Origin of the sequence: Marinobacter sp. W-8 (genome assembly GCF_044342215.1) — a bacterium.
GTDB lineage: Bacteria > Pseudomonadota > Gammaproteobacteria > Pseudomonadales > Oleiphilaceae > Marinobacter > Marinobacter nauticus.
The window spans coordinates 1,661,345-1,776,687 of the sequence record NZ_CP172297.1 but is presented as its reverse complement, the minus strand read 5'-3'; the positions used below and the strand labels follow the sequence as shown (position 1 = coordinate 1,776,687).

97 protein-coding genes and 1 other RNA gene (2 of these 98 running past the window's edge) are annotated in these 115,343 nt (G+C 55.3%); 19 read left to right on the top strand and 79 right to left on the bottom strand.

Translation table 11 applies throughout. The features are described 5' to 3' along the window. From ACF8YQ_RS08250 to ACF8YQ_RS08220, 7 genes are all read right to left on the bottom strand, one after another. On the bottom strand, nucleotides 1–531 hold the start of the coding sequence (locus ACF8YQ_RS08250; RefSeq protein WP_396623156.1) for a patatin-like phospholipase family protein. The gene continues 678 nt to the left of window position 1, outside the view; only the first 531 of its 1,209 coding nucleotides appear in the window; it begins with the start codon at nucleotides 529–531; its stop codon lies off the left edge, out of view. A 4-nt stretch (nucleotides 532–535) separates the two neighbouring features. Further along, nucleotides 536–1,444, bottom strand: coding sequence for a DUF4892 domain-containing protein (locus ACF8YQ_RS08245; RefSeq protein WP_396623155.1), 909 nt, complete (start codon nucleotides 1,442–1,444; stop codon nucleotides 536–538). After that, nucleotides 1,437–2,357 (bottom strand): alpha/beta fold hydrolase, encoded by a 921-nt coding sequence (locus tag ACF8YQ_RS08240; protein ID WP_396623154.1) that lies wholly within the window; start codon nucleotides 2,355–2,357, stop codon nucleotides 1,437–1,439. Before ACF8YQ_RS08240 ends, ACF8YQ_RS08245 begins: the two co-directional genes overlap by 8 nt. Before the next feature lie 12 nt (nucleotides 2,358–2,369). Next, nucleotides 2,370–2,720 (bottom strand): PilZ domain-containing protein, encoded by a 351-nt coding sequence (locus ACF8YQ_RS08235; protein WP_008171779.1) that lies wholly within the window; start codon nucleotides 2,718–2,720, stop codon nucleotides 2,370–2,372. 65 nt (nucleotides 2,721–2,785) lie between these two features. Continuing rightward, nucleotides 2,786–3,817: a DNA polymerase III subunit delta' gene (gene holB / locus ACF8YQ_RS08230; RefSeq protein WP_396623153.1), complete on the bottom strand. Its 1,032-nt coding sequence runs from the start codon at nucleotides 3,815–3,817 to the stop codon at nucleotides 2,786–2,788. Next, complete coding sequence (locus ACF8YQ_RS08225; protein ID WP_396623152.1) at nucleotides 3,810–5,900, bottom strand: DUF3488 and DUF4129 domain-containing transglutaminase family protein; 2,091 nt, start codon at nucleotides 5,898–5,900, stop codon at nucleotides 3,810–3,812. The genes holB and ACF8YQ_RS08225 overlap by 8 nt, the downstream gene beginning before the upstream one ends. Continuing rightward, nucleotides 5,897–6,919 carry a DUF58 domain-containing protein gene (locus ACF8YQ_RS08220; RefSeq protein WP_396623151.1) on the bottom strand — a complete coding sequence of 341 codons (1,023 nt, stop codon included), beginning with the start codon at nucleotides 6,917–6,919 and terminating at the stop codon, nucleotides 5,897–5,899. The genes ACF8YQ_RS08225 and ACF8YQ_RS08220 overlap by 4 nt, the downstream gene beginning before the upstream one ends. Nucleotides 6,920–7,172: 253 nt before the next feature. On the opposite strand from ACF8YQ_RS08220, the gene ACF8YQ_RS08215 reads away from it, so the two are divergent. Further along, nucleotides 7,173–7,784: a hypothetical protein gene (locus tag ACF8YQ_RS08215; protein ID WP_224848525.1), complete on the top strand. Its 612-nt coding sequence runs from the start codon at nucleotides 7,173–7,175 to the stop codon at nucleotides 7,782–7,784. A 127-nt stretch (nucleotides 7,785–7,911) separates the two neighbouring features. Here ACF8YQ_RS08215 and ACF8YQ_RS08210 read toward each other — a convergent pair whose 3' ends face one another. Together ACF8YQ_RS08210 and ACF8YQ_RS08205 are read right to left on the bottom strand one after the other, a co-directional pair. After that, nucleotides 7,912–8,751 carry a DUF6160 family protein gene (locus ACF8YQ_RS08210; protein WP_396623150.1) on the bottom strand — a complete coding sequence of 280 codons (840 nt, stop codon included), beginning with the start codon at nucleotides 8,749–8,751 and terminating at the stop codon, nucleotides 7,912–7,914. Between the two features lie 159 nt (nucleotides 8,752–8,910). Further along, complete coding sequence (locus tag ACF8YQ_RS08205) at nucleotides 8,911–9,459, bottom strand: hypothetical protein (RefSeq protein WP_396623149.1); 549 nt, start codon at nucleotides 9,457–9,459, stop codon at nucleotides 8,911–8,913. 216 nt (nucleotides 9,460–9,675) lie between these two features. Between ACF8YQ_RS08205 and pabB the strand changes: the two genes are divergently transcribed. Further along, the gene (gene pabB, locus ACF8YQ_RS08200) at nucleotides 9,676–11,025 is read left to right on the top strand and encodes an aminodeoxychorismate synthase component I (protein ID WP_396623148.1); all 1,350 of its coding nucleotides are present in this window, start codon (nucleotides 9,676–9,678) and stop codon (nucleotides 11,023–11,025) included. A 48-nt stretch (nucleotides 11,026–11,073) separates the two neighbouring features. On the opposite strand, the gene thrH is transcribed toward pabB, so the two are convergent. Then, complete coding sequence (thrH, locus tag ACF8YQ_RS08195) at nucleotides 11,074–11,688, bottom strand: bifunctional phosphoserine phosphatase/homoserine phosphotransferase ThrH (protein WP_011785066.1); 615 nt, start codon at nucleotides 11,686–11,688, stop codon at nucleotides 11,074–11,076. A gap of 206 nt (nucleotides 11,689–11,894) precedes the next feature. Between thrH and ACF8YQ_RS08190 the strand changes: the two genes are divergently transcribed. Beyond that, entirely contained in the window at nucleotides 11,895–12,620 is a 726-nt protein-coding gene (locus tag ACF8YQ_RS08190) for a phosphoadenylyl-sulfate reductase (protein WP_023010090.1), read from the top strand. Between the two features lie 80 nt (nucleotides 12,621–12,700). Here the strand turns inward: ACF8YQ_RS08190 and cysB are convergent, their stop codons facing one another. Then, nucleotides 12,701–13,678 (bottom strand): HTH-type transcriptional regulator CysB, encoded by a 978-nt coding sequence (cysB, locus tag ACF8YQ_RS08185; protein ID WP_396623147.1) that lies wholly within the window; start codon nucleotides 13,676–13,678, stop codon nucleotides 12,701–12,703. A 260-nt stretch (nucleotides 13,679–13,938) separates the two neighbouring features. Between cysB and ACF8YQ_RS08180 the strand changes: the two genes are divergently transcribed. Then, complete coding sequence (locus tag ACF8YQ_RS08180) at nucleotides 13,939–16,689, top strand: LuxR C-terminal-related transcriptional regulator (protein ID WP_396623146.1); 2,751 nt, start codon at nucleotides 13,939–13,941, stop codon at nucleotides 16,687–16,689. 250 nt (nucleotides 16,690–16,939) lie between these two features. Here ACF8YQ_RS08180 and dinG read toward each other — a convergent pair whose 3' ends face one another. From dinG to ACF8YQ_RS08155, 5 genes are read right to left on the bottom strand one after another with little or no spacing between them, the layout of a single operon-like run. After that, nucleotides 16,940–19,117 carry an ATP-dependent DNA helicase DinG gene (gene dinG, locus ACF8YQ_RS08175; protein WP_199451638.1) on the bottom strand — a complete coding sequence of 726 codons (2,178 nt, stop codon included), beginning with the start codon at nucleotides 19,115–19,117 and terminating at the stop codon, nucleotides 16,940–16,942. Then, nucleotides 19,117–19,875, bottom strand: coding sequence for a general secretion pathway protein GspB (locus tag ACF8YQ_RS08170; protein ID WP_396623145.1), 759 nt, complete (start codon nucleotides 19,873–19,875; stop codon nucleotides 19,117–19,119). Before ACF8YQ_RS08170 ends, dinG begins: the two co-directional genes overlap by 1 nt. Before the next feature lie 3 nt (nucleotides 19,876–19,878). Next, nucleotides 19,879–21,567, bottom strand: coding sequence for an ExeA family protein (locus ACF8YQ_RS08165; protein WP_396623144.1), 1,689 nt, complete (start codon nucleotides 21,565–21,567; stop codon nucleotides 19,879–19,881). Between the two features lie 6 nt (nucleotides 21,568–21,573). Next, nucleotides 21,574–23,061: a DUF3336 domain-containing protein gene (locus tag ACF8YQ_RS08160; RefSeq protein WP_121206597.1), complete on the bottom strand. Its 1,488-nt coding sequence runs from the start codon at nucleotides 23,059–23,061 to the stop codon at nucleotides 21,574–21,576. A 23-nt stretch (nucleotides 23,062–23,084) separates the two neighbouring features. Continuing rightward, nucleotides 23,085–23,867: a VacJ family lipoprotein gene (locus tag ACF8YQ_RS08155; protein WP_022991148.1), complete on the bottom strand. Its 783-nt coding sequence runs from the start codon at nucleotides 23,865–23,867 to the stop codon at nucleotides 23,085–23,087. Nucleotides 23,868–23,955: 88 nt separating this feature from the next. On the opposite strand from ACF8YQ_RS08155, the gene ACF8YQ_RS08150 reads away from it, so the two are divergent. After that, nucleotides 23,956–24,363, top strand: a complete 408-nt coding sequence (locus tag ACF8YQ_RS08150) for a thioesterase family protein (RefSeq protein ID WP_011785075.1) — start codon at nucleotides 23,956–23,958, stop codon at nucleotides 24,361–24,363. Nucleotides 24,364–24,369: 6 nt separating this feature from the next. Here ACF8YQ_RS08150 and ACF8YQ_RS08145 read toward each other — a convergent pair whose 3' ends face one another. From ACF8YQ_RS08145 to ACF8YQ_RS08135, 3 genes are all read right to left on the bottom strand, one after another. Beyond that, nucleotides 24,370–25,491, bottom strand: coding sequence for a beta-ketoacyl-ACP synthase III (locus ACF8YQ_RS08145; protein ID WP_014421346.1), 1,122 nt, complete (start codon nucleotides 25,489–25,491; stop codon nucleotides 24,370–24,372). A gap of 126 nt (nucleotides 25,492–25,617) precedes the next feature. Further along, entirely contained in the window at nucleotides 25,618–29,538 is a 3,921-nt protein-coding gene (gene hrpA, locus ACF8YQ_RS08140; protein WP_396623143.1) for an ATP-dependent RNA helicase HrpA, read from the bottom strand. Between the two features lie 127 nt (nucleotides 29,539–29,665). Beyond that, the gene (locus tag ACF8YQ_RS08135; protein WP_014421344.1) at nucleotides 29,666–31,342 is read right to left on the bottom strand and encodes a long-chain fatty acid--CoA ligase; all 1,677 of its coding nucleotides are present in this window, start codon (nucleotides 31,340–31,342) and stop codon (nucleotides 29,666–29,668) included. 223 nt (nucleotides 31,343–31,565) lie between these two features. Here ACF8YQ_RS08135 and ACF8YQ_RS08130 point away from each other — a divergent pair, with 223 nt between their 5' ends. Next, the gene (locus ACF8YQ_RS08130) at nucleotides 31,566–32,051 is read left to right on the top strand and encodes a MaoC/PaaZ C-terminal domain-containing protein (protein ID WP_113880150.1); all 486 of its coding nucleotides are present in this window, start codon (nucleotides 31,566–31,568) and stop codon (nucleotides 32,049–32,051) included. Between the two features lie 13 nt (nucleotides 32,052–32,064). On the opposite strand, the gene ACF8YQ_RS08125 is transcribed toward ACF8YQ_RS08130, so the two are convergent. From ACF8YQ_RS08125 to ACF8YQ_RS08025, 21 genes are all read right to left on the bottom strand, one after another. Next, nucleotides 32,065–33,030 (bottom strand): AgmX/PglI C-terminal domain-containing protein, encoded by a 966-nt coding sequence (locus ACF8YQ_RS08125; RefSeq protein WP_396623142.1) that lies wholly within the window; start codon nucleotides 33,028–33,030, stop codon nucleotides 32,065–32,067. Then, nucleotides 33,023–33,511: an ExbD/TolR family protein gene (locus ACF8YQ_RS08120; RefSeq protein ID WP_396623141.1), complete on the bottom strand. Its 489-nt coding sequence runs from the start codon at nucleotides 33,509–33,511 to the stop codon at nucleotides 33,023–33,025. Before ACF8YQ_RS08120 ends, ACF8YQ_RS08125 begins: the two co-directional genes overlap by 8 nt. Then, nucleotides 33,508–34,038, bottom strand: coding sequence for an ExbD/TolR family protein (locus tag ACF8YQ_RS08115; protein ID WP_396623140.1), 531 nt, complete (start codon nucleotides 34,036–34,038; stop codon nucleotides 33,508–33,510). The genes ACF8YQ_RS08120 and ACF8YQ_RS08115 overlap by 4 nt, the downstream gene beginning before the upstream one ends. 40 nt (nucleotides 34,039–34,078) lie before the next feature. Then, a complete protein-coding gene (locus tag ACF8YQ_RS08110) occupies nucleotides 34,079–34,726 on the bottom strand; it encodes a MotA/TolQ/ExbB proton channel family protein (RefSeq protein ID WP_396623139.1) in 648 nt (215 codons plus the stop codon). Between the two features lie 26 nt (nucleotides 34,727–34,752). Then, a complete protein-coding gene (locus tag ACF8YQ_RS08105) occupies nucleotides 34,753–35,124 on the bottom strand; it encodes a hypothetical protein (RefSeq protein ID WP_396623138.1) in 372 nt (123 codons plus the stop codon). Then, entirely contained in the window at nucleotides 35,121–35,609 is a 489-nt protein-coding gene (locus ACF8YQ_RS08100) for a tetratricopeptide repeat protein (RefSeq protein ID WP_031210942.1), read from the bottom strand. The genes ACF8YQ_RS08105 and ACF8YQ_RS08100 overlap by 4 nt, the downstream gene beginning before the upstream one ends. Beyond that, nucleotides 35,606–38,380, bottom strand: coding sequence for an outer membrane protein assembly factor BamD (bamD, locus tag ACF8YQ_RS08095; protein WP_396623137.1), 2,775 nt, complete (start codon nucleotides 38,378–38,380; stop codon nucleotides 35,606–35,608). The genes ACF8YQ_RS08100 and bamD overlap by 4 nt, the downstream gene beginning before the upstream one ends. 41 nt (nucleotides 38,381–38,421) lie before the next feature. Then, nucleotides 38,422–40,062, bottom strand: a complete 1,641-nt coding sequence (locus tag ACF8YQ_RS08090) for a hypothetical protein (RefSeq protein ID WP_396623136.1) — start codon at nucleotides 40,060–40,062, stop codon at nucleotides 38,422–38,424. Nucleotides 40,063–40,080: 18 nt separating this feature from the next. After that, entirely contained in the window at nucleotides 40,081–40,545 is a 465-nt protein-coding gene (locus ACF8YQ_RS08085) for an AraC family transcriptional regulator (protein WP_396623135.1), read from the bottom strand. A gap of 428 nt (nucleotides 40,546–40,973) precedes the next feature. Next, nucleotides 40,974–42,152, bottom strand: a complete 1,179-nt coding sequence (locus ACF8YQ_RS08080; RefSeq protein WP_011785089.1) for a VWA domain-containing protein — start codon at nucleotides 42,150–42,152, stop codon at nucleotides 40,974–40,976. A 22-nt stretch (nucleotides 42,153–42,174) separates the two neighbouring features. Then, nucleotides 42,175–43,017: a MoxR family ATPase gene (locus ACF8YQ_RS08075; protein ID WP_011785090.1), complete on the bottom strand. Its 843-nt coding sequence runs from the start codon at nucleotides 43,015–43,017 to the stop codon at nucleotides 42,175–42,177. A gap of 18 nt (nucleotides 43,018–43,035) precedes the next feature. Continuing rightward, nucleotides 43,036–45,171 carry a VWA domain-containing protein gene (locus ACF8YQ_RS08070; RefSeq protein WP_396623134.1) on the bottom strand — a complete coding sequence of 712 codons (2,136 nt, stop codon included), beginning with the start codon at nucleotides 45,169–45,171 and terminating at the stop codon, nucleotides 43,036–43,038. A 39-nt stretch (nucleotides 45,172–45,210) separates the two neighbouring features. Then, nucleotides 45,211–45,555: a hypothetical protein gene (locus ACF8YQ_RS08065; RefSeq protein WP_011785092.1), complete on the bottom strand. Its 345-nt coding sequence runs from the start codon at nucleotides 45,553–45,555 to the stop codon at nucleotides 45,211–45,213. Further along, on the bottom strand, nucleotides 45,555–46,001 hold the full coding sequence (locus ACF8YQ_RS08060) for a YcgN family cysteine cluster protein (protein WP_278801335.1): 447 nt from the start codon (nucleotides 45,999–46,001) through the stop codon (nucleotides 45,555–45,557). The genes ACF8YQ_RS08065 and ACF8YQ_RS08060 overlap by 1 nt, the downstream gene beginning before the upstream one ends. Beyond that, entirely contained in the window at nucleotides 45,998–46,291 is a 294-nt protein-coding gene (locus tag ACF8YQ_RS08055; RefSeq protein ID WP_011785094.1) for a YcgL domain-containing protein, read from the bottom strand. The genes ACF8YQ_RS08060 and ACF8YQ_RS08055 overlap by 4 nt, the downstream gene beginning before the upstream one ends. Beyond that, on the bottom strand, nucleotides 46,288–47,439 hold the full coding sequence (locus ACF8YQ_RS08050; protein WP_396623133.1) for a ribonuclease D: 1,152 nt from the start codon (nucleotides 47,437–47,439) through the stop codon (nucleotides 46,288–46,290). Before ACF8YQ_RS08050 ends, ACF8YQ_RS08055 begins: the two co-directional genes overlap by 4 nt. A gap of 17 nt (nucleotides 47,440–47,456) precedes the next feature. Beyond that, entirely contained in the window at nucleotides 47,457–48,059 is a 603-nt protein-coding gene (gene recR, locus ACF8YQ_RS08045; RefSeq protein WP_396623132.1) for a recombination mediator RecR, read from the bottom strand. 33 nt (nucleotides 48,060–48,092) lie between these two features. Further along, nucleotides 48,093–48,416: a YbaB/EbfC family nucleoid-associated protein gene (locus ACF8YQ_RS08040; protein ID WP_011785097.1), complete on the bottom strand. Its 324-nt coding sequence runs from the start codon at nucleotides 48,414–48,416 to the stop codon at nucleotides 48,093–48,095. A 4-nt stretch (nucleotides 48,417–48,420) separates the two neighbouring features. Then, the gene (gene dnaX / locus ACF8YQ_RS08035; protein WP_396623131.1) at nucleotides 48,421–50,334 is read right to left on the bottom strand and encodes a DNA polymerase III subunit gamma/tau; all 1,914 of its coding nucleotides are present in this window, start codon (nucleotides 50,332–50,334) and stop codon (nucleotides 48,421–48,423) included. 124 nt (nucleotides 50,335–50,458) lie between these two features. Continuing rightward, nucleotides 50,459–50,555: signal recognition particle sRNA small type (gene ffs, locus ACF8YQ_RS08030), an RNA gene on the bottom strand. A gap of 71 nt (nucleotides 50,556–50,626) precedes the next feature. Beyond that, complete coding sequence (locus tag ACF8YQ_RS08025) at nucleotides 50,627–51,382, bottom strand: 2OG-Fe(II) oxygenase (protein WP_396623130.1); 756 nt, start codon at nucleotides 51,380–51,382, stop codon at nucleotides 50,627–50,629. A gap of 109 nt (nucleotides 51,383–51,491) precedes the next feature. Between ACF8YQ_RS08025 and ACF8YQ_RS08020 the strand changes: the two genes are divergently transcribed. From ACF8YQ_RS08020 to ACF8YQ_RS07980, 9 genes are all read left to right on the top strand, one after another. Then, on the top strand, nucleotides 51,492–52,412 hold the full coding sequence (locus ACF8YQ_RS08020) for a D-hexose-6-phosphate mutarotase (RefSeq protein WP_396623129.1): 921 nt from the start codon (nucleotides 51,492–51,494) through the stop codon (nucleotides 52,410–52,412). Between the two features lie 30 nt (nucleotides 52,413–52,442). Continuing rightward, on the top strand, nucleotides 52,443–53,258 hold the full coding sequence (locus ACF8YQ_RS08015; protein ID WP_396623128.1) for a lysophospholipid acyltransferase family protein: 816 nt from the start codon (nucleotides 52,443–52,445) through the stop codon (nucleotides 53,256–53,258). Further along, nucleotides 53,258–54,205, top strand: a complete 948-nt coding sequence (locus ACF8YQ_RS08010; RefSeq protein WP_011785102.1) for an SDR family oxidoreductase — start codon at nucleotides 53,258–53,260, stop codon at nucleotides 54,203–54,205. The genes ACF8YQ_RS08015 and ACF8YQ_RS08010 overlap by 1 nt, the downstream gene beginning before the upstream one ends. Before the next feature lie 124 nt (nucleotides 54,206–54,329). Next, nucleotides 54,330–56,468 carry an XrtA/PEP-CTERM system histidine kinase PrsK gene (gene prsK / locus ACF8YQ_RS08005; protein WP_396623127.1) on the top strand — a complete coding sequence of 713 codons (2,139 nt, stop codon included), beginning with the start codon at nucleotides 54,330–54,332 and terminating at the stop codon, nucleotides 56,466–56,468. Between the two features lie 135 nt (nucleotides 56,469–56,603). Beyond that, nucleotides 56,604–57,974 (top strand): PEP-CTERM-box response regulator transcription factor, encoded by a 1,371-nt coding sequence (prsR, locus tag ACF8YQ_RS08000; RefSeq protein WP_396623126.1) that lies wholly within the window; start codon nucleotides 56,604–56,606, stop codon nucleotides 57,972–57,974. 50 nt (nucleotides 57,975–58,024) lie between these two features. Continuing rightward, nucleotides 58,025–60,727, top strand: coding sequence for a tetratricopeptide repeat protein (locus ACF8YQ_RS07995; RefSeq protein ID WP_396623125.1), 2,703 nt, complete (start codon nucleotides 58,025–58,027; stop codon nucleotides 60,725–60,727). 120 nt (nucleotides 60,728–60,847) lie between these two features. Continuing rightward, the gene (locus ACF8YQ_RS07990) at nucleotides 60,848–62,812 is read left to right on the top strand and encodes a PA14 domain-containing protein (RefSeq protein ID WP_396623124.1); all 1,965 of its coding nucleotides are present in this window, start codon (nucleotides 60,848–60,850) and stop codon (nucleotides 62,810–62,812) included. Nucleotides 62,813–62,987: 175 nt separating this feature from the next. Then, nucleotides 62,988–63,641 carry a PEP-CTERM sorting domain-containing protein gene (locus ACF8YQ_RS07985; RefSeq protein WP_396623123.1) on the top strand — a complete coding sequence of 218 codons (654 nt, stop codon included), beginning with the start codon at nucleotides 62,988–62,990 and terminating at the stop codon, nucleotides 63,639–63,641. A 67-nt stretch (nucleotides 63,642–63,708) separates the two neighbouring features. Further along, on the top strand, nucleotides 63,709–64,779 hold the full coding sequence (locus ACF8YQ_RS07980) for a glycosyltransferase (protein WP_396623122.1): 1,071 nt from the start codon (nucleotides 63,709–63,711) through the stop codon (nucleotides 64,777–64,779). Here the strand turns inward: ACF8YQ_RS07980 and ACF8YQ_RS07975 are convergent. The 14 genes from ACF8YQ_RS07975 to ACF8YQ_RS07910 form a co-directional block, all read right to left on the bottom strand. Next, the gene (locus ACF8YQ_RS07975; RefSeq protein ID WP_396623121.1) at nucleotides 64,721–66,274 is read right to left on the bottom strand and encodes an exosortase/archaeosortase family protein; all 1,554 of its coding nucleotides are present in this window, start codon (nucleotides 66,272–66,274) and stop codon (nucleotides 64,721–64,723) included. The genes ACF8YQ_RS07980 and ACF8YQ_RS07975 overlap by 59 nt on opposite strands. A gap of 12 nt (nucleotides 66,275–66,286) precedes the next feature. Continuing rightward, nucleotides 66,287–67,408 carry a GNAT family N-acetyltransferase gene (locus ACF8YQ_RS07970; RefSeq protein WP_153739954.1) on the bottom strand — a complete coding sequence of 374 codons (1,122 nt, stop codon included), beginning with the start codon at nucleotides 67,406–67,408 and terminating at the stop codon, nucleotides 66,287–66,289. Next, entirely contained in the window at nucleotides 67,405–68,304 is a 900-nt protein-coding gene (locus ACF8YQ_RS07965) for a glycosyltransferase (RefSeq protein WP_206852385.1), read from the bottom strand. The genes ACF8YQ_RS07970 and ACF8YQ_RS07965 overlap by 4 nt, the downstream gene beginning before the upstream one ends. 36 nt (nucleotides 68,305–68,340) lie before the next feature. Next, nucleotides 68,341–69,222, bottom strand: a complete 882-nt coding sequence (locus ACF8YQ_RS07960; RefSeq protein WP_153739955.1) for a glycosyltransferase — start codon at nucleotides 69,220–69,222, stop codon at nucleotides 68,341–68,343. Next, nucleotides 69,201–70,274: a hypothetical protein gene (locus ACF8YQ_RS07955; protein WP_396623120.1), complete on the bottom strand. Its 1,074-nt coding sequence runs from the start codon at nucleotides 70,272–70,274 to the stop codon at nucleotides 69,201–69,203. The genes ACF8YQ_RS07960 and ACF8YQ_RS07955 overlap by 22 nt, the downstream gene beginning before the upstream one ends. Further along, entirely contained in the window at nucleotides 70,267–72,198 is a 1,932-nt protein-coding gene (gene asnB / locus ACF8YQ_RS07950) for an asparagine synthase (glutamine-hydrolyzing) (protein ID WP_396623119.1), read from the bottom strand. The genes ACF8YQ_RS07955 and asnB overlap by 8 nt, the downstream gene beginning before the upstream one ends. A 3-nt stretch (nucleotides 72,199–72,201) precedes the next feature. Beyond that, nucleotides 72,202–73,716, bottom strand: a complete 1,515-nt coding sequence (locus ACF8YQ_RS07945; protein ID WP_141066906.1) for an oligosaccharide flippase family protein — start codon at nucleotides 73,714–73,716, stop codon at nucleotides 72,202–72,204. 4 nt (nucleotides 73,717–73,720) lie between these two features. After that, nucleotides 73,721–74,830 (bottom strand): glycosyltransferase family 4 protein, encoded by a 1,110-nt coding sequence (locus ACF8YQ_RS07940; protein ID WP_141066905.1) that lies wholly within the window; start codon nucleotides 74,828–74,830, stop codon nucleotides 73,721–73,723. Nucleotides 74,831–74,851: 21 nt separating this feature from the next. Beyond that, the gene (locus ACF8YQ_RS07935) at nucleotides 74,852–76,000 is read right to left on the bottom strand and encodes an O-antigen ligase (protein ID WP_227548799.1); all 1,149 of its coding nucleotides are present in this window, start codon (nucleotides 75,998–76,000) and stop codon (nucleotides 74,852–74,854) included. 218 nt (nucleotides 76,001–76,218) lie between these two features. Then, on the bottom strand, nucleotides 76,219–77,340 hold the full coding sequence (locus ACF8YQ_RS07930) for a glycosyltransferase (RefSeq protein ID WP_396623118.1): 1,122 nt from the start codon (nucleotides 77,338–77,340) through the stop codon (nucleotides 76,219–76,221). A 12-nt stretch (nucleotides 77,341–77,352) separates the two neighbouring features. After that, nucleotides 77,353–78,231, bottom strand: a complete 879-nt coding sequence (locus ACF8YQ_RS07925; protein ID WP_396623117.1) for a glycosyltransferase — start codon at nucleotides 78,229–78,231, stop codon at nucleotides 77,353–77,355. A 55-nt stretch (nucleotides 78,232–78,286) separates the two neighbouring features. Next, entirely contained in the window at nucleotides 78,287–79,423 is a 1,137-nt protein-coding gene (locus ACF8YQ_RS07920) for a glycosyltransferase family 4 protein (protein WP_396623116.1), read from the bottom strand. Then, nucleotides 79,420–80,451, bottom strand: a complete 1,032-nt coding sequence (locus tag ACF8YQ_RS07915; protein WP_396623115.1) for a polysaccharide deacetylase family protein — start codon at nucleotides 80,449–80,451, stop codon at nucleotides 79,420–79,422. The genes ACF8YQ_RS07920 and ACF8YQ_RS07915 overlap by 4 nt, the downstream gene beginning before the upstream one ends. Nucleotides 80,452–80,474: 23 nt before the next feature. Then, a complete protein-coding gene (locus ACF8YQ_RS07910; RefSeq protein ID WP_396623114.1) occupies nucleotides 80,475–81,917 on the bottom strand; it encodes a hypothetical protein in 1,443 nt (480 codons plus the stop codon). Between the two features lie 272 nt (nucleotides 81,918–82,189). On the opposite strand from ACF8YQ_RS07910, the gene ACF8YQ_RS07905 reads away from it, so the two are divergent. Beyond that, the gene (locus ACF8YQ_RS07905; protein ID WP_153739965.1) at nucleotides 82,190–83,377 is read left to right on the top strand and encodes a glycosyltransferase family 4 protein; all 1,188 of its coding nucleotides are present in this window, start codon (nucleotides 82,190–82,192) and stop codon (nucleotides 83,375–83,377) included. Nucleotides 83,378–83,380: 3 nt separating this feature from the next. On the opposite strand, the gene ACF8YQ_RS07900 is transcribed toward ACF8YQ_RS07905, so the two are convergent. From ACF8YQ_RS07900 to ACF8YQ_RS07855, 10 genes are all read right to left on the bottom strand, one after another. After that, nucleotides 83,381–84,487 (bottom strand): CapA family protein, encoded by a 1,107-nt coding sequence (locus tag ACF8YQ_RS07900; protein ID WP_396623113.1) that lies wholly within the window; start codon nucleotides 84,485–84,487, stop codon nucleotides 83,381–83,383. Then, a complete protein-coding gene (locus ACF8YQ_RS07895; RefSeq protein WP_396623112.1) occupies nucleotides 84,474–85,391 on the bottom strand; it encodes a CoF synthetase in 918 nt (305 codons plus the stop codon). The genes ACF8YQ_RS07900 and ACF8YQ_RS07895 overlap by 14 nt, the downstream gene beginning before the upstream one ends. 344 nt (nucleotides 85,392–85,735) lie before the next feature. Next, entirely contained in the window at nucleotides 85,736–86,809 is a 1,074-nt protein-coding gene (locus tag ACF8YQ_RS07890) for a glycosyltransferase (RefSeq protein ID WP_396623111.1), read from the bottom strand. A 58-nt stretch (nucleotides 86,810–86,867) separates the two neighbouring features. After that, nucleotides 86,868–88,025 (bottom strand): glycosyltransferase family 2 protein, encoded by a 1,158-nt coding sequence (locus ACF8YQ_RS07885; RefSeq protein WP_206851849.1) that lies wholly within the window; start codon nucleotides 88,023–88,025, stop codon nucleotides 86,868–86,870. After that, on the bottom strand, nucleotides 88,022–88,921 hold the full coding sequence (locus ACF8YQ_RS07880) for an XrtA system polysaccharide deacetylase (RefSeq protein ID WP_396623284.1): 900 nt from the start codon (nucleotides 88,919–88,921) through the stop codon (nucleotides 88,022–88,024). The genes ACF8YQ_RS07885 and ACF8YQ_RS07880 overlap by 4 nt, the downstream gene beginning before the upstream one ends. 28 nt (nucleotides 88,922–88,949) lie before the next feature. Next, nucleotides 88,950–90,236 (bottom strand): outer membrane beta-barrel protein, encoded by a 1,287-nt coding sequence (locus tag ACF8YQ_RS07875; RefSeq protein WP_396623110.1) that lies wholly within the window; start codon nucleotides 90,234–90,236, stop codon nucleotides 88,950–88,952. Then, nucleotides 90,229–91,134 carry a polysaccharide biosynthesis protein gene (locus tag ACF8YQ_RS07870; RefSeq protein ID WP_396623109.1) on the bottom strand — a complete coding sequence of 302 codons (906 nt, stop codon included), beginning with the start codon at nucleotides 91,132–91,134 and terminating at the stop codon, nucleotides 90,229–90,231. The genes ACF8YQ_RS07875 and ACF8YQ_RS07870 overlap by 8 nt, the downstream gene beginning before the upstream one ends. Beyond that, nucleotides 91,134–92,651 carry an XrtA system polysaccharide chain length determinant gene (locus ACF8YQ_RS07865; protein WP_396623108.1) on the bottom strand — a complete coding sequence of 506 codons (1,518 nt, stop codon included), beginning with the start codon at nucleotides 92,649–92,651 and terminating at the stop codon, nucleotides 91,134–91,136. Before ACF8YQ_RS07865 ends, ACF8YQ_RS07870 begins: the two co-directional genes overlap by 1 nt. A 39-nt stretch (nucleotides 92,652–92,690) precedes the next feature. Continuing rightward, on the bottom strand, nucleotides 92,691–93,293 hold the full coding sequence (locus tag ACF8YQ_RS07860) for an XrtA/PEP-CTERM system exopolysaccharide export protein (protein WP_396623107.1): 603 nt from the start codon (nucleotides 93,291–93,293) through the stop codon (nucleotides 92,691–92,693). 106 nt (nucleotides 93,294–93,399) lie between these two features. After that, nucleotides 93,400–94,812: a TIGR03013 family XrtA/PEP-CTERM system glycosyltransferase gene (locus ACF8YQ_RS07855; RefSeq protein WP_199453877.1), complete on the bottom strand. Its 1,413-nt coding sequence runs from the start codon at nucleotides 94,810–94,812 to the stop codon at nucleotides 93,400–93,402. 378 nt (nucleotides 94,813–95,190) lie between these two features. Here ACF8YQ_RS07855 and ACF8YQ_RS07850 point away from each other — a divergent pair, with 378 nt between their 5' ends. Continuing rightward, a complete protein-coding gene (locus tag ACF8YQ_RS07850; protein ID WP_286893287.1) occupies nucleotides 95,191–95,781 on the top strand; it encodes a DVUA0089 family protein in 591 nt (196 codons plus the stop codon). A gap of 59 nt (nucleotides 95,782–95,840) precedes the next feature. Here the strand turns inward: ACF8YQ_RS07850 and prpD are convergent, their stop codons facing one another. The 10 genes from prpD to ACF8YQ_RS07800 all read right to left on the bottom strand — a co-directional run bounded on the left by prpD (nucleotide 95,841) and on the right by ACF8YQ_RS07800 (nucleotide 109,334). Next, nucleotides 95,841–97,322 carry a 2-methylcitrate dehydratase gene (gene prpD / locus ACF8YQ_RS07845; RefSeq protein WP_396623106.1) on the bottom strand — a complete coding sequence of 494 codons (1,482 nt, stop codon included), beginning with the start codon at nucleotides 97,320–97,322 and terminating at the stop codon, nucleotides 95,841–95,843. Nucleotides 97,323–97,355: 33 nt separating this feature from the next. After that, nucleotides 97,356–98,534, bottom strand: coding sequence for a 2-methylaconitate cis-trans isomerase PrpF (prpF, locus tag ACF8YQ_RS07840; RefSeq protein WP_023010044.1), 1,179 nt, complete (start codon nucleotides 98,532–98,534; stop codon nucleotides 97,356–97,358). Nucleotides 98,535–98,607: 73 nt separating this feature from the next. Then, entirely contained in the window at nucleotides 98,608–101,232 is a 2,625-nt protein-coding gene (gene acnD / locus ACF8YQ_RS07835; RefSeq protein WP_023010393.1) for a Fe/S-dependent 2-methylisocitrate dehydratase AcnD, read from the bottom strand. An 8-nt stretch (nucleotides 101,233–101,240) separates the two neighbouring features. Then, nucleotides 101,241–102,374 carry a 2-methylcitrate synthase gene (prpC, locus tag ACF8YQ_RS07830; protein ID WP_014421292.1) on the bottom strand — a complete coding sequence of 378 codons (1,134 nt, stop codon included), beginning with the start codon at nucleotides 102,372–102,374 and terminating at the stop codon, nucleotides 101,241–101,243. A 47-nt stretch (nucleotides 102,375–102,421) separates the two neighbouring features. After that, nucleotides 102,422–103,309 (bottom strand): methylisocitrate lyase, encoded by an 888-nt coding sequence (gene prpB / locus ACF8YQ_RS07825; protein WP_011785149.1) that lies wholly within the window; start codon nucleotides 103,307–103,309, stop codon nucleotides 102,422–102,424. 17 nt (nucleotides 103,310–103,326) lie between these two features. Continuing rightward, entirely contained in the window at nucleotides 103,327–104,007 is a 681-nt protein-coding gene (locus ACF8YQ_RS07820) for a GntR family transcriptional regulator (protein WP_022991114.1), read from the bottom strand. A gap of 92 nt (nucleotides 104,008–104,099) precedes the next feature. Beyond that, nucleotides 104,100–106,205, bottom strand: a complete 2,106-nt coding sequence (mdoH, locus tag ACF8YQ_RS07815) for a glucans biosynthesis glucosyltransferase MdoH (protein ID WP_396623105.1) — start codon at nucleotides 106,203–106,205, stop codon at nucleotides 104,100–104,102. Further along, nucleotides 106,198–106,455, bottom strand: a complete 258-nt coding sequence (locus ACF8YQ_RS07810) for a hypothetical protein (protein WP_022991112.1) — start codon at nucleotides 106,453–106,455, stop codon at nucleotides 106,198–106,200. Before ACF8YQ_RS07810 ends, mdoH begins: the two co-directional genes overlap by 8 nt. A 14-nt stretch (nucleotides 106,456–106,469) precedes the next feature. After that, nucleotides 106,470–108,008, bottom strand: coding sequence for a glucan biosynthesis protein G (locus ACF8YQ_RS07805; RefSeq protein WP_396623104.1), 1,539 nt, complete (start codon nucleotides 108,006–108,008; stop codon nucleotides 106,470–106,472). A gap of 120 nt (nucleotides 108,009–108,128) precedes the next feature. Continuing rightward, the gene (locus tag ACF8YQ_RS07800) at nucleotides 108,129–109,334 is read right to left on the bottom strand and encodes a ShlB/FhaC/HecB family hemolysin secretion/activation protein (RefSeq protein WP_396623103.1); all 1,206 of its coding nucleotides are present in this window, start codon (nucleotides 109,332–109,334) and stop codon (nucleotides 108,129–108,131) included. Between the two features lie 319 nt (nucleotides 109,335–109,653). Here ACF8YQ_RS07800 and galU point away from each other — a divergent pair, with 319 nt between their 5' ends. Beyond that, nucleotides 109,654–110,490, top strand: coding sequence for a UTP--glucose-1-phosphate uridylyltransferase GalU (gene galU / locus ACF8YQ_RS07795; protein ID WP_011785155.1), 837 nt, complete (start codon nucleotides 109,654–109,656; stop codon nucleotides 110,488–110,490). A gap of 16 nt (nucleotides 110,491–110,506) precedes the next feature. Here the strand turns inward: galU and ACF8YQ_RS07790 are convergent, their stop codons facing one another. Continuing rightward, entirely contained in the window at nucleotides 110,507–110,923 is a 417-nt protein-coding gene (locus tag ACF8YQ_RS07790; RefSeq protein WP_396623102.1) for a helix-turn-helix domain-containing protein, read from the bottom strand. Nucleotides 110,924–111,041: 118 nt separating this feature from the next. Between ACF8YQ_RS07790 and ACF8YQ_RS07785 the strand changes: the two genes are divergently transcribed. Next, entirely contained in the window at nucleotides 111,042–111,908 is an 867-nt protein-coding gene (locus ACF8YQ_RS07785; RefSeq protein WP_396623101.1) for a RibD family protein, read from the top strand. Here the strand turns inward: ACF8YQ_RS07785 and ACF8YQ_RS07780 are convergent, their stop codons facing one another. The 4 genes in view from ACF8YQ_RS07780 to ACF8YQ_RS07765 are tightly spaced (at most 14 nt apart) and all read right to left on the bottom strand, a layout consistent with a single transcriptional unit that may run on beyond the window. Next, the gene (locus tag ACF8YQ_RS07780; RefSeq protein ID WP_396623100.1) at nucleotides 111,909–112,880 is read right to left on the bottom strand and encodes a lysylphosphatidylglycerol synthase transmembrane domain-containing protein; all 972 of its coding nucleotides are present in this window, start codon (nucleotides 112,878–112,880) and stop codon (nucleotides 111,909–111,911) included. Further along, the gene (locus ACF8YQ_RS07775) at nucleotides 112,862–114,781 is read right to left on the bottom strand and encodes a glycosyltransferase family 4 protein (RefSeq protein ID WP_396623099.1); all 1,920 of its coding nucleotides are present in this window, start codon (nucleotides 114,779–114,781) and stop codon (nucleotides 112,862–112,864) included. The genes ACF8YQ_RS07780 and ACF8YQ_RS07775 overlap by 19 nt, the downstream gene beginning before the upstream one ends. Beyond that, complete coding sequence (locus tag ACF8YQ_RS07770) at nucleotides 114,768–115,166, bottom strand: 6-carboxytetrahydropterin synthase (RefSeq protein WP_023010031.1); 399 nt, start codon at nucleotides 115,164–115,166, stop codon at nucleotides 114,768–114,770. The genes ACF8YQ_RS07775 and ACF8YQ_RS07770 overlap by 14 nt, the downstream gene beginning before the upstream one ends. 14 nt (nucleotides 115,167–115,180) lie before the next feature. Then, nucleotides 115,181–115,343, bottom strand: partial view of a zinc-binding alcohol dehydrogenase gene (locus ACF8YQ_RS07765; RefSeq protein WP_396623098.1) — the 3' end only. Its footprint extends 818 nt past the window's final position; 163 of the gene's 981 nt are visible here — the last part of the coding sequence; its start codon lies beyond the right edge, outside the window; it ends in the stop codon at nucleotides 115,181–115,183.

Below are 115,343 nucleotides of genomic sequence, written 5' to 3'. Positions count from 1 at the left end.
GTCCAGCGGGCCTTCCTGAAACCAGATTTCTTTATGGGCCAGAAGATCTGTTGCTACGGCGGTGTAAGCAATGGGCAGATCCTCAATACGCGTATCGCCTAGAATATCCCGCACCACCGAAAAGACTTTCTCTCCACGAATAGCGCCGACAGAAGTGAAGGTCACATCCAGCAACCGCAAGACATCGAACTGGCCGAGCCCGGTCACCCAGTCCTTGTAGTCTTTCATCTTGCCGGCGCCGTACATGCCACCGATCAGGGCGCCCATGGAGCAGCCGGAGATGGCAACGATCTCGTAACCACGTTCCTGAAGGACTTCAATCGCACCGATGTGGGCATAGCCACGGGCGCCGCCGCTACCAAGGGTGAGTGCAACGGTTTTGCCCTTGCCAGGCAATGGCTCCATGCGCTCGGTACTGGCCGGCGCTGATGCCGCAGAAATACCAGAACTGGTCACTACCGACGTGACGCCATCCTGTGCGGCTGCGGTTCTACCGGACGTTTCCTTTTCCGGGCTATCCTTTTCTGCCATTTCCTTACCTCTTGATAACCAGAACCTCAACCCGGTTACCCTGCCGAATCGGATCGTTTATCTGGACGACCGGCCCAACCGGGACAATGCGTATCTGACTCTGCGAAATGCCCGATTTGCCCAGCAGGGCCGCCAGGCTTTCGGCCGCAGCGCGGGACCGTGTCAAGGCACCTTCGAGCGACTCGCCCTGCTCCAGATCGGTGAACGAGGCGAGCACCACTTCCGTACCATCCTGAGCCCAGTCATTCAGGGTTCGCCGGTCATCTGCCGACCACTCAAATCGAAATGTCACTCCACCTGACCACGGTACCACCAAAGGCCCCTTTATCGGGCCTGCGCCAATGGTATACCCCGGAATGGCCGTACCGAAACCAACATTCAGATGCTCAACCCAGACATACTCCCGCAGGTTGCCTCTTGTCACCGTGTAAACAAGGGTCAACCACTGCTGCCCGTCGTCTGCCGTTGTGGCGGCAACAAGGTAATCGTGGGTGGCATCCCTTCCCAGAAGACGAGACTGCTGGAAGATCTGGTTGGCCCAGACATTACTCCGGCCACAGGCGATGCCTGCACACTCAAACAGGATTTTCGCGCCACCTTCAGATAACTGCTGGTAGTAATGAGCCCTCGCAGCCTGACGTGTGGCGTCACGAGAGATTTGAAACAGCTGACCCTGACCCTGCACCGGCAAGCGAGCCATGGACTCGGACCGGATTTCATCACGAATTTCCCGAACCGGACTAAAAAGCACCAGGTGGCCAGCAGACTGTATCTCGACCGTGGATTCAAGCGTTGATTGCGGAAAAGGGGCTGGCGCGTCTTCAGGCCACGCCGCCATTGCAGGAATGGTAAAACATAACCATACAAGGCCGGCCAGCGCACCGACCATCGAGGAATTACCACGATCAATCATGTAAGAGAAACCTGTTAATCGCTTCGGCAACGGGAGTCACCTCCCCGTCAAGATGACAATGATGCCCACCGGGCACATCGACTGTTTCAAGGTTGGGGACCAGACCGGCACGACTATCGAGCCCGCCGCGGGAAACCAGCAACCCTTCTTCTGCCCTTACGAATAAAGTGGGCGTCTGGATGGAAGACAAAGACGCCCTCACCTGTTCTTCGGTCATCATCAACGGTGTAGGGTGGCGTAAACGGGCATCCGTGCGCCATATAAACCCGCCAGTTTCCGTACGCATGTTCCTGGGCACCAGCGTTCTTGCCGCCTCGGGGCTCAGGGGGCTCAGCCCGCCCTCACGGATTCGGGCCGCGCTCTGAATATCCGGATAGACCGCCGGAGCAGCCGAACCAGCCCTGCGTTTCTGTAATGCCCGCCGCAACTGGGGGATCGTCTCACGTGCTGGCCGACTGAGCGCGCCCAAACTGTCAATCATCACCAGTCTGCGCACCCGTTCCGGGAATGCGGCGGCGTAAAGTGCGCAGACAATCCCGCCGAGAGAATGCCCCACAAGATCCAGAGGGTAACGTTCGCTTTCAGGAAAATGCCGTTCCACGAGTTCGGAAAGATCGCCGACGTAGTCCATTAGCCAATAGCTGTAACCCGGCGGCCGGTGGCCCGAGTGTCCGTGCCCTGCCATATCCACCGCATGTACCGTGGTGTTCTCGGCCAACAACGGCGCCAGTCGGGCAAAGGACATGGCGTTGTCGAGCCAGCCGTGCAGAAGGATAGCCGGTGGTCGAGAGCTTTCCTCGCTGGAGTTCGGCCAGGTCAGACCCGAAAGAGTTATGTTATCCAGGGGCCAGTGCATTTCATGGCAACCGGCCTGTGGTTCTGGAACGCTACCGGGTAACGAGGTCTCCGTCATTCGGTAGCGGCCTTACATGGTGTGAGTGGGACGATCGGAACTCAGCGAGCCGGCCAGGTAGGATTCAATCTTGGTGCGGGCAGTTTCGTCATCGCCATTGAACTGCACGCCAATGCCTGCGGCCCGGTTTCCCTGCGCACCCTTGGGGGTAATCCAGATCACCTTGCCAGCCACCGGGATTTTCTCCGGCTCATCCATCAGGTTGAGCAGCAGAAACACCTCATCGCCCAGCTGATATTGCTTCTGAGTAGGAATAAACAGGCCTCCCTGACGGATATAGGGCATGTACGCCGCATAGAGAACCGCCTTGTCCTTGATCGTCAGGGTTAGAATACCGCTGCGTGCTCCGAATCCGGGCCCCATATCAAATACCTTTTACGCAAATTTACTGATATTTCGCAATGATAGCAGTTGATCCTGAACAACGCTCACGTTGTCTGCCGCTTCCGGGGCATCAACTCCCGCCAGGCCAGTAGAAGCTGAGTGGCCTCAAGCTCCGGGCTTGCGTTATATATGCCCGCACTCCGGCTTTCCCGAACCCGCTCCAGCAATTGATGAGCGCGCCACGGCGGGTTGGATCTGGCCAGATAGCCCAACATGTCTGCTGCCTCCGGGTCCTGAACTTCGCCCCCGGCACTGCACCGAGCCAGGTCGGCAGCCCAACTTTCAAACAACCATAATGTATCGTCCAGCCCCAGCGTTTTGAAGCGGCGGGCGGCATCCCCCACCGTCATCTGACCTTTCATGAACTGTCGAAATGCCTCGAAGGCCTCATCCCTCTGCGCAAGAAACTCGCCAGTGGCATACTCCAGCGCCAGCCTGGGAGCATTACCCGCCAGCATCAGACTTTTGGCCAGAGTGTCTGGCGACGGGCGGGTGGATTCCTCCAACTCGGATACCCGGGCAGACAGCCATCGCCCGGCATCCTCGGTATCAGGCAACGGTATGGTCAGGGCCTGGCAGCGGGATCGTATGGTGGGAAGTACCTGCCGCCCGCTTTCCTGAAGCAGCAACAGAGTCACATCCGGCAAGGGCTCTTCCAGGGTTTTCAGCAGGGCATTGGCGGCGTTTATGTTGAGCTGGTCCGCCCGGTCGACAATGGCCACCTTGCGGTGTGCAACCTGCGGCGAGGCCACGGCAAACGTCGACAGCGCGCGGATCTGATCCACTTTCACCATCCGGGACTTTTCCGGTGAATACACCCGGACATCGGGATGGCTGTTCGCCGCGATCAACTGACACTGGCGACACTGACCACACGCAATCGGTGCTCCGTTGTCGAGCCCGACCTGCTGGTCGCACAACAGCAGCCCAGCGACCGCTTCTGCCCACGCCCTTTTCCCGACGCCCTGCTCACCAACGACCAGCAGCGCGTGAGGCAACCGATCCTGGGCAAGGCGTTGCTGAACCGTGTTCCAGGCGCGGCCGAGCCAGGGCATGTCCTTCGCAATATCAGTCATGTCGGAGCGTCCGTGAAGCGGGTTCAGGTTTACGGCGCAACTGCCGTTTCATCGTTTTCAATAGCCGGGCAAGCCTGCGCGCTTCGTGCGCGGAAACTTCCTGAGTTGAGGCCGTATAGTAATGGCTGTTAACGGCCCGGGCAAAGAGGCGCGCGGACGATTCAACTTCCGGGCGCGCCTCCGACAGGCGTTCTGCCAGTGTCGCCGGGGTTTCACCGGTACGGACTGGCACTCCCACCTGCTCACACAGCCGATGCCAGGCCACAACCACCCTGCCGAAAGCATCCTTGCGGGCGCGGCGGCGAATCGAAAGAGCCGAGACGACACCTGCGATCAGCAGGGCGACGCCAACCAATCCGGCCGTCAGGTAGCCAAGTTCCTTGAGTCCGAAATTGCCCGGCAATCGGGACATCAGATCCATCTGGCTCTGGCCCTGGTAACCCACCACCCAACGCTGCCAGTGATAATTGATGCGATCGAGCTGGAGCGACGCCCATTGCAGAACCGCGACATCGCCGTAACGTTGGGGCGAAGTCAGATCATTTTCCAGGAAAGAGCCCTCATCGGCCACCGCATCCCGCAATCCGGATTCAATCCTGCTTGGCGCAATGGCAGCTGTCGGGTCCACCCTCACCCAGCCCTGGCCTTCCAGCCACACCTCCACCCAGGCGTGGGCATCGTACTGACGGACAATGAGGTAATCCCCACCAGCCCCGGCGTCGCCGCCCTGGTAACCAACAACAATTCGGGCCGGTATCCCGGCGGCCCGGAAGACAAAGGTTGCCGCACCGGCATAGTGAGCACAAAAACCCCGTTTTTCATCAAACAACAGCGCATCGATACCATCATCCGGCATGGTGGGGGGGCGCAACGTATAGAAGTAGGCTTGCTCCCGAAAACGCCGGAGCAACGTGTTGACGACCTCTGAATGGGACAGGTCGGTAGACAGTTCGCGCGCCAGCTCCCTGGCCCGGGGGTTGCCGGACGGAGGAAGCTGGAGATAGCGCCGCGTTTCTGCCGGGGAAAGGGCCTCAGCCGGCGCTGGCACAGCGGAAACCCGGGCCAGGCGATAACGCACCGGGCTGTCGGCGGGGCGCTGAAAGCGGAACAAATCCTCCGGCGTACTTACCACGTTACCTGAGACGGCTACCGAGCTCTCCAGAGCAAACGCCCAGCGCTGGTCTGTCGGCTCCATCAGGATATCGTATTCATTACTTTGCAACGGCCCGACGCCGCCATCGTTGTCTACTCTTGCGGGTCGCCGAAAACCATCGGAGTCCCTCTGGCGCCAGGTTTCGTCGTCCAGATAGTCGAGAATCAGCCCCCGCCAGTAACGCTCCCGATACGGTGGCGACTCGCCCCCGAAAGTTACCCGGAACGCCCTTTCACTGCTCTGGGCCAGATTGGAAATATCGCCCGGGCGCATGGTGTCAGAAATCCCGCTGCGGGCCTCCCCAGAAACCAGTGGCACACTCCAGAGCGGCGCCATGCGCGGAAAAAACACGAAAAGCAGCACAACCACCGGAAGGGTTTTCAGTACCAGTAAACCCAGGCGCTTCCAGCCAGCCCTCAGGCTCCCGGGTAGATCCGGCGCGTTGAGAATCTGCAGGCCCACCATCAGGCAGCCAATGGCCGCGAAGGTCAGTAACGCCCAGGCAATGTCCTGCTTGAACAGGAAGTTCACGGCCGCGAGATAGACCTGAATAAAAAAGAGCACATAAAAATCCCTGGCGGACCGGGTTTCGAGCCATTTCAGCCCAACGGCCAACACGAAGAACGAGGCGGCGGTATCCACTGTGAAGCGCCCCTGCACGGTGGCCACGTAGACGCCAATCAGAGCCACCATGATTCCGGTGCGCAGCAGCCGCCCCGGCAGTTTTACCCGGCCCTTTTGCGCCAACCAGCGCCAACACGCCAGCACGGCACAGGCTGCAATGAGCCACCAGGGCAGCCGATCCCACTGGGGAACCAGAAGCAGCGCAAAACTGGCAATCAGCCACAACAGTGCGTTAGCTGGGGTGGCTTCGATCGGTGCCTGTTCTGCCGGCTTTGCGGAGAAAACTCTGGCCATGATCGTGCTCATGCAGACACTCCCGCTTTCGCATTCTCGGTTTGACGAGTACCAAAAGGCTGACCATCTGGATCCCTCGGCGGTTGCTCGCCCCACACCGCAAGCGCGCGCAGACAACGTTCTCCATGCAGTGAACCACTGTCCGGCTCAATGGTATCGCCGGGCAAACTGAGACCAAACCTTGCGTTTTTCTGAACCCGGTCTGCCACCATCCAGGCCAGATAACTCAGCCGCAACTCGGTATCAACACCCGGAAAGGCATGAAAATCCAGCCAGTGCGGACTGCCCTGCTCGCCCTGCCAGTCGGCCACAATCATCTGGCCCGTACGTGCAAAGCGTTTCCACATAACCCGCTGGCTCATATCACCTTCACGCCAGGGACGAAGATCGGCATTGTCCTGGCCGGCCACGGGCGCGGACGAAGCCGCTTCGCTACCATCGTGCACGGTTCCCCCGGTATCAGGTGCTGGCAAAGGCCTCGGAAACGCCACTCCCGCAGATGCCGGACGCAGCCAGGACCAGGCCTTTAAAAGCCCGAACGGAAAACGAGTTTCGACACGAATCCGGTCCGGGCGAAGATAGCCGCGATGGGCAGACGGCACCGGCAGTACCACATCCCGGGATTCACCGGGGGAAACGTGCACGCCCTCAACCGATGAATCCTCGACCGACAAGACAAGACCGAGGCCAGCATCCTTACCTGCGGTGACTCGCAGTAAAAACGGAACGTCATCGCCCGCCCGGCCCTCACCGGGCCGGACCAGGGCAACGGAAAGACCGGAAAGATTTCTGTGGGTCTGGTGCATGGCCCCCACAAACACGGCGCCGAGAAGAAACGTGAGCAGATAGATAAGACTGTTCTGGTAGTTGATCCCGGTAACCAGCATGATCAACAGCAACAAACCATACACCACACCAGCCGCCGTAGGCAGAATAAAAATGTTCTTCTGGCTGAGAATCTGGCTGTCGGCTCTTGGAATGCGACGATTGATCCATCGTCGCCAACGGGTGTTTAAAGAGTTTCGCATCATGCTCCTGCGACTGGATTCAGGCCTGTAAGTTCACGGAATGTGGTTTCAAGTAACCCGGACATAAAACCATAAAAGTCATGGTTCCTTAAATATTTACCCCTGGGCACCGGATTCTGATCACACACCAGGCACTTTACGGTTGAAAAACTGTCGGACAAACCGAATACTCAAAGTAATAGTATGAAGCGTATTGACTGAAGCAGTACACTCAGCAGCGCCTCTTTTGAACCGATTCAGCATGAGGCAATCCCAAATGCGTCGCAAACTGCTTGCAGCCGCAATCACGGCCACCACTCTCACACCGGCCTGGGCCGGCGTGCAAACCATGACCTCCGACGAGATGGTAGAAACCTACGTGGAGGATTCCGCCGTTATTGTTGTCCCGCGCCAACAACAGAAGTCAGAGGCGGATCGGGAAAAGATCATCCGCGCCCTCACCATCTCGCCGGGCGAGCCCGTTCTGAGCGAAGCGGAAGAGGAAGCGTATCGGGAAGCCCTTCAGCGCTATCTTGATGAGGGCAAGAAAGATGCGCTGTCCGATGCCGAAGAGGAGTTCCTGCGCAGAGCCCTGCTGCTTCCTGTCGACGAACTGGCCAGAGCACAGCCACCGGCAGACTTTACCCCGAGGACACTGCCCATTATCTTTGGTCAGCAACCGGAAATTCCGGATGAACCCTTCACCCAGACGTTCCTGAATGATCAGTTGGGCATTGGCTTCGATGGCCAGAATCTGAATTTCAGTATCGGTAATCCCCCGGGCATCGATCAGATCCAGATCCCCGAAGCGATCAACGAAGGCCCCATTACATTGACTCCCCGTCCGGGCGGAGGGTTTGACCTTTCCATTCAGGTGCCCGACCAATAATTACCCAACCCCTGAAACGAAAAGCGGCGACCAGAACGGTCGCCGTTTTTTTGTCTGCTGATTCGGTCAGACAAAAAAACGCCCCGCGATGCGGGGCGCTATCACCACTTTAAGGTGTCAGGTCAACTTACTGGTGACCATAAACCTTCATGTTGGTGCCAGAAACAACCAAGTTGTCGATAGTGAAAGCACCAATTGACTCTCCACCAATCTCCACAGCGCCAATAGTCATATCAGCAGCGAAGTTTGGAATGGAGATAGAGAGCGCATCTCCACCAGTCGCAGCAGAAGTTCCTTTGCCTACTGTCACAGTGGCAGAAGCAAACAGGTTAGCAAAAGTTGACGGATCGGCTTTATCAAATCCTGCACCACCAGTTTCCAGGAAGTTCGCACCCATAACACGCATGTCACGAACGTTCACGCCAAGGAAATCCACGTCCATATCCATATCGGTCACGTTGAAGCCAACGTTCATGATCAGGTTGTCGGTGGCAGTATCCACACGGATGTTCAGCAGACCCAAGTTACCTTCGATACCGATGTTGCTGGCCAGAAGGGTGGAATCATTGCTGCCATCAGTCGCGTGCAAGGACGCAGAACCAACACCAACAGCAAAGTCGATAGCACCACCGGAAATGCTATGAACGTCGATCACTGCATCACCATCGGCTTCTACATCGATATCGATAAGTAAGTCGTCCAGTTTACCGGACACACCGGTTACTGTGCCGTTGACATCTTTCTCAACAGATCCGCCACCGATGAAGATATCGTTGACCGCCAGATAACCATCGTCAGTGTAGCGGAATTCACCGATGGAAACCTCGGTTTCCAGCTCAATAGTTACACCACGCTGGCCGGTAACGTTGCTCATAGTAGTGTCATCAAGCGCCTTCAGGTCGGCTTGAGCGGCAAAAGGAGCTGCAGCAACGGCCGTTGCCAGTGCGATTTTTTTCAGGCCTTTCATAACGTTCTCCTAATTGGAACAGTTTGTTGTTATTTCCATGTCATGCAGACTGTTTGGTGTACTTTTGTATCTGCACGGCTACAGAGTACTGCAAAGGTAATTGAATGTTCCGTGACCACCTTCACGTAATCGATACTTAGATTGTCCAACACAAAACCATTACTCTCCGGATTCTTCCCCCACCTTGATGTTGAATATCTTTTTATCCATCTCGACAACAACCTGCTCACCAAAAAGCGCTTTTCCATCCTCAACGGTAAAAGGCACCAGTTGGGCCAACGTCGGGCCGAAGATATGCTCCATCTCGACCACCAACACCCGATCCGCCTCCGACTCTCTATTGGGATTGGCCGTGGTGTAGAAGACTGCCGTCGCACCAATCTTGCCCTTCTTGACCAGCGCAATCAGGGAGCGCCGGAGGACTTCGAGCGCGACATCCGCCGGCATTTCCTCAATCTGCTTGATCCGAATCGTTTTGGTCTTGTCTCCCGTGTCAGTTACCACCGCAAATGGCTTTACGCCGCCCGCGACCACAATTCGGCTTTCCAGGTCATCAACACCCTTTTGGTACATTCGCTCAAACTGCTTTTGGATCATTTTCTTTACTTCTTTTTCTGAAAGCTCTTCAGCGCTCAGTGCACCTGCAACTAAAAAAACAGAACAAAAACAGAACAAAAAAAACATCAAATGGGATTTTAGCTGTGTCATACCTACTCCACTTTCCTCAAAAAGCTCGCGCAACAGGAGCGCACGGCTTTCACATTGTTTTTATGCTGGGGGTGTCCTGCTATCTCGGTTAGAATAGCCACCGGCTTTTTCTCCCCGTCCGAACAGGACGCTATTTCATTAGATCAGTGCCGCCGCAAACGCTACAACGCTGTTTTTGTGGCCTGTTTATCATTTCAGCAAGATTCCGGAGGACCCTTGGGCCGGGCAACAACGCGGGAACTTACCCGGGCGACCTACCACCAGCTTATGATGCATGCCTACCGGGCATCCGATTTCGTTTTTCTCGGGAGCACAGGCGATGGCCCCGGCCGAGGCATCCTTTGTGGCTTCTCGGCCATGGCCGTGCGCTCTCTGGAACTGCCCAGCAACAGTTCGGGCCCCATTGATACCGCCCATCTCGCCCGGGAAATGGAAGAGCTTGCCGCGCCTTTCCAGCTCGAGCCAGACGCAGACCCGAGTCATCTCACTGGCGGCTGGATCGGCTATCTGGGGTACGAGCTGGGCTACGCCCGGGAACGGCGGCTGGTTCAACTGCGCCACGCCTCCACCGTTCCGTTAATGCACGCCGGGCTCTATCTCTGGACCGCAAGTTTTAACCGAAATAGCCGTCGCTACTGTCTCTGGATTCACCCGGCATGCCCTGCTCCGATTCAGGATCAGATTGAACAATGGCTGTCGGCTCCGGCAAACCGCCAGATGCACTGGCACATGGAAGCCCCGTTTGCTCCGGCGCAAACGCCGGAAGAATTCAAGGCGGGTGTCGAAGCCGTCAAGCGCTACATAGAAGCTGGCGATTGTTATCAGGCCAACCTGTCCCAGGCATTCTCTGGCAAATACTGCGGCCATCCATGGCTCGCCTTCGAGAAGCTCACGGAAGCCAACCCGACGCCCTACAGCGCCTTCCTGAGAGCCGGAGACGACTCGATTCTTTCCATATCGCCAGAGCGGTTTCTGAAAATAGACCAGGGCGTAGTCGAGACCAGCCCCATCAAAGGTACACGCCCCCGGGGCTCCTCGCCGGAATCCGATATCAAATTGGCAAATGAACTTCAGGCATCCGAGAAAGATCGGGCCGAAAACCTGATGATTGTGGACCTGTTGCGGAATGATCTCAGCCTCCACGCTGAGGCCGGAAGCGTGCAGGTTGAGCAGCTGTTTGCCCTTGAATCCTACGCCAATGTCCACCACCTGGTCAGCCATATCAAGGCCACCCTAAAACCGGAAGTCAGCCCGCTTCAGGCGTTGTTTGATGCCTTTCCTGGCGGCTCCATCACCGGCGCTCCGAAAATCCGGGCGATGGAAATTATTCGCGAACTGGAACCTCACTGGCGAGGGCCCTATTGTGGTTCTGTCTTCTATTACGGACTTGATGGCCGGCTGGACAGCAACATCGCAATACGAACCCTGCTGTGCGAGTCCAACGGTACGATTCGTTGTTGGGGGGGCGGAGGCATTGTGGCGGATTCTGACCCGGAGGCCGAGTATCAGGAGACACTCACCAAGGTCAAACCACTGATGGACTTTCTGGAAAAGCTGAAGCTCTGATCTGCACCACAGCCGCACAGCCTCGGCACAGATCAGCGATTCGAAAGATCAGGCGCTGTGAATCGCGCTCGCCTTCAAAAATTCCTGTTTCAGATCGTCAAAATTGTGTACCGCCGGGAACTGCGGGAACTCATCAATAACGTTCTGGGGCGCGTGGAACAGAATGCCCGCCTCTGCCTGGCCGAGCATGGTGGTATCGTTGTAGGAGTCACCAGCGGCGATCACCCGGTAGTTCAACAACTGGAATGCACGCACAGACTGGCGTTTCGGATCCCGCTGACGCAGCAGGTAATTGGTGATCTGGCCACTCTCCGCCACTTCCAGTTTGTGACACAACAACGCCGGATAACCGAGCTTCTTCATCAGCGGCATGGCGAACTCGTAAAAGGTATCCGACAGAATCACCACCTGGAAACGCTCACGCAGCCAGTCGAGGAATTCCCGGGCACCCGGCAGCGGGTCCAGAGTACCGATGACTTCCTGGATTTCCGGCAGCCCATAGCCGTGCTGGTCCAGAATGCGCAGGCGCTGCTTCATCAAGACATCGTAATCAGGGATATCCCGGGTGGTTGCCTTGAGTTCTTCAATGCCGGTTTTTTCTGCAAAGGCGATCCAGATTTCCGGGATGAGTACGCCCTCAAGGTCAAGACATGCGAGTTCCACAACGGTCTCCTGAACGATAAATAAAAAGATGAGGCACCTGCGCCCCGGTTGGTGGGCGTATGATATGAAAAAGCGCGGCCAAATGCATCGTGTATCCGGTGTTGCCCATCTTTGATGGCATAAAGATATAGATCCTCATTCCTTCAGGGCATTAAAGGTTTACTGCTAAGCTAGCCACACAAGTTATTGGTACAGACTGGATGATTATGACTGATATCGACTCTCTCCGGGCCGAACTGGATGGTCAAAGCCCCAGGGCGATCCTGAAAGCCGCCCTCGCCCACTATGGCAACATTGCCATTTCGTTCAGTGGCGCCGAGGACGTCGTGCTGATCGAAATGGCTCACAAACTGACCGACAATCTCAGGGTGTTTACCCTGGATACCGGCCGACTGCACGCGGAAACCTACGAGTTTGTCGATCGGGTGCGAAAACACTACGGCATCGATATTGAAGTCCTGTTCCCGGATGCCAAAGAAGTTCAGGACATGGTCAACCGCAAAGGCCTGTTCAGTTTTTACGAAGAGGGTCATTCGGAATGCTGTGGTATCCGAAAGGTTAACCCGCTGCGCCGTAAGCTTGCCACTCTGGATGCCTGGGTCACGGGCCAGCGTCGGGACCAGAGCCCCGGTACCCGGAATGAGGTGCCGGTGGTCCAGCTGGACACCGCCTTCTCAACTGATGCAAAGCCACTGATAAAATTTAACCCGCTGGCAAACTGGAGTTCCAAAGAAGTCTGGGATTACATCCGCATGTCTGAGGCGCCCTATAACCGGCTACACGAGCAGGGCTTCGTCAGTATTGGTTGCCAGCCTTGCACCCGCCCGGTGCTCCCTGGCCAGCACGAGCGCGAAGGACGCTGGTGGTGGGAAGAAGCCACACACAAGGAATGCGGTCTGCATGCCGGCAACCTGATCGGCAAGTCTGGCTGAACGGCCCGAAGCTGCGTCCACAAAAAAGCCCGCGTCGCCTTAACGGCCCGCGGGCTTTTCATTGGGCCCAACCTCAGTGCTCAGTAGGTAGGAAGCTCGATATCCTTGAACAGTTCCTGAATCTCGGACCGACTCCCCTGGTGAGCCACGGCTTCATCCACCTTTTGCTTGGTGAGATGGGGCGCGAACCGCTCCATGAAGTCATACATATAGCCCCGCAGGAAGGTGCCTTTGCGGAAGCCAATACGGGTGACCGAGGGCCTGAAAAGCTTGCTGGCGTCCAGCGCCACGAGATCGGTATCCACCTTGGGATCGAACGCCATACTGGCAATAATGCCGACCCCCAGCCCCAATCGCACGTAAGTCTTAATGACATCGGCATCAGCGGCAGTGAACACCACTTTCGGGGTCAGTCCCCGCGACTGGAATGCCTCATCCAGCTTGGACCGCCCGGTAAAACCGAATACGTAGGTTACCAGGGAATACTCCGCCAATTCTTCAAGCGTCAGTTCCTGAGCTTTTGCCAGAGGGTGATCCTTGGGAACGATCACGCAGCGGTTCCACTTGTAGCAGGGCATCATGATCAGGTCATTGAACAGGTCCATGCCTTCCGTGGCGATGGCAAAGTCCACCGCACCGTTGGCGGCCATTTCTGAGATCTGCATCGGCGTGCCCTGATGCATATGCAGGGACACATCCGGATATTCCTCGATAAAGCCCCGGATAACCGGCGGCAATGCGTAACGCGCCTGGGTGTGGGTGGTCGCGATACTCAGGTCGCCTTTACGCTGATTACTGAATTCCTGGGCAATCTTCTTGATGCCTTCCACCCGGCGCAGGATCTCCCCCGCCTCCCGGATAATGATCTCGCCGCCCGGAGTAATGCGGGTCAGGTGTTTGCCGCTGCGGGCAAACACCTCAAGTCCCAGCTCGTCCTCGAGCAAACGAATCTGTTTGGAGATGCCCGGCTGTGAGGTGAACAGGCTCTGGGCGGTGGCGGACACGTTCAGGTCGTGGTGCGCAACTTCCCAGATATAACGCAGCTGTTGTAATTTCATTAATTCTGTCGCTCCCTGGATTTACGGCCCTGAGTCAGTGCCTCAGGCTCAACTCGTGAACGCTGGTGGATTCATAACCGGATAATACGCATAAAGGATCAATTTTTCATTCTTTTTTGGTATACAAGGCAATCTGTATTCAGTGTAGACCAAATCTCTGGTTTCGCTGGCCCGACAACACCTTGCGTCAACACAGCCCTTGACTTGTGTGTGACAAAGCACACAATCGCTAGTCAAACGTGCCCAGATCCCGGGAAGCCATGCTGCTGACAACCAAATTCCTCCGGCCAACACCCGATTCCAGAGCCGTTCAACGTCAACGGCTGGATACCCTGCTGCAACCGGACTCCGGCAAACGACTGAATCTGGTTATTGCTCCGGCGGGTTATGGCAAGACCACACTGGTCAGCCAGTGGTGCGCCGGCAACAGCATGCCCACCGCCTGGCTCTCACTGGACGAGCAGGACGACAAGCCAAGGCAGTTCTGGCAGTACGTGATTGGCGCCTTCGAGCATGCCGGCCTGATCGGACTGGAGGACTGCAAGAAACTGTTGGCCAGACAGGACGACGACGAACTCACACCCGCCATTACCGGTCTTTTGAATGTTCTCGCGGCCGATGGCAATGCCTGGTCGCTGGTGGTGGATGACTACCACGTTATCAGTAACGACACCCTTCATCGCCAACTCGCGTGGTTTCTGGACTATCTGCCACCCGGTATTCTGGTGACCCTGGCGTCACGAACGGAGCCACCTATGCCACTGGCCCGCTGGCGCGTCCGCCGCCAGGTTCAGGACATCCACCCCGGTCTCCTCGCGTTTTCCGAAGAGGAATGTCAGGAATTCTTCCGCAGCACCATGGCCATGGAGTTGTCCGAGGACGACATTCGATCGATATGTCGTAAAACCGAAGGCTGGGTCGCCGCCATGCAACTGTCAGCACTGGCCGGCAAGAAGGAAGCCGTCGTGCCCGGCCAGGCCATGGGCTCACCGGATAGCCGACTGATTTCCGATTATGTCCTTACCGAAGTACTTGAGCAGCTTCCCAAAGAACTGACAGACTTCCTGCTGGAAACGGCCTGTTGTCCGCGCTTGTGCGCCCCTTTGTGCAATGCCGTCAGACAACGCCAGGACAGTCAGGAAAAGCTGTCCAGCCTTCTGTCCCAGAATCTCTTTCTGATCCCGCTGGACAATAGCAACGAGTGGTTCCGTTACCACGACCTGTTTCGGGAAGCCCTGTTACAGCGAATCCAGAGTGCCGACCCGCCCCGGGCCTCGGAACTTCAGTCCCGTGCCATTGACTGGCTACTGCGCCATGGCCATGTACAGGAAGGGATTGCCCAGATTGTCCGGCGCAACGATACGGACCACCTGGCGGCGGTTCTGGCGGAACACGGAAACAATCTGATTCATGGCGGCTATCACCTTCCGGTACTGGAATGGCTGGAAGCGATCCCTGCTCACAAGATTCAGGACAGCCCACAACTGCAGATGCTCAGGATCTGGGGGCTGTTTTTCGCAAACCGGGTTGAAAGTCTGGACCCGCTTCTGCTGGAAGTTGAGGATCTGCTGGACCGCCGCGTTGCCGATTCCCACCCGGATGCTGAAGGCGCACTGGCGTTGCACAGCGAGATTTCCCTGGTGAGATCCTACCTGGCCCGCACCCGCAACGACGAAAAAAACGCCTCGGATCTGACCCGGCAGGTATTGAAGGACATTGATCAGATCAGTATTCCCCTGAAGTCCGTCACCTATTACGGCCTGGGCCTGGACTATTTCGGGAAGGGCGAACTGAATGACGCCGAGGAAGCTCTGGAATCAGCCGTTCATTATGGCCAGGTAGAGCGGAAAGCCAGTACCGTTCTGTCATCCGGCGGCCTGCTCGCCTGGATTCAATACCACCGCGGTGATACCGACCTGGCGCTGGAAACCACCGGCCGAGTGCGGCAGTGGGTGGACGAACATTATTCGGACCCCAGCCAGCCGCGACTGATTTCCTGCTGGCAGAACAGTGCGCTGACGGAAATCTATCGCGAGCGGAACCAGATCAGCACGGCCGAGGGGTACCTAGCCCCCTTGCTCGATCATGTAAAGAAGGGCACCGAACCTGGCCAGCATGTGGTGATCCAGTATGTACGCGGGCACCTGGCCTTTACCCGGGGCGACCTGGAAATGGCGGTTGAAGCATTAGAAGATGCCGTGACTACCGGCCGGCGCCGGAGGGAACACATCGTCTTCGAGCCGCCTGCCGCGTCCGCCTTGTTGGCACGCTGCTACCTGGCCTCCGGCCACGCCGACAAGGCCCGCGCCTGTTTACAACCCGCACTGGACCAACCGGCCACCAACCCGCTTAACCGGGAGCAGAACCAGATTGCCCTGGCCCGGGTGCAGAATGCACTGGGTGAATATCAACAAGCCCAGGACACCCTGTCCGCTCTGATACCAACGGCGGAGCGCAACGCCCACAACCGGCATTTGGTGGAGATTCTTCTGGTGTACGCCGAGGCGCTCGCTCACGAGGGCCGAGCCGACGAGTCCGATGTCATGCTGGAGAAGGCATTGGACCGGGCCGAAAACGCGGGCTTTCTGCGCCTGTTTGCGGAAGAGAGCGCTTCTCTGCGGGACATGCTTCTGGATTTTCCCAGACTACGCACCCCGGGCCGGTGGAACCGGGAGCTGCTCGCGATGCTTCGGGAACATGCTGCAGAGCAGCCTGGCGAACCGTCGTCCCATGGTGCTAAGGAAACCAATCCTACCAACGAGACTGCCCGTCCTGGGGTCGAGGCTGCAAATGTTCTGGCAGAACCGTTGAGCCAGCGTGAGCAGGAAGTGCTGGCTTTGATCCACCAGGGGCTGGCCAATAAAGAAATTGCTGAGCGCATGTCCGTTGCCCCGGCTACCGTGAAAGCGCACATCAGGAACCTGTACGGCAAGCTCGGCGTGAGCCGGCGCACCGAGGCGCTGGCGAAAGCACGGGAGGTAGGGTTGCTGGAGGATGTCGCGAAAACGTGATGGACATCACATTTGACACCAATTAAGCCTGGTCACTACGCCCTTTGGACGATCCGTTTACGCCCCTTTAAGCCCTATCATTTAACCATGGTGAGGTTAACGCCTTACCTCGAAATCTGAAATTCAGGCCTTCAGACTTCTTGTTCCGCGTTGTTTCGACGCCCGGGTTCGTTAAGAACCCCTTCCATGAGAGCCACCCCTTGCGGGCTGGCTCTTTTTTTATGGGTCAGTTTACAGATTTGCGAGAAATCTAGTGTTCAATGATGCGGCGAAACGGCGGGAGTGCATCCAATAGCAACTGCCCGTAGCGTCGAGCCACAATCCTGCGGTCCAGAATGGTCACCCGCCCCGTGTCCTGTTCCGTTCGCAGCAGGCGGCCAACGGCCTGCACCAGTTTGACAGAAGCGTCCGGCACCGTGATTTCCATAAAGGGATTGCCTCCACGTTGGGTCACCCACTCGGCCAGACTGGCTTCAATGGGGTCATCCGGTACCGAAAAGGGCAATCGGGTGATCACCACGTGGTGCAGATAGCGCCCCGGCAGGTCAATGCCCTCTGCAAAACTGGCCACACCAAACAGTACACTGGGCTTACCTTCGTCAACCCGGCTGCAATGCAGCCTGAGCACCTCATTCTTGGCCATATCGTCCTGGGTCAGGATCAGTTCCGGGTACTCAGGCGCCAGCGCATCACGAACCTGCTGCATCTGTCGGCGTGACGTAAACAGCACCAGTGTCGCCTTTTCTCCGGCCCAGAGCTCTGGTAAACGCTTGACCAAGGCATCAGCGAAACCATCGTCGGTAGGCATCGCGACCATGGCCGGCACTTCCACCGTCGCCATTTCGGCGTACCGGAAAGAACTGGGTACTACCAGATAACGGCTGGCCTCAGGCAATCCGGCCCGTGAACGAAGTCGATCAAAGCGCCCGAGCGCCGTCAGCGTGGCGCTGGTAAGTACCGCTCCGTAAGCCCTCGACCACAATCTCGAATACAGCAGGTTATCGGCCAGTACCGGCGAGCTGAACAGGGTAATGTCTTCAGCATGGTCCCAGCGCTGGCGCACTGCCCACCTTGCCGCCGGTGGACCTTTACGAGCAGGGGCTTCGACCACCGGCTCCTCTTCATCACTGACGATGGCGACACCTTCGCTCCAGGCAATCCACAACCGCAGCTGATCTTCCGCCCTGGCATGAAAGGAACCTACTACCGGGTACCAGGAATCTGCTGTGTCCCGGTCCAGCTCCGGATCCTTGCGCTCATCGAATGCGCTCTGGAGTTCATCGACCAATGTTCCGAGGTGCCGACAAAGCCCTGCCGTGGCGATTCGTGTTTCCCCAGCCAGTTCGGCCAGCTTCTCGGGCAAGGCACCATCCGGATACCGCCACTGGGCACTGCGGCGCTCTTCGTTAAATTCCCAGCCGGTATTCTGCTCAACCTCTTCGTACACGCGAGTGAGTGCCAGATCCAGATCCCGACCCGCGGCACTGATCTTTTCAACCGCTTTGGCGGCCTGGGAGCCCGCTGGAAGCCAGGGCTGCATCTTGACCAGCGCCTGGGAAAGCTGTTTCAGCCATTGCCGGGTGGAGTTCAGCGGCACTGACGCGGCGAAATGGTTCAGGGCCTTGTCTGGCAGGTGATGGGCTTCATCGAAGATGAACAGCGCGTTCTCCGGCTCCGGGAGAATGGCGCCACCGCCCAGGGCCAGATCCGCCAGCACCAGGTCATGATTGGCCACCACCACATCGGCATCGTCCAGATCCTTGCGGGCATCAAAGAACGCACAACTGTCAAAGTAGGCGCAGTGCCGGTTGGTGCACTGGCGATGATCAGTCGTCACCTGACGCCAGATTTCATCGGGAATCTGTTCCGGCCAGTGATCCCGGTCGCCGTCCCAGTCCCGGGAACCATAACTGGCAAGCATGTTTTCAAAGGTGGCCCGGCTACGGGCTTCGTCGTCTACCGGCTGATCCAACAGGAACAACGGCATGGTATCGCTGTCACCATGGCCCTCATCGTGCAGCCTCGCTTCCAGTCGCGACATACACAGGTAACGACCACGGCCTTTGGCAAGAGTCCAGCTGAAATCCAGCTTGCTGTGTTTACGCAGGTCCGGCAGATCTTTCAGAACGATTTGATCCTGAAGCGCCACCGTGGCGGTGGAAATCACCAGAGTCTTGCCAAGGGCTTTCGCCACCGGAATGGCGGCGATGAGGTAGGCCAGCGTTTTACCTGTACCGGTACCAGCCTCCACCACGCAGGTAGCCGGCGGGGAAGTGCGCTGGCCATCGTTGTCGGTGATTTCCCCCATGTACCGGGCAATCTCCGCAATCATCAAGCGCTGGCCATAACGGGCACGGATATCCTTGCCCGCCAGCACATCCCGATAGGCTTGCTGAATTTGCTGTTTAACGTCCTCTGTCAGCGCCATTATCTCGGGCTCACCCAGTCACGTACGGTACCTACACGGAAAAACTGGCCGTTCTTGCTGAGCACCACACCGTCTTCGGTAATACGTTCTACCAGCAGCGACCCAAAGCCATCTCCCGGCTTCAGGTAATGGCCATTGATCATGACACGACTGGCGGAGGGGTCAGATGCAAATATGTGACTGTTAAAGGTCAAATCAGGGACACTCTTCTGAAAAGAAAGGGGTAGTTCCACAAGGTGAGGCACCCTGCCCTGCGGCACCCGTTCCGTCAAGGCAGATTGTGGCAACGGCTCACTTTCGGACCGACTTGGAACAATGACGACAGGTTCGTCCCAGGACTGCTGGTTGACGCCGTATTCATCTGACATGGCCTCATCACCTGCCTCAGTGACCACACCTGTACCTGTTGCCTGAGACAGGTCCTGCCCTCCGGATACCCGGACCGGATCCGCTATTTCAGTCTCTGCAAGCGGCTCAGGCTCAGGCTGAGCCGCCGGCACATCGGGTACCGGTTCGGACTGTTCCTGGGCTACAGCAGGAGCCTCCTTCACCGTCACGATCTTTGCGTCTCGCTCCGGCCAGAACAACCAGGCAAGCACACCCGCGTTCACTAACAAGGCCAGCGCAACCCACACCACGGCCGATACCGGCTTACGTTTGGGGCGGTATACCATCTGTACCGGTTGCCCGAGATCAGGCGCTTTGCCCTGTCGGCGCTCCGCTTCGGATTTTCGGAGCGCATCGAGAATATACGACATACGCTACCCGCTCCTGGCCATCTCTGCTGACACCAGCCGTGGAATATTGTCGGCCAGATCGTTGTTCATCTGGATAATGGTCATGGCGCCGGCAATACCATCCACGGTGAGCCCCCGTTTCTCCTGGTACCAGCGCACCTGTTCCGTCATATCCATACGCTTGACGCGGGCCGCCTCCTGCTCACCGCGGCTCAGGCGCTCTGCCAGCTCCATCATACGGGCACCGATCCATAACTGCTGGCCGGAGTCATCGCCGTAGAAACCATCGCCGGTCATGAACTCGGGAATTCGCCAGAGCACCCGGAAATCACCGTACCAGTAGTCTTCAATCTCCCGGAACGGCACTTGCTGGCTGCCCCGGGGCGTCGCAATCACTGCCAGATCACCATCCAGTCGTTCCACAACCACCTGGCGAGTGCGGCCGCTTTCATCCCTTAACTGAAGGATGGCGGGCCGATTGATGAACTCCAGGCTTCTTCGACTCCCCTGGCGTTCCAGGCAGGCCAGCCCCACCGTTGCGGCGTAATCACAGGCGATCGGGTTGGCCGACCGCTCATAGCTCTTGCCCCACAGAGCAAATAAAGCGGTGAAGGCTTCAGACAACGACTGGGTGTGCTGGTTAAACACAAATCCTGGCGGTGTTGGCTCCGGCGCCGCAATTGCTCGCTGGCCGGAATCTGGGGCCATGGGCGGCACCGGCTCTGCCACCCGTTCAATCACGCCTGCAACCGACGGTTCGGCCTTGGGCTCGGCCAGTGCCGGGGCGGATGACCCGGGAATATCCAGCAGCCACACGGTACTGATAATGGCAATGATAAACGAGGCGACAACCAACCATACATGACTGCCCCGGCTACCGAACGTCCGCCCGGACGGAGCCATCGCCAGGCCGCCATTGACCTCTTTTGCCGCTTTGCGAATATGTGTGACGGAGATCAGATGATCTCCCTCCGCATAGGCTCCGAGCAGTGCCCGGTCGCTGATCAGATTGATAAGCCGGGGTACGCCCTGACTTTCCCGATACAGTCTACGGACCGCCCCGGGGGTAAAAATATCACCCCGCATACCGGCAACATTAAGCCGGTACTGCAGATAGGCAGGCAGTTCCTGCCGATCGATTGCATCCAGGTGGTAGCGTGCCGTTACCCTTTGATTGAGCTGGCGAAGTTCCGGCAGAGCCAGGATGTCCTGCAATTCCGGCTGGCCAAGCAGGACAATCTGAAGCAGTTTCTTTTCCGAGGTTTCCAGGTTGGTCAGCAAGCGCAGCTGTTCGAGCACCTCAGCAGAGAGGTTCTGGGCCTCGTCAATAATCAACACCTTGTGCCGGCCAGCGGCGTGGGCTTTCAGCAAATCCTGATTGATGCTGTCGACCAGGGTCTTGATACTGGCATCAGGTTGGTGCGCTATTTCAAGTTCGTCACAAACGGACGACAGCAGCTCCCTGGCAGACAGGCGCGGATTCAGTACCAGCGCAATATCCACATGTGCCGGCGCGTTTTCTATGAAGCAGCGACAAACCGTGGTTTTACCGGTGCCCACCTCGCCAGTGATCACAATGAAACCGCCCTGCCCCTGCACACCGTACATCAGGTGCGCCAGTGCTTCCTTGTGGCGATCGCTGAGGTAGAGATATCGGGGGTCGGGAGCGATTGAAAATGGCGGCTCACGAAAGCCGAAGAAATCGTAGTACATGGTTCCTCAGGGCCTGGCCGGGGTATCACCGCTTACCAGTTTGAGTTCTGCTGCGCGCCGGTTTTGCTGTTTCAGGCGGCGAACGCAACGCTCCAGGGTTTTCGAGATCCGTGCGTGGGAGCGGATCATGGATATCTTGGGCCAGGTCGCCCGCTCACCTTCCAGAATCATCTCACGAACATACTCAGGGCTCGGGTTGGCAAGCATACGCCGAAAATGCCGCAGGGAATAGTTTGGTGCGATGGTCACATCGCCGGAGTATCGCTGGGCCATAATGGTATACATCTGGCCGGATAGCTGCCGCAGGATCTCTGGCCGAACACGCTTTCGCAGGTAATCGAATACACCTTGCCCGTGGAACTGTATCTCGGATTTCAGCAAGTGGGACGGCAGATTGGTCAGAGACAGTTTTTCATCCTGGCCACGATCCGTCAGAAACGGCACCACGTGAGGGTTGGTCTGGCTGACAATGGTGAAATTCACATCATAAAGGTGCATCAGTCGTTCAATAGGCAGATCGCTCACAACAGAGCCGTCCACAAACTTGAGCCGCGGCATGTAGGGCAGCGAATTACCGTTGAGATCTTTTTTCATCAGCGTTACCGGCGGGAAAATACCCGGTACAGCGGCACTGGCCAGGGCGGCGCTCCACACCAACAGGTACGGTGAGGTGTAACCGCACAGCAAGCGGGCTTTCTGATGCGCCTGCACCGGAGACACACTGATATTAATACTGCGCCCGGTGCGCTGGTAGGCTTCCTCAAAGGTATAGTCGCCAATATTCTCCCGCAGGCATCGGCGCAATGTGTCCTGGTCCATCAGACCGGTTCCGCGCATGGCGCTTAACAACCCCCGCCATTTCCATGCTTTCAGGTTATGGCTTTCAGGCACCAGCATTTCAGGAATTTCAGCATCGGTATGAACCCCCAGAATGCCGGCGATAATGGCGCCGATGCTGGAGCCGGCAATCACCTGCGGCAAAAGGCCTTTCTCCCAGAGCGCCTTGATAACCCCAAAATGGAACATGCCCAGACTGGCGCCACCACTCAACAGTAAGGTGGGCCGCCCGTAGCTTGTCAGGGTGTCGCGGAAAAACTGCAGTTTGTCATACACCGGGAAACCAGGGACCGGATGGTCACACAGGTAATCCAGCGACTCACAGACCTGAGTGATGTATTCTTCAATCAGGTGTTTGGTACCGACGCGGGAGCGGGTGTACAGCGCCGGATTCCCCATGTTGCCAAGGTCGTGATGCAACCCTTCCCTGAGCGCGCGCTTCAGGCGCTCGAAATCATTCTGTTGGCGATACTGCTTGAGATTGGACAGGCGATCATAGATCAGCTCGTAATGGTAAAGATCGGAGGCAAAATCCTCTTTCCATTCGGCATTGCCCTCAAGAAAATCCAGCTCCAGTGCGGCCGCTTTCCACTGTTCATAATTCGTGGCCTGCGCCAGCATTTTTCGGAAACGGGTTATTCTCGGGTCCTTGATCACCTGTCGCCTCCCGGCTTGTACACTCAGAAATCGTCGAGCATCAGATCGTCATCATCACTCGCGAAAGGATCTTCGGTGATCTTACCATCGTTAATCAGGAATTCACGACGCTGCAGGAAGGCATTGCGCATAAACGTGTACCGATCCCCGGAAATGAAATTCTCCGCCGGGATCAGGTCTGCTCGCTTATCCACAATCTGGAGCATTCGCAGGTAATACCATTCGGGGTTCTCGACCGAGTCCCACGCCGAAGGCAGCATGAACCCGTCCGCCGCCATACCCGTGAAATACCGGGGCGTGGACGGCCCAAGCAACGGCAGCATCAGGTAAGGACCGGAATCCACTCCCCAGGTTGCCAGGGTCTGGCCGAAATCCTCTGGCCGCTCGGGCAGCTCGAAGGCGTTGGCAACATCAAAGAAACCGCCCAGACCAAAGACCGTGTTGTAGGTAAAACGGCCAACCGCCACAACCGCAGACTCACCCTTCAGCTGCAGAAGGCTGTTGGTGAAGTTACGGATTTCGGTCAGGTTATTGAAAAAATTGGTAATCCCCCGGTCCACCAGATCTGGTGTGACGGTGCGATAGCCCTTGGCTACCGGCCGGAGAAACCACCGGTCAATAGCATCATTAAAGGCGAAGACCTTTCGGTTCCAGTTTTCATAGGGATCGCCGGTTTCAACCGGCATAGTCTGTTCACCCGGGGGCTCCTGGAGATTCTGGGCCGTGGCCGGATTAAAGACCGCCAGGGCCGGGAAAACTGCGATGACCATCCAGGATGACCAGCGCCGGGACTTACGCTCTTTCATGTCGCTCTCTTGGGTTGTTTAACCTGTTCAGTTTCGTCAACAATACCGGCGCTTTATTATTATTTTTCAACCTTCCGGAGGAAATCCGATGTCAGTACCGGGAAATCCCGTCAGCTCCCTCGCCATGGCACTGCGATGGGGTGATATGGATGCATACGGCCACGCCAATAACACAGTTTACTTTCGTTTCTTTGAAGAAGCCCGGATTGTCTGGCTTGCCTCACTGGAACTCGGTGGTGCCGAAGACGCCACCGGGCCGGTCATTATAAAGACCAGCGCCACATTCCTGAAGGAGCTGACTCACCCCGCCAATGTGGTGGTGGAAACTTACGCGGACAAAGCCGGAAATACCAGCCTGGACACTTACCACCTGTTGAAAGACAAGGATACCGGAGATATCTACGCGGAAGGCTATGCGAAAATCGTCTGGACGGACCGGGCGACACGCAAATCCACCCCGCTGCCAGACACCTTGCGGGCGCTGGCAGCGAGATAAACAGGCTCAGCGGTGGCGAACCACGACGCTGCCAATGGAATAGCCGGCGCCGAATGAGCAGATCACGCCCAGATCGCCGGCTTTCAGATCGTCCTTGTATTTGTGGAACGCGATGATGGAACCAGCGGAACTGGTGTTAGCGTATTCGTCCAGAATCACCGGAGCCTCTTCCACACTGGCATCGCGACCCAGAACCTTACGCGCAATTAACTGGTTCATGTTCAGGTTGGCCTGATGCAGCCACATCCGGGTGAGATTATCCGGGCTGAGGGAAAGGGATGCCAGGTGGCCCTGAATGGTCTCGGCCACCAGGGGCGAGACTTCCTTGAACACCTTCCGCCCTTGCTGGATAAACAGTTTGTCCGCCTTGCCAATGCCGGATTCATCGGCACGATTGAGGAAGCCGAAGTTATTCCGGATGTTGTTGGAAAACTTGGTTTTCAGACGAGTACCCAGAATTTCAAAACCCTGGCCGGCTTTAGTGTCTTCCTCACGCTCAACCAGTATCGCCGTGCAGGCATCACCGAAGATAAAGTGGCTGTCCCGATCCCTGAAATTCAAGTGGCCGGAGCAGATTTCCGGGCTGACCACCAGCACCGAACGTGCTGCACCATTTTCGACCGAGTTGACTGCCGCCTGCAGGCCGAAAGTGGCAGAACTGCACGCCACGTTCATGTCATAGGCAAAGCCTTCAATACCCAGGGCTTCCTGCACTTCAATGGCGATGGCCGGATACGGCCTTTGCAGGTTGGAACAGGCAACAATGACGGCATCGACATCGGCCGCCGTTTTACCCGCCTGGGCCAGGGCTTCCTTGCTCGCGGCCACCGCCATATCGCACTGTACCGACGGTTCATCGTTGCTGCGCTCCGGAATGTAGGGGGTCATCCGGTGGGGATCAAGAATACCATCCCGATCAATAACATGCCGGCGCTTGATACCGGAGGCTTTTTCAATAAAGGCAGAAGACGAGGGTTGCAGGGCAGCGACCTCACCACGGGCAATTTCGTCGGCATGCTCGTTGTTGAACAGCTCCACGTACTGATTGAACGCTTCAACCAGTTCATCATTCTCGATAATGGCGGGCGGCGTATACAGGCCGGTTCCGCTGATGACGGCTTTAATCACAATAACCCCACGTCACAATTATAAAAACGGTTTCTGACATCACGATGTCAGAAATACTAACACAGTCCGGCAGAATTGCCCGTGGGACTATCGTCCAGTGGCCCCGTTATAGTGCATCCAAAAACCTTATATACGGGTCTTTTCCCATTGTTTATCCAGCCGCTTCGGCGAAACCGTCATTACCGTGCCCAGTTGTTGGGCAAAAAACGACACCCGGAACTCCTCCATCATCCAGCGGTAGGTTTCCAGTTCGGGGTCTCGCACGCCCTGGCGCTTCTGTTGCTCCAGTTTCGCGGCATACCGCGCCCATAATGGCTCAATGGTGTGAAGAAATTCCCGCTCACGCCCCATTTCCCGCGCCATTTTTTCCAACCGGATGTCAGCTGCTTCAAAGTAGGTGCCGAACCGTTCCAGCCACTGAGCCGGGGTATTGACCAGGAATCCCGGGTACACCAGATGTTGCAACTGGAATTTGAGGTCGGCCATGCTTGCCGCCAGCGCCAGATTGATCTTGCCCTTGAGCTGTTTCGCGACTTTCTGGTAGCCGTTCATAGCCTGAAACAGACGCTCGTCAGCAGCTTCCAGAGCAGGAATGAAGTCCCCCCGGTGGCGGTCGAACAGCTCTGCGAACGCCTGTTCGGTTCTGGGCAGTTGGTCCGCCAGAAAATGCTGCATAACCGTCGACAACACCAGATCATCCAGCAGTCCCTTTGCCTGGCCGATCGGTGCAAACATCAACGCAGACTGCTTGAACCGGGGCAGCTTTCGTTCAAGATCCGCCAGGGTATTGCCGAACCGGTTCACAATCAGCCGCGCAACGCCGCGACGATGGGTATCCTCTGCGGTGAGCTTGTCCAGACAACGCGAAGCCCGCACCTTATTACCCAGATCTTCCAGAGCCGGGTACACCGTGACCTGCATACCGCCTTTTTCCGTTTGAACGTGCTCAGGAAGGGTTCCGAATTGCCAGGCTATGTATTCACCCACCTGTTTTTTCCCGGGTTCATCTCTCGTCGCCGAGGCCAGCGCTTCTTCGGCCCGGCCCTCCAGCCTGGCCTGCAGCTCATCGGTGTCTCGGCTTTCGGCGATGACCTTGCCTTTATCGCCGGTCACCCTCAGGTTCATCCTCAGGTGGCGGGGCAGCTCCTCCTCCGGCCAGGCATCCGGATCAATCTGGACCCCGGTCATTCGTCGCAGCTGTTCACCCAGTTTGATCGCCAGAGGCTCGTTGCCCGGCTGCAGGTTGGCCAGAGCCGCGTCGACAAAGTCCGGTACCGGCACAAAATTCCGGCGCAACGCTTTCGGCAGCCCCTTGACCAGGGCAATGCATTTTTCCCGAAGCAGCCCCGGCACCAGCCACTCCAGACGCCGGGCGGGGATCTGTCGCAAAGCCATCAAGGGCACGTTGAGGGTGACACCGTCGCGCTCACTGGTGGGCTCAAACTCATAACTCAGAGGGTATTTCACCCCCTCCCATTCCAGGTAGTCGGGGTACTGCTGGGCCGAGGTCTCATCCAGAGGCCTTTGCAGAACGTCGGTCTCTGTCAGCTCCAACTTCTTCAATTCTTCGGCAGATAATCCTTTCCACCAGGACTCAAAATGTCGGCCACTAACGATTTCCGATGGCAGTCTCTGGTCGTAGAACGCCACTAAAACTTCATCATCCACCAGAAGATCCCGCCGCCGGGTTTTCTTCTCCAGATTCTCGACGGTATCCAGCATTTCGCGGTTACGGGCAATAAACGGCGCCCTGGACTGGAAATCCCCCTCAACCAGGGCACGGCGAATAAACAGATTCCGGCACTCGGCGGGGTCAACCTTGGCGTAGGGAATACGGCGCTTGGGGACCACATCCAGGCCATAAAGTGTGACCTTCTCGTACCCCATCACCTGGGCACGCTTCTGCTCCCAGTGGGGCTCAAAATAGTGGTGCTTTACCACGTGGCCTGCCAGCGGCTCCACCCATTCGGGCTGAATGGCCGCCACCATTCGGGCAAACACCTTGCTGGTTTCGACGATCTCGGCCGCCACAATCCACTTGGGTGCCGTCTTGCCGACTTTGGAACCCGGGAAAATCATTACCTTGCGGTTTCGGGTGGCCAGATACTCCCGCTTTTCCACTTTCACCGCCACCTGGCCAAGCAAGCCGGCCAGAATGGCTTTATGCACTGCGTCGTAGTTGGCCGGCTGGCTATTCAATGTCAGCTTTTGCTCCCGGCAGATCAGGGTGAGCTGGCGGTGAATGTCCCGCCACTCACGCATTCGCATCCAGCTCAGGAAGGTTTTCTGGCACAGTTTTTTGAGCTGGTTCTGGGACAATTCCTGGCGCTGCTCCTCAAACCAGTTCCAGATATTCAGCAGGGTAGCGAAATCCGATTCCTTATCGTTGAACGGTGCGTGAGTCTGGTCGGCCGCCTGCTGCTTGTCCTGTGGGCGTTCCCTGGGGTCCTGAACGCTCAGGCCGGCAATCACAATCAACACTTCCGCCAGACTGCCCTGCTCTGCTGAGGTCACCAGCATCCGGGCTAACCGGGGATCCAGCGGCAATCGGGCCATGGTGCGCCCAAGCCTGGTGACACGCCGTTTGTCATCGACGGCGCTAAGCTCTTCCAGCAGCTTGTAACCATCGTTGACCTGACGACGATCCGGCGCCTCAAGAAACGGAAAATGCCGGATCTCACCCAGTCCGGATGTCGCCATTTGCAGGATAACGGAGGCCAGGTTGGTTCTCAGGATTTCGGGATCGGTGTATTCCGGGCGGTTCAAAAAGTCCGTTTCGTCGTACAGACGGAAACAGATACCCGGCGCCACACGGCCACACCGGCCTGCCCGCTGGTTGGCACTGGCCTGGGAAATCGGTTCAATTGGCAGTCGCTGTATTTTCGAGCGCACACTGTACCGGCTGATGCGCGCAACGCCAGTATCAATCACGTAGCGAATACCGGGCACGGTCAGCGAGGTCTCAGCCACGTTGGTGGACAACACAATCCGTCGTCCCTTGTGGCCCTGAAACACCCGGTTCTGTTCCTGGTTGCTCAGGCGGGAATACAACGGCAACACTTCGGTATGACGCAGGTCGGCGTGGCGCAGCACCTTGCTCAGGGCCCGGATCTCGCGCTCGCCTGGCAGAAAAACCAGTACATCGCCCGGAGGCTGCTTTTCCTGCCGTTCATGCTGTTCAATCTCGTCCAACGCCGAGAGGACACCGTCGGTCCAGCCCTGATCCCTGTCGTCCTCGTCCCCAACCAGGGGTCGATATCGAATATCTACCGGAAAGGTACGACCGCTGACTTCGATCACCGGGGCTTCGTTGAAAAACTCGCTGAAACGCTCCACCTCGATGGTGGCCGATGTAATGATGACTTTCAGATCCGGACGCTTCGGCAACAGTTGCTTGAGATAGCCGAGCAGAAAATCAATATTAAGGCTGCGCTCGTGGGCCTCATCGATAATCAGCGTGTCATAGCGATCCAGAAAACGGTCATGCTGCACTTCTGCCAGGAGGATGCCGTCGGTCATTACCTTGACCCGGGACGATTCCGAGGTGTTGTCGGTAAACCGCACCTGGTACCCGACCTGCTGGCCTACCGTCTCACCCAGTTCTTCGGCAATCCGGCTGGAAACACTGCGCGCGGCTATCCGCCGGGGCTGGGTATGACCAATAAGCCCGCGGATGCCGCGCCCCAGGTTCAGGCAAATCTTCGGAATCTGAGTGGTTTTACCGGACCCGGTCTCACCAGCAATGATCACCACCTGATGGTTGTTGATGGCATCACTGATGTCCTCGACGCGATCGCTGACCGGCAACCCGGCGGGAAAGGTCGCCGGCTTGTGCAATGCCTGACGCTTACGCACCTTGTCGAGCCCCTGATCCAGCCATTGCGCCATCTTTTCCAGGTCCTTGTTACCAGGGTTACCCTTGCAACGGCTTACACGACGAATGATGCGGGCGGCCTCCTGCTGGTTGCAGGCGTCCAGCTGGCTCATCATCGCTTTGACAGCGGCCCGGGAATCAACGGGAGTTTCGGAACGAGTGTTGTCAGTCATTAACAGCTGCAGGCTCATCAATGGGTAGGTGGAACGTCAGGGCGAAACAGTCTAACGAAAACCGGAGCCAAGAAACACAAAGACCCCGCCGAAGCAGGGTCTTTGGTTGGTATGCGGGCCTCACCTGTTACTTGGCGTTGGCCTCGTCCCGCAGCTCACGGCGCAGGATCTTGCCCACGTTGCTCTTTGGCAGTTCATCACGGAACTCAAAGTGCTTGGGTACCTTGTAGGCGGTCAGACGCTCCCGACAGAACTCCTTGAGTTCGTTGGCGGTTACACCTTCTTTGGTGGGCACGACATAAACCTTCACCGCTTCGCCGCTCTTGGCATCGGGGATCCCCACGGCGGCACACTCCACGACTTTCGGGTGTGTGGTCACAACATCTTCGATTTCGTTCGGGAACACGTTGAAACCGGACACGATGATCATGTCCTTCTTACGATCCACAATGCGGATGTAACCGTCCTCCTGGATCAGGGCCACATCGCCGGTCTTCAGGAAACCGTCATCGGTGAACGACTTCTGTGTATCATCCGGACGCTGCCAGTAACCGCGCATCACCTGCGGGCCTTTTACACACAGTTCCCCCGGCTCGCCGACCGGTGTTTCATTGCCGTCGTCGTCAATGGTTTTGACCACAGTCGACGGAATCGGCAGACCGATGGTTCCGATCTGGATGGCGCTGCGGGGGTTGAAGGTAACCACCGGCGAGGTCTCGGTCATACCGTAGCCTTCGCTGATTTCGCAACCCGTTACACGCTGCCACATTTTCGCGGTATCGCTGGTCAGGGCCATACCACCAGAGGCAGTCAGCTTGAGGCCAGAGAAGTCCAGATCCTGGAAGTCCTCGTTGTTGCACAGGGCCACAAACAAGGTATTCAGGCCAATAAAGGCAGAGAACTTCTGCTTCTGCAGCTCTTTAACAAAGCCGGGGATATCACGCGGGTTCGGAATCAGGACGTTATGGGCACCTGCTTCCAGCATAATGCCGCAGTTCAGGGTGAAGGAGTAAATGTGGTACAGCGGCAGCGGTGCAATCACCACTTCCTTGCCCTCTTCCACCTGATCTTCCAGCATTGGCCGGACTTGTGTCAGGTTGGCCACCAGATTGGCATGAGTCAGCATGGCACCCTTGGCAACACCAGTGGTGCCGCCGGTGTACTGCAGCACGGCCAGATCATCCAGCTTGATGTCGACCGGGGTAAACTTTTCACGGGCACCGGCGCTGAGTACCGCCGGCAGCTTATGAGCACCCGGAATGTTGAACGCCGGAACCATCTTCTTGAGGTGCTTCACCGCGGCATTCATCAGGGTACGCTTGATGGGGGAATGCATATCGGCAATCTCGGTCACAATCACGTGCTCGATGCCGGTGTGGGGCAAAACCTTCTCCGCGTTGTCCGCCATATTGGCCAGAACGACCAGTGCCTTTGCACCGGAATCGTTGAACTGGTGCTCCATCTCGCGAGTGGTGTATAGCGGGTTGGTGTTCACCACAATCAGCCCTGCGCGCATGGCCCCGAACACAACCACCGGATACTGGGTCACGTTCGGCATCTGCACCGCAATGCGGTCGCCGGGTTTCAGGTCGGTTTTGTTCTGCAGCCAGGCCGCAAAGTTACGGCTCTGAGTATCAAGATCCCGATAGGTCAGGGTAACGCCAACCGCTGTGAACGCAGGCTTGTCTGCAAACTTCTGTACCGCCTGCTCAAAAACATCCACCATGTTTTTGTATTTATTGAGATCGATTTCCCGGGGGATGCCAGCTGGGTATTTGTCTTGATAGAACTGCTCAAAATCCATCACCATCTCCTGTCTGATTGGCGCTGTGGGGTACTACCGGATGGGTTCAGAAGCCCCCTGATTGTAATGTTTTGCCAAGACCGATCGCTCGGGAAAATCAACCCGACTAAAGTATCAGCCTCAAAAAAGTGGGGAGAGAATAGCAGTTTTGTTAACGATGAGGTAGTTTTCAGATCAGCAAACGGTACAACCGTACTTGATCACTGAATCACCGGAGCCTGTGATGAGCGACACCCTGGATACGCTGGAAAACATTACCTACGACGAACTGAACGAGGGCGATTCAGCCACCTTCACACGCACCCTCACCGAAGATGAGCTGGTGCTGTTTGCTGCGGTATCCGGGGACGTAAACCCGGTACACCTGGATTCCGAGTTTGCCGCAGAATCCATGTTCCGGGAGCGCATCGCTCATGGTATGTGGAGTGGCTCACTGATTTCTGCCGCCCTGGCCACGGTCATGCCCGGCCCCGGCACCATCTACCTGGAACAGAGCCTGTCCTTCAAACGACCGGTCAAGCTGGACGACACACTGACTGTCACCTTGTCGGTGCTTCGCAAGGAACCTAAAAACCGTGTCTCTTTTGGCTGCGATGTGCGCAATCAGAACGGTGATCAGGTGGTTACCGGCGAGGCCAAGGTGATTGCCCCCACCGAAAAGATTTCGTTGCAAAAACCCCGCTTGCCGAAAATCACCATCGAAAGCTGAGTTTCGGCCGGCATTACCCCGGAAGGAAATCGATGGGGAATCGAACCTTCCGGGTTTCCACATTGGCTGCCCCGAAATTGAACATCTGTACGCGCAAAGCAATGCGCTTCTCCAGCATCGGGTGGTCCAGCTCCGAGCCCACCACGTCACAGGCTGAGACACTGCCATCCGGCTCAATCACCAGTTCCAGGATAACCTTACCCTCAAGGGTTGGATCCTGCCGTAACTCCCGCTGGTACAGGGAATAGAGCACGCTCTTCTGGGCATCAAATACCTGCCGTATATTGCTCATGGCACGCTCGCCCACTGACGGCCGGGCGGGTTCCGGCTGGCTTGCCACCTGAGGCGCGGTTTCCCGGGGAGCGGCTACGTCACTGGTTTCATGCTTTGCCAGTTCGACTTCCCTAACTGGTCCTTCACGGGCTTCAACACCGCCGCTGCCTTGCAGTACCGAATCATTCGGCGTTTCCGGTGCCAGGCCATCCGCCTGACTGGTACTGATATTCGCGACACGCCGCACCTCAGGTGCCGGAGTGTCCACAGACGTCAGAGCACTGAGCCGGTCCTTCATGGCAAACAGGCCGGAACGTGAGGCGGTTTCGCGAGCCTGCTCGGTCGTCTGCGGCGCTGGCTTCGGCTCCGATTTCGCCACCGTCGGTTCAGGAGGAATCTGTTGCGGCTCCTCAACCTGCTTCGGTTCCGGTTCCGGCTCTGGCTTGGGCTGTTCAGGCTCTGGCTCCACAACCGGATCTGGTGGCTCAACCGGCTTGGGTGGCTGTACCAGCTTCGCCAGCCGGGGCGGCAATTGCTCAGCCTGTTCACGCTCAGGTTCCGGTACCTGCAGGCCCGGGATAATGAGAGCCGGAATCAGGAACAGCGCCAGCATCAGCCCCGTTATCAGGCCGAAGCGGCCCGACTCTGCTAAGTCCCTGGACCAGGGGAGCCGGGACGGTTGCGACAGCTCCCCGCGATCAGCCATTACGAACCTCCGATTCCACCGCTAGGCGCACTTGCCGGAACTGCTCATCGACACAGGTCTGCATGATCTTTCTCAGCAACCGGTAATCGGTATCTTTGGCTGCCATGATCGTAACCTCAAGACCGTTGGCCGGCACCTCAGCCCAGCGGTTCCGTCGGTACGCCAACTCTTCGGACAAGCCGGCAATGCGGGTATCTGTGGCTTCGATGCCGTCCAGGCGCGCCACTTCCCGGCCCTGAACCAGAATAGACTGGCCGACCACCTGTACGGTCAGGTTTTCCACCGCTTCCTGTTTGGCGGTCGAACTGGGCAACGGTACATCCGCGGTATTCTGCATGACCTTCACATCCGAGGAATTCACCATCAGGAAGAACACCAGAATGGTAAAAATATCCATCAGCGACACCAGATTCAGGCCGCCAGCCTTATGCATCCGTCCATAGTGGCGCTGGCGCAGCCGGGCTCGTCTCGACAACTTCACGCGCCTTCTCCTTTGCCTTCCACCGGACGAGCGGCCAGATTGCGATCCTCACCAGCATCCATCAAAGACACATCCGGAAAGAGCTCTGCTTCCACAACGCTCGCTGCCACCACCGCCTGGTAAGAGCGCACCGTATCCATAACCGACACCAGAGTCTGGTAGTCAACGTCTGGTCCGACTTCCAGGATCACGTCCGTCTTGTCGGGCATCCGGGATTTAATCCGCTGCAACAGTTCACTCAGTCGTGAATAGGCCTGGCCCTGCCCGGTAACAGGCAACACGTCAATGAGGCCGCGGTCGCTGTCCGCCACCTCAATACCCTCCGGTAGCACCGTGACCACCAGCCGGAACGATTCGGAATCCGGCGCCTGGCCGGCTTCCATGCCCGGAAAGTTCAATTCGATCATCCGGATCTGGCTGAACACCATGCCCAGCAGCAACACCGGTACCAGCACAATCATCAGATTGAGAAAGGCTGTAATGTCGAGGTCGGCCGAGGTCGTCAGCCTACGATGTCGACGTCTCATGTTCGGCTACTCCTGATCAGATCCTGGAATGCCAGCACAATCAGGCCGCCGCTGGTCGGTTTGCGGGCTCAGACACCATATTAAGGAGCTTGACCCCCGCCATTTCAAAACTGTCGACAATCTCGTTGGTGCGGGTCTGCAGTACCGCGTGGAACAGCAGCAGCGGAATGGCCGACATCAGGCCAAAGGCAGTGGTATTCATGGCCACAGAAATACTTTCCGATAACAGCGATGCCTTCTGCGCGGGGTCTGCGGCAGCAACCGCGGTGAATGCCGCAATCAAGCCAATGATGGTGCCAAGCAAGCCCAGCAGCGTCGCAATATTGGCCAGGGTGGCGAGATACTGCGTGCGCTTTTCCAGTCGGGGCAATACTTCCATCAGCCCCTCTTCCATAGCGTATTCGACGTCTTCACGCCGGCAGTTATTGATCAACCGGGCAATGCCAGCGCCAAGCACTGAGGCAATTGCGCTGTCTGAGCTGGATGCCGCTTTCATGGCGCGCTGGTAATCACGTTTTTGCAGGGCGGGCAGAATGCCGCGCTCAAATGCCACACGATTTCGACGGCGAACCGCTCCGAGATACAGGAAACGTTCCAGAGTGATCGCCAGCCCCAGTGCAAGCACAATGGCAATCGGGTACATGAAGGGACCACCCTCCTGGAAAAAGCGGATAACGGTATCAAGCATGGTGTAGTTCTCCATCTACTGCGACGTTAGGGTTGCGACTCGACTGGTGCGGCGCCCTGCCCTGCAGACAGCGTTGGTGTCAGCACAAGGGGGTTAAGGGTTTCGCGGAACTGGCGGTGGTTCTCCAGAACCGGTTGAGTTACCGGATGCAAGAGTTCCGGTGCCTGTTGATTGAGTTCGGTCCTCGGGCGCCGGGGCAGGCTCGGCGTTTGCCAGGGCAATATGTACAGAATTCTCGGATCGTCTTCGCCGGTGCCAGCGGAGAGCCCCCGTACCTGCAGAACGTTCTGTTGGCTCTGCCCCGCCTCACTGATCCCTTCTGCGGAATAGCCGATGGCCGGCCAAAGCAACAGAACAGACAGGGAGAAACCGCAGCACGTTAACCTGGACAGCATCATTCCAGCCTCCGTTCAAGATCTGCGATCCAGCCGGCAACCTGCGAGCCTTCCTCCCCCACCAGGGACTGATATTGCTGGTAATGTTCCAGCGCCTTGTCGAGGTCCAGCAGGTAGAGCTCCGATATCACCGCCAGGTTGTAATGCAGTTCCGCCACCTTCGGCGTCACCTTCAACCCCGCTTCCAGCATCTCGGCGGCTTCCTCAAAGCGCTCCTGCTCTTTAAGAAGCAGTGCCAGATTGTTGCGAACCCTCACGTTGGCAGGATCCGCCGCAACCGCCTGGTGCCAGGCCTCCAGTGCCATCTTCCGGTCACCGGCTTCGTAGGCCTGCCGGCCCTGCCGCTCCCACTCTTTTGACTGTTCCGGCTGATACACTGGCGCCACTTTTTCAGGGGCCGGCGCTTTGGAAGCGCAGCCAGCCAACCCCGCAAGAACCAGAAGAAGTAGAAACCGGAAAACCTGGGGTATCCCTCTCAACCTCATCATGAGCCTCCCTGATTGGTGTCCGTCGTCCAACTCATCCAGCGAAGCTGTCGGTCGTAGCGCCCGGGGTGCATGGTGGCCAGGGCCTCCAGGCTGCGCTGAATCCACTCATCGAAACCTTCCGTGGGGATACGTTCGTGGTTGCGAGCGTGCAGCGCCATGGCCTCTTCCTCAAGTGGAAACGCTTCCTCTTCCAGGAGCATCTGATACTGCATCGCTTCCATTTCGTTCAGTTCCGCGGGTACTTCAGAGGACATGAGGTCAGACGCCAGTGTTCGATAGAGTTCAGCACGGCGATATAAAACCTCCGAACGTACTCCATCGCCGGCAAAGGACTCTGCCTCCTGGAGATACTCCTGAGCCTGCTGCATGGCCGCCTGTTTTCGTGCAAGGGCCTGCTCCAGCGGGTGAGCCAGGGCAATACCGGCAAAACGTTCTGCCGTGAGCGCACCAAAGAACAGTGCCGCATCCGCAGCCCATTGCAGGGTATCCTCAGAATGCCACTGACTGGCTCTTTCCTGAGCCAGCAGTTGTTCACGTATGGCACCCGTAGCGTCGCCCGATTCGATCAGGCGCTGGCGCATGGTCTGCTGTTGAACATGCTCCTCGGCGGAATCGGGCGTGGGTGCAACCGCCAGCCAGTTTTTGTAAAGCTGGTTTCTGGAAGCGCTGTCACCCTCTGCGTGGAAAATGGCCGCAGCACGCAGCCTGGTGGGCCACGGGTCCGCAAGCGTTTCTGAGCGACTCAGCAGCTCCTCCGCGGCTTTTAATCCCTGGCCAGATTCCTGATAGGCGAGAACCAGCTTCTCACTGGTTTCAGGCGTAAGCTCATGACTCGGATAATCCATCCGGAAGCGTTGGAGTTCATTGATGGCAGCCAGCCAGTCGGATGCTCGAAGCAGGGTATTCGCGGCGTCATAACGAGCCTTGATCGCAATTTCAGAGCCCGGCATAACGCCCTCAACCCTCTGGAAGTGCGCAACAGCCAGGGTTGCGTCGCCGGCGCGGGCGGCCTTTTCGCCCTGCTGATAGATAGCGGTCGCAAGTTGTTCCAGAAGCCTACGCTTCTGGCTCTCCGCATCTGGGCTGGCTTCGTCAGCCAATAACAAGGCCTGACGCCAGGCACGTTCAGCAAGCCCGAACTCGTTGTTTTTCTGTCGAATACGCGCGGTCACCAACCACGCGGCGTAACGCTCGGTAACCCCCGCCCGCTCCCAGGTCAGTGTAGAGCTGGCGTATTGCAGGGCACGCTCGAATTCGCCCAGGTCGTACCAACGGTTGGCAAGGTCGGCACGGAGCCCCGACAGACGTTCATCCGGGCCAAACGCCTCTGCATATTGCTGCTCTTCGTTGCTCAGGACGAGCAGCGTCGCAGTTCTGCTCTCTCCTGATGCCAGCTCAAGATCCTCACGAACAATTCGGATAGCGGCCCAGGCCGAATCCCGGGAATCCCCGTGGCGATGGTCGTAGGCTGCGGCCCGGAAATTCCTGACGGCTTCAGCCCGATCGCCAGCCAGTAACCGGGCATCGCCTGCGAGATGGAGCAGTTCCCCGGCTTGATCCGAGCGAGGTGCAAGCCGCTCGTAATAATGGGCGGCTTTGGCCCAGGCTTCACTGGCGGCAGCCGTTTGGTTCCGGCTACTGAGGTCTGTACCGGTGGCGTAGTAGTGATCAGCGAGGAAGCGGGTGTATTGCGCCCAAAGCCCCTTCTGCTCAGGAGTCATCGTCTGGAATCGGGCCTCTGCCCCCAAACGCTGGACGTAATCATCCCGCGCCGCCAGAGCTTGTGGGGTATTACCGGCCAGTTGCCAGTAGTAAACACTCTGGGCCAGGAAATCCGGGCTCGCTGTATGGCCCGCAAACTCGGACACAAAGGCGTTGTTGACCGACACCGCCCGTTCATAACGGCGTTCCACCGCATGCAGATCCGCAAGCCGGTCGTATAACAGATGCTGCCATGCTGATGACTCACGACCATCCAGCCAGTCGGCAAGGGTCCGGGCATCACTCTGGCGGGATGCCATCAAGGCCAGCACCCGGAAGGTGTCCTCCAGCATATCCATGGACTGCGCCGGCGGGTTGGCCAGGGCGGAGTGGTCTGGTAACTGCTGGTCCAGTACCGCCATGAAGCTGGCTGACGCACGGGCCCACGCGGGATTACCCTCTTTGAACTGACTCCAGCCGAGCATGTAGCGAGCTTTGGCGGCGAGTTCCTGATTGCTGTCATGCTCCAGCAACTGTCGGTAACCGGCCTCTGCCTCCGCGTAGCGCCCGGCCGAGAAAGCCGCTTCCGCAATGCGGAAGCGGGCCTCAGGTACCAGTCCCGAGTTCGGGTAAAGCCCAACAAGCTGTTTCAGTCTTGCGATGGACTGCTCCGGTTGCCCGGTCAGCGCGTGGGCCTTGGCCATCTGGTACAGCAACTCGTCGAGACGCCCGGAAAAGGACCCTTTTGCCAGAATGCTTTCGTAACTCTCGAGCACTTCCTCATAGATGGCCGCTTCCCGCTCTTCGGAGAACCCGACGTCCTCTCCCGACCTATCACGGATGTTGTTGAGCCGGTTCAGGGCGTCTATCCGCACTTCAGGCTCATCCGAGGACTCAAACAGCTTCTGATAACGGCGAGCCACTTCCAGAGGCGAAATCGCCGGCAGTGGCCGGCTCTCAAATTTCAGAAACACCGGGCGCATATCCCCCAGGGTTTCACCATCCCGCCCCAACTCCACGCGGAACGATTCCTGCGCAGAAACCGGCGCATGGGCCAACGTCATAGCCATTACAAGGAGTGCCGCGAAGGACTTCGGAGTAAAAGGCAGATTCACTGTGCACCCTCCCCGAGATTTTCCAGAGCGAGATACTCGTAGAGATGGGCGATTTGCTGCTCGGTTTTGTCCAGCGCGTGAGTCATGCGCTGGGTCTGCGTTTTAACAAACGCCAGTGCCAGTGCATCCAGTTCTCGCGCAGCCTGCTCCCGGAGACTGAGGGCCTTGTAACGTAAATCCTTGGTGGCGTCTCTCATTGCACGAGCTTCGTCCAGAACCTTTTCCAGGCGCTCAAGTCTTTGGAGGATCTGCTCATTCAACGCGCCCATGCGGCGGCCGGCTCCTGCCAGGGACTGTTTTAGCTGACGCAACTCTGTGACCTGGGCAGGCGTTGCCGCTTGCTCCACCAACCCATTCAACCTGGATTCCAGATCACTCTGCTGTTGCTCAAGCCCAGCGGTTTGTGGCGCCACCCCCCCTGAACCGGCCGAGGCCATAAAGCCTTCAAGGGCCTGGATGAAAACCTCCAGGTTGTACTTGCTCGCATCCAATGTTGCGACCATCTCATCAAGGCGCGCCACCCTCCGCACCGCCACCTGGGCCTCGGGTTCTTCCATGAAGCGCAGAAGATACGCCATTCGTGGCTGGGTTAACGTTCGGTTATCGGCCAAAAACCATTGAATGTCGTCACTACGCGCATCCTGAACCAGAGCTTTGTAGGCTCCTTCAGCCGTGATCCTTTCGGACAATTTGCCAAGGGTAACCCGTTCTCCCTCATAGGCCGCGTTGGCTGCCAACCAGGATTCTCCCGCCTGGCCGGGATACCCGGAAAGATCGTAGCCACGGCCCATACCAATCCACGCACCTGAAACACCGGGAAATGCCAGCGGAAATTTCTTGGCACGGTGCCAGCTCTGCATGGCGGCACGGTGGTTGCCTTTGCTCGACAGGGCAAGGCCATGAAGATAGAGAGCCTGAGGTGTGTGATAGCTTTCCAGAGAGACCTTCTCCAGGAAATCAATCGCTTTGTCGTAATCTTCGCTACCCAGTGCGAGATAGCCCGCCCGGAGATTGAGCTGATCAAGCAGTGCCCGGCTCCGGCTGGTGTCGGTATCCTTGGCAGCCATGGCCATGGCAACCCGGAGCGAAACCAGTGCCCGTGACGAATCGAGATCATCGCGGGCGAAATCCGCCGCCAGGTTCATATAGCCCACAGCCGCCCAGTAGCCATCTTCCATACGCGCAAGGTATTGACCGGCCGCGTCGGTCTTCCCTTGTATTCTGGCCAGCTCCGCCAGACCGAGAAGCGCTTTTTGAACCACTTCGCCATAGCCGGTTCGGCGCGCCTGTTGGTACCAGTTTTCCGCACCGGTGAGATCGCCCTCTTCCTGTGCCATTTCAGCCAGAGCCAATGCCGCTTCGCCTCGGTGAGACGCACCGTTAAATACACCCTCAAACCCAGCCCTGGCCTCGTCGTGCTGCCCCGACGCCAGCATAAGCCGGGCCTGGAGGTAATCGGCCGATTCGCCTTCAAGCTTCATGGCCAACCCGACAACCGACGAAGCCTCACCGGTATCCAGTGCAAAGCGAACCACGCCGGTTGCCAACGAGTTATCCATGGCAGTTGCTACCGGCGCGGCAACACCTGCCAGCATCGCTGCCATGACACCAATACTGGTTCGGAGGAACAGAGACATGCGCCCATTCATGGCCGGTTATTTCCACTCAACAAATGAGACTTCCGGTTCATAGTCCGGTGCCTTGGCGTTCAGCGTCATCTGCAGGCGCAAGGTGCCGGGCTGTTTCCGGAAATCGTGGACAATCTCCCGGCGCACGAAACGATTGTTGGCCGCCCGGGCGTTGATCACCGCCTTGAGGCTGTGCCGTCCGTCCGCCAGATTGCCGATAAACAGTTGATGCACGCCGCCCTGGCCCAGCGAGTTCCGCTCGTTTTCCGTGTACAGATGAGCGGTAACCGGCTGCTCATTGACGAACAGTTCTACCGAATCCAGCTCCAGGGCCTGCCGGTTCGCCAAAGACAGAAAAACCGCCACCCGGGTATTCACCGGGTGCAGCAGTTTCTGCTCAAGGGCATGCACACTTGCGGTATGCCGGGTAATGTCAGCGTTCAGACGCTCGATCTGCTCATCGAGCGACGATGCGTGGGAGGTTGCCGCCATCGCAGCAATGATCATTCCGGATATACAAAGCCCCCTGATCCCTGGGGCAATCCGGCACTTTTGTGGTTTTTGTCTGCCGAACATCACTTTCCTGCCTTGCCGGGCCGCGCTGGTGCGCGGCTCAGGTAACATTTCGAAATAAAGAGTAACACCCGCTAACAACCAAGAACGGTATCCATTTCACCAAATGAGCATTTGGCCGGGTATCGGCAACGAAAAGTGTCGACTAATTTGACAGAAATAAAGTAAAGGAAGGCTGATCACAAAGGACCGACCGGCCCTATGACGATGCAAGCTATTGATATTAATCCTTTATACAGGGGCATGGCCCCGGATTTGCTCTACCAGAGTTGGCGGGAGCGCCTTTCAGGCAACCCCCGCTTGAATATGCCGAGCTTTGCCGATGCCCTCAACCGCATCGGCTTTTTTTATTTACTCAACTGCCTCATGGCCGATTCGAGCCCCTCAATGGTCAAAGGGTACATATGATTATTGACCAATTGCTGGGTAATGCCCAGTGAACCACCCGATCCCCAGTAGCTTTCCGGTAACGGGTTGAGCCACACCACCTTCCGGAAATGCTCGGTCACACGCTGGAACCAGGTGGCGCCTGCTTCCTCATTCCAGTGTTCGATCGAGCCACCGGGATGCGTGATCTCATAAGGCGCCATGGTGGCATCCCCGACAAAAATCACCTTATAGTCCGGCGTATATTTATGCAGGATGTCCCAGGTGCTGAGCGTCTCGTTCATGCGCCGGATGTTATTCTTCCACACGCTTTCATAAATGAAATTGTGGAAGTAGAAATACTCCATGTGCTTGAACTCAAGACGTGCCGCGGAGAACAGCTCTTCACACACGCGAACGTGAGGATCCATTGAACCGCCCACATCAAAAAAGATCAGAACCTTCACGGCGTTGTGCCGCTCCGGAACCATTTTCAGGTCCAGGTATCCGGCATTGCGGGCCGTTGAGCGGATGGTGTCATCCATGTCGAGCTGGTCTGCCGCGCCCTGTCGGGCAAATTTACGCAGCCGGCGCAAGGCGACCTTGATGTTGCGGATGCCGAGGGTGATGCTGTCGTCCAGATCACGGAACTCACGCTTTTCCCAGACTTTAACCGCCCGGCCGTGGCGACCCTTGTTCTGGCCGATGCGGAAACCTTCCGGGTTGTAACCGTTGGCACCAAACGGTGAGGTTCCGCCGGTACCAATCCATTTGTTACCGCCGGCGTGACGCTCCTTCTGCTCTTCCATGCGCTTTTTGAACGTTTCGATCAACTCTTCCAGCCCGCCGAGAGACTCGATCTTGGCTTTCTCTTCATCGGTCAGGTGTTTCTCGAATTCGGCGCGCAGCCAATCGTCCGGAATCAGCGCCTCGAGCAGATCATCGAGATTCTCGATGCCTTCAAAATAGGCCTGGAAGGCGCGATCAAACTTGTCAAAGTGCCGCTCATCCTTAACCAGGCACACCCTGGCCAGGTAATAGAACTCCTCCATGTCTGCGAATGCCAGGCGCTGCTGAATGGCCTCCAGCAGGTCCAGGAATTCCCGCAGACTGGCCGGCACCTTGGCCCGCCGTACTTCGAGGAAAAAATCAATCAACATAAAGCAAGGCTCTTGTCGGTGATCAGTTTCGGCGACGCGCCATGAAAGCCAGCTTCTGCAGCAAATGAACGTCCTGCTCATTCTTCACCAGGGCACCATAGAGCGGTGGCAGAGCCGAGCTGGAGTCTTTCTCCTGCAGGGCTTTGGCAGAGAGCTCATCCGCCATCAGCAACTTGAGCCAGTCGATCAGCTCGGATGTCGACGGCTTCTTCTTGAGCCCCGGCACCTTGCGAACGTCAAAAAACACTTCCAGCGCATCCCGCACCACCTGCTGCTGAATTCCCGGGAAGTGAACATCCACGATGTTCTTCATGGTGTCGTGATCCGGGAAGCTGATGTAGTGGAAGAAGCAGCGGCGCAGGAAGGCATCTGGCAGCTCTTTCTCGTTGTTACTGGTGATGACCACAATCGGGCGTTTCTTCGCTTTCACAAACTCCTGGGTTTCGTAAACGAAAAACTCCATTCGATCCAGTTCCAGCAACAGGTCGTTCGGGAACTCGATATCCGCCTTGTCAATTTCGTCGATCAGCAGCACCACCTGCTCGTCCGCCTCAAAGGCTTCCCAGAGCTTGCCCTTCACAATGTAGTTGCGAATGTCTTTGACCTTCTCGTCCCCGAGTTGGGAATCCCGAAGGCGGGACACCGCATCATATTCGTACAGGCCTTGCTGGGCCTTGGTGGTCGACTTGATGTGCCAGGGAATCAGAGTCATTCCCAGCGCCGCGGCCATTTCCTCCGCCAGCAGGGTTTTACCGGTGCCGGGTTCACCCTTGATCAACAACGGACGCTGCAGCGCGATCGCTGCATTGACTGCCATTTGCAGGTCATCGGTGGCTACGTATTTATCGGTGCCGGTAAACTTCATGTGTCTGATTCCTGTTGGTTACTTTTTCGGATTCTCTTTGTTGTCCGCCGGTTTGGATTTTTCGTCCTCCGGAGACTCTTCATCATAATCGGGCAAATCGTCGAATTCGGAGAGGTCGAAGTCTTCCAGACCAAACTCGTCCTCATCAATGTCGAACTCCGACTCGCTGATCTCATCAGCTTCAGAAGGATTTGGCTCCGCCTCGGCGCCAACCGTATCGTCTGCCAAGGGGATGTCATCCTCTTCCGGTTCCAGTTCAGCCGATGGCAGCTCTTCCGTTACTTCGGGTACGGCCTCATCCGGAATCTCGTCCGGTTCGCTGTCAGCTTGCGAGAGTTCCGGAATGTCTTCAGGTTCCGGCTCTTCGGCAGACGCCAGCTCTGGCTCTTTTTCCGGGACAGGTTCAGGTTCAGCCTCCGCTTCCACCGACTCTGACGCTGCCGGAGGCTCCGGCTCCACCACTGGTGGCTCCTCAGACTCTTCAGCCAGGTCTTCCAGGGTTTCACGCTCAGCCGCTGCCGCCTGCTCCTGTTCTGCCCTCGCTTTTTTCTGACGCCATGCAAACAAACCAAGGCCCACGATAGCAACCAGCAAGGCTGCGCCAGCACCCCAGGCCCAAACCGGGATACCCAGAAGGGTACCCTTCTCCGGCTCCGTGTCAGCGATCGGCTGTTCGACCGGCGCTTCGGGCTCCGGCTCAACGACCGGTGCTGGCTCTGGCTCTGGTTCCGGCTCAGATTCCTGAACCGGAGCTTCGACCGGAGGCTCAGCTTCCGCTGGCGGCTCCGGTTCTGAAGAGTTGGCTCCGCCATCAAAATTCGGCAGCGGCTCCGCCTGTTCAGACAGGTCTGGCACCATGGGTTCGGTCACCACCTCCAGAGGTGGCTCTTCCCCTGGCACGGTAAACGTCGTCATGGCGCTGAATTTGCGGGAGAAAGTTCCGCCATCCGCCACCACATCAACCTGATAGCGGCCAGGCGCAGGCAATCTGGGTACGGTGTCCCGATATACGCCGTCTTCCGGCGGGGTATCGGGAGACAAAACCTTGGTACCTTGCCGACCATCACTCGCGGTTATCGACAGGCTAACGTCCATGACCGAGAGAAAGTCTGACCCGGTAATCTTTTCGGCTTCCTCAAAAAAAGCCACTTCAATGGCCAGAGGCTGCTCTTCGGTAAACTCAGCGGGAATCGGATTCACGGCCATGCGCAGATCACTGACCACCGTCACGCGGCTCCCCTGGCCAAGATCGCCAATGATACGCCAGCGGCCCGAGACCGGTTCAGTAACGGTGATCAGATCATAGCCCGGCTCAGATGCCCAACGGACATTATCCGGAGCGCTCTCCCGGGTGAACGGCTCACCACCAGGCTGTGCAAGTGCCAACGGCTCTTCCCCAGAAGCATCCTGTCCTGAGAAGATCAGTGCCGTAAACTCGCTGATGCCATCATCAACGGCAAAGCCATCGCCCTCAATGGGAACCTGTTCCTGCGGCGCTGCGGTATTCAGCGCATTGGCAAACGCCAGATTCAACGCCTCGGCAGATTGCGCCAGCTGGAAACTGCCACCGGTTTCCCGGGCCAGGTTACGAAGAAACCGGATGTCCGCTTTCTCAGACAGACCAACCGTATGAATCGTGGCGCCCTTGTCTTTCAGCGCTGGCAACAAGGAATCGACTATGCGTTTTTCCTCAGCCTGACTTGCGTCGTCACCGCCTGGCACGTCGACCTTGCCATCGCTGAGGACAATAAGATGGGTGTTCTCGAGGGTACCGCCAGACAACCAGTCGTTGGCGGCTTTCTCCATCGCCAAACCGAGGTTCGTATGCAGAGCTACCGAATTGATCTGCTCGGAACGCTCAATAGCAGTGTCGCGCCAGGACTGGTCAACCACACCGTAGGGCACCAGCATGTTAACGTACTGCCCGAAAGTCCAGAGACCGGCACTGGCACCTTCCGGCAATGTCCGGGCCAGCAGACGAACCGCTGGGCGGCGGAGATTCTGTGGATCGGTTTCCTTCATGGAGCCGGAAATATCCACCACAATGCGCACATCTGCATTGCCGGGCAGAGACAGTGCCGGGTCCTGCGCACATACTTGCCAAGAAATCAGCAGCAAAGCTGCAGCCACCCAAATGCGTTTGAACCCGTTCATTGAACTGCGCCCTTATCTTTTGTAGTTCTCAGAAATCGTCTATTTGCGAACCAGTCGGTACCGAACCAGATCAAGTATCCATACCAGTAGCATAACAATCGCGGCGATGCTGAAATTGAACAGCGCGCGACCGGCGGCATCGGTGTCGCCAAGAATCAGCTCATAGCCCGCAAACAGCCACGCCGGTATCCACCAGCCGGCCACGTCTGGCGATTCCACGGGGGTCAGCACCAGCACCACAAGCGCAGACAAAAGCAACGTCCGCAGACCATAAAAGGGCAATACCCGGAACAGTGATTTCATCATGTAGAAAAACACAACGAAAGCGACGGCATAGGCCGCCCAGAAAACCCCATAAGCGAGTGAAGCGTCTGTATCCATCATTACAGAATCCAGTGAATAATGTGTTCTTCCCAATCCTCTTCCGGCACAGAATCTTCCGACACCACGCTTCCCCGCACCGAAACACGGGCTTGATGAACGGTATCCGGATCACCGCTGCGAAGCGGGTGCCAGTCCGGCAGAGGCCTTCCCTCGGCGAGGGTCCGGTACGCACAGGTGTATGGTAACCAGTGGTAGCTGAGAACTGTATCGGCGGTCAGTACCGTACACCCCGGTACCTTTTTCAATCGTTGCTCATAGACCGTACAGCCACAGGTATCCAGGTCCATGTAACGGCATACAAGGTCGGTGTAATACACCTCCCCCGTATCCTCATCCTCCAGCTTTTGTAAACAGCACTTACCGCAGCCATCACACAGGGACTCCCATTCCGGCTGCGTCATATCCGCCAGTCGTTTACGCTGCCAGAAGGGAATCTGCGCAATCATTTCCGGTGCTGCTCAATCTTGCGCTTGAAGTCGACGATGTAGGTGTCCTGCTCTTCCGGCATCTGCAGAAAAAAGTCCTTTTCCTCAATTGCCGCCAACACTTCCTTTCCGGTAGTGCGCGCGAGCTTCTTGTCTGGTGTCAGCAGCAGATCCATCGAGTGGATGGGCGAGCCAAAGATACCTCTCAGCGCCTCCGGTAAATCGTCCCACTTTTGCCCTCGGCGGACAAAGAGATAGGTGTCGCCTTTCTTGCTGCTGCGAAACACCGATACAAATTCCCGTTCAGTCATTGGTTGAGCAGTTCCTCAATATCTTGCTTTACCGGCGCGATAATTTCCTCGCGCCATCCCTCAAAAAACGTCTGGCCCGCCAGTGTGCCATCCTGGATCAGTTTCTCAATACGTTTACGTGGCGCCAATATTTCCATTGGAATATCAAAGCGTTCAGCTGCATTGCTAAAGTAACGCTTAACCTTCTTGTAAAGCGCTTGCTGATCCCGGCTCAACGGTCTGGGGATGAGCTCAAGCCCGGAATTATCGGTAGCACGGGCGGCCTGCACAAGCTCAACCAACTGCTCGCCATAACGTTTAACGAAGCCCCCGGGTACGCCCTGAACATCCCTGATCACCGCAGCAGATGACGGCAAACGCTCAGCAATGGCAATCAGCAAGCCATCGTTCAGGACCCTGTTGCGTGGTCGGTCCTGGCGTCGACACTCCTGCTCGCGCCAGGCGACCAGTGCCCGGAGAACCGCTTGCTGTTCCCGGTTCAGGGTCCAGCCGCCCCGGAGTTTCAGGTAATGCTGCTCCGGGTCTTCCTGGGTAGCGGCCTCGTTGGCAAATCGCCGGGACTCATCCGCCAGGGCATGTTCCAGGCTACGCTGCCTGAGGTTGGCCAACACCCATCCGTAAAGTGGCTCAAGAAAACGGATGTCGTCCAGAGCGTAGCGTTCCTGGGCCGGCGTCAGTGGCCGTGACACCCAGTCCGAACGGGTGGCGGATTTATCGAGCGCCTCTCCGAACAGGGTCTCAACCAGGCGGGCATAACCAACGGAAAATCCGGCACCGGCCAGTGCGGCACCGATCTGCAAATCCAGCACACCCGCTGGCTCCACATTCAGCCAATGGCGAAATAACTCCAGATCCTCGCTCATGGCATACAGCAGTTTTGGCCGGCTTTCATCGGCCAGCATGGCCCGGAACGATTCCGAGGCCTCAGCCACCTCCGGATCCACCAGCCAGAACTGTCCGCCAGCGCCTAACTGCACCAGGCCAGGAATCGGGTAGAAGGTGGACACCCGCTCGAACTCCGTGTCGAGTGCGACCGGCATGCCGGGTTCAAGGCTGTCGAGCCACTGATCCAGCTGCTCGGGTGTCTCCAGCCAGCGAACGGTATCCGGGGCCGGTGGAATGGTTACGGCCGGGTCGGTTTGGGTCATAAACAGAACCTGGGAACTTATTCAGACAGGGGTTTGCGACCCCGGAATGCATGGGTGAGTGTAAAGCCGTCAACATAGCCCAGCTCACCGCCAACCGGAATGCCATGGGCCAGGCGTGTAATCAGGATATTCTGGCCATCAAGGCGGTCAGCAATGTAGTGGGCGGTCGCTTCACCTTCCACCGTGGGGTTGGTGGCCAGGATCAATTCGGTTACGCCTTCACGCCGCACTCTATCAAGCAGACGCTCGATCCCGATCTCTTCCGGGCCCACGCCATCGATGGGCGACAGGTGCCCCATCAATACGAAGTAACTGCCTTTGTAATCGCCGGCCTGCTCAATGGCAAGCAGGTCTGAAGGGCTTTCAACAACACACAGTGTTCCATTGCGGCGCTCGGTTTTTTCGCAGATCTGGCAGATTTCAGTATCCGAAAAATTCTGGCAGCTGTCGCAACGGCGCACGCCGTCCATCGCATGATCCAACGCCGCTGCCAGCCGGGTTCCGCCAGAGCGCCCCCGCTCCAGCAGATGAAAGGCCATGCGCTGGGCCGTTTTCTGGCCAACACCGGGCAGGCATCTCAGGGATTCCACCAATTCATCAACCAGGGGGCTGAAGGCCATGACTACTCCTCAAAAAATCGATGGCAGGCCGGCTCAGAACGGCATCTTGAAACCGGGCGGCATCCCCATGCCAGACATCATGCCGGACATTTTGTCTTTCTGGTTTGCTTCTACCCGGCGAACCGCATCGTTCACGGCAGCAGCCAGCAGGTCTTCCAGAATTTCCTTGTCTTCTGACAGCAGGGACGGATCGATATCCACCTTGCGGACATCGTGCCGGCCGTTCATGGTGACTTTCACCAACCCGGCGCCGGATTCACCGGTCACTTCGGCTTTGGCGATCTCTTCCTGGGCCTTCTGCATCTGCTCCTGCATCTGCTGGGCCTTTTTCATCAGGTCGCCCATATTGTTCATCATCTGCTTATCTCCTGGCTGTTTCTGCGGGGCGGATACTTTCTTCGACGACCCGCCCTTCAAATCGTTCCACAATACTCTTGACCAGAGGATCCTGCCGGATGGACTCTTCCGCAGCTTTCTGGCGCGCCGCCCGCTGGCGCTCCTCGAAGGCGGCCGGCGCATGCAACCCCGGCACACCCTGCTCTATCTTCAACTGTGTGGCGTCGCCGAAGCGCGATCTCAAGGCCGCCAGTATCTTTTCTTCGTGACGAGCGTTGAGCAGCCGCGCATGGCCTTCGTCCAGAGTCAGAACGACTACCTGCCCTTCCATTCTCATGGACGAATAACTGGCCAAGTTACCGGGCATGCCGGTAATACCCAGCGAACGGAAATCGCGTTCCCAGACAAACCCATCGGCGGTAACTGGTTGCTCGCGCTCGGCCGGTGCCGGCTCAGACTCTTTCAACGGGGCCAGGTCGGCGCTTGGTTCTGATTGCACGGGCGCAAGGGCCGGCTCTGGTTCCGGCGCTGGTGCTGGCTCGGATATCGCCTCTGCCTCAGGTTCAATACTGGAATCCGGTTGCGGCACCAGCTCTTGCCACTCTGATGATTCTGCCTGAACACCGTAGTCGTCCGGCTCCCAGGGTGGCGGGTCATCCACCATGGGTGGCTGTGGCTCGGGTTCAGCTACCGGCTCCGGACTGGGAACCGGCTGAGGCGCGGGCTCGGGTTGCGGTGCCGCGGCGACAGCCTGGGTGGGCGCGGTTTGCGAAACCGGGCCAGGCTCAGGTTCTGACTCCGCCGGGCCGGTGTTGCTGTTGCCCGAAGCCAGCGCCGGCGGTTCCCGGCGGTCGGCACCCGGTCGAAACGCCAGCATACGCAACAAGGTCATCTCAAAGCCCATTCGGGCATCCGGCGTCACCGACAGGTCTTTCCGGCCAATCAAGGCGGTCTGGTAGAACAACTGGGCATCTTCGGCACTGAGCCGACGGGCCAGTTCCTGCACCTGGGTAGCATCGCCCATGGCGTTGTCGGCACTGCCCGGCACCACCTGCTCCATGGTGACGCGATGGAACAGGGACAGCATGTCGGACAGAATCACGCCGTAATCCGGCGCAAAATCCGAGATCCGGTTAATCTCAGACAGCAGCCCGGGGCCATCACGCTCAACCAACGCGTTAACAATGCGCTGGATATCGCGCTGATCGATGGTGCCCAGCATATTGCTGACATCACTGGCAGCCAGGTTCTCGTTGCCGAACGCAATCGCCTGGTCGGTCAGGCTGAGAGCATCCCTCATACTGCCATCGGCCGCCCTCGCCAACAGCCACAAAGCCGGGTCTTCAAACGGGATCTGTTCTTCGGTCAGAACGTGCTTCAGGTGGCCAACGATGTGCTCCGGGGTCATCCGCTTGAGATTGAACTGCAAGCACCGTGAGAGCACCGTCACCGGCAGCTTCTGGGGATCGGTGGTGGCCAACAGGAACTTGACGTGTTCCGGCGGCTCTTCCAGGGTTTTCAGAAAGGCGTTGAAGGACTGGTTGGTGAGCATGTGCACCTCGTCGATGAGGTACACCTTGTAGCGGCCGCGCGTGGGAGCGTACTGCACGTTGTCGGTCAGTTCCCGCATGTCGTCTACGCCCGTGCGGGAGGCAGCATCGATCTCGATCAGATCAACAAACCGGTTCTCCAGAATCTCCTTGCAGCTGTCGCACTCACCGCAGGGATTCGGTGTTATGCCGGTTTCGCAGTTCAAACAGCGGGCCAGCAGGCGACCAATGGTGGTTTTGCCCACGCCCCGGGTGCCGGTAAACAGATAGGCATGGTGCAGGCGTTGGTGCTCCAGGGCGTGAATCAGTGCCTGCAACACATGCTCCTGCCCCACCATGTCTTCAAAGGTACGGGGGCGCCATTTCCGGGCTAAAACCTGATAGCTCATGATCCATCAACTGCTCTGAAAAATGGGAATAACTCTAGCATGGACGGGCAATGAGAAGAAGCGTGCGCTTGCGTAACAAACGGGAGAGGAAACGGACAAAACAAGGGGCTGGAAATGGGGGTGACCCCACCAGCAATCCCCCGGCACACACATCCACCGCTTCGGCTGCTCCCTTCCGGGCCTGACCGGGTTCACGGTTTCATGTTGCGGGGGCACCAATGGGGCCACCATAACGGCGTTTCGGGGCATTTCCCTCGAAAGCGGCGCGCATATTAACAGAAGGGTATAAGGACTACAACGGCAAAGGTACTTCGTCCTGCCGGAACCAACAGGCAATGCTGTACCGGGTGCGATTGGCGGGCAATACCTCGTGGGGCACATCCTCACTCAGAAACAGAGCCACACGCCCTGCTTCCGGCCGCACCAGACCAACCATCTGATCTTCGTTGTCGGGGCTGAACACCCGCAACTCTCCCCCGTCTTGCAGCTGCCATCCTTCATTCAGATACAGCACCAGGCTGACCACTCGGGATGCCCTGCCCCGGAAACTGTCCAGGTGGCGCTTGTAGAAATCGCCAGGCTGGTAGGTGGCATAATGCGCTTCATAGCGCTTCAGCCCAAGAAACAGGCGCTGGTTCAGACCAACCCGCAGGGAATCAAAGAACCGGAACAGCTCCGACTGGGCGGCGGTATAGCCATCAAGCCAGGCGATTTTATCCCGGCGGACGCTGCGATCACGGGTCAGATCGGCACCGCGCCCAATCCCTGCTCGCCCCATGGCTTCGGTACGGTCCAGTATCTCTACCTCGTTACGAAGCGCAGTGATCAGGCCAACGGGCAAATGACCGAGCAGATCCAGCTCAATCCAGGCTTTCTCGCTCAGTCTATCGGCAAGTTCATCCAACCAGCCATCGGAGACCAACAAAGAATCACAGCGGCCAGCTGCCCCGATAATGTCTCCAGCCACCTTGTCCAACTGGCCCGCGGACTGCTCGAGAAGCGGCTCCGGCATCGGCAAGACCGACGCTACCGGATTTTCTGATTCCATGTTCAGACCCTCACAATTTTGACGTATTGTATTCAGAAACTCGCCGCGCGCACGGTTTTAAATTACTCTGAAGCTACGGAGTTTTACCTAAAGGAAGCAGTTTCTGAATATGTCGGACAGCAGTAGCAAGCCGCCAGCAACCGGAGGCCCGGGCAACTGGTCATTTACCCGCTGGAGTACCATCGGGCAACTGGAGGCACTTGAAGTTCATCACCCGTTGTTCCAGGCCGCGTTGTTTCTGCAGGGGGCACACCTCACTCATTTCGCGCCAAAGGATGAACGCAACTGGCTCTGGCTCAGTGAACTCGCCCGTTTTCAACCTGGCCGGGCAATTCGCGGTGGCATTCCCGTGTGCTGGCCCTGGTTTGGAGACCCACTCCGGAACCCGCCGGAAATCCGCAAGCGCATAGCGTCATCCTCAGCCCACGGCTTTGCCCGCACTGCTTTATGGCGACTGGAAGATGTTCGGGAAAGCGCCCATGAAGTAGAGATCAGCCTGTCGCTCAGCGCCAACGACGATTTTGAAGAACACTGGGATGGCCACGCCCTGGCCCTGATCACATTCAGTTTTTCCGTTCGCGGTTGCCAGATTGCTCTGACAACCACCAATCTCTCAAAAGCGCCGCTGGCGTTCAGCCAGGCGCTGCACACCTACCTGCCCACAGACGACATCCAGCGAACCCGCGTGCTGGGTCTCGGAAACAGCCAGTACATCGACACTCTGAAAGACTGGGAATACGCCTCACAGGAAGGGCCGGTCTACTTCGAGGGTGAAGTGGACCGGATATACGAAACCGGCGAAGCACTGACGGTGGTAACGCCTGCGGGCAAACGAAAGCTTACCTCTGTGGGTAGTGACTCAACCGTGGTCTGGAACCCAGGCCCCGGAAAAGCGCAACGCCTGTCAGATTTTCCGGACTCTGCCTGGCAGAAAATGCTGTGCGTCGAAACAGCCAATGCAGCATCGGATTATCGGGTATTAAATGAAGGCCAGAGCCACACAATGGGCGTATTCATCGGCCGCGCCTGAGCGGCAACTTCTTTGACACAGGGAGCGGGCATGGGCCTGGCATCGTATCTGAGATCGAAACTGATACCGGCAGAACTGGACGAGCAGGTAAACCGCATTCGCAAACCCATCGGCACACTGGGCTACGATCCCTGGGGTTATAACAACGAAGCGGTGAAGTACGGTTTTTCCGTTGCCCGACAAATCTACGAGAAATACTTTCGGGTCAGCGCCTCCGGCGTTGACAATGTGCCGGCAGAGGGCCCGGTGCTGATTATTGCCAACCACTCCGGCCAGTTACCCATCGACGGCCTGCTCATTGGTTACGCCCTCGCCTCACGGGAAAAAAATCCTCGAATTCCCCGCGCCATGATCGAGCGCTTCTTTCCGACGGTGCCGTGGCTTGGCAATCTCCTGAACGAAATCGGCGCCGTGCTCGGAGACCCGGTCAACTGCGCGAAGATGCTCGCCAACAATGAAGCAGTGATTGTGTTTCCGGAGGGCGTAAGAGGCTCCGGCAAGCTCTACCGGGACAGGTATCAACTGAAGCGTTTCGGCAACGGTTTTATGCATCTGGCCATGAAGTACAAGGCGCCCATTGTGCCTGTGGGCGTAGTGGGCTGCGAAGAGACCATCCCGGCCATTGCCAACATCAAACCCCTGGCCAATGCCCTGGGCGTACCCTACGTTCCTGTAGCCCTGCCCGTGGTGCTCCCCGCCAAGGTACACCTGAATTTCGGGGAACCCATGTATTTTGATGATACCGAAATCCCTGAAGAACAGGTCACCGAACGGGTAGAGACTGTGAAAGCCGAGATCAGCCGACTGATTGACAAGGGACTGAGCGAAAGGAAAAGGCTGTTCTGATGAGCAAGCACCAAAGACCCCGCATTCTGATCACCGGTGCTGCCGGTGCGCTGGCCCAGCAGGTGATCCGCCGCCTGCGAGAAAGCTGCGACCTGGTGGCCGTCGATTTCCGGGAACAGGTTTATCTGGGCGACGACATTCCCAGCTACTGCATTGACTTCAACAAGCGGGTCTTTGAAGACCTGTTCCGACGCTACGAGTTTGATGGCGTGATACATCTCGGCCGCATCCTCTCCAGCCAACTGACCCGCATGCGCCGCTATAACGCCAATGTACTGGGCACCCAGAAGCTACTGGACCTATCCCACAAATACGGCATACGCCGGGTGATTGTGCTCTCCACCTACCACGTCTATGGTGCCGTGGCCTATAACCCGGCGCTGATTGACGAGTCCGCCCCCCTCAAAAGCGCAGGCCTGAGTGCCGACCTGGTGGATTCAGTGGAGCTTGAGAACCTCGCCAACATCTATCTTTGGCGCTACCCGGAACTCAACATCACTATTCTTCGGCCCTGCAACATCGTGGGCCCCGGTGTTCGCAATACCATGAGCACCCTGCTCAGCAGTGAGCGGGCACCCGTATTGGCTGGCTTTTCGCCGATGATGCAGTTCATCCATATCGACGATATGGCAGACGCCATTGTCGCCGCCTGGGCAAAGCCCGTAAAAGGCGTGTTCAATGTCGCGCCGCAAGACTGGGTCGCCTACCAGCACGCCTTGAAGCTCTGCGGTTGCAAAACCATACCCATTCCCTCCATTCCACCGAGCGTGCCGAAGGCCATTGCCCGGGTTCTGAACCTGCGCAGCTTCCCTCCGTACCTGATGGCATTCTTCAAATATCCGGTGGTGATTGACGGTCGCGCCTTCGCCCGGGAATTCGGTTTTGAGCCCAAACGGCCATTGAAAGAGATTTTCCGGTATTATCGCGATAACAAAAAACCGGTGTGAAACTCATCGGTAATTTGAGTATTCAAATAGACGAACGGCCCTTTTCGGCGCTACCCTGTACATATTAAATACAGTACCCGGGCACCGGCAGGCCCGGGATTCCCGGTGTTCAAGGAAAGAGCTAATGTTCAGGGATCTCAGCGTGATCAGTCACGGTGCGGCAGCCGCTGTCTTTGCGGTTCTGGCCGTTCTTGTGGCAACCCGTTATCTTCGCCGCGACATTGATCGTGCTCTGTTCCTTGCCGCCATTGTTACCGCCCTGTGGGCCTCCGTCCTGGTTACCCAAAGCCTCTGGGGATCGCCCGGGTTCTTCACCCGCTACCTCCTGGAACTGCTCAGAGACACAGCCTGGTTGCTCCTGCTGTTCGCCATGCTTCGCGACGGCTTTCGCCAAGGCCGGTTCACCAGTCAAATAAAGAAGGTATTGGGTGCCGCGACGGCGATACTGATCATCACCTTGCTGGCCCTTGGCACACTTGAGTTCGCCCTCCACATCGATCTTGTCAGCGGTAAAACCAAGGTGATCGGCCAGATCGCCCTGTCACTTCTGGGCCTGTCGCTGGTCGAGCAAATCTGGCGAAACTCTACTGTCTTCGGCCGCTCCAGCATGAAGTACCTGTGCATTGGCGTTGCCACCATCTTCGCCTTTGATTTCTTCATGTATGCTGATGCTCTGCTGTTCGGGCAAGTCGCGGATTCGTTCTGGAATGCGCGCGGTTTTGTGAACGCCGCACTCATGCCCCTTTTTGCCATTAACGTGGTTAACACACGCAAACAACCTGTGGACTTCCAGCTGTCCCGTTCGGCCGTATTTCACGCTGGCACACTCATCTTCGCGGGCGGATACCTGTTACTGCTGGCCATCGGCGGTTACTACGTGCGCGCCCTGGGCGGTGAGTGGGGCGAAGCCCTGCAGGTTCTGTTCATCACCGTTTCCCTGGCATTTCTGGTAACACTTCTGCTGTCGAGGCGTATTCGCGGCCGCCTGATGGTCTTCATCAGCCAGAACTTCTTTGACTACAAGTACGACTATCGAGATGAATGGCTCAAGCTCACCAAGGAACTTGCCAACCTGAGCAACGAACCACCCCTGCCCGAACGAGTAGTGCGCATTCTGGCCGGACTGGTGGAAAGCAATGCTGGCGCACTCTGGATAAAGGGCGAGCAGAAAGATTTCCACCTGAAAGCAAGCGTCAATATCGCGACTCCGAAGCACACCATCATTGACGAAGACTCAGACATGGTGAAGTTCTTTAAAGATCGTGAATGGATCATTGATCTGAGTGAATACCGGGAAGACCCGGTGAGCTACAACCTGCTGGAAATACCGGACTCCATCACCAAGACCCCGGAAGCCTGGCTGGTCATCCCTCTGTATCTCGATAACGAACTCTACGGCATTGCCATGGTCGGCGCTCCCTACGCCAGGGTGGAGCTTAACTGGGAGAACTTCGACCTGATCAAGGTGGTAGCCCGCCAGACCTGCAACCTCATCGCCCAGAACGATGCCCAGAACCGGCTCTCACGGGCCATGCAGTTTGAAGCCGTCAGCAAGGCCAGCGCGTTCATGGTGCATGACCTGAAAACACTGATCGCCCAATTGTCTCTACTGGTCAAGAATGCGCCCAAACATCGCAACAACCCAGCCTTTATCGACGACATGATTGCCACCACCGATCATGCGGTCCGCAAAATGTCGAACCTCGTGGATCATATCCGCAAACCATCCTCCGGGGCGGACGAGCAACGTGCTCCCATAGACCTGACCCAACTGGTCCGCGAGCTGATTGAAGACAACAGCCGCCGCAGCCCGGCACCGATGCTACTGGGTGCTCCACCCGCCATCCAGGTATGCGCCGACAAAGAACAGCTGCGCAGCGTGCTGGGCCACCTGATTAGCAACGCCCAGGACGCCACGGCTCCAACCGGGGAAATCACACTGAACCTGAAAACGGCCAAAGGCAGCGTGGTGCTGTTTATCCAGGATACCGGCAGCGGCATGACGGAAGAGTTTATCCGCACCCGGCTTTTCAAACCCTTCGAAAGCACCAAAGGGCTTACCGGTATGGGGATTGGAGCCTATCAGGCCCGGGAATACATACAGGAACTCGGCGGTTCGATTGACGTAACCAGCGAGCCCGGCCTGGGCTCCTGCTTTTCGGTACGTATTCCGCTGGCCAATGCAGCGACCGGCGAATCAGCCGGGAACAAGCCGGAACCGACAGATTCCGGTTTGCAGGAAGGCAGGCAAGCCGTCAATTAACCGGCGGAGAAGACTATTTTATTAAGCGAGCATTGCAAAGTGTCAATGTTCAGTTAAGAATCAGAGTCATGGAATCGCGTTCGCCTCATGGGCGTCTATCCGATATGAACACGGAACAAAGGACTGGTTGTTGTTGTGAAGCAGTTATTGATAGTCGAGGATGATCCTGGCCTCCAGAGCCAGATGCGATGGTGCTTCAGTGAAGACATTGAAGTCTCGGTAGCCGCTGATCGGGAGGCAGCGCTAACGGCACTTCGGCGTGTTGAGCCTGAAGTGGTGACGCTGGATCTTGGCTTGCCACCCGACCCCGGCGGCGCCACTGAAGGTTTCGCCCTGCTGGAAGATATCCTTCGCCTGGCGCCCATGACCAAAGTGATCGTGGTGACTGGCAGGGAAGACAAGGAAAACGCCGTCAAGGCCATAGGCATGGGAGCCTGCGACTTCTATCAGAAGCCCCTGGATGCCGACATCCTCACCTTTGTGGTAAATCGGGCATTCCGCCTCGCGGAACTGGAAAAAGAAAACCGCGAACTGTCCTCGCAAGGCAATGGCACCAACATCAAAGGCATTGTTGCCGCCAGCCCCGAAATGCTGGTGATTTGCCGCACGGTTGAAAAAGTTGCGCCTACCGATGTCACCACCCTGATTACCGGAGAAACCGGTACCGGCAAGGAACTTCTGGCCCGGGCCCTGCACGACCTGAGCCATCGCGCCGACAAACCCTTTGCGGCCATCAATTGCGCCGCCATTCCAGAAAACCTGCTGGAAAGCGAACTGTTCGGGTTCGAGAAAGGCTCCTTTACCGGCGCGACCCAATCCAAGAAAGGCAAGATTGAGAGCGCCAACGGCGGCACCCTGTTTCTCGACGAGATTGGCGACATGCCGATGGCGCTACAGGCCAAGCTGCTTCGATTCCTCCAGGAACGGGTGGTCGACCGGGTAGGTTCGGTAAAACCGATTCCCGTTGATGTCCGGGTGGTGTGCGCCACACACCGAAATGTTCAGGACCTGATTGCCCAGGGGGATTTCCGGGAAGACCTCTATTACCGGATCAGCGAAATCACACTGGATGTACCTGCCCTGCGTGAACGGGATGGTGACCCACTGGTGATCGCGCAGTCCCTGTTGAAAACCCTGGGCAAACAGATGGACCGCCCTAACCTCACGTTCTCGGACGATGCCGTTCAGGCCATCAATGCCTACAGCTGGCCAGGCAATGTGCGTGAAATGATCAACAAGGTGAAGCGGGCGATCATCATGGCCGACGGCAAGCGCATTACCGCCGAAGACCTGGTTCTGCCCCTTGAAGCGTGCGACACCGACTTTCAGCTCAACCTGCGCCAGGTACGCGAAGCGGCAGAACGAAAAGCCATTATACAGGCCCTGACCACCAGTAATTTCAACATGGCTCAGGCATCGCGTCTGCTGGGCGTTACCCGCCCGACGCTATACAACCTGACCGACAAATACCGTATTGAAACCAACACGGCCCCAAACGAGGCCTGAGACACCCAATGCTGGAACAGAACAAGACCCGACGAAGGAAGGAACAGGGCATGAAGATAAGAACTATTGCGCGTGCATCACTGCTATCCGCTGCCATTGCTTTGGCCGTGACGGGGTGCAACAGCGAACCGGACATGTCTCAGGAAGACATTCAGTACATCAGCCATGTAGACCAGGCACGGTTTTTCCAGCGCCAGGGTGAGCTCAAGGCAAGCACCATCGAGGCCAGAAGCGCCATCGATCTCCAGCCCAATCGCACAGCCCCCTATTTCGTCATCATCAATAACCTGCTTACCGCCGGTGATGCCGCGAACGCTGAACGGCAACTGGACAAACTCCTTGAAAACACCAACATCGAGGAGCTGGGCCAATCGGAACGCAACCAGGCTGCGTTGATCCGGGCTGAAGCCCGTATTCTCCAGGGTAAACACCAGGAAGCCCTGGAATCTCTGGACCAGATTTCATCGCCCTCTCCGGATCAACAGTTGCAGGCAGACAACCTGAAAGGTCGCGCCTGGTTGACCAGCGGCGACTTTGACAAAGCCGAAGAGGCCTACCAGAGCGCGTTCGACAAACACAGCAATAACGTTGTTGCCATGGTCGGCCTGTCCCGTGTTGCCACTGCCCAAGGCGATCTGGACGTTGCAAAGGAGCGCCTTGAGAAAGCCGTAGAGATTGACGCTGAACACGAAGAGCTCTGGCTCTGGAAAGCGCAATTCGCCCATGCTCAACAACAATGGGCCGAGGCAGAACAGGCGTACATACGTGCACTGGAAACCATTGGCCAGTTTGACGTAATGACCTTCCGGAAATACCAGACCATTTCAGCGCTGGTCACCGTATTGCGTGAGCAAGGCAAATCCGCCGAGGCATTCGTCTACGAGGAAATCCTTGCCAAGTCCGGTCCGGGTACGATCAAAAGCAACCTGGAAGCCGCGGCCTCAGCCTATAATGATGGCGACCTGAATACCGCCGCCAGGTATTTGCAGGAAGTCCTCAACCAGGCACCCAACCATCAACAAAGCGCACTGATGCTGGGCGTAATACGTTATCGGCAAGGCCGCCCCCAGGAAGCGGAGAAACTGCTCGAACCTCTGGCAGATATGGAGAATGCCGATGAGGTACGCAAACTACTGGCCGCCACCCGCATATCCATGCGCGACCCGGCAGGTGCAAAATCACTGCTGGAAGACCTGGAAGGCAGCGACGCCGATCCACAAACACTGGCACTGGTCGGCATTGCAAGCCTGGCCTCTGGCGACGATCAGAGTGGCCGCCAGCTCCTGGAAAAGTCGCTGGAACTGGCACCAGACAATCACAATCTGCGTTTGCGCTATGCGGCTTACCTCACTCAAACCCGAGATTTCGCCACTGCCATCAAACAGGCCAGTCAGATTCCATCGGATGCCACGGAGGCCCTGCAGGCCACAATCCTGACATCCCAGGCCCAGGCGTTGTCTGGCAATTCACAGGCGGCAACCGAAACACTGGATACCTGGCTTAAAGCCAACCCGGACAGCATGGCTGCCCTGATTGCCCGCGGAAACCTGGCCAGCAGCCTGATCAACACTCAACAGGCGGCCAGCTACTTTGAGCGGGCGCATAAGCAACACCCGGAAGAAGCAGCTCCTCTGGTAGCTCTGGGCAACCTTGCCCGCGAACAGCAGAACACGGAGCAGGCGATTGCCTGGTACCGCCAGGCGGTCGAAACCAACCCGAACAACCTGCCCGCCATTCAGGCCCTTGCTGGTGTGATGAAGCGCGATCAACTGACCGGGCTGATGCAGGAAATCAGCACGCAACATCCTGAGGCAAACGGACCGCGGCTGATCCTTCTGGAATCCGCGCTGATCAACAACGATACGTTGCGAGCCGATGAACTTACCGCCCGGTTGATGGAAAGAGAGCGCGAAGACCAGCCCTCACCGGCTGAACCGCTGGTCGCTGCGGTGTATGAAGGCATTGCCACTCAAATGGCACAGCGCGACAACAGCGAGCGCGCTCTGGAGATCCTGAGCCGCGGACGAGCGCTCTTCCCAGAGAACGAGGCCATCGCCCTAAAAGTGGCTGCCATCGAATTCAGCAATGGCAACGCAACCGCCGCGCGAAGTGCGCTGCAGGATGCCAAGCAGCATCATCCGGACTCCCCCGCGCCCTACCAGGTAGAAGCCAGCTATTACGAAAACCAGGGCGAACATCAGCAAGCTGCTGAGCTTTATCAACTGGCGCTGGCCAAACGACAAACCGCAGAACTAGCCATCGCCCATGCCCGCGCTCTATCCAATGCCGGCCGCAGCCAGAATGCGATAGAAGCACTTCAGGAAGCTAACAAGCAGTTCCCGAACAATGCTGCAATTCTGCTCAATCTGGCACTCCAGACCCAGCAGACAGGCCAGACCGATGCTGCCATGGAGCACTACCAGCAGGTTCTGCAACTGGCCCCGGACAACGCCCTGGCGCTGAACAATCTTGCCTGGCTGTATTACGAGGCCGGCAACAGCGAAGCGGCATCACTGGCCAAACGCGCCTACGAACTGGTGCCCGAAAATGCTGCGATTGCAGATACCTACGGCTGGATCCTGTTCGAGGCTGGTGAACACGAGCAAAGCCTGGCTGTACTGGAAAGAGCCCATTCCCTGGCACCGGATTCCCAGGAAATTGCCATGCATCTGGCCGAAGCTTATCGAGCCACTGGCCGCACGGATGCCGCCCAGCAGATCATGGACAAGTTCAGCACAGGCAACAACGGCTAATCATTACTCGCGCTATAACCAAAAAGAGGACATAACGAAACGTTCCTAGCCGCCGGTGGCAGCCCTGACACACTGCAACAATACTTTACATATTGTTTCCAATAGCAAGGAAGGTGGGTTATGGCTGCTATCAAAGTGTTGAGCGTAGGCACCGTGGTGGTTCTGCTCAGCGGCTGTCAGAACTGGCAGTTCAGGGATATTGAGGATTTGCCACCGACAGCCGCGATACCAGAGACGAGCGAACCGGGAAAGGTCGATGTCTGGTATTTTGACGGTATCTCCGGGAACTACGTTCAGGGCATGCTGGACGCAGAGAAATATCCGGATTCGCCCGATGAAATCACTGAACTCACCCAACTACGCCAAGCCACCAGCCGAGCCAATAATTACGGCACACTGATCCGGGGCTTTATCGAGCCCCCCGAAACGGGCGAATACACCTTTTACATCAGTGGCGACGATCAGACACAACTGTGGTTATCTGATTCCCAGAACCCGGACGGTGCGGTTCAGATCGCCTCCACCATGTCCACGCCCCTCGATAATTTCACCCGCTATGCCTCACAAACCTCCGGCGTACAATATCTGGAGGCCGGCAAAAAATATTACTTTGAATTCAGACACAAGGAAGGTGGATGGGACGACCACTTCACCGTTGCCTGGTCCGGCCCCGGCATCTCTCAGCAAGTGATCAGCGGCAGCGCGCTACACAGCTACGCCCAGAAAGCCCCTGACTCGGCCCCCGAGATGACATCCGAAGATGCCTACCATCTGGGCTACCGAATCGGCTACTTTGACGCTGAACAGGGCCTCTCATTCAACAGCCAGTACCCCCCACTTGATGCGGACAGTGATGATCTGTACGACAACTGGGAGATTGTGTACGGGCTGGATCCATCCAATGCGGCCGATGCAAAATCCGATACCGACAATGATCTGCTTACCGCCATGGATGAGTTCTGGGCCAGGACCAATCCCGGCACCGAAGATACTGATAACGACGGGATTCCGGATGGGTACGAATACGCCTATGGCACGGACCCCACCAACCCGGGCGATGCCAATGTAGATCTTGACGGTGATGGCTACACCATCCTGCAAGAGTACCAGGCGGGCACCAATCCCACCGATGCCAGCGACTTCCCTGCCCCTCAGGAAGCGTATGCAACCGGATTCGTCGGCCAGTACTTCACAGGCACCGAGTTTGACAGCTTCGTTTACAGTCAGCGGGATGCGAGCGTCAACTTCAACTGGAATAGTGGAAGCCCGTCAGCGGAGCTTCCAAGAGACCGGTTCAGCGTGCGTTGGCAAGGATGGTTTACCCCCCCTCACAATGAAGGAACCCGGGACTACACCTTCACCACCACCACGGATGATGGAGTTCGGCTTTTCCTCAACGGGTCTACCGTCATTGATCAGTGGAAGAACCAATCCCCCACCAGCTACAACGCCACAGCGAGCCTCGAAGCGGGGACCCCCGTTGCCATCACCATGGAGTACTTTGAGTTCGGCTGGGGTGCCACAGCACAACTGGCGATTACCGACGCCGCCACTGGAGATGCCATATCCACGACCAACACCGTCCAGCATCTGGCATTGGACAGCGAGTTCGCCGAAAGCACCTTGAACGACGGCATCGACGATCTTTACAAACTTCGCTACGGACTCCCCCTGATGCAACCATCAGCCAGCCGGGTGCTTAACGATAGCGGCGTGACGGTTCTTGAGGCTTATCAATCGGGCCTGCACCCGTACACGCTCGAAACCGTATCGGAGCCAGAATCACCGGTCACCAGCCAGCCCGGTGGTACCGGCGATGCCAGCGGCAGTGTGACACTGTCGTGGACGCCTCCCGGCACCAGGGTAGACGGCAGCAGCATTTCGCTGAGCGAAATTGACCGTTACCGGATCAACTACGGACAGGATGCTGCAAACCTGACTCAAACTCTGGAGGTGCCTGCAGGCACAACCTCAACCACGGTTACCGGCCTGGCGCCCGGCACCTGGTACTTTACGATTCAGGTAATTGATATCAATGGATTGAGTAGTGAACCGTCTGATCCGGTAGAGCATCAGGTTAACTAAGTGAGCATTCTGGTTGTCGAGTTATTTTACAACCAAACAGCAGGAACCAGAAAAGTTTATTAATATTCAATGACTTAAAATCTGGCACGAAGCCTGCTTATTAGAGGATGACGTAACGCAAAGACCACTCACTGGAGGAGTGACTCAAATGAAAAAATTGACTCAAGGCTTAGCAATGGCTGCAGCCGTCGGTTTTGCGGGAGTAGCTCAGGCTGCCTACATCGATTCTGTTGCCAATGCAAACGCACCTGGCGCTGTAGCTGAGCAAAGTGTTCCGGGAGACAACGATTACGCCACTCGCGTAGGTGGTACCTGGACAGCGGATGCACCTCTGTACAACGTGGGTGATACCGTATTGTTCGGCCACAACCTGAAATCCACCAGCTCCGATCCGTTCAAGCTGACCTTTACCTACCTGGGTAAAGAAGCTGCGGACAACAACCAGTTCTACTGGGGTAACACGCTGGTATTCGATACCAATAGTTCCGTAGATGACCAATACAGTGCTGTATTCTACGGTGGCCTTGACGCCCTGCTGAACTTCAAGTTCATCAACGGTAGCGGTGTTACCATCAACAACGATGCGAACAATGGCGGGCAGTTCAACGACATTACCAAGCCCAATTCCAGCACAAACTTCAACCTCTTCTACGTTGAAGATGATTACTTTGTAATCAGCCTGGATGACGGTTACGTAGGCGACGATAACCACGACGACATGGTTATCGCAGTTCGCGCTACCAAGGTTCCCGAGCCTGGCACGCTGGCATTGCTCGGCCTCGGCCTCGCAGGCATTGCAGTTCGAATGAAAGGCCGTAAAAAAGCCTGACATCGAGTTCTATGCTACGCTTTAAAAGCCCTGCACTTGCAGGGTTTTTTCATTTCAGGTCAGGTTCATGGATGTACTGATTGTTTATGCCAATAGCGGCAGAGGGCTGCAAAAAGATGCCCGGATACTGGAAGCAGCCCTGCAGCGGCTTGGGCACCAGACCAGGCAGGTTCAACTGCCCCCTACTCCCGTATGGCGTTCCCGCCTTTCAGCTTATCGATTCAAGGCATTAAAACGATTTTGCCCCGGATTTCTCAGCAAACTCTTCTATCGCAGTCAGATCGGCTTACTCAGGCTGCTACGTCCGATTCAACAGGCGGATCTCGTCATTCACCTCGAGAATGTCTGGATATCTCAATTGGCTGCTGGCCGACACCACTGGCTCATCCCTAACCAGGAATGGTTCATTGAATCGAGAGGTCCCTACCTCAGCTTTATCAACCGTATACTCTGCAAAACACAGCACGCGGTATCGATTTTTACCGCCTTACATGCAGACACCCAATACCTCGGGTTTACCGGCGGTGAAGTTAGCGCTCAGACCGGCTCACAAAGGAAAGACTACCGTTTGGCTTTGCATGTAGCCGGAAACAGTCAGTTCAAGGGCACGCAGCGTGTTATGGCATGTTGGCAGAGGCACCCTGAATGGCCAGAACTGGTCGTCGTCTCCCAGCATCTGGACACCACCCCCGCCGCCAATATCAGGGTAGAGAAAAACCTCACGAACAATGAACTGAACACACTCTGGGCCCAAGCCGGTTTTGCGGTACTCCCTTCTGAGGTGGAGGGTTATGGCCAGGTATTGGCCGAGGCCATGGCTTACGGCTGCATCACAATCACAAGCGATGCACCACCGATGAACGAGCTGGTTGGGGAGGACAGAGGATTTCTGGCACACGTGGAAAGAAAGCTGACGTTTCGCCTGGGCACCCGTTACCTTGTCTCAGAGCAAGCTCTGGAGCAGAGCATTCAAGCTGCGATAGACCAGCCACCGGCCACGCTGGCCCACATGTCCCGGCTGGCAATCGAATGGTATTCAACCAATCACGAACAGTTTCTTTCCCGATTAGAGAGCCAGCTCAAGGATCCGGTCGCACCACCTCTTGATCAATCTGCTCAAGAATCACCGGAAAGGTAGACTCAATAAACTCAGCAAGCGTTGCAGCCACCTCACAACCATCGCACGCCACTGCAGAGATGAGTAAAGAGGCATCATCACGGCCACTGAAGAACCCGCCCACCTGAGCAAGCTTCGCGCGCCACTGATCGGTTTCCCACTGCCCCTGAACAAAGTAGCTATACCCCAGATGCACACGTTGTCCGGAAACACGATGTTTCAGGGTGACTCCCTGCACCGGGATATTCAGGCTGTTTTCAACATCAAAGAAGCCTTCCGGAATCCAGAAATCACGGTCATAAAGGCGGTTACTGTACTGGATGAGTTCCGCACGATGCCTTTGATAGTCATAGGTAAAAGCGCCCAGATAGTAGGTTGTGCCCAAACCTTGCCCTGCGCGGGCCTGCAAACGGTCAAACAGGGTCTGCGCATACACCCTGTCTGGATTGAGAACGTTGGGGCGCCACCCCGCCAGTGCAGATCCGAACACCGGTGAATACCTTTCACTTAAATCAATGGCGTACCCTTCGGGTTCAGAAGCAATGTTGCCTCGCTTGTCCGGCAAAGCGATCCAGGTAACCAGCCCCAGCAGCGCGACAACCGTTACAGCAACGGTAGTTTTACCTGCGGGTTTAGCGTGATCTTGCTTCTCGTCATTGTCCTGGCTGGCAACAACCTGGTCGTCCCGTTTCTCAAGCTGACGAGCCAGAAAATAGAGGGGAACAAGCGTGCCCGCAAACACCCACCAGCCAAAGTTTTCATGATCCTCGATCAGGCCGGACTGCATGTTCGTTTCATACCCCATGTAGATGATGACGAACACCCGGATCCAGTTGGCAAGTAGAGCAAATGCCACCCCCAAACAGAATAACGTGACGCGGGATCGTAACCTCGACAGGTATAACTCGCCATAAATCAGAACCAGCGCCTGCCCCACCAGCAGATACCGGAGTCCAGAGCATCCATGAGCAACTTCAAAGGTTCCGACACCGATGAGGTAAACGAAAACGCCCTCCACCTCAAAATCAATATCGAAAAAACCCAACAGGAATTTATTAACGGAAACGGTAATTACCTGTAGCGTCCAGGCCAGGAAATCCCACACAGGAATGGTCAGAAACAGCAAACCCAGCGGCACAAGGAACCACCGTACCTGTCGCCACCCCATTAGCGTGGCGCAAGCGCTCAGTAGCATAGGTACCAGTGACAGGTGTTGTAATGCCTGAAGCCGGATCAGGCCTCCTACCCAATACGCCCCAAAGCAGGCCAGCAACGGTAAAAGCCATAACGGATAAAACCCGGGAACGACTGGATGAGCCTTTGCTGCACGTGCTGTCAAATACACAGACACCGCCGCAAGCAGGATGCCGTGGGAGTATGATTCATCCAACTTGAGCCATCGGTTTACAATACCGTCGATCGAGGGAAACGTAACCAGTGCCAGCAAACCTAGCAAAGCAAGAAATGGCCATAGACGACTCATTAAATTCATAGACGGCATCCTTTCCTCGGTCATCACAAATCCTGACTAAAGACGAAAAAAACGGTTGATCGACGATACCAAGCGAGAAGGCAAGCAACCTCTTGCACTGTACGCCAACTTCAGAACCGGGGAACGCACATACTCCACGGTTGTAAACAGCACGTCTTCGCCCCGGAAATGACTTTTATAAAAGGTGTTCTTTCCCGCCCCGGCCAATAAATCGTAACTGAAAACCTCAGTGTCCCGGAACGCCCGCTCAATGGCATATCCCAGGTGTAGGGTTCCCAAAGATACCTTGCTGTTCAAATTCTCCATAAAACCCGCCTGAAGGTTGTATACCCGGTTACCCGCTTGCACATCATAAAGCACAGAGACCACCTCTCCGCTGGCTGTCAACACAGACAAGCTGGGCCTCTGATTGCGAGAAAGACGGGCGAGCATAGCTTGATGAAAGCGAACAGCGTTCTCGTCAAAACACGGTTTCCCCCAACGCTCCCAATGAAAGTGGTTCAGTTGCTCAAGAAACCTCTGGGGATCATGACATTCCTCATATCGCCCCTGTAACGAGTTCTCAAACCAGTCACGGCGGTTATAGACTTTCAATCGGGTATTTTTGCCAAGGCGCGCCAACCAATCGGCAAACACCCCCTGCACCGGAATCACTACTCCGCCCGATTCACTCCGGACCAGGCGAGATAAATCCAGACGGTCACACAGACTGGTCTCAACCATATTCATAGACCGAGCTGAAGCATCAGCGAAGATCATTTCGTCCCAATCAAGACCCGCAAGATAATCAGAAAGCGTATCCATCACCGATTGCTGTTGGCGGCGCTCAACGATCACGCCCACGTATTCTGTCCGAACCGTGGGACCAAGCTTCCAGGCATTGCCAACCACGTGCAGCCTGCGAACCTTCCATCCCAGCGGTGTGGTGACAGAGCTCAAGTATAGTGGCGCAATTCCTACAAGGTTTTCGTCGCCGTCGAATACTGCAAGAAGCAATAGCTCTAAATCGAGTTTATTGCCCCAGGTTTCCCACCAGGACACCTGCCAAGCCCAACTCATAAATAACGGGTCTGCATTGCTTGTGTTGAGCAGAGCGTCCCATTGATCCTGCAGGTTGAAAAAATCCCTCTCAAATAGACGGCGAACGGTATAGCTCATGTGCGCCTCCCTGCACCGGGAACAAACCCGAATTTGAAGGCAAACCTCCATGGCCCGGACCAAAAAGGATCCTGTCTAAGGGCGCGAAGAAGGCATTGAAAAGCCTGATCACGTCGGCCTACCGAAAGCTCATACCGACCTTTCCGAATTTGGAAATAGCTTAACCCCCTACGGGCTTCTCTTGGGGTGACCGCCTCAGGAAAGGCTTGCAGAAAGCTGTGGACAATCTGCTCGTTAGCTCGAAAGCGGCTGTCTTTATCAGAGGAAATCTGGTTCTCCATTACCCGGTAATACCCCAGGATTTCCGGAATGTAGAGAAACCGATAACGAGTAGAGAATCGCAACCAAAGCCCGTAATCCTCTGCCAGCCGGTCTGCATTATCGAAGCCACCCATCTCGTCAAAACAGCGCCTTCGAGTCATGGTGGTGTTCATACTGACAAAATTGTCTCGCAGCAAATGAGGGGTTATGCGACCGGAATAGCGCTTCATTCGGTTAACGCCACGTTCCTGCCCTTCCCCGTCTATGACCATATAATCGCCATAGGCTATATCTGCCTGAGGATTTGCCTCGAAAGCCTTGAGCGTGCGTTCTAACTTGGTTCTGACCCAGGCATTATCAGAGTCAAGAAAGCAGATGAACTGACCTCGTGCTTCATCAATGCCCCGATTCCTGGCCACGCTCTGGCCCTGGTTCTTCTGATGCAGATACCGCACACGAGGATCTGAGAAATACTTCTTCATCAACTCAGCTGTACCATCAGTGGAGCCATCATCAACGACAATCAACTCCAGATCATCGAATGACTGTGAAAGCACACTCTCAACTGCGAATGGCAGATAATCCGCTCGGTTGAATGTTGGCGTAATGACTGACACCAAAGGACTCAAAGACATGACCACTTTACTTCCCTGTCTTGTTCAGCATTGTTGTTATTTCAGCGCTACCGCAAAGAGTGCGCGCCAGACATTCGACTCCGCAGGCGCGTACTTGAGTGCTTTCACAATCTCCTTTAGACCGGCGGCCTTCTCGCCAGTTGCTCCGAGGTAGCGGCCCTTCCGGATATAGAAATGAGCAAATCCTTTATCAAAATCCCTGGTACTCAGCGCCTCGGGATACTCACGCCGGAAATCGTGAATAATGGCTTCGTTAACTTTAAAGCGTTGGGTTTTATCCGAAGAAATCTGATCCTCCATCACCCGGTACCAAGCCCAGTATTCCGGTTCGTATCGGAATTCATACCGGGCAGAAAACCGAAGCCAGAGGTCATAGTCATCTGCCACTCTTCGCTTACCACTCATACCACCCATTTCATCGAAGCAGCGCCGCCTGGCCATGGTCGTATTCATCGCAACGCAGTTATCCTGAATCATTCTGGCTGCAATTCGGCCGGAATAGCGAGACATGTTTTTCCGGCTGATTTCCTTGCCTTGCTCATTGATAATCACATTATCGCCGTAGAGCACATCCACTTCCGGATGCTTTTCAAAAATACGAATCTGGCTTTCCAGTTTATCCAGGGGCCAATAATTATCGGAATCCAGAAAACAGATAAACTCCCCAGCCGCCTCTGCAAGAGCAACATTCCTGGCCACACTTTGCCCCCGGTTTTCCTGTTGGAACAAACGTACTCTCTCGTCCTTGAGATAGGGCTGAAGCAACTCGACCGTGTTGTCCGTTGAGCCATCATCAACGATGAGGAACTCAAAGTGCGGATAACTCTGTTTTATGACACTCTCAACCGCTTCCAGGATGAATTCCGAACGGTTGTATGTCGGAGTGATAATAGTGACTAAAGGATTTTCAACCGACATTCGCCGCCTTCCTTGTTCGTATCTTTTTCGTTCCAGTTTTCTCGAGCAGACTGCAGTAATTCACCATCGGAATCCCCCCCCATGATGAACCAACCTTGTATGCACTGCTGGGTCTCGGTTACAGACTCACTTTCCGGGGAGGCCCACACAAAGAACCTGGGTTGCTCGCGCCCCTGATAGAAACCGGCAGCTTTCATTACTTGCTTTAATTCCAGATCAGATGTCATTGCGGAATAAGACGACGCACCAGGCCAATTACTGAGTATTGCTTCAATAACCGCTGCTTTTATCCCCTTCGATTTGGCCGGCCCGAGGTAATCCACCAGGCGCACCTGTCTACCATACTCTCGTACCACTCCAAGAGCTTTCAGAGTGCGGCCTCGGTCTCTCAATTCTATAAACTGATAACTTGCAAACGGATGTTGCTGATATCGCCAATCCAGATAGCTCCAATTCCGCACTATTGCCTTGTCGTAGCCTTTTGCTATCGAATTCCACAGCGCGTCGATCTCATCTTTGGCCGGAAGCTGCTTTGTTACCGATATGGAATCCCCCATTGGAGGTGTTCTGCGGGTTATCAACTTTGTCCCGAATTGAAAAACCATCAATGCCCAGTCGCGGAATGAACGGGGCTCTCGAATTCGCCTGAGAAAATGCACCTCGTTATTGGCTTGCCACCCCATCCGTTCCAGAACAATGGCGGCCACAGGACTGATACCAAACGACATTAGAATGGGAGAACGCTGCGCAAGCTCCACCTTGATCAGCCTACCAATGCCCTTTCCTCGCAGGCCTTGGTTAACCTTGAAATCGCAGCTCCACATCGCAGAAGTAGGCCTGCCCTCCCACAATATGGACACGGGAACCACAGCATTGAACCCGACAACGGAGCCTTCTTCTTCTGCCACCACGGGGGCAAAGCCCCGAGCCCGAGCCCCGGGATTATCCAGAAACTGGTAATCCCAAATATCACGCTTGAACGCTACATCAGAGAAAAGATTGAGTACCTGCTCCCTGTGTCGGTGCTCTTCGTAGGGTTTAATGTCAACCACCAATACGCTCCAGCCAGGCAAGAAACATCAGAATGCCCCATAATTCTGCGGAATAATCTTCCCGTCCTTTAAGATGTTCTTGCCAATAGGCATGAACGACCAAACGATCAAGGTAATCCTGCTTATCGAACACCGAGGGCTGCAACAATGACTCGGCCCAAGGACGTAATGGACCTCTAAGCCATTGTCCCACCGGCACTGCAAAACCCTGTTTCGGCCTGTCAACCATCGACTGAGGCACATGTCGGTAGAGCACACTTCGCAGTACCTGTTTGCCAATGCCGCCTTTCAGGTTATAGCTCAACGGCAAAGATAGCGCGAAGGCAACTACGTTGGGATCCAACATCGGTATCCGGGTCTCAAGGCTGCAAGCCATGGCCGCCCTATCCACCTTAACCAGAATGTCATCTGGCAGGTACCAATTCAGATCGCGCCACATGAGAGTTTTAAGGCTGTCTTGAGGAATGACATTCGGAAGATTCCCGCTCAAACCGTAGAGCGGCTCATTAACATTGCTCAGGAAACATTCTGGCTCGGTCCAGAAAGACACCGATTGGCGGTAGAATTCCGAGAGACTGGCAGCCGAGGCCAACGCTCGCTCCGCTTTCAGTCGATGGCGAATCGCCAGAGCCGAGCGCCCACGCTGCGAAGGTATTAGTGACCGAATGACATGCGCAGTTGGGCCCTCTGGCAAACGAGTGAGCAAACGTCGGGCAGCACCGCCAACACCGTTTCGCACCTGCCAACGTTTATGAACCGACGGATATCGGGAGTAACCGCAAAAAAGCTCATCGCCGCCGTCGCCAGACAGCGCCACCGTGACATGTTTTCGGGTCATCTCGCTGACAAGAAAAGTAGGCAGCTGCGAGGAATCCGCGAAAGGCTCGTCGTATAGATCTGGCAATCGTGGCACGAGGTCAAGCGCATCCTCGGGAGTTACGTACAACTCCGTGTGTTCGGTTCCCAGATGACGGGCAACCTCTGCAGCATGCTCTGCCTCATTAAAGCCCGGCTCATCAAAGCCAATGCTGAACGTTCTCACGTTCTGGCTTGCACGGGCTTGCATAAGTGCAACCACGGTGGAAGAGTCGATACCGCCGGAGAGAAAAGCACCTAAAGGAACGTCCGATACCATCTGGTCTTCGATCACGTTCCCGAGTAAAGCCTCCAACTGGTCACTGGCAGCCTCAAAGCTTTCCGGCGCCCGGCTCTCTGTAAAGCAATCCTCAAGGCACCAGTAGCGTTGCGGTTCCGGTAACATACCCGGTGAGGATCCATCAAGAGGAAAACGAACCAGCGAGGCAGGCGGTAGTTTTAAAATCCCTTTGTGAATACTGATCGGTGCTGGTATCACGTTGTGCCGGAGCAACAGCGCCAGCGCCCCAGGCTCTACACCGCCTTGCCATGCAGGATGTACCCGAAGCGCCTTGAGCTCCGAACCAAACAACAGAGTGTTGCCTTGCCATCCATAATACAGTGGCTTTTCACCCATTCGGTCTCGGGCCAGAATCAGATCCCGGCTTTTCAGATCCACCAGCGCAAAAGCAAACATTCCCGAAAACTTCGGCAGACTCTCTTCCAACCCCCAACGCTCAATTGCGTGGAGCATCACTTCCGTGTCTGAGTGGCCCCGAAAGGTGCATCCCTCCTTTTCAAGCTCTGCTCGCAGCTGCCGAAAGTTATAGATTTCCCCATTGAAGGCAATAACAAAGCGCCCGCTCGCTGACGCCATCGGCTGCGCACCCGCCGGTGACAGATCCTGAATGGCCAGCCGCCTGTGCACCAGACCAACACCAAGCTCGGCCCTCACCCAAACTCCGGCGTCGTCTGGGCCCCGGTGAATGATAGCCTCACCCATACGTTCCAGCGTCGTTTCGGGCCCTCGACCCACATCCCTGTTTACGAATCCTGCAAAACCGCACATGGATTAGTTCCTTCCTGCAATGCGAGTCAATCGAGCGCCCACGTAGTCTCGCTCTTCCCGATTCAACACCAGCAACCAGAAGGCCGCTAACCAACCCACACTTCCCAATATAGCGCCTAGCAAAATATGACCATACGAGTCGTACACCAGATATTCGCCAAGTCCCAGGATAATCAAAGCCATCAAACCGGCCGGTACAAACGCCGGCAGCACAGACGCCCGGAGATATTGCCTAACCGGCAAATCCAGGTGCCGACAGGTATACCGAAGATACAGCGGCACAAAAATCAGCCCCGGGACGACGGAGGCAAAGGCAACTCCCTCAAGTCCAAATGGATGGACCAGCACAAGGCTTAGCCCGATATTAAGCAATGCTGCCAATGGCGTAAGGCGAGCAAAAATTCCATGCTTATTAATAGCCGTGAGGTAACGGCTGGCAAAAGGATTTATGAACGGCAATATCGTAAAAAAGACCAGAAACAGGATAAGCCACTTGGCCTTTTCACCAAATTCAGGGCCCAACCAGATCGAGATAAATGGCGCACCAAGCAATAAAGCGCCGGTCCCCATAGCAAATAGAATGCTGACAACGTACCGGGAAGAGATGAGAAAAACCGTTCGAATGGTCTCGTTTTCTGCCTTTGCACTCAACCCACTGAACAGAGGCATGAAGGCATGAGTTAGAGTCCATCCAAGGCCACGTATGTGCTGAGTCAAATTGGCTGGAATGCTGTAAAAAGGCACCATAGCAGGCCCCATTATCAGCCCGATAACCAAGACATCCGTGGCGTTCTCCACTCGGGTGGCAATTCCCTGAATGAACGACTTGAACCCGAACACAATCAGTTCTCGCAACCGGCTCAACGAGAATGTCCCCATCTGAGCTCGAATAGCCCCATAAGCCGGTCGTGAAAGTATCCACATAAATAAAACGTATTTAATCGTCAAACCAATCGCATTAATGGTCGCGAGAAGCACTAGTCCATTTTCCGGAGTTATAAAATAGTATAAAAGAACAGAACCAAAAACGGAGTTTATAATAGTTATATTGTTCTTTAGGTAATATTTCTGAAACCCTTCCAGATAGCTTTCAGCAACATAACCAGGAAATGAGATCAACAAATAGGCTCCAATAATAACAAGGAACAGCGTGTATTTTTGGTGGGGCTCATCGTTTGGGGCTATACCGCCTGAAAACCAGACGCCCCAGCAGAAAAAGAATACAAATAATAGAACTCCCACAAGCGCCATGAATACAAGAGCCGACATATAAACCGACTGGAGTGCCGTCTCATCTTCCTCTGCAAGATGCCTGGCAGCGAATCGGCTAATTGCGGGACGAAGCCCCAGGTCCAGGATGCCCATATAGCCAATTACGGCACCAATCATCTCCCAAAGCCCGTAGTCGTATTTCCCCAGGTTATGAACGAAAACCGGTGTCATCACGAACGTGATAATCAGCTTTACAAACATTACAAGAACGTTCGATCCGGTATTAACAAGCAGGGTACGAATCATTGATCTACGACCCTACCAGTTGATCATAGAGGGCACGCAGTTCTTGGGCTGGTCTAGCTATGCCAAATCGTCTCACTGCGATGGACTGGTAGTCGGCAAACTCTTGCTTGCTGCTCTGTTCAGCCTCCTTCCTAATAAGATCTGCCAACCTCGCATGATCTCCCGGCAGGAATGTCCTGGCAGGACTCCCTGCGACTACCTCGCGCAACCCAATGCAGTCAGAGGATAGAAGCGGAATACCGGCAGACAGGACCTCCATCGCCAATAACCCACAGGCCTCCCAGCGAGACGGCATCACGACCATATCTACCGCCTTAATCATGGAAGGCATATTGTCAGTACCGGGCATTTGGATGAACTGTTCCGAAAGCCCTTTTTCTTCTATGTATTGATAGTCTTCACGTATGTACCCGCCCCAACCAAAAGTAACAACCTTCGGTAAAGGCATGAACTCCGCCGACTTGAGCTCGGCAATTGCATCTACCAATGTACGGAAGCCCTTTTGCCCCATAAATCGACCAAAGAAGCCGACAAGACGCGTATCCTCCCCCTCCCCCAACTGCGCTCTAAGATCCGAAGAGGGCTCGTTGGCGAAATAATCGGTATCCACGCCGTGTAAGATTGGATAAAGCCGCTTGGCGGGCACATTCGAGAAGAATGTCCGAAAGTTTTCTGTAGCATCCTCCGTAACGGTATGGATTGCATCAATTCTCTGGAACAATCGAGCCATGACAAACTTCTTTACTGAGCCCACGCCCCCGTCGAACTGGGAATCCAAAAACACGTCATGAGCTGTCATCAAATGTCTTCGCTTTAACCCTGTCCTGGACACTTCTGTAAGCAAACCTGCTCCGAAACCATGGGAGTGAACTAAATCAGAAGACGTTTTTTTCAGGACCGTTCTCAGCTCTCTAACGAACGATAACGGTTCTTCAGGCGACTCAATCAACCTGATCTTATTTTTACCCAAACATTTATCTAAGTAATCAGACAACCCATGATCCGGCGCAAACAACGTAAATACACAGTCTTCATAGCACTCTTGGCCGTATATATACCTGAAAAAGGTTTTTATGCCTCCACCAGGCTGCAAAGCAGTCATCAAAACATCCATATTTAAACCTTTATCAGAAAACTAATAACTTCTATTCCTGACTTTATTTGCCAACCTGAATTTAGAATCATAATGGCAAGACTCGACCGAAGAACTATCATAGGATTTACCCGAAACATTCTTCAACGCCAAATTAGAAAATGCTATAACCAGACCGGCAAACAAATACCAATAGTATTGAGACAACCCCCAATAATTAATACTGTAAACTGCATACATCCAAAATAATGTTATTAGCGCCTTATTTAGTCTCGCATAAAAATCAAGACTATCCATATTAAGCTTTGAGAAACTGGATCTTACAAAAAAAAGCTTCTTTATTATCTTAGAAAGAAAGGCCATAAATATCAGGAACCCGACTACCCCTAACTCTATGAGCACTTCTGCATAAAGGTTATGGCTAGCCTGACGAGAGCCCAACTTATGAACTTTCGCTTCAGGTGTTGTGCCCAATCCGTGCCCAAAGATAGGTCTAGTCATCCCCAGCTTGAACTCATTAACCATACCCCTGATCCGCCCTTCTGCTGAAGCACCACCCTCAGCATCCCGATCAATCAGTGATAAGTATCGCTCTTTTTGAACCGGCGTCATTACCGAAAAGGCAAGAATCGCTGCCAAGATCCCGACGACTATTAATCGAAACTTCTTTTTTGACTCTTTGAAAACAAAGAAAGCAACGACAAGAAGCGCGATAAATCCACCGCGGGACATGGTCAATATCAGGGCGTAAAGCAGCAGTGGCATTAACAATAAATAGAGCGCTTTTGATTTCCAACCTAGCGGCCAAAGCAAGTAGTGAAGAAATGGAACAGCAGTTGCTATAACAAACCCAAGCTCATTAGGATTAATAACATCAGCAGGTGCCCCGGCTAGTCTATTTGCAAACTCTTTTGAGCTCAAGTAAGTCGAGCTCCCCCAATATCCACTTGTAACATTAAGATAAAGAGGCTCCAACACACGGAAGACCTGGCAACCGACAAAAATAAACAAAAAAACCTTAAGACGCCTCTCAGTGTCGACAAACAAAGCCACAAAGAAAAGAAAAACTGATGCCTTTACAAAGGGGTCAAGATTTGTCCTAATGACGCTGCCAGGCCATTCAACGAATGGGATAGATATGATAATGTAACCAACAAGCACGAAAAAACCCTTAAAAACCGGGTCATCCATTTTATATTTGAACTTGTCCTTCTGGCTAAACAATAAAACCAGAAGAATCAAAACTTCTATTAGCGTTGGACGAATAACACCATAGGCAGGAAATCGCGCAGAGAACCTAATAAAAAAATCGATTACAAAATATAGAAAAAAATAGAAAGTGAAGCCACTGACCAATGACTCTGAGGTTTTATCAGTGGTGGACCATCTAATGCTGTTCCTGCTCGAGGTCATGAGACAAGCTCACTATAGACATCCTGATGCTCTTCCACCATCACTCTTTTGCTAAATCGAGCCCCGGATGATGCCAAAGCTGACGCCCCAATCTTATGCCTCAAGTTTTCATCAAGAACTAACTTCATAAGACTATCGGCCAACTCGTTGGTGTCTCCGCAATTATATAGATATCCGGAAACACCATGCTCTACTGCCTCAGGGTTCCCACCGACTGAACTACAAACCACTGGTAAACCTGAACGCATGTACTCAACAATAGAATTGGAAAAGCCCTCGGACTCAGAACAGAGTATTCCTATGTCGAAAGCCGGTAGGCAATCAGCAACATCTGAACGACGCCCCAAAAAATGGACCCGCTCTCGCACACCCAAAGCTTCAGCCTGTTGGCTCAGCCCATTATGGTCGCCATCGCCTATCACAACCAAACGAAGATTGCCTCCTTTCTGGACTACCACCGCCAGAGAAACTATGGCATCAGAGATGCGCTTCAGTGGACGAATATTGGCTACGATGACACCAAAAACAGCGTCAGGATACTGATTACGCAAAAACAGGACTTCATCAGGAATCGACGCGTCTCCAACCCTTTCCTCATAGCCATTATAAATCACATCTATTCCGTCTTTAGGAACTCTTTCATTTCTGGACACCACATCCTTCACGGCTTGGCTGTTCGCAATTACCGACGATACGGCACGCCGAGAACACCGTAACAGGAAAAGGTATTTTTTCGTGTACCAATAGCCCATATCCCTGCGCGATATAACCGTATGAACACCAAACGGTCTAAATATAATCGGGCACATGATAGACGGATCAATAAAAAACGCATGAACGATTTTTCCACCGCTTTCCCGAAACCGCTTTGCTTCTTTCCAAAGCGCTAACCAAGCCGACGGATTGGTAAGCCCCGAATGTCCTAAAACCGAGTAACTACAGGGGAACCCGTTTTCTTTCAAGTAATTAGATTCATGGAACACCAACAGATGAGGAGAAAATCGATTACGATCAAGCCCCTGGACCAATTGATACAGTTGTCCCTCTGTACCGGCATGATGATTTTTAAAACTGTCAATAACATAAAGAATTTGGACAGCTTTTTCCTTACTACACACTGTATTACCTCATCAATTATTATCAGTATTCAGGAATACTTTAATTGCCCTTATGGGATCAAAAACACCAGCTAAAACAAAATACCTAATAGATCTGAACTTATTTTTTGACCAGTATACTTTTCCTAAGTGATAATTAAGAACGGCAAGACGTTTTCGAACAGTTTTCTTTTTGTATGGGTACCGCTTAATAGCTCTCGATAAAATTCTGAAGCCATTACGCCAACGGGTCTCAAGCCCATTTACACTAATAGCTCCGTCGTGTTTCCTATAATAAAAAGCAGGTACGCCAGAGTATGCGATTAGAGAACACTCAGCAACACGAAGCGCAAAGTCGTGATCTTGTGCTGCCCGAAACGACTCCTCTAAAAATCCGATCTTTTCAATAGTGTCTTTCCTAAACATGCATAATCCGGGTGAAACAATGTAGCAATCTAGGAGAAGGTTATTCGGATCCCCATTTTCTGTATGGACCGGAGAAAATAATTCATACAGAATATTTCCAGATTTATCAATAGCAACTCCCTGACCATACACCATACCAACACTCGTATGGCTCTCAAGAAAGCTAACATGCTCAGAAAGTATTCCTGGTGCAAGTAGATCGTCGCTATCTAAAATAACAACATATTTTCCTAAGGCATTACTTATGCCCTTATTTATGGATGCAGCTTGCCCTAAATTTTTATGATTCTCATGGATCAATACCTTAACTCTGGCATCATCAAGACTTCGAAGCCAGTCCAAAGTACCATCAGTAGATCCGTCATCAACGATAATATATTCAAAAAACTTATAACTTTGAGATAAGACAGAATTAACTGTTTCTGGAATTAAACTCAACCGGTTAAAAGATGGCGTAATTACAGACACTACCACTTTAGCTTCCATACCAAATATAACCCTTAAATTATTCTGAGAATCGCTCCCAAAATAAAAGAAATAATTATACAAAGTCCGCTATCTCAGAAGATACCCTTTGTATTACACGAGACCACTGATATTCTGTAGCTACAGCCTTCGCTCCCAAGAAACCAAGCCGCTTTAGCTCATCCTCAGAAGCTAATAAATCGCTAATCAACTGAGTCAGCCTCGTCACATCACCACGGTCTATAACGTATCCAGCATGGTTATCCTCAATGATTTCTGGCATTACACCGCATCTCGTGCCAATACACGGGACACCGTAGGACATAGCCTCAATGAAAACTTCACCAAATGCTTCATTATATGATGGGAGGACAAAAACAGATGCTCTCTCAAAACAATTTTGATAGACTTTGAAGTCTTTAGGATTTCTTTTGTCAAGAAAACCAATACATGAAACCCCTGGCTCATCAATATTCCAGTCTTTACCAACCATAGTTAGAGTAAGATTCGGATATACTTTCCTAAGGCACCTAAATGCTCGAATAAGATCGTCTCCACCTTTTTCCTTAAACGAGTGACTAGCAACAAAAAGAATATTTTTTGAATTGTAGTTCTTATTTGACAAATCCTTTACTTCGAAACTACTTCCAAAACCAGCATATACGACCTTTTCTTCTGGAAGCCCAAAGTCTTCTATGAATGACTTCCTCAGAGTCTTACTCATTGTAAAAACTCGTGTTAGCGAATCATACACTCTCTGTTCGAATCTAAATGCGCGATCCAAAAAATCTTTCGGAGCAAGCCCCTGAGGGAGAGATTTTGCATAACTCGAGAAGTTATTATCATGAAAAGAAAAAATTGGAATATCGTTATTTTTTATATATTGAGCACCCTCAACAGAATAGTTAGATCCTATTTGAATTACTGAATTGTATTCCGAATCAATGGCTTCAACAGCTGATTGAGCATGCTTGCTTGCCAATTCATAGCGGCCGACATCAAGCTGGTCTTTCACCTTCCAAAGTTCTTTACTCAACGCAATATTCTTCAAAAAATAGGCTTTCCTAACCAAATTTGGAATTTCAAAGTCGACAATATCAGTCATTATTCCTGTTGAAGAAAGATGCTGAAACAAATTATAGAACGCCGAACCCTTCTTTTCTTGAAACTTCCAGCCTTGGATCAAACCGAGCAATTGTACTTTTGAGGTCACATTTCACCCCAATCGAACTTACTGTTTCGATCTAAAAGTTGAGCCCCAAGCCGATCTATACCCCATACAGACTTTAGAAATCCAAACCAACTTTCTCCGACCCCATGACGAGACATCGAAAACCTGTCACTCACTCCACTCCGATCATAGTAGGCAGCCACTGCTGATTCGAAGCCTGCATTTTTCACTTCAGCTTTAGCAAATTCAGTGATATCGGTGGGTTGCCCATTAGGGAAACAAAAGTGACGACTTTGCTCGCCTAATTCGTGTGATAAGTGATCGCGACATCCTAGTACTTGAGCTTTGATATCGTCCTTTGAAAGGTAACCGAGGCTATAATGGCTCTTAGTATGACCACCGATTGATACTCTATCAGCCTGCATTTCCCGTAACTCAGACCAAGAAACCGCACGATACTCAGGAATCGGTGATGCAGGGGGGGTCGTTTTGGCCAAAAATGATATCCTATCTAGAAGATCAGCTATTTCTTCACCCGGCATTTTTAGCATAACGCTAACAAGCTCGCGCCACAGCTTTGTTTTGTTATCGAGCCAATATTCCCTACTATATTCACGCTCTTTTACAAAAAAGCTTTCAGAAATAACGCTACCGTTCTCAATAATCCACTTTAGCTTGTCATGCCAAAGCCAAATACCCTGACCAACAAAATCAGTAGCAACATAAAAGGTCGCTGGAAATTGGTACTTTTTCAGCAAAGGAAAGCAAATTTCATAGAAATCGCGATATCCATCGTCAATAGTCAACGACACTATAGGTTTCTTTCGACCAGCTGAAGAGTTACTTAACTCACACTCATTAAGCACATCACTTAGAGAAAGAACCTCGAAGTTTTCTTTCAAGTATGAGAACTGCTTATCCAAAATACTTTTACTCAGTGATCCACTGACCCCATGATCTGAAAAACGATGATACATTAAAATACGGGGGTAGTTTTTTGTGAGCTCTGATGCAAATTTATAACCCCCGTATGGACCTATAGCTCTTACTAATCCTGAGAATGATAACATCAAACCTTCCTTGAAATACGTCCTTACTGAGCTTGGAAATCCTGAGGCGGCAACGGCGCGTTAACCTTGTTCAGTTCCCAACCCCTTGCGTTACTATTCCCATTGGAGTCGAACACATAAAGATATACACTATCTTTTTCTTGGCTAAGAGTACCCAGATTTAATTCAATAGATATTTTCCTATCCTCCCAAGTAATGGGTCGCTGGACCTCACAATGAGCACCTTTCGACCTTACCTCTTCTATTGTAGGCAAGTTACATAAAAGAACCCGATGAAGTGTCTTATCAAGATAAATGTCATCTAACTCCACCGTGAATGGAACTGGCATAAAATCATCGATACCTATAAGAGCAATTGTCAATCCAGTGGCGTCATCCACTGAGGCGCTTTTTAGAGCTTCGGACCATTCGTTATCACTTGCCAAGTAGACCCTTCCATTTAACCAAGCAGTAAGACTTGGGTTTGAGCCAAGATCAATTTCAACTTCAAAAAGATTCCATTCTCCTGGCTTAGGAGAAAGACTACCAAAAGCATTTGCCCATATTGATTCTCCTGTTCCAGCTAACCCAAGATTTGCAAGAGAAAAGCGGTAACCGGTTCCGCTCGGGTCTGACCAAAAACGAGCATACTTGCCCCGCGGGGATAGAAATCCATACTGATCAAACTTGCTGAGAGATGATGACTCAGGGAATACCACTTCAGCACCGGAATCAAGCCCAACAATTCGTTTCCCAGTTAGCTCCTTTATACTTACACCGCTTGGAGGCTCTATAAACAACCAACCGTTAGGAAGCATCCCTACATTCTCGTAGGCAATCACCTTGCCTAAGCCATCTACTCCCTCGATTTTTATTTCCTCACCATAACTCTCGCTGCCGCCGGTGATAAAAGATGAAGGATTTTTCTCTGCTGGTATCGCATAGTAATTAGTTAGGTCAAAAGGAAGCTTTATCCAGAAAGCAGAGTACATCCGAGAAGACTGATAGGCCGTCTTCTCTCCACCACTCGCTTTTGGCCAGCCTAGAAAATTAACATTACCTTTGCCATAGTAGTGCGCCCCAAGCGCACCATCTCTAGTTTGCCGAGAATTGGTTACCAGCATTCCAGTGCTGTGCTCCTCGGGCAAGGACGGCTTTGTCCAAATTGTATTGGGGTCCACACCCACCCTTTTAACCAGGGTCATATCTTTGAACGTCGACTGGTATTTGTTGGCGATTCCATTCTCCCAGGTGACGTCTGTGTGGTCGTAAAGAATGGGAGCGCTTTGATCCTTTGATCCAAATCCAGCGCCAACGATGTACATGAGCTGTCCGGACTTGAGCTCAGCTTCTCCAGATTCAATCCCTGATAGAGTAGGAGCCCCTGCGGTAGAACTGGCAAATATAGACAGGGTGGCCGCAGCAACAAATCTGCCCCACCTCTTGGCTCGGCCTGTTGAGACCAAAAATGCAGGTAACTTGTTCATTTTCATCTCCTCCGGCTACACTGCTGCATATAGCCAATGATTCTATCTGACTCAGTCATCTTGGTTGATGAGTAAGTTGGCATCATCGCCAAAATTGGTGCCAGCCATGACTGCTTGGTACCTACTTTTATATTAATCATTGTCTCAGATTTTGCGACTGCGTACTCTACATATCGCGCATTTTCGTTAGTTTGTTCAACCCTTTGGGACCAATACCTTATAATGTTTTTCGATAAGGCTTGCCCCGAACGAAAACACCAAATGGTTCAAAAATGGATATATTTATTCTTTACAAGGAAGACTACCCTTGGGATGTAAGGGTTGAGAAGATTGCTGAAAGCTTGAGAGATCGAGGTCACAATATCACCATCGTTGCTCGTAACCTTTCCGGTATGAATCCTGCCGATCTGCATGATGGTCTGTCCATCATTAGACTACCGGTCATCGGCAGTAACAATTCACTGCTCCGAAAACTAGCGAACATTCCATTTTGGTTCAGCCCCCTTTGGATTCGCACACTTCGCCAAGCAATATCAAAGTCCGAAAAACCAATCGTTATTGTTCGGGATATCCCGTTGGTTAAAACGGCGCTGCTTGTCGCGAAGCCAAAAGGAGCAAAAGTAGTTCTGGACATGGCGGAAGTCTATCCCTACATGTATGCCTCTGCCCGAATGTTCAGTGCCGGCAAAACCTTGGAGTCGATTACCAAAAGCCCAGCTTTAGCCGAGAGATACGAATCCCAGATACTACCTAAGCTCGACCATACGCTAGTGATGATCGAGGAATCCCGCGACCGACTATTGAGAAAAGGCGTCGATCCGGATCGTGTAACAATCGTCAGTAACACCCCACCCACGAAGAAGTTTTCTGGCACGAAACACTCTCACGAAGGGCATACCCTTCGCTTGGTCTATGTAGGGTTCTTAACCAAACTGCGAGGCTTGGATCTCCTAATCGAAGCAGCTTCTGAATTCATAAAAATGGGCAACGAACCCAGCTCACTCAAAATCGACATTGTCGGCAAAGGAGCAGAGCGGGAGCACTTGATTAGTCGTGTTAAAGAGCTAAACCTGCAACAGTCAGTGACTATTCACGGGTGGCTGGAACACAATCAGGTTGATGAGTTAATGGCGCAAGCGAATGTTGGCGCTCTCACCTACCGAGTATGTCCCCATTGGAACCACACCATTCCGAACAAAATTTTTGACTACATGCTCGCCGGTCTTCCGGTTTTGGCTACCGAGGTAGAGCCCATAAAAAGGATCGTCAACGAAACAGAATCGGGCCTGGTATGCAAGGACCTCGACATCAAAGATATTGCTGAGAAACTTCAAATGCTCAGGTGTCCTGAACTCCGTGCAACCCTTGGAAAGAACGGAGTTTACGCAGTTCAATCAAAATACAATTGGTCCAATGATGAGAAGCGCCTTCACGCGGTCATTGATTCATTAGCCAAATAGACTTCAAGTCCCGGTAAGCCGCCTATAAGCGGTTCTTGCCAGGGACTGAAACAGAAAGTCTGGAGGATAACGGATGATATTCTTAAGAAAATAACGATAGCTAGAGTACCTGAATCGTAATTCCTCAGACTTATATCTCTCCACGTATTCTTCATCGGTGCTAGGTTTGTTTTCCATCTTTTCAAAACGTTCCCACGATAACAGTGAATCCACTGAGGCTTTGGTCGCTTGATCGGCGATTCTTAACCGAAAATCCTTATCAATCACAATGGGCACCCAACTGTACTTAGGGCGCTGACCCGGCTCCAGTTCCACTTGAGCAACCAGCGTCTGTTTTGTACTTTCGGACCAGAGATCAAAAACGAAATTGCCAAGAGAGTAAAAAATAACACCTTGCTTGTATCGCTCGACCGGCTGGACAACGTGTGAATGATGCCCTAACACCACGTCGACTCCTGCGTCTATCAACGCCCTGCCAATCTCCACTTGGCTTGGCGAAGGATAATCCAAGAACTCAAGTCCCCAGTGGATTGAGCAAATCAGAAAGCCCGTACACGACGCTCTCAACCTTTTAACCTCTGCGAAGAGGTTTTCGCGATCTTGTCTATTGCTATAGGGAAGATTCGTTTTGTCTTTGGCCCATTCCTCCGGCCTCATGGAAACATTAAAAATATGACTTTCAACGCTTCCATGCGAAATAGTGTGGACATTAGTACGGCCTTGGGACTCAAGCCCGATAACATCCATGCCGGCATCTCGAACATTGAACACAGTATCCCAGAACGCAGCCTCACCGTGCTGCATAGCATGGTTGTTCGCAACACAGAGCACATCAATTCCGGCTTGTCGTAGAAAGCTAAGGTGCTCGGGGTTTCCTCGCATCTCAAATGAAGCCAGCTTCCTTGGTTTTAGTCCCAAATCAGAGGTCACTGTCTCTAGATTGGCAATCACAGTATCGGCATTATCGAAACACCGTGAAATCTCCTCCAGGACACGAAATCCAAGCTTGGAAAACGTGCTCCGCATACCGTGGCCGACACAGACCGGGTGATCACCAAGGGAGATATCTCCGACTGCTGAGATACGTAGGGCTTTATTATCCGTTGACATCAATGTCCAGATCCTGAAAAAAGTAGGTATGCTTACCGTTACGCATCACGTCCTCACCAGCGTTGACGGTCCTAATTAAATCCAGCTGCTCATTTAGCTGAGCTCTTAGCTCCAGATTAACCCAATTCTTTAGATGATCAGTGCCATGCGAAGGGCTGGACGAAACATAGAGTTGGAATTCCCCCATTTCTGTCTGCGATACAGTGAACTTGAAGCACTCATGAAACTCATTCATATAGGCATCAAGCGCCCTACCGAAAACCACTGCATGGAACTTATGCTCTGGGGTTAAATACGCAAATTGTTGAGCTGTCCGTCCCTGTAGCTCCTCTATCACTCTTGTACCCCCTAATAATTCACAATTACTCTCAACCGTTTTGAAGGCATCCCCCAGGTTGTAACGGACAAGGCTTTGAGAATTTCGGGAGATATCGGTAATCAGGGCAGAATCATATTCTGACTCAACCCACAACCAGGGGTTCACTAGGTGCAAATGCCCTTTCTTGCATTCGAAAGCGATAATATCGAACTCTGTAGATCCATATTCTTCGAGCACCGGGGCACCAAATGCGGAACTAATGAACCTTTTTTGTGCTGGCAGTATTGATTCCGCCGTACAGATCACGGCTTTCACACCCTCTGGTTGGAATCCGTTCTTTTCGATAATTTGGGCAGCCTCCAGGATTAGGGAGGTGTAACCGTAGACATACTGAGGCTTCCAGCTAACAAGGTCTGAGACCATATCCTTTGCATTAGACTCGGCTGGATAGAAAACTTTTCGGTTGAGCAGGAAATCACGAATCTTCGACGCGAAGGTGTTTGCAGCTCGGCCCCAGATACGCGCCTCGCGTTGCCCTAAACGTATGCCATGGTAACGATAGCAATACGAACGTACTGCAAGCATTCGTGCCAACTCTTCTCTTGAGAGAAAAATATGAGTTGGATCTCCCGTCGTACCCGCGGTGTGACGAGAGTATCCCGATGCCCTCTTCGGAGCATTGCTGGCGCTCTCACGAAAGACGCTCTTTGTTAATGGCCTTTGTTCAACTAACTGGGCAACACTACTAACGCGTTCCCCATTCTCGCCCCTTGGACTATTCGATTTTAGCGTCTCGTCTAAACGCTTTTTTCTTTCCTCTGGAGTCGAGCGCCACAACTCCGATATTTCTCTTTCAAATCTGGAAATAGGCAATCGCAACGCGAAAAATGTCAGCCGGGCAATCAAATAACGAAGGAAACACCAAAGCCTCATGATGCCAAAGCTCGTTCATAAACGACTGAATACTGCGCTGCCATTGCTTGCGCTGTGAGTTCACGCGCCAGCTTCTCGCTTGCTCGTTCGGATCTTTCACGAGCAGCATCCCTGTCAGCTAATGCGTTTTCCATCGCCTCAACAAGTTCCTCTTCAATATTCTTTATGAGCACCCCGTTTTCACCATTCTCAAGCACTTCGGGAATCTCGCCCACAGACGTAGATACAACTGGAAGCCGAAGGGCCATTGCTTCAAGTAAAGTAATTGGAAGACCCTCAGTTGCAGATGAGATAGCTAAAAGATTTGATCTAGCCATGATCGAGGGAATATTCGAACAATATCCGGCTAACAGAACGTGTTCATCCAGTGCATGTTCAGAAATACACTGTTCCAACGAGTCTCTCAGATAACCATCACCCGCTATAATTAAACCGGCTTTTGGAAAGCACTGCCTGAGTTTTTCAAAAGCCAAAATGAGCTTACCGAACTGCTTTTCTGATGACAGCCGCCCCACACCCAGAATGACCGGGGCATGGCTAACGATGAACGCATCGACCTCTGCGGCGACGGTTTTTTTTGCTTTTTGAAGAACACTTTCGACTTTCAGGCCGTTCCTGATTACGGCGACCTTTTCGGAGTAACGAAGGCCTCTCGGAAGCTCTTTTTTCATTGCTTCCCCCACCACTACGACCGCACTCATTCGCCTCAAAACGAGCCTATCCAGTTTCTCGTACACCCACATGCGAGTGAACAAAGGGGCATGAACGTATCCATGCAGCGTTGCGACGAATGGAATCTCTTTTTTAAAGCGACCGAACAACCCCAACAAAATGTTGAATTTATACCCATGGGAATGAACCAAGTCTGCGCCCCACTCGTCCGCCCATTGACAGATACGGAGAGTTTCCTTTCTGTTCAAGCCCGGCTTCATACGCCATGTTTTCAATGGAAGCCCCAAACGATCAGCTTCCTTCTCAATCGCTTTCTCCTCAATACCCGGCTCACCAACGCTTAGAATCATAGGCTCCAGGCCCGACTCCTGCTGCGCTTCAACCAGGGCCAACAGCATTCGCTCAGCTCCGTATAGCCCGCCGCTATCGATGAGGTGTAGCACACGAATACTCACCTCAGCCCTTCCTTGGGTTCCAGACAACCTTCTTTTCGCCCTTGGCGAAGGCGACAAATGCCTTAAAGGACGCAAGGTTTAACAATACGAAGTAGTATGGCAGGGCATACACGGTAGAAAGCGATTGCCCCCGGCTCTCTTTTTGATAGCCCGCCCACGCGAAATAGAGAAACAGGCCGTACCCTATCGAGGCTAACGCATACAACCCTTTCACCGGCGCCAGGTAAAGGGCAGCAATCGCAAGGGTTATCATCGGTGCAAAGGCCGCGTAACGCAGCAGCTTGTGGGAGATAAGCTGCCAGGCAAACACTGGATCGTTGGCCGGGCTCATGAGCTGTTTCATGTCTTTGAGCGCCCACAGTGCACGCAGGCTTACCCGCACCCGCATGCTGAATTCACTGCCCCCATCGCTTAACGCTTCTTCCTTAAGCAGCGCCCCAGGTTCATAAACAACGCGGTACCCCTGCTCAACCACTTTGAGTGGCTGAACGAAATCCGGCAACTGATCGGCATTCAGCTCGGAGTGCAGTTCTTTACGCATGGCGTCAATGCCACCGTCTACGCCTACCACAGAGCCCACCAGAGTCTCCTGTGCCCTGAGCCAGTTCTCATACTTCATGTAAGCGCTGCAGCCGTCGCCAATCAGGGCGCCCTCCGGGTTCACGTAGACCATTTTTCCGGTTACGTAACCCACGGATGGGTCGTTGAAGTTACTCACCAGTGCTTTCAGGGCTTGTTGATCCCATTCGGAGTTGGCATCCGAAAACGCCAGGATATCCCCCTCCGCATGCTGTTTGAGCATGTTGAGCCCTGCGGTTTTGCCCTGACGGGGTACCTGACGAAACAGTTTGACCGGGAAAGGCGCATCCGCGGCAACCGCCTGGACAATCTCGTCGGTTCCGTCCTCCGACTCATCGGAAACCACCAGGATCTCCAATTGCTCGCTGGGATAGTCCAACGCCAGCTTGTTTCTGAGCGTAGCCTCAATATCTTTGGCCTCGTTGTAGGCGGCGATAAGAATCGAGACTTTCGGCTGGTCAGCGCCGCTTTTGTTTACGGGCAAGGGTCGTGCGGATGCCAGCAGTCTGATACAGACGGGATAGCCGAAGTAGATGTAAGCCAACAACAGGAAAGATATCCAGAATACTGCGACCATCATGCCATCCCTGCCACAGAGCTGGAACCTAGGGTGTTCGATGAGGGATCAAGAACCCCTTCGCTTTCCAATACCTGGCTCATGGTGGTAAACCGGAAATCAGACAACAATCTGGCCAATCTCTGTTCACACACATCCAGATTGTTGTAATGACGGAAGCGGGAGAACCACTTTACATCCAGACGCGGCTGGCCCGGATCTACTTCCCAGGGGTGAAGGTAGAACACAAAAGGCCGTCCCTGCCGGTTGATGGAGCCCAGTCCGTATCGACTGAACCAGTACGGGAAAAGCCGGAAATATCCACCACCAGCAATTGGAAGGGTGTAGCCCGGCAACTTGAACGTGCTTAGCGGGAACTCCGCCAGCTCATATCCTTTATCGGTGGTCAGCCGATGGGGCCAGCGTGGCGTGCCGGGCATGCCATAGCGGTCGTGATGCACTGGAAAGATGGACGAATCCCAGGTAAACCCCTGCTCGGCAAGGATATCCAGCGCCCAACGCGATTGATTGGTAATGGAGTAGCTGGCCGCGCGATACCCTGTTACCGGCGCACCGAGGATGTCCTCAAGAATCACCTTCGATCGCCGGGTTTCTTCTTTGAAAACGTCCGGCGTCTGGTTATAGATCAGTTGATGACTGTAACCATGGCTGGCAACTTCATGGCCTTGAGCTGCAATCCGTTTCACCAGCTCTGGAGATCGCTCAGCGACCCACCCAAGGGTAAAAAAGGTCGCTTTTACATCTGCCCTCTCGAATAACGCGAGAATGCGATCTGTATTCGCTTCAACCCGATACTCCATGGAGGACCAGTCGTCGTAGCGAACAGCCTCTGCCAATGCAGCTACCTGAAAGTAGTCTTCCACATCAATGGTCAGGGCGTTCCGTATCGGTTCTTTCATGGCCATAGCCTCACACTTCCTGTGTTGATCAGCGCAGTCGGTATTCCAGACCAACCAACACCCAGTTCTCATCGTATTCCCGGCTGGAAACATCGCTGGACTTGGTGTCGTGCCCTACCCTGGCCAACAAACTCAAATCCCGAGTTGCCTGGTGCTCAGCGCCGATCACAAGCCGGGCAACTTCGTCCTGGGTGTCGTCGCGTTCATAACTCAGGTGGTCGAAGCCCAGCGCCAGGTATCCGGTGGTCAGTTCCGAAAACTGGCGAGAATAGCGGGCATTAATGCCGGCTTTGTCTTCTTTCTCGTCGCTTTCCAGGTAATCCGAGCGATAAGCATAGAGGTCAAGATTCAGTGAGGAGGCGTCGGAAAACTGCTTGTTGATGCCGGTCGACAAAACGCTGTTTTCAACGGTGATGCTTTCGCGGAGGTTGAACTCGAACTCTCCGAAACGAAGGTCAAGCGTGGACGTGCGGTCTGTCAGCTCCCTTGAGGCATTCAGGTACCATTCGGTACTCGGATTGATTTGCCGGGTAAGGTTTATCTGGCCTACCAGCCCATCGCTCGACTGGTTGGTATTGGCGTAATCCGTTTCGATTTCACTCACGCCAACAGAACCGGAAAGAGAGGTGGTCGCCCAACGGTTCTCGAAGGTGACCTGGGCACTATTCACATCCACTTCTGCGCCATAGTCGAACTCGGTTTGACTGTGGGAAATACTCAGGCCCCCGGTGAATGTGGAACTGAACAGGTGGTTCCAGACGATAGAACCGGTATAGCGCTCACTGTCCGTTTCCTCGGGCTCGTCGTACTCGGTGTTGGCGTAGCGGGCGGAAAGGTTGAACCAGTTTGTGTCATTCAAGCGCCAGAGGTACCTGGGGCCGGTGCTGAACACATTTTTGCGAGTTCGGTTGTTCGGGGTGTCACTCTCGCGAGTGTCCTGATTGACCTCCCTCAAGTTGTTGTCCACTTCCCAGTAAAGCTGGTTGGCAAGCTCGCAATCGCCCTGGAAGTCCATTTCCGCGAAGCTCTCGCTGTCAAAGCTATCGTCCTGCCACCAGGAATACCCCAGAGTGCCCAGGAAATCAGCGTTGCAGCGCCCGGGATCTGTCTGGTAACCGGCGGTAAGGTAGGCACGGGTCTCGAAATCGCTGTCTTCATTCGTATCTGCTTTGCGGGCATTGTCGGTGAAGCGGCTGTCCAGCCCAAACGTGACCTCACTTTGCGCAAACACGGGAAACGAGCAGGCACCAGCCAGTAACATTACTGGTATTGCCTTTACTGCAACGGGTGTCCCTACCCTCTGCTGCTCAGCCATTGATCACCGCTCCTACAAACTTGTCCGGATTGAAAGCCGTCGCAGCTTGTTCGGCCGTCGCCGCAGTGATCTTGCCGTGAGGTACCACCAGCATGGCGTAATCGCAGAGTTCGGTCAGAATGCGGGCATCCGGAGATTCGGATATCGGCGCCGTGTCCAGCACGATGAAACGGTCTGGATAGCGACGACGGATTGCCTGCAGGAATTGCTTCATCCGGAAGGAGGTAAAAAACTCGGCCGGTGTTTCACGGCGACTGCCCGCCGGAATCAGCCTCAGCCTGGGAATACCGGTCGGATAGAGAATCCTGGAAATATCGTACTCCGGGTCGTCCAGAAAGTCGGTCAGGCCTGTCTCGGGCATCACATCCAGCGTGGAGTGCAAAGACGGTTCGCGCAGGTTGCAGTCGATGATCAAAGCCGTCTTGGCCTGATCAAAGGCAAACGCTGCGGCAAGATTCAGGGCTACAAACGAGGAACCGGCGCCAGAGCTGGCACCACTCACGACCAGAGTGAAGTTATTGCCTCCGGAAACCTCCAGCAGCTTGGTTCTCAGATCCCGGAAGCGGTTGACCAGCGCGCGGTTGCGGGACTCGGGATAGATTATCCGACGCTCATCGAGGTCGTCGTGCGTGAGCCTTCTGGGCTCCTGCATACGCACGATCTGCTTACTGATAACGTATTTATCAACCGCGCCGGGCCCCAGTTCCAGAGAGCTTGGCACCAGCATGCGGGAGTCTTCGTCATCCCGGAAATCCAGCTCTTGTTTCAAACGCTCCTTGCGCTTCAGCCAAAAGGAGTGCTCTTCAGTGCCCGCCGGGCTGCTGCCAGTTGTCTCATTGCCAGAAGCCTTGGACTCCTCGGGATCAAATCCGGACCGATCATTTCGTTGTTCTGGCATCAGATCACTCCCATTTGAGCTAGCACAACGATGGTCACATACACTGTTACCGTGAGCACCGCGAAAATCCCGATCAGTAACGTAACCTTTCGATCCCGTCGCTTTTCGTAGGGTGTTCGTACCTCCGGAATCTCAACAAGAACCGGCAAACCAATGTCTTCTTCCAACTGCTTTCTGGCACGAATCCGGGGATCTACCTGTAATAGACCCGCAACCGCTCCAAAGGGTGCTGCCAGCCCCAGGAACAATCCAGCCGCAGCAAACATGGAGAACTGGGGGCCAGAGGGCGTGCGCGGGAATTGAGCGGTTTCATTAATGCGGTAATTCAGCCCTTGCCCTTCAATATCCAGATGCATGGACACCCGAGCCTTTTCGCGGCGTTTGAGCAGGTCATCGTAAATCTCACGGTTCACTTCCATGTCGCGGGTGAGCTCAGAGTACTGGGCCTTGTTGGCCTGGATGCGCTCCATACGCTTTGCTTGCTGTTCCAGTAGGCGGGAAAGCGAAGTAATTCTTGTATCCACGGTGGCCATATCCGCCCGAGTGGTAGAGAGGTTTGCCCGCAGTTCCTGGTAGAGCGGGTTAACAGCTTCTTCGCCCTCAAGTGAACTCACGTCGGTCGGCCGTTCTGCCGCCTGATCTCGTTGTTTGCGCAGTTCCGCCAGCTGTTCCCGGAGTATCACGATATCCGGGTAGGTATCGTGGTATTGCAGCCGCAGACTATCCAGGCGCTCTTCCAGGATCCGGATCCGCTCTCTGTAGGTATCCTCAGTTCGGCCTTGCGTGATCGTGGGCCGGATACCTCCGAGCTGGCTCTGAAGCGAAGCCGCACGGGTTTCAAGTTCTTTTTTCTCGAGTTCGGCCAGTTCCAGCTGATTACGAAGCTGCGCCATGCGGGCATTAGCCTCCTGCTCCGTTCCATCGGTGTTTTCAGAGAGGAACTCCTTGAGCCGGTTCTCAGCCTGGGCCAGTTGCTGCTCGTAGCTTTTGACCTGTTTGTCGATGAAATCGTAGGCGTTGCGGCTTTCGGCCCGCTTACGGTCTTTGGTTTCTTCTATAAAGACCTGCCCCAGTTTCTGGGCAACGCGAAATGCTTCCATCTGGGAAGTGGACGAGAAGCCAATACTGAAATAACTGTCGCCCCGGGGCCTGACCGACAAACCCGAGCGAATGTTAGCAATCCGGTACTCAAGTGCCGCCGGGTCAGAGGGCGCATCCGAATAGATTTCAGGATCCAAAGCCACTTTCTCGATCAGGCTCCGGCTCATCAGCAATTCTTTTGCAGCCGAGGTACGGTCGTTGATCTCCGTGGCTACGGCGCGCCCTTCCATCAACGGCGCAATGATGTTGCGGTCGTCTACGAAGATGATGGTCTCAGACTGATACTTATAGGGCCATACAAAGCCTGCGCCAAGCACTGCAAAACTGACAATCACAAACGCAAGGAACGCGAGGCCCTTCCGGCCCCGGACCTCGCGAATGATCTCCTGCGGTAACTGGGATAACGGTAATGCCATAACCTAACCCGCCTTCAGACCTTTTAGCTCTACAACCACTCAGAAACTGCGCTCTGGAATGGTAAGAATGTCACCCGGCCGCATGCCGTAGTTGGTTTCAACCCGGCCTTTGTTCAGGATGTCGTCCAGTTTTACGGGAATGGCAACCACCTCGCCCTCAAGCTTCCGATACAGCATGGCGTTGTTCAGCGCGGCAAACTCGTTCGCACCACCGGCATTCAGGAAGATATCCAGAACCGTCATGCCGCTCTGGTGAGGCACTGAAATGGGCTGGCGAACCGCACCGGTTACCCGCACCCGGTCTGTGAATTCATGGCTGCCCATGGAGGTCACAACCACACTCACCTGTGGCTCACGAATGTACTCAGTCAGGGAAGTACGAATGGAGCTGGCCAACTCTTCGGGCGTGCGGCCACTGGCCTGTACGTCGCCTACCAGCGGTACGGAGATCTTGCCGTCAGGCCGAACTGGAACGGCGATACTGAGATCCTCGTTACGCCACACAGAAACCCGAACGACATCCGTTGCGCCCAGTATGTACTGGTCCACGCTATCGCGGGTATCAACGGCCAATGCGCGCTGGATCTGTTCTGAAGAGGAAGCGGAAGGGCCGGCACAACCCGTTGCCAAAGCTACCGCCATGAGGGACACAATAAGCCCTTGGATGAGATACTTCCGTGACATCTTTATTCCTCTCTTGTGAGGTCCGTGCTTTATTCCATGTTCCGGGAACAGCTGACTCCCGAAACTACCTTGATCCTTTTTTGAACAATACCACTTCTACTGTCTGAATTATAATCAACAGATCAAGAAGTAAACTCTGGTTCTTGATGTAGTAGAGGTCGTAGCGTAGCTTTTCCCGGGTGTCCTCTTCGTTATCCGCATAGGCGAAACACAATTGGGCCCAACCGGTCAGCCCGGGCTTTACCCGGTGCCTTTCTGCATAAAACGGAATCTTTTCAGACAGCTGCTCAACGAACACCGGCCGTTCTGGCCTCGGCCCGACAAATGCCATGGTGCCATTCAGTACATTAAAGATCTGTGGCAGTTCATCAATCCGCACCTTACGGATAAATTCGCCAACGCGTGTCACCCGGGTATCGTTCTTCCGGGCCCAGACTGCGCCGTTCTTTTCCGCGTCGGTAATCATGGACCGAAACTTGTGCACCTTGAACACCTGGTTGTTCAGACCTACCCGTTCCTGGCTGTAAATCACCGGTGCTTTCAATCCGTCTTCCAGTTTGATGGCGATGGCGGTGAGAATCATGATCGGGAACGTGGCCAGCAGAAGCGTACCGGAAGCCAGTACGTCCAGCGCCCGCTTGCCAACGCCATACACCGAAGAAACCGTGAATCCGTCAGAGAACACCAGCCAGCCCCGGGTGATCATTTCCAGAGCCACCTTACGGGATTCACGCTCGTAGAAGTTGGCACCGTCGATAATGTGCACACCTTCCATTTTGCATTCCAGAAGGTCTTCCATCGGCAAGCCCCGACGGCGGTCGTCCACCGCCACCACAATCTCCCTCACCGGGTGTCGAAGAACGTAGTCATGCAAGGAGGTTGGAAGATTAATGAGGTACTGCTCATCCACTTCCACCGTGTCATCCGGCATGGGAACGAAGCCGTCCAGTGAAAAACCTTTACGGTTGAAGGGAGTGGTCAGGTCCTCGAACATCTGTTTTGCCCGGCGGCCGGCACCCAGCACCAGAACCCGGCGCTTGAAGCGGTCCTTGCCGACCACAGCAAAGAACACCATTCTGGCAATGCCCAGCGAAAATATCGCCAGCACAGTCGCCGATGTCAGTAACCCGAAGCTGCCCAGATACCAGAGCCAGTCATCAGCCACGAAATAGGCAAAGCCGTGCAGCGGTATGGCGAGAATCATGGCCATGATGGTGCGTAGCATCATGCCGGACATGCCTTCTTCCACACGAGACTGGTGCACGCCCAGGGCGATCATGACGATCAAATTGAACAACGCAAAGATCGTGATGGAAGGGAGGACAAAAACAAGATTATCGAGGAAGAATTCGAGCTCGCCGAAGAAGCGGAAAAACACCGCCAGTGCGAACGCAAGGCCCATGACGATAAGATCGATCAGGCCGAGAATAACAAAAGGTAAGTGTATATAGTGTCTGAACAACCTGACGTGGGCCACGTCGACTCCTTGTGCGGTTCACACTGCCTGTACTGCAAGCATCCTTTGCTACACACTGTAACAAACCGTTACGGGATTGTACGGCAATTCATTGAAACTGCAATGTGGGCCACTCGGCCATTTCGTTCAATTTTACAAATATTTTATAGTTGCGACACAAACTCGTGCACCGGCACAACCTCAAGCTCCCCTGCCCCCTGTCAATTCCAAATGTCATGTTTTTTTACATATAGCACTGATTAAACGCATCAAACATAGCGCTCATATCTTGTTATTAATGCGATTTTTTCCATCCGGCAAGAATATTGCTGTGCGGTCGCCGCCCTAAATGGGTTAATAAAATACATACTTTCAAGGAGATGAAAGACAGTGAAAGCCATGAAATATCTCGCAGCCAGTTGCTTACTGGCCGCAAGTGCGACGAGCCAGGCAGCCCTTATCAACTTTACCGGTGAAATCGAATATCACAACGACGTTGTCTACACGTATTTCACGCTGAATCAGGACACAAACAACGTAAGAGTCTGGACGGATTCTTTTCAGAGCGGCGACAACTTTGATCCTATCACCGCCCTTTGGAGTGGCGATGGTAATCTGATTGCACAGAATGATGACGATGCTTCCATCAACCCTGATACCCAGACCTATTATGACTCAGGTTTCAACCTGTCGTTCCTCGAAGCCGGTAATTACATCTTCACGGTAGCAACCTACAACAACTTTGCGGCCGGCAATTCACTGAGCGATGGTTTCAACTTTGACGGACAAAACCCGATCCCGCTCGCAGATTGGGACCAACCTGCCAACGACGTGAACATGGGGCCAAACTGGAGCGTCTGGCTGGACGGTGCGGATTCCGCTTCTAACCCTGGTGCAGACGACCCGGTTGCCGTACCTGAGCCAGGCACTCTGGCCCTGATTGCAACAGGTCTTCTTGGCCTGGGTTTGCGGCGCAGAAAGCAGGCGTAATAACGGGGTTATGTAACAACGATTAAAAGCCAGGCCTTGTGCCTGGCTTTTAATCCACCTCAGGTCAAATACGACACAAACTCGTGCACCGGCATCACCTCAAGCCGCCCCAGACTAGCACAACTGTCCATAATGGCGTCGCATTTTTGGGCAGGAAAGCGTGTCTGAAGATTGGCCCGGAATTTCTCCACCAGCAGCGGCATACCTTCCTTGCGCCGGCGTCGGTGCCCTATCGGGTATTCCACTGCAATCTTGTCGGTACTGGAGCCATCCTTGAAGAAAACCTGTATCGCATTGGCGATTGATCGTTTATCGGCCTCGAGGTATTCGCGGGTATATCGTTCATCCTCGATGACCTGCATTTTTTCTCTCAGGCGGTCGATTTCTGAATGGGCCTGGTGAAAGCTGTCTTCGTAATGCTCTGCCGTCAGGTTGCCAAAGATAAGTGGCACCGCCGTCATGTACTGCAGGCAGTGATCCCGGTCTGCCGGATTGGCGAGTTTGCCCTGCTTGGAAATAATGCGAATAGCCGACTCGTGGGTGGTAATCTCTATGCGATCAATGTCTTCCAGCCGGCCCTTCACTTGTGGGTGCAGTGTTACTGCGGCCTCGGCGGCGGTCTGGGCATGAAACTCTGCCGGGAACGAGATCTTGAACAGGATGTTTTCCATCACGTAGGAGCCGAAAGGCTGTGGTAATGCGAAGCTACGTGATGATTCGGGTTTCAGGGCCTGATCTCGATTGGTCTTGCTGAAGAGGACGTCGTAGAAGCCCCATTGTGGCGCCGTCAGCACCCCGGGAATGCCCATCTCCCCTCGCATGGCAATATCTGCCAGGCGAACACCCCGCGAGGTGGCATCGCCTGCCGCCCAGGATTTACGGGAACCGGCGTTGGGCGCGTGGCGATAGGTGCGCAGGGCCTGGCCATCGACCCAGGCATGAGACAGCGCGGAGAGCATCTGTTCCCGGTTGGCGCCCATCAGTTTGGCACTGACGGCGGTCGACGCCACCTTCACCAACACAACATGATCCAGCCCGACCCGGTTAAACGAGTTCTCAAGGGCAAGTACACCCTGAATTTCATGGGCCAGAATCATGGCCTCAAGAACGGCCTTCATGGCCAGTGGCGCCTGGCCATCGGCAACGCGCTTCTGAGAGATGTGATCGGCAACTGCAAGAATGGCGCCGAGATTATCGGAGGGGTGGCCCCATTCGGCCGCCAGCCAGGTATCGTTGTAATCCAGCCAGCGGACGATACAGCCAATGTCCCAGGCGGCTTTCACCGGGTCCAGGCGGTATGGAGTGCCAGGCACCCGGGCGCCGTGGGGAACGATCGTGCCTTCCACCAGCGGGCCCAGGTGTTTGGTGCATTCCGGAAAACGCAACGCCAGCAAACCGCAGCCCAGGGTGTCCATCAGGCAATAACGGGCCGTTTCCCAGGCTTCTTCGCTTTCTATGCGGTAATCAAGGGCATAGTCGGCGATTTGTTGCAGTACGTCGTCGTAGTCCGGGCGTTCGTTGAGATCGTAAGTGGCAGACATATTACGGCCCTCCTGTCCCAACTATAGGAGCCATCAGAAGCTGTCGCCAGGTACCCTCACCCAACCTTCCATGATAATCCGCGCACTGCGGCTCATGATCGCCTTGGTGGCAGTCCACTGACCATTTACTTCCTTCGCTTCCGCCCCCACCCGAAGGGTTCCGGACGGATGACCGAAAGTCACATGGGTACGGTCTCCGCCGCCAGCCGCCAGATTAACCAGCGTGCCGGGAATTGCAGACGCCGTTGCAATAGCCACCGCCGCCGTACCCATCATGGCGTGGTGCAGCTTGCCCATGGACAGCGCCCGAACCAGCACATCAATATCGGCGGCATTGATCTGTTTACCGCTGGAAGACACATAATCCGAAGGTTTGGCCACAAACGCCACTTTCGGAGTGTGCTGGCGACTGGCAGCTTCCGCGATATCCGAGATCAGTCCCATTTTCACCGCGCCATGGGCGCGAATGGTTTCGAACATGGCCAGCGCCTTGGGGTCGCTGTTGATGTCATTCTGCAGCTCGGTGCCCTTGTAGCCAATGTCTTCGGCATTGATGAAAATGGTCGGGATACCGGCATTGATCATGGTGGCATTCAGGGTGCCGACACCCGGCACTTCCAGCTCATCCACCAGATTACCCGTGGGGAACATGGCCCCTTCGCCATCGGCCGGGTCCATAAACTCGATCTGCACTTCCGCCGCCGGGAAGGTTACGCCATCCAGTTCAAAATCACCGGTCTCCTGCACTTCACCGTTGGTGATGGGCACGTGGGCCACGATGGTTTTGCGGATGTTGGCCTGCCAGATACGAACGGTACAGATGCCGTTTTCAGGAATACGCTCTCTGGCCACAAAGCCGCCGTTAATGGCGAATGCGCCTACGGCGGCGGTGAGATTGCCGCAGTTACCACTCCAGTCAACAAAGGGTTTGTCGATGGAGACCTGACCGAACAGATAATCGACGTCGTGATCCGGTTGCGTGGGCGCTGCCAGGATTACCGATTTACTGGTGCTGGAGGTGGCATTGCCCAGGCCATCGATCTGCTTTTCGTAGGGATCGGGGCTACCAATTACGCGCAGCAAAAGCTTGTCTCGCGCTTCACCGGGTACCTGGCAGACTTCGGGCAGATCCTGCAGGCGGAAGAAGACGCCTTTACTGGTACCGCCACGCATGTAGGTGGCAGGAATACGAACTTGGGGAGCAAAACTCATTGAGCGAGCCTCACTTGAATGAATGTTTCAGGCGGGAGCCGGGAACAGCTCCCGCCTGACCTTGCCATGGCGATCAGGCGGCGCTTTCAGACGCCAGGAAATCCTGGGCAAAGCGCTGCAGTACGCCACCGGCAGAGTACACGGTGACCTCTTCCGCGGTATCCAGACGACAGATCACCGGCACCCGGTCCACTTCACCACTCTTGCGGTGAATGACCAGTTCCAGCTTGGCGCCGGGGGCGGGCTTGCCTTCCACGTCGTAGGTCTCGGTACCATCCAGCTGAAGCGTGTGGCGCGTGGTGCCTTCTTCAAACTGCAGCGGCATCACACCCATACCAATCAGGTTGGTGCGGTGAATCCGCTCGAAGCCTTCGGCGACGATGGTCTCTACACCTGCAAGGGCAACACCCTTGGCCGCCCAGTCACGGGAAGAACCCTGCCCGTAGTCTGCACCGGCAATGATAATCAACGGCTGCTTGCGTTCCATGTAGGTTTCAATGGCTTCCCACATGCGCATGGTCTTGCCTTCCGGCTCCACACGAGCCAGGGAACCCTGCACCACTTCCCCGTTTTCGTCCCGGACCATTTCGTTGAACAGTTTCGGGTTGGCGAGGGTCGCTCGCTGGGCAGTCAGGTGGTCACCACGGTGGGTGGCGTAAGAGTTGAAGTCTTCCTCCGGCAGCCCCATTTTGTGCAGGTACTCACCGGCAGCCGAGTCCATCATGATGGCGTTGGATGGCGACAGGTGGTCTGTGGTGATGTTGTCCGGCAGGATCGCCAGCGGGCGCATGCCCTTGAGCGCACGCTCGGCGGCCATGGTGCCTTCCCAGTATGGCGGCCGACGGATGTAGGTGGACTGCGGGCGCCACTCGTACAGCGGGCTCTTGGCCTGCTCGGCTTCATCCAGGTTGAACATCGGGATGTACACCTGCTTGAACTGCTCCGGCTTCACGTATTCGCCGACAATGCGGTCGATTTCTTCATCAGACGGCCACAGGTCTTTCAGCGTGACTGGGTTGCCATCCTTGTCGTAGCCCAGGGCGTCCTGTTCGATATCGAACCGAACGGTACCGGCGATGGCGTAGGCGACAACCAGCGGAGGTGACGCCAGGAAGGCCTGTTTCGCGTACGGATGAATCCGGCCATCGAAGTTCCGGTTACCGGAGAGAACCGCGGTGGAATACAGATCCCGGTCGATGATCTCCTGCTGAATTTTCGGGTCCAGAGCGCCAGACATGCCGTTACAGGTGGTGCAGGCATAGGCCACGATACCGAAACCCAGTTTCTCCAGTTCTGGTAACAAACCAGCTTCTTCCAGGTACAGGCGGGCCACTTTGGATCCCGGTGCGAAGGAGGATTTCACCCACGGCTTGCGCACCAGCCCCAGCTCGTTGGCTTTCTTGGCCAGCAGGCCAGCCGCCACCACGTTGCGGGGGTTGGAGGTGTTGGTGCAGGAGGTAATGGCAGCGATGATGACCGCGCCATCCGGCATCAGGCCCTTCTTCTCTTCTTCCAGTGCCTTGTCCAGATTCACGGCAATGCCGCGATCGTGCAGATCGGACGTGGCGACACGGCGGTGCGGGTTGGACGGGCCGGCCACGTTGCGGACCACGGTAGACAGATCAAACTCAAGCACGCGCTCGTACTGAGCCTCGGTCATCTCGCTGGCCCACAGGCCGGTTTCTTTGGCGTACTTCTCAACCAGGTCTACCTGCTCTGGCTCACGGCCGGTCAGTTTCAGGTAGTCGACGGTCTGCTCGTCGATGTAGAACATCGCGGCCGTAGCGCCGTATTCCGGCGTCATGTTGGAAATGGTGGCGCGGTCGCCAATAGTCAGACTGGACGCTCCTTCGCCGAAGAATTCCAGGTAGGCGCCGACCACGCGCTCCTTACGCAGGAACTCGGTAATCGCCAGAACAATATCGGTGGCGGTAATGCCAGGCTGGCGCTTGCCAGTCAGCTTCACACCCACGATATCAGGCAGACGCATCATGGACGGACGCCCCAGCATCACAGTTTCCGCTTCCAGACCGCCCACGCCTACGGCGATAACACCCAACGCATCAATGTGAGGCGTATGGCTGTCGGTGCCCACGCAGGTATCCGGGAAGGCAATCGGGTGACCGTCTTCGTCCGGGCGATTCTGAATCACCGGCGACATCTTCTCCAGATTGATCTGGTGCATGATGCCGTTACCGGCCGGAATCACGTCCACATTCTTGAATGCGGTGCGGGTCCAGTTGATGAAGTGAAAACGATCTTCGTTACGGCGGTCTTCGATGGCGCGGTTCTTCTCGAAGGCATCCGGGTCAAAACCCGGGGCTTCAACGGCCAGGGAATGGTCAACAATCAGCTGGGTCTGAACCACCGGGTTGACCTTGGAGGGATCACCGCCCTTCTCGGCGATGGCATCACGCAGGCCGGCCAGGTCCACCAGGGCGGTCTGGCCCAGGATGTCATGGCACACCACCCGCGCCGGGTACCAGGGGAAATCCAGGTCGCGGCGACGCTCAATCAGCTGCTTGAGGGAATCCGTCAGGGACTCCGCATCGCAACGGCGCACCAGCTGCTCCGCCAGAATCTTGGAGGTATAAGGCAGCTTGGCATAGGCGCCCGGCTGGATGTCTTCTACCGCCTGGCGCGTATCGTAGTATTTCAGTTCCGTGCCCGGCAGGGCTTTACGGTATTGGGTATTCATAGTCTCTCTCAGCTCCGCTTGTCGATGGGCAACCAGTCCTGGTGTTCAGGGCCTGTGTACTCAGCGCTCGGGCGGATAATTCGGTTGTTGGCGCGTTGCTCTTTCACGTGGGCGGTCCAGCCGGATACCCGGGACATCACGAAGATGGGCGTGAACAACTCGGTCGGAATGCCCATGAAGTGATAGGCCGAGGCGTGGAAGAAGTCGGCGTTACAGAACAGCTTCTTCTCGCGCCACATGACTTCTTCACAGCGAACGGAAACCGGGTACAGCACGGTATCGCCCACTTCCTTGGCCAGCTTTTCAGACCACTTTTTGATAATGGCATTGCGCGGGTCGGATTCGCTGTAGATGGCGTGTCCGAAGCCCATGATTTTTTCTTTGCGTTCCAGCATGCCCATCAGGCCGGCTTCGGCCTCTTCCGGGGTCTTGAACTTCTGAATCAGTTCCATCGCCGCTTCGTTGGCGCCGCCGTGCAGCGGGCCGCGCAGGGAGCCGATAGCACCGGTCACGCAGCTGTGTATGTCAGACAACGTGGAGGCGCATACACGTGCCGTGAAGGTGGAGGCGTTGAACTCGTGCTCCGCGTACAGAATCAGGGAGACGTTCATCACCCGCTCATGCAGCTCGCTGGGCTTCTTGCCATGCAGGAGCTCCAGGAACACGCCACCAATGGAATCGCATTCGGTATTGGCGGTATCAATGCGAATGCCTTCGTGGGCAAAGCGGTACCAGTAAGTGATGATGGCCGGGAACACCGCCAGCATGCGGTCGATCTTGTCGTCCTGCTCGCTGAAATCCTGTTCGGTTTCCAGGTTACCGAGCATGGAGCAACCGGTACGCATCACATCCATCGGATGCGCGTCCTTGGGGATCTGCTCCAGCACCAGCTTCAGCGCTTCCGGCAGGTTACGCAGGCTCTTGAGCTTGGTTTTGTAGGCATCCAGCTCGGCCTGGTTCGGCAGTTTGCCTCGCAGCAGAAGGTAAGCCACTTCTTCGAACTGGGCGTTATCCGCCAGATCGGTAATATCGTATCCGCGGTAGGTCAGGCCGGTACCGGTTTTGCCAACGGTGCACAGGGCGGTTTCACCAGCTACCTGGCCACGCAGGCCAGCGCCACCGAGTTTCTTTGCTTCAGCCATGTTGGTCTCCCAGATTTTCTGTTTATATTTTGTTCAGTTTAACGCAATCAGTCTTTTTTCTGAGCGAACAGCTGGTCCAGCTTCTGCTCGAAATCGTGGTAGTTGAGGAAATCGTACAGCTCCATACGGGTCTGCATCAGGTCAACCACGTCTTTCTGGTCACCTTTTTCCAGAATATTCTGGTATACCGTCAACGCTGCCTTGTTCATGGCACGGAAGGCGCTCAGCGGGTACAGCACCATCGCCGCGCCGGCATCCGCCAGTTCTTTCCGGTTGTACAGCGGCGTGGCGCCAAATTCGGTGATGTTGGCCAGAATCGGCGCATCGATCGCCTCGGCAAAGGCTTTGTAGTCACTCAGTTCGTGCACGGCTTCCGCAAAAATGCCATCGGCACCGGCTTCGATACAGGCCTTGGCACGATCGATGGCCGCGTCCAGACCTTCTTTCTGGAACGCATCGGTACGGGCCATGATGAAGAAGTCTTTGTCTTCACGAGCGTCGGCTGCGGCTTTAATACGGTCTACCATTTCCTCTTTGGAAACGATTTCCTTGTTCGGGCGGTGGCCGCAGCGCTTCTGGGCGACCTGGTCTTCAATGTGTACGGCAGCGGCGCCGGCACGCTCCATCTCCCGAATGGTACGGGCAATGTTAAACGCCCCGCCCCAGCCAGTATCGATATCGACCAGCAGCGGAACATCAACCGCGGCGGTAATCCGGCGCACATCTTCCACCACGTCATTCATGGTGGTCATGCCCAGGTCCGGCAAACCATAGGAGGCGTTCGCTACACCACCACCAGACAGATAAATGGCCTGGTGCCCTACCCGCTCGGCCATCATGGCCGCGTAGGCGTTGATGGTACCAACAATCTGCAGTGGCTGGTTTTCTTTCAGGGCTTTACGAAAACGGGCGCCCGGGGAGAGTTTGTTAGCCATGGGTTTTTCCTCTCTTATCAGATGGTGAGAACGCCTTCTTCGATTTTCTTCTCGATGTTCTGGCGTGCGGCATTAATGTGTCGTTTCATCAGGAATTCGGCGAGTTCGCCATCGCGCTGGGCAATGGCCTCGACGATACGGCGGTGTTCACCCAGCGCCAGATGGGGGCGCCCGGCCGAGGTGCTTAACCGGTAACGGTACATCCGCACCATGTAGTAAAGATCACCCAGAAGCATTTGGGCCAGCTTGGTATTGCGACTGCCGGTGGCAATCCGGTGGTGGAAGTCGTAGTCACCCTCGGCCTGGTAGTAGGCCTGGCCCTGGGCTTCCTCAATCATTTTTTCATGACTATCGAGCGTGGCCAGGAGATCACGGATTTCTTCATCGGGCATGCGTTCGGCCGCCTGACGGGCTGCCAGCCCCTCCATGACTTCACGAATTCGGTACAACTCAAGAAGCTCTGCGGCACTAACGGACACCACCTTCACACCAGCGTGAGGGCGCCTGACCAGTAATCCACGGGATTCAAGGCGGCCCAACGCTTCACGCAGCGGGCCTCGGGTAAGGTTAAAGCGGGAACAGAGCTCGACTTCGCCGATCTTTTCGCCCGGCGCCAGATCACCCTTCACAATCGCCGTTTGCAGACAATCAAAGGCCTCATCGGCGCGGGTTTGGGTTTGCAGCTGTGCCTGAATCATGCTTTGTTAACAATCCAGAGGTTATTTAGCGTGAAACTACGCCTGCATTACCTGATTGTCAACAATTGTGAGTTAGGCTTAAGTATGATTGTTTACAGATCCTGCAAACCTTGCGCGTGCAGTACGAGATTGCGAACGCGTTGCCCCCAGAATGAGTCCGAAGGCGCACTCCAAGCTCGCCGATGCAGGGCTGTCAGTGCCTGCGGGTCTTCCAGTAAAAGCGAAAGCCGGCCCTTTTCGATTCCCCGGTAGCCTCGGCTGACGCAGGCATCGAGCTCTCCCTCAATGACTTCTTTCTTCAGGCCCTTGGCGCCACGCCCGGCAAGGTGGCGGTGCAGCCGATTGGCCGCAGGGATCAGTACCGCCTGCTCCACCGGCGTGAGAGCAACCTCACTCTCTGCTTCCTCTCGAAAGCCCCTTGCATCATCAAGCAACGGCATACGGGTTCGCTCCTCAGGTGTTAACAATAAGCCCCTGCGACTCAGGGACTCACCGCTGCTTGACCGGCTCAGCCAAACCGTTGTTGGCGCTGCCAGTGCCAGAGGGACAGACACGGGTAATGACCATAAAAAGAACATCGGGTCCAGGGTCCAGGCAAAGGCCGACCAGGCACTACCGATGATAAGTCCGGGCAGATGTCGCACAGCAGCCTCCCGCCAACCGGTCTCCTCGGTACGATTCTGGCCAGCCCAACTCAGCCGAACGTTTAACAGGGCCGAAACAACGGAATGACTGTGGGCAAGCATCCGGATGGGGGCAAGCAACACTGAGACGACGATTTCAAGCAACACGCTCGACAACAACCTGAAAAAGCCGCCAAATCCACTCAGAGCCCGATGGGCGACGACATCAACAATGGCCAGAAACTTCGGCAAAAACAGCAGCGCCATGGTGCTGACGACCAGGGTGATGGCCCATATCGGCCGCCATTCTGGCCACAAAGGAAAGGGGCTCTCACGCCCGTCCGGAAAATAATCGATAGGTGCGATGGTCAGTTGCACAGCAGCAATCGTTGTCAGTACCAGGAACAACAACCATAACGGTGACGATGCGTACGCCATGATGCCATTCAAAAAGGCAAAACGATGTGCCAGACGCAATCGAGGCGAGAATAGCATCAGCGCTGCGTGCTGCAGGTTCCCTTTCGACCAGCGCTGATCTCGGGCAAGTTCGTCATCAAGCGTGGGCGGAGATTCTTCATAGCTGGCCCCCAAAGCCGGTTCCAGCCAGACTTCATACCCTGCTCTCCCCAGAAATGCCGCCTCTACGAAATCATGGCTCATGATCGGCCCTTGCCAGATACCAGCGCCTTTGAGCTTTGGCAAACCACAATGCGCCATAAATGGAGCAACGCGTATCACAGCGTTGTGGCCCCAGAATGCAGCATCCCCCATCTGGATGGCAGCCAGGCCCGTGGCAAAAAGCGGCGAGTAAAGCCGATTGGCAAACTGCTGGATACGAGCAAACGCGGAGCGAGCGTTAATAATGGTAGGAGCAGTCTGAAGGATACCAACCTGCGGTTCCCGGTTCATCACCTGCACCATGGTCCGAATAGTGTCACCGGCGAGGAGGCTATCGGCATCCAGAACGACCATATACTGATACTGACTTCCCCAGCGCCTCAAGAAATCAGCCACGTTGCCGCTTTTGTAGTTGAGATTAACCCGACGCCGGCGATAGAAGAGCCGACCGTGAGCGCCGAGCTCTTCCACCAGTTTCAACCAGACCTGCTGCTCTTGCAGCCAGACATCAGGATCCTGACTGTCTGAGAGAATATAAAAATCAAAATCATCCAGGCGGCCTGATCGCGCCAGATCGAGGTAAATGGCTTTGAGCCCCTTCAGCGTCCAGCTTACCGGCTCGTGATACAAAGGCATGACAATTGCGGTTTTCGACAGCGGCGTTGCCGCCAGCTCATTCGGCGTATGGCGCTTCAGTAACGATGCCCGATCTCCGCCCAGTAAACGCAGCAGGAAGCCGTATACTGCGATCCAGAAGCCAAAGGCAATCCAAAGGTAAAGTACCGCGAAAACAGCAACAATCAGCCACTCCACCACGTTGCCGCCGTGATAAGGCAGCACCTGGAGCAGAAACCAGGATGCCAGCCCCGTCTGGCCAGCCACAAACGCAGTCAGCACCAGGCGTCGGATCGTCGCCTGCAGGTGCCAGGGGCGGGACACAGTCGCTGACTCAGTCATCGGTGAAATACCCGATACTGCTGCGGCGAATCGGCGGTGCTACCGGCGGAAGACTTGGCTCATCCAACTCGAAGTAGTCAGGAATGCGGGCCAAAAGGTCCTCAAACCGAACGCTGTGTTCGTTTCCAGCGACGCCGTCCGCGAGTAAGGCCAGTGCGCCATTGAACGTTTTTCGGTCGTTACTGGCGCCACTCAATTCAAGGTACACCAACAGCTTTCCCAGCAACTGGTAAGAGGTTTGCGCGTCCATACGATCCTCCAGGATCAGGGTTCTGCCCGCAGGCCTGTCCCGGGCGGCAAGGAATAGCTCCACGTCTCCGTGGCGACCTCATCATCCACCATCAGAAAACCCCGCAGCTGAAGTATCTGATCCTGCGCGGGCTTGGCCAGGATCGACAATCGCCAATGATTCTCTGGCGCTACCCACTCCACAAAGTGTTCAAGCACCTCAACACCCTCGCCCCCGGTCACTTTGCTGACTACGGGAGACTCCGCGTTGAGTTCCGACAAGGGACCGCCGGCAAAATCCACCAGAATCCGATAGGCACCGGCCTGATCACCGCCGCCTATACGATCCCCTGCGCCGACGAAGGTGTTTACCACTTTTCCGCCAGGATGTGGCGCCACGCCGGGACCGCCGAACTGAATCGAGTAGTTCAGATCCCGTGACGTGCCTGCAGACACCTCACCTCCCGGACTCCAGAAAGCGACTATGTTGTCATTAGTCTCGTCGTCGGTAGGAATCTCCACCAGAACCACATTGCCTTTCCCCCAGTCCCCCTCGGCGCTCACCCAGGCGCTGGGCCTTCGCTCATAGCGGGCTTCCAGATCTTCGTAGTGACGAAACTCCCGATCACGCTGAATCAGACCAAAGCCGCCGACACGACGGACACTATGGAAACTTGCGGCAAGTCGATCCGGGTTCATCAGCGGGCGCCATAGCCACTCGCCGGTAGCATCATCATGGATTAACAATCCGTCCGAATCGTGCACCTGGGGGCGCCACTCACCAAGCGGCCTGGGAGTATGTTCCCCGTAATAGAACATCGAAGTGAGTGGTGCGAGCCCCAGCAACTCGATGTCTTCCCGCATAAACAGGCGGGCTTTCACATCTACCCGGGTCTGCTCCCCGGGGTACACCGTGAACTCATAGGCCCCGGTCAGGCTTGGACCATCCAACAATGCGTAGACACGAACATGATCGCTGTCGGGAGCGGGGCGCTCCAACCAGAACTCCGTGAAATCAGGAAACTCCTCACCGGTCGGCAAACCCGTGTCTACAGCGATACCCCGCGCAGACAGCCCGAAGGAGGTTTCCTTACTGACGCCGCGAAAATAGCTTGCGCCCGCGAACACCAGGAACTGATTGGCTACGTCGGGACCATCAAAAGGGAACGTCAACTTGAGTCCGGCATAGCCGAGATCGGCCGGCACCCGTTTTCTGAGCGCCTCGTCGTCGACATTGAACAGACTCTTATCGAACGACAGTGGATGGACGCCCTCGCTGTCCACTACGTGGATGCTTACTGGACGGGTGTAAAATTTACCAGCGGGAATGAGCATTACCTGGAAACGGGAATTCCCTTCTCGCCAGAGGCTTTTTGAAGGATCAAAGCGGATAGACTGGTATTCGTCGTAGCTCAGGCCTGCCATGAAGTCGGGAATTCCAGGGACCGGCTCGTACGCCGCACTCGCCTTCGATTTCGCTTTTTCCACAACATCCTGAAACTGGAATGCCTGGGCATAAAAGGGAGCAAACAAGAACAATCCCAGAACCACCAGACCTACTTTCCCTGCGTGCATCGTTTCCTTCCTCGGTTCGCGGTTTGTCCATTCAATGTAGCACCGCGCCCGAGGGCTGCTACAAGTGACAAGTTCGTAAGCGAATCGAAATCAAACGAAACGACGTGAAACAGGGCTGCTTCAGATCTGCATGCTCATGGTAAAGCGGACATCCGGTTGATCAGGTACGGCTATGGCATCTGTGGTTGTGTTCAGCACCCGCCCCAGGCTGACATCGGCGCTGAACTGCCGCGCAGATAGCCCCCATGAGAGCTCTCCCGACGTCACATGCCCCGCCTGATGCTGCTGAAATGACTCATCGGGAATCCAGCCGCGCAGAACAGAAAGACGAACACTCGACGAAAACCGGGGAAAGAACGGAACGTCGAATTCCGGGCTACGGCTACCCAGGCGCAGCCACCCACCTTCGGCTACGCTAAGTGACTGGCCATTGAAACCCGCCACCAGTCCAGACCCGGCGACCCTCAGGTGCTGAGAACCCGGAATATCGGCAGACGCCAACTGGTATTCCCCGTCCAGTCCCCATTGCCAGGCCAGTAACTCTCGGTCAAGCGATGCACTGAGAACCATGCGCCCAAACTGCTCTTCACGCCGCCCCTGTTCCGAATCGGTCGCACGCTCTATCTCGGCCTCAATACCCGTGACCGCGCGCAGTCCGCTGCTCAGGTCAAAACCACCGTACAGATTGTGATGTCCGTTCGCCTCAAACCCCACAGTCGATAACTGGTAACTGGAACGATGCACTTCATCCGTTCTTCGGGTCCAGTACTGGTTTACGGAAGAGTATCCGGCACGGCCGAGGAACTGATAGCCGAACGTAGAGAACAGGGCCCGCCTGCCGGTGATAGTCAGATCCCGGGTGCGCCCTTCTTTCTGAAAACGGGAACCGTCTGCCCTGGACACCTCTTCATATGCGGTATTCCGGAGCTCAATATCCAGATGGTTACGCCCTACCGGAAGGCCATAACTGAAGCCGAGTACTCGGCGCTCATTGCCCACCCGATAGGTCTTGGCGTCACTGTAGCGGACGCCGGCACGATGATTCGCCCAGAAAAGACCATTCAGGCCCACGTTCAGCGCCCCATCCCGATGATCGGTGTCCCGGTTGGTGCGCCCGGAAAACTTCATCTTGGAGCGCAGCCAGTGTTCACGGGTCAGCTTCAGACTGTTCTCGGGAAGCAACGCCTGCCGGCTGGTTTCCGGGGTATCACCATCGAGCGCCGTCTCTGAACCGTAGGCTGGCAGACACCAGCTCGCTGTCGCGCACAAAAACAGTGCAGACAATGAGAAGTGACGAACAGGCAGTTTGAAGATCAATGGCGGCACTCTGGAAAACCCGAAGCAATGTCAATTTCATGTAAACCCATTAATTCGGTGCAACTTTAAAAGATAGGCCGCTCTCAGGCCACCATTATCATCATAAATTTACAAATTTAATGTTACGTAAAATCATGTAGTTAAAAGCGGGAGTGAAACAATTTTCTAGGCATTTCAGTGACCCCGGACAGATCGGAACCAGTCGACAGAATTACCAGAAATCAACACTCGGAAATGAAACCCTCCAACTCAGCATACAACTTGGTTACACTTGGCACGCTTTGTGGGTAAACAAAGCGGTAAACCACCTGATTAAGGACGAACAATCATGATCAAAAAGTGCCTCTTCCCGGTTGCCGGATACGGCACCCGTTTCCTTCCGGCCACCAAGGCCATGCCCAAGGAAATTCTGCCGATCGTTAACAAGCCACTGGTGCAGTACGGGGTGGAGGAAGCCGCCGATGCCGGCATTCATGAATTCGGCTTTGTCACCGGCCGCGGCAAACGCGCCATCGAAGATCATTTTGATATCAGTTACGAGCTCGAGCACCAAATTGCCGGTACCGGCAAGGAAGGCCTGCTAACCTCTATCCGGGATCTGATCAACAACAACTCTTTTGCCTTCACCCGTCAGAATGAAATGAAGGGGCTGGGCCACGCCATCCTGACTGGCCGCAACCTGGTAGGCGACAACCCGTTCGCTGTTGTGCTGGCGGATGACTTCTGCGTGGGCCCGGAGGATGGTGACGGCGTTCTGACCCAGATGGTCAAACTGTATAACCAGTTCCGCTGCTCCATTGTGGCCATTGAAGAAGTACCGGAAGACGAAACCCATAAATACGGTGTGATTGCGGGCGAATCCATGAAGGATGGCCTCTACCGCATTACCGACATGGTCGAGAAACCGGCACCGGAAGACGCGCCCAGCAACCTGGCTATTATCGGCCGCTACATTCTTACCCCGGACATTTTCGACATTATCGAGCGCACACCGCCGGGCAAGAATGGTGAGGTTCAGATTACCGATGCTCTGCTGGAGCAGGCGAAGAACGGTTGCGTGCTGGCCTACCAGTTCAAAGGTCAGCGTTTTGACTGCGGCAGCATTGACGGTTTCGTGGAGGCCACCAACTTCGTGTACGAGAACATCTACAAGAAGGGAAAATAGAGGCGACCCGGTCCCTTTAGCGCCCCAATAGCTGCAACACCATGCGCCGGTTATCTGCACTTGCCTTGCGGAACCGGCGCAACAGCTCGATTTCGTCATCACTGAGCTGGATTCGATTGATCTCCTGCTCAAGCTCTTTCAGCGCCACTGACAGATCATCACCGTTGCTGAACGCCAGCCCCGGCAGTTCCAGTTGCCCATCCTCTCCGTCATCGTCCATATCCAGCAGACGTTCCAGAGGTGTTTCGGTTTTCAGGCAAAAATCCAGCAATTCACTAACCCCAGGGTACCCTCTCTGGCGTGCGTCCGTCGCCTCCCAGCTGCGGACACGGGCCTCGTCCACGCCACACATTTCGGCCACATCCCCCAGGGACAACTGGCCCTGCTCCCGAATACGACGCAGACGACGGTTAAAAGATTGCAGGTACCGCATGGCTCCGTGCCCCTGAAAAGTTGGCCGAAAAAGTGAATCAAACCGGAAATGTATCGTACATATAGCTTTGGACACAATCTGCCTATACTGAAACGAACAACGAACGAGCAGGTACCACATGGCAAATGACGCACTGGACACCAATAACGCCTGGGATCTGGTACTCAGCGCGATCAACCGGAGCAATATCACCCTGCCCGTGCCCGGTACTGATCAACCCGCGGTGAAGATCAACGGCAAAAGCTGGGAACTCGTTCAGCCGGCATCCGAACAGGCGAGAAACCTGTTGTCGTTGTTCCTGCCCCTGTGCCAGCCCGTCACCAATAACAGCCGGGTGATCGGCCAACTTGGCCAGAGCCTGGATGGACGGATCGCCACGGTCACCGGCTGCTCCCGGTTTATCAATGGTGACGACGGCATTACCCACCTGCACCGAATCCGCGCCCTGTGTGACGCAGTGGTGGTCGGCGCTGGAACGGCCAGCACCGACAATCCGCGCCTGACCGTGCGCCGAACCTCTGGCCGCAACCCGGTGCGCGTCGTGATCGACCGCCGGCAGCGGGTGCCTGCCAGCCACCACCTGTTCACCGACGGCGATGCTCCTACTCTGCATCTGATTGCCGGCGATTATCAGCCAGGCCAGAAAACGCTGGATCCGGACGGGGTTACAACAGTGCCTTGCCTGGGCTCCGCAGAAACCGAAGCCCCTGCTTCTCCCGAACGTATCCTGCAGGTGTTACAGGATTTTGGACTTCGCAAGATTTTTATCGAGGGCGGAGGCGTTACCGTCTCGTCCTTCCTGAAGGCGGGATTACTGGACCGCTTACACGTGATGGTTGCCCCCATGATCATCGGCAGCGGCCGGCCTGCGTTCTCCCTGCCGGAGATTGACCAGCTGGATGAGGCGCTTCGCCCAAAAGCTCAGTTGGTGAATCTTGGTAGCGATATGCTCTTTGATCTGGCGTTCGACACCGCCAAACCCTGATTACCGGCGGACAAGCAGCGCCAGGGCGCCCGGCAAACTCACCAGAAACACCGCCGCACCATAACCAACACTCAGCGCCACGCCCTGCTCTGCCGGCAGCCCCACCAATGGCCACAGAATAGCTGCCACACCTTCTCTGACGCCCCAGCCGGCCACCGTTACCGGCACCACCATGGCCAGTAGCAGCAGCGGGCACAGGGCTACCAGCACCAGCCAGGGTGTGCCGCCAGCAAATAAGTCCATGCCAGTGGCCATCAACACGAACACGGCCATGTAGGTCAGGAAAACCAGCACCGAGGTACCAAACTGCACCAGGGCATTGCGCCAACCCAGAAAGGCCCGACGCACATCCCCACTCAATCGTTGGACATAACGCCTGAACCGGGCCCCGACCCCCGTCATAAAGATCAGCAACCCCCCGAGTACCGCCAATGCGGGCAAAATCAGCCAATAGCCCAGGTCCAGGGATACGCCTGCATCACCGAACTGGCGGTTAAACTGCCCGGTCCACCAAAGCCCAAACACCACAATCAGAGCGACCGGTACCAGCACCAGCTGGCCTGAAAGGCGCTCCAGCACAACGGCATGGACAATCGCCAGTTGCTGCAAACGCTTCGCCGAACGGCTGTGGCGCCAGGCTCGATTCACATCCCCCATCACGCCCCCGGGAAGCACCTGATTCAGAAACCCGGCCAGGTAATACTCCCGAAAGGCAAAGCCAAAACCCATGGCTACACCGAGCCGGTTCGCGGTATACCGCCAGCGCCAGGCCGACAGTGCGATCTGAATCAGCGAAACCACCAATACCGCAAGGATGATCGTCGGCGGCACCATCGCCAGTCTCTCGGCAAGCTTATCGATGTCGACAAAGACGAGGACAATCCCCAGGAGCAGCAGGGTGACACACCAGCGAAATACCCCTCGCCCTAAGCCGGGAACCGACCTCTCCGGGTTCAAGCCTGCTTCGGCCATGCCAGCAGGTCCGTATGGCTCACAGTGATGGCGAGGGCGCCGGCATCCGACTGTTGCCGACGGGTTTCGAGCCAGAATTGGATATCGTTCGCCTGTTCCGGCTGCTGTTCTGTGGCAGCCTCCGCCCAGCCCTCAAGCAACATTGCGGCTAGGCTGGCCTGCTCACCCGTCAATACCCAGGGACTATCTGCCGTTTGGATGTGATAGCCCTTGTTAGACATCAGACGGCTCAAACAGGCCGTGGCGTCCGGGCCGAGCGCAGCGCCACTGCCCTTCTCCCGATGTTGATGGGCATTGACCAGAGCGCGCAGTTTGTCATCGAAGGGATGAGCAGGTTCCAGAGTAAAAAAGCCGCTGTAAGTGATGACGACCAACAATGCCGCTTGACGTTTGGCCACCGCTGCAGACAAGGCGCTCAACCAGGGTTCGGAAACCAGGTCGATCAAGGCCGAAGACGTCACCAGGTCGGCGTCTGCGGGCAACGCCGTACTGAGGTTATCTTTCGTCAAGACCATTGTTTCCAGCACAGCCGGTGCATCCAGCTTTTCAACCCGCTGAAGGGCGATCCCGGCCAGGGTTTGGTCCGGCTCAACCAGCGTCCAACGCTGGGGTACCGGTAGTCTCGGGCAAAGGTAGACAGGATTGGAGCCCCGACCGGTACCGAGATCCACAAGATGAAGGGGCGACCCCGGTTTGCTTCCCGACGCCCGACAGTCATATCGTTCGGTAAGCCATTCGGCGAGTCGGGCCGTCAGCCCCTCATCACGGGCCTGGTGATCGGCGGGCTCCCTTGCTTCCAGCCAATCCGCGGCAAATTGAACCGGGTTACGCGGCCTGCCCTTTTCCAACCCGGCAATGAAATCTTGCGCGGTTTCAGACCAGCGACGGATCTCGCACCGGGCCTGCCTGGCGCCGGCGACCAGTGCTTCAACGGCATCCGGTTCCGCAATCAGCCGGGTCAATCTTGTGGCCAGAGCCGCTACATTGCCCGCTTCATACAACTCAACCCCTGGTTTGGCGCCAGTCGAAGCCAGCGCGCCACCGTCGGAACTCAACACCGGCAGACCGGCTGCGAGGGCCTCATCGATGACCATGCCATAGCCCTCGTAGAGCGAGGGAAACACAAACAGATCGGCTTGCTGATAAGCCTTCAGCACATCTGCTTCTCCCAACTCGCCAGCAAACTCAACGCGGCTTTCCAGCCCGGATTCACGGACCAGGGCACGAACCCCCGAGGCATAATCCGTGGCTCGCCCGGCACTGCCAACCAGCCTCAAGCGCCAGTTCAGGTGTGTGAGTTGAGCAAGCGCCTGAATCAACTGATGTTGCGCTTTTCGTGGCGACAGATGACCGACACACAACAGGTGAATCGGCCTGGTGGCATCATGCCGGTTAATCCGGGGCGACTGCTGAAAAAAAGCGTCGTCGACAGCGGGCAAGGCAGTGGTCACCCGCGCCGGCGTCACTCCGAATGCCTGCAGCAGTTCCGCCGTGTAGTGACTGGTGGTAAAAACGGCGCCGACACAGGCCAATGCCGTCGTTTCCGAATGCTTGAACCAGGCCTGTTCCTGCTCACTCAGGCCGTTCTCATCCGCCAGCGGGTGATGTACCAGCGCCATCAGGTTCAACCGGCTCTGGTGCCGCTGTAAAACCTCAGGCAGGCCGCCCATGGCCAGGCCATCCAGCACGACCCGGGTTCCGTCCGGCAAGCCCGCAAGGAACCGATCCAGCGACTGCCGGGCAATGTCATCCGGTTTGGGAAACGTCCCTTCCAGGCCGATTAACTGTACCGGAATGCCCGCCTTGGCCAATGCCTCGACCAGGCGCCGAACATAACGGTAACCACCAGTGTTCTGGCCAGGGTCTCCCGGCACCACGAACCAGAGTTCAGATGCCGGCATGGTAGCTGGCCCACGCGATGTGCGACTCGCTGAGGGTCACTTTCAAGCTGACTACGCCTTTTCCGTCCTCACCCAGCCGGCCGGCGTGAATGGCCGCCGCCATGCGGTCGAACACCACCTTGGCCATGAACTCTGTGGTGGTGTTTCGTCCCGCAAACTGGGGAATATCATCCAGGTTCTTCATGTTGAATTCCGACAACACGTCCTTGAGCAACGCCGAAGCCTGACCGATGTCGACAATCAGGTCGTTGTTGTCGAGCACGTGGCGCTCGAAAGTAACATCCACCACATAGGTTGCTCCGTGAACGCCCTGTGCAGGCCCGAAGATCTCACCGTTAAAGCTGTGGGCGATCATCATGTGATCGCGAACGGTCAGGCTGAACATAGTCTCTCCCTGGGTTAGTAAACAATTCGGTGGCAGAGCGCATCGGCGCCCGGCATCAGAATATTTCCGGCGACTTGCGGAAGCTGTTCAAAGCGCGACTCTCCGCTGATCAACGCATCCAGAGCCGGCTCTGACAGCATTGAAAGCGCCAGCTCCAGGCGGCGGCGGTGGTTCCAG

What these genes read in the sequence shown, in the direction of transcription:
- ACF8YQ_RS08245 (WP_396623155.1), bottom strand. Translation starts at nt 1,444, where the DNA reads ATGATTGATCGTGGTAATTCCTCGATGGTCGGTGCGCTGGCCGGCCTT.
- ACF8YQ_RS08240 (WP_396623154.1), bottom strand. Translation starts at nt 2,357, where the DNA reads ATGACGGAGACCTCGTTACCCGGTAGCGTTCCAGAACCACAGGCCGGT.
- ACF8YQ_RS08235 (WP_008171779.1), bottom strand. Translation starts at nt 2,720, where the DNA reads ATGGGGCCCGGATTCGGAGCACGCAGCGGTATTCTAACCCTGACGATC.
- holB (WP_396623153.1), bottom strand. Translation starts at nt 3,817, where the DNA reads ATGACTGATATTGCGAAGGACATGCCCTGGCTCGGCCGCGCCTGGAAC.
- ACF8YQ_RS08225 (WP_396623152.1), bottom strand. Translation starts at nt 5,900, where the DNA reads ATGAGCACGATCATGGCCAGAGTTTTCTCCGCAAAGCCGGCAGAACAG.
- ACF8YQ_RS08220 (WP_396623151.1), bottom strand. Translation starts at nt 6,919, where the DNA reads ATGATGCGAAACTCTTTAAACACCCGTTGGCGACGATGGATCAATCGT.
- ACF8YQ_RS08215 (WP_224848525.1), top strand. Translation starts at nt 7,173, where the DNA reads ATGCGTCGCAAACTGCTTGCAGCCGCAATCACGGCCACCACTCTCACA.
- ACF8YQ_RS08210 (WP_396623150.1), bottom strand. Translation starts at nt 8,751, where the DNA reads ATGAAAGGCCTGAAAAAAATCGCACTGGCAACGGCCGTTGCTGCAGCT.
- ACF8YQ_RS08205 (WP_396623149.1), bottom strand. Translation starts at nt 9,459, where the DNA reads ATGACACAGCTAAAATCCCATTTGATGTTTTTTTTGTTCTGTTTTTGT.
- ACF8YQ_RS08190 (WP_023010090.1), top strand. Translation starts at nt 11,895, where the DNA reads ATGACTGATATCGACTCTCTCCGGGCCGAACTGGATGGTCAAAGCCCC.
- cysB (WP_396623147.1), bottom strand. Translation starts at nt 13,678, where the DNA reads ATGAAATTACAACAGCTGCGTTATATCTGGGAAGTTGCGCACCACGAC.
- ACF8YQ_RS08180 (WP_396623146.1), top strand. Translation starts at nt 13,939, where the DNA reads ATGCTGCTGACAACCAAATTCCTCCGGCCAACACCCGATTCCAGAGCC.
- dinG (WP_199451638.1), bottom strand. Translation starts at nt 19,117, where the DNA reads ATGGCGCTGACAGAGGACGTTAAACAGCAAATTCAGCAAGCCTATCGG.
- ACF8YQ_RS08170 (WP_396623145.1), bottom strand. Translation starts at nt 19,875, where the DNA reads ATGTCGTATATTCTCGATGCGCTCCGAAAATCCGAAGCGGAGCGCCGA.
- ACF8YQ_RS08165 (WP_396623144.1), bottom strand. Translation starts at nt 21,567, where the DNA reads ATGTACTACGATTTCTTCGGCTTTCGTGAGCCGCCATTTTCAATCGCT.
- ACF8YQ_RS08155 (WP_022991148.1), bottom strand. Translation starts at nt 23,867, where the DNA reads ATGAAAGAGCGTAAGTCCCGGCGCTGGTCATCCTGGATGGTCATCGCA.
- ACF8YQ_RS08150 (WP_011785075.1), top strand. Translation starts at nt 23,956, where the DNA reads ATGTCAGTACCGGGAAATCCCGTCAGCTCCCTCGCCATGGCACTGCGA.
- hrpA (WP_396623143.1), bottom strand. Translation starts at nt 29,538, where the DNA reads ATGACTGACAACACTCGTTCCGAAACTCCCGTTGATTCCCGGGCCGCT.
- ACF8YQ_RS08135 (WP_014421344.1), bottom strand. Translation starts at nt 31,342, where the DNA reads ATGGATTTTGAGCAGTTCTATCAAGACAAATACCCAGCTGGCATCCCC.
- ACF8YQ_RS08130 (WP_113880150.1), top strand. Translation starts at nt 31,566, where the DNA reads ATGAGCGACACCCTGGATACGCTGGAAAACATTACCTACGACGAACTG.
- ACF8YQ_RS08125 (WP_396623142.1), bottom strand. Translation starts at nt 33,030, where the DNA reads ATGGCTGATCGCGGGGAGCTGTCGCAACCGTCCCGGCTCCCCTGGTCC.
- ACF8YQ_RS08115 (WP_396623140.1), bottom strand. Translation starts at nt 34,038, where the DNA reads ATGAGACGTCGACATCGTAGGCTGACGACCTCGGCCGACCTCGACATT.
- ACF8YQ_RS08110 (WP_396623139.1), bottom strand. Translation starts at nt 34,726, where the DNA reads ATGCTTGATACCGTTATCCGCTTTTTCCAGGAGGGTGGTCCCTTCATG.
- ACF8YQ_RS08105 (WP_396623138.1), bottom strand. Translation starts at nt 35,124, where the DNA reads ATGATGCTGTCCAGGTTAACGTGCTGCGGTTTCTCCCTGTCTGTTCTG.
- ACF8YQ_RS08100 (WP_031210942.1), bottom strand. Translation starts at nt 35,609, where the DNA reads ATGATGAGGTTGAGAGGGATACCCCAGGTTTTCCGGTTTCTACTTCTT.
- bamD (WP_396623137.1), bottom strand. Translation starts at nt 38,380, where the DNA reads ATGGCTATGACGTTGGCCCATGCGCCGGTTTCTGCGCAGGAATCGTTC.
- ACF8YQ_RS08090 (WP_396623136.1), bottom strand. Translation starts at nt 40,062, where the DNA reads ATGTCTCTGTTCCTCCGAACCAGTATTGGTGTCATGGCAGCGATGCTG.
- ACF8YQ_RS08085 (WP_396623135.1), bottom strand. Translation starts at nt 40,545, where the DNA reads ATGGCGGCAACCTCCCACGCATCGTCGCTCGATGAGCAGATCGAGCGT.
- ACF8YQ_RS08080 (WP_011785089.1), bottom strand. Translation starts at nt 42,152, where the DNA reads ATGTTGATTGATTTTTTCCTCGAAGTACGGCGGGCCAAGGTGCCGGCC.
- ACF8YQ_RS08075 (WP_011785090.1), bottom strand. Translation starts at nt 43,017, where the DNA reads ATGAAGTTTACCGGCACCGATAAATACGTAGCCACCGATGACCTGCAA.
- ACF8YQ_RS08070 (WP_396623134.1), bottom strand. Translation starts at nt 45,171, where the DNA reads ATGAACGGGTTCAAACGCATTTGGGTGGCTGCAGCTTTGCTGCTGATT.
- ACF8YQ_RS08065 (WP_011785092.1), bottom strand. Translation starts at nt 45,555, where the DNA reads ATGATGGATACAGACGCTTCACTCGCTTATGGGGTTTTCTGGGCGGCC.
- ACF8YQ_RS08060 (WP_278801335.1), bottom strand. Translation starts at nt 46,001, where the DNA reads ATGATTGCGCAGATTCCCTTCTGGCAGCGTAAACGACTGGCGGATATG.
- ACF8YQ_RS08055 (WP_011785094.1), bottom strand. Translation starts at nt 46,291, where the DNA reads ATGACTGAACGGGAATTTGTATCGGTGTTTCGCAGCAGCAAGAAAGGC.
- ACF8YQ_RS08050 (WP_396623133.1), bottom strand. Translation starts at nt 47,439, where the DNA reads ATGACCCAAACCGACCCGGCCGTAACCATTCCACCGGCCCCGGATACC.
- recR (WP_396623132.1), bottom strand. Translation starts at nt 48,059, where the DNA reads ATGGCCTTCAGCCCCCTGGTTGATGAATTGGTGGAATCCCTGAGATGC.
- ACF8YQ_RS08040 (WP_011785097.1), bottom strand. Translation starts at nt 48,416, where the DNA reads ATGATGAACAATATGGGCGACCTGATGAAAAAGGCCCAGCAGATGCAG.
- dnaX (WP_396623131.1), bottom strand. Translation starts at nt 50,334, where the DNA reads ATGAGCTATCAGGTTTTAGCCCGGAAATGGCGCCCCCGTACCTTTGAA.
- ACF8YQ_RS08025 (WP_396623130.1), bottom strand. Translation starts at nt 51,382, where the DNA reads ATGGAATCAGAAAATCCGGTAGCGTCGGTCTTGCCGATGCCGGAGCCG.
- ACF8YQ_RS08020 (WP_396623129.1), top strand. Translation starts at nt 51,492, where the DNA reads ATGTCGGACAGCAGTAGCAAGCCGCCAGCAACCGGAGGCCCGGGCAAC.
- ACF8YQ_RS08015 (WP_396623128.1), top strand. Translation starts at nt 52,443, where the DNA reads ATGGGCCTGGCATCGTATCTGAGATCGAAACTGATACCGGCAGAACTG.
- ACF8YQ_RS08010 (WP_011785102.1), top strand. Translation starts at nt 53,258, where the DNA reads ATGAGCAAGCACCAAAGACCCCGCATTCTGATCACCGGTGCTGCCGGT.
- prsK (WP_396623127.1), top strand. Translation starts at nt 54,330, where the DNA reads ATGTTCAGGGATCTCAGCGTGATCAGTCACGGTGCGGCAGCCGCTGTC.
- ACF8YQ_RS07995 (WP_396623125.1), top strand. Translation starts at nt 58,025, where the DNA reads ATGAAGATAAGAACTATTGCGCGTGCATCACTGCTATCCGCTGCCATT.
- ACF8YQ_RS07990 (WP_396623124.1), top strand. Translation starts at nt 60,848, where the DNA reads ATGGCTGCTATCAAAGTGTTGAGCGTAGGCACCGTGGTGGTTCTGCTC.
- ACF8YQ_RS07985 (WP_396623123.1), top strand. Translation starts at nt 62,988, where the DNA reads ATGGCTGCAGCCGTCGGTTTTGCGGGAGTAGCTCAGGCTGCCTACATC.
- ACF8YQ_RS07980 (WP_396623122.1), top strand. Translation starts at nt 63,709, where the DNA reads ATGGATGTACTGATTGTTTATGCCAATAGCGGCAGAGGGCTGCAAAAA.
- ACF8YQ_RS07975 (WP_396623121.1), bottom strand. Translation starts at nt 66,274, where the DNA reads ATGACCGAGGAAAGGATGCCGTCTATGAATTTAATGAGTCGTCTATGG.
- ACF8YQ_RS07970 (WP_153739954.1), bottom strand. Translation starts at nt 67,408, where the DNA reads ATGAGCTATACCGTTCGCCGTCTATTTGAGAGGGATTTTTTCAACCTG.
- ACF8YQ_RS07965 (WP_206852385.1), bottom strand. Translation starts at nt 68,304, where the DNA reads ATGTCTTTGAGTCCTTTGGTGTCAGTCATTACGCCAACATTCAACCGA.
- ACF8YQ_RS07960 (WP_153739955.1), bottom strand. Translation starts at nt 69,222, where the DNA reads ATGTCGGTTGAAAATCCTTTAGTCACTATTATCACTCCGACATACAAC.
- asnB (WP_396623119.1), bottom strand. Translation starts at nt 72,198, where the DNA reads ATGTGCGGTTTTGCAGGATTCGTAAACAGGGATGTGGGTCGAGGGCCC.
- ACF8YQ_RS07945 (WP_141066906.1), bottom strand. Translation starts at nt 73,716, where the DNA reads ATGATTCGTACCCTGCTTGTTAATACCGGATCGAACGTTCTTGTAATG.
- ACF8YQ_RS07940 (WP_141066905.1), bottom strand. Translation starts at nt 74,830, where the DNA reads ATGGATGTTTTGATGACTGCTTTGCAGCCTGGTGGAGGCATAAAAACC.
- ACF8YQ_RS07935 (WP_227548799.1), bottom strand. Translation starts at nt 76,000, where the DNA reads ATGGATGACCCGGTTTTTAAGGGTTTTTTCGTGCTTGTTGGTTACATT.
- ACF8YQ_RS07925 (WP_396623117.1), bottom strand. Translation starts at nt 78,231, where the DNA reads ATGGAAGCTAAAGTGGTAGTGTCTGTAATTACGCCATCTTTTAACCGG.
- ACF8YQ_RS07915 (WP_396623115.1), bottom strand. Translation starts at nt 80,451, where the DNA reads ATGTTATCATTCTCAGGATTAGTAAGAGCTATAGGTCCATACGGGGGT.
- ACF8YQ_RS07910 (WP_396623114.1), bottom strand. Translation starts at nt 81,917, where the DNA reads ATGAACAAGTTACCTGCATTTTTGGTCTCAACAGGCCGAGCCAAGAGG.
- ACF8YQ_RS07905 (WP_153739965.1), top strand. Translation starts at nt 82,190, where the DNA reads ATGGATATATTTATTCTTTACAAGGAAGACTACCCTTGGGATGTAAGG.
- ACF8YQ_RS07900 (WP_396623113.1), bottom strand. Translation starts at nt 84,487, where the DNA reads ATGTCAACGGATAATAAAGCCCTACGTATCTCAGCAGTCGGAGATATC.
- ACF8YQ_RS07895 (WP_396623112.1), bottom strand. Translation starts at nt 85,391, where the DNA reads ATGCTTGCAGTACGTTCGTATTGCTATCGTTACCATGGCATACGTTTA.
- ACF8YQ_RS07890 (WP_396623111.1), bottom strand. Translation starts at nt 86,809, where the DNA reads ATGCTGTTGGCCCTGGTTGAAGCGCAGCAGGAGTCGGGCCTGGAGCCT.
- ACF8YQ_RS07885 (WP_206851849.1), bottom strand. Translation starts at nt 88,025, where the DNA reads ATGATGGTCGCAGTATTCTGGATATCTTTCCTGTTGTTGGCTTACATC.
- ACF8YQ_RS07880 (WP_396623284.1), bottom strand. Translation starts at nt 88,921, where the DNA reads ATGAAAGAACCGATACGGAACGCCCTGACCATTGATGTGGAAGACTAC.
- ACF8YQ_RS07875 (WP_396623110.1), bottom strand. Translation starts at nt 90,236, where the DNA reads ATGGCTGAGCAGCAGAGGGTAGGGACACCCGTTGCAGTAAAGGCAATA.
- ACF8YQ_RS07870 (WP_396623109.1), bottom strand. Translation starts at nt 91,134, where the DNA reads ATGCCAGAACAACGAAATGATCGGTCCGGATTTGATCCCGAGGAGTCC.
- ACF8YQ_RS07865 (WP_396623108.1), bottom strand. Translation starts at nt 92,651, where the DNA reads ATGGCATTACCGTTATCCCAGTTACCGCAGGAGATCATTCGCGAGGTC.
- ACF8YQ_RS07860 (WP_396623107.1), bottom strand. Translation starts at nt 93,293, where the DNA reads ATGGCGGTAGCTTTGGCAACGGGTTGTGCCGGCCCTTCCGCTTCCTCT.
- ACF8YQ_RS07850 (WP_286893287.1), top strand. Translation starts at nt 95,191, where the DNA reads ATGAAATATCTCGCAGCCAGTTGCTTACTGGCCGCAAGTGCGACGAGC.
- prpD (WP_396623106.1), bottom strand. Translation starts at nt 97,322, where the DNA reads ATGTCTGCCACTTACGATCTCAACGAACGCCCGGACTACGACGACGTA.
- prpF (WP_023010044.1), bottom strand. Translation starts at nt 98,534, where the DNA reads ATGAGTTTTGCTCCCCAAGTTCGTATTCCTGCCACCTACATGCGTGGC.
- acnD (WP_023010393.1), bottom strand. Translation starts at nt 101,232, where the DNA reads ATGAATACCCAATACCGTAAAGCCCTGCCGGGCACGGAACTGAAATAC.
- prpC (WP_014421292.1), bottom strand. Translation starts at nt 102,374, where the DNA reads ATGGCTGAAGCAAAGAAACTCGGTGGCGCTGGCCTGCGTGGCCAGGTA.
- prpB (WP_011785149.1), bottom strand. Translation starts at nt 103,309, where the DNA reads ATGGCTAACAAACTCTCCCCGGGCGCCCGTTTTCGTAAAGCCCTGAAA.
- ACF8YQ_RS07820 (WP_022991114.1), bottom strand. Translation starts at nt 104,007, where the DNA reads ATGATTCAGGCACAGCTGCAAACCCAAACCCGCGCCGATGAGGCCTTT.
- mdoH (WP_396623105.1), bottom strand. Translation starts at nt 106,205, where the DNA reads ATGACTGAGTCAGCGACTGTGTCCCGCCCCTGGCACCTGCAGGCGACG.
- ACF8YQ_RS07810 (WP_022991112.1), bottom strand. Translation starts at nt 106,455, where the DNA reads ATGGACGCGCAAACCTCTTACCAGTTGCTGGGAAAGCTGTTGGTGTAC.
- ACF8YQ_RS07805 (WP_396623104.1), bottom strand. Translation starts at nt 108,008, where the DNA reads ATGCACGCAGGGAAAGTAGGTCTGGTGGTTCTGGGATTGTTCTTGTTT.
- galU (WP_011785155.1), top strand. Translation starts at nt 109,654, where the DNA reads ATGATCAAAAAGTGCCTCTTCCCGGTTGCCGGATACGGCACCCGTTTC.
- ACF8YQ_RS07790 (WP_396623102.1), bottom strand. Translation starts at nt 110,923, where the DNA reads ATGCGGTACCTGCAATCTTTTAACCGTCGTCTGCGTCGTATTCGGGAG.
- ACF8YQ_RS07785 (WP_396623101.1), top strand. Translation starts at nt 111,042, where the DNA reads ATGGCAAATGACGCACTGGACACCAATAACGCCTGGGATCTGGTACTC.
- ACF8YQ_RS07780 (WP_396623100.1), bottom strand. Translation starts at nt 112,880, where the DNA reads ATGGCCGAAGCAGGCTTGAACCCGGAGAGGTCGGTTCCCGGCTTAGGG.
- ACF8YQ_RS07775 (WP_396623099.1), bottom strand. Translation starts at nt 114,781, where the DNA reads ATGCCGGCATCTGAACTCTGGTTCGTGGTGCCGGGAGACCCTGGCCAG.
- ACF8YQ_RS07770 (WP_023010031.1), bottom strand. Translation starts at nt 115,166, where the DNA reads ATGTTCAGCCTGACCGTTCGCGATCACATGATGATCGCCCACAGCTTT.